Raw genomic sequence first — 83,872 nt, 5'->3', positions numbered from 1 at the left:
GCCCTCGCCCCGGCCACGCCGCAGGTCCAGCGGGCAGCAGCTTCGTACTCCGGACCGGAGGGTTCGGGCGCAGCGACGACCGGCTCCCCGGCCCCGGTTCAGCGCGTCCCGGTCGTCCGGCCCGCGCCGCCCCGCCAGGGGACGGCCGCCCCGGTCGCCGCCGTACCAGCGAGGCCGCTGCCGGTGACCGCCCCGCAGGCGCCGCCGCTCGCGGACCGTCCGCCGGCCGGCTCGGCACCAGGGGGAGCCGTCCCCGTGGTCCGGCCGAGGACCGTTACGGCGGCCGGCGGGACGGGCGCGACGGGCGGGACCGGCGGGACCGGCGAGGCGGCACTCGCGGTGCAGCGCGACGCACGCGGCCGCTCGCGGTCGTCCTCCGCGCCCCCCGCGCCGTCGACAGGCGCCCCGGCCAAGGAGGTTCCGGCACCCGGCCGGAAGCGGTCGTCGTCCGTGTCCTCCGCGGCCCCCGCGGCCACCGCGTCATCCGCCGCCTCCGGCGAGAAGGCGGCCCGCCGCACCGAGACACCTCAGGACGACCCGGGCCTGGACCTGGACGACCTGGCGCGCCGCCTGCTCGACCCGATGGCCCGGCTGCTGCGCACCGAGCTGCGCCGCGGCCGGGACCGCACGGGCCGCCCCTACGACGGACGCCGCTGAGAACCAGAACGGATGACGGACGAATGACGGACAACATCTTCGCGACGAGCGTGTTCTTCCGGCTCGCGATCGGCGGCAACGACCTGGGCGCCTTCCACACCTGCTCCGGCATGGGCGCCGAGGTGGAGATGGAGAGCTACGCCGAGGGCGGCAACAACGGCTTCACCTGGCAACTGCCCGGACGCGTGACCTGGTCGAACATCACGCTCACCCGGCCGGTCACCGCCGACACGGCGAAGATCGCCCGCTGGCTCGACGAGACGCTGAAGCGGGTGGAGCCCAAGGACGGCGAGATCGTGGCCCTGAAACCGGACCTGACGAAGATCATCAGCTGGCAGGTGTTCGGGATCGTCCCGGTGCGCTGGCAGGGGCCGTCCTTCGACCCCGCCAGTTCGCAGGCCGCGGTGGAGACCCTGGAGATCGCCCACGAGGGGCTGCGCCCGTCCTGACACGCCCTCATCAAGCAGTGTCCCAGCACCAGTTCCGCACCCAGTTCCGCACCACGTATCGGCTCCCGGAAAGGAGGTCCCGCCATGTCATCAGCGCGCGCCAGTCGGGCCAGGGCCAAGCTGACCCTGAAGGAGCCCCCGGCGTCGGTCGGCGCGAAGCCCGGCGGGACCGTCGCCCAGCTCGACCTCCAGTTCAACCCCTCCACCCTGCAGCTGAGCAAGACCACCGAGTGGCGGCGCTCCCCGTCCCGGATGGCGGGGCAGTCGGCACTGCCCGAGTTCGTCGGCAGCGGCCCGCGCACGCTGAGCCTGGAGGTGTTCCTGGACGCCACCGCCAAACACGACAACTCCGTGGAGCAGGCGGTGGAGAAGCTGATGAAGGCGTGCGTGCCGACCCCGGCCAGCCTGGGCCGCAAGAAGCCGGCCAGCCCGTGGGTCCGGTTCACCTGGGGCACCGCCCGGACGACGTCGTTCGACGGGGTGCTCTCCAGCCTGTCGGTGTCGTACACGCTGTTCGACGTCGACGGCAGGCCGCTGCGGGCCACCTGCGCGCTGTCGATCGAGGAGGCGAGCGTCGACCCGCCGGGCCAGAACCCGACGTCCGGCTCGCGCACCGCCCGCAGTACGCACACCGTGGTGGCGGGCGACAGCCTGGCCATGCTGGCCTGGCGGGAATACGGCGACGCGACGGCCTGGCGGGTCATCGCGGAGGCGAACGGAATCGACGACCCGATGGCGCTCGCGCCCGGCACCGAACTGGTGGTGCCGGGGCTGCGGGACGCGGACGGTGAGGAGGAGCGATGACCACCGAGGCAAGGGGCCGGTTGTTCACGGCGGACCCCGTGGTGGAGACGCCCGCCGAACTTCCGCAGATCTGGGCCGCCCAGCTGGTGAGCTGCGTGGTGGACGAGAACGTGGGCCTGCCCGACGCGGCACAGCTCACCTTCCGCGACCCCGACCACGAGTTCCTGCAGGCGACGGGCATCACCATCGGCACCCCGCTGAAGGTGTCGGTGGTGACCGTGTCCGGACAGGCGCGCGAGCAGCTGTTCAACGGCGAGGTGACGGCCCTCGAACTGGACCGGGACAGCACGGGCTCGTTCACCGTGGTGCGCGCCTACTCCAAGGCGCACCGCCTCCAGCGGGGCCGGAAGGTGGTGGCGTACCGGAACATGACGGCGTCGGCGATCGTCCGCAAGGTGGCCGCCGGGGCCGGGCTGGCCTGCGGCACCGTGCAGGCCGCGCCGGTCACCTACAAGCAGCTCTCCCAGGCGAACGTGTCCGACTGGGACTTCCTGCAGTTCCTGGCGGGGGAGAGCGGCGCGCTGGTGCGCGTCGACGACAAGGGGCTGCTCCAGTTCACCAAGCCGGTCAAGGCGTCCGGCGCGCCTGCGCCGTCGACCTCGTCGTCCCGCGACCCGATGGTGCTGGAGTACGGGGCGAACCTGCTCGCGCTGCGGGCCTCGCTGTCGGCGGCGGACGGGGCGTCGCAGGTGGAGGTGCGCGGCTGGGACGTCACCACCAAGAAGCCGCTGGTGTCCCGACAGCCGTCGGTGACCAGTGACACGGTGGTTCCGGGCCTGAGCCCGGCGCTCGCCGCCGCCCGGTTCGGCAAGTCGGCGAAGCTGACTGTCACGGACACCCCGTACCGCACCCTGGCCGAGACGACCGCGGTCGCGGACGCGGTGTCCGATCAGGTCAGCGCTGGTTTCGCCGAGTTGGAGGCGGTGGCCGAGGGCAACCCGCGGCTGCGGGCCGGCAAGCCCGTGGCGCTCGGCAACGTCGGGCAGGCGTTCTCCGGCAAGTACACGGCGACGGCGGTGCGGCACGTCCTCGAACCGCACGGCGGGTACCGGACGACGGTGTGGGTGAGCGCAAGCCCGGACCGCTCCCTGACCGGCCTGGTGACCGGCGCCGACGCGCCCGGCCGCGGCTCGCGCATGCCGGGTCTGGCGATCGGCGTGGTGACGGACGTACGCGAGATCGGCGGCGCCGAGAACGGCTCGGTGAAGCTGAAGTTCCCCTGGCTGGACGACACGTACACCACCGACTGGGTGCGCACCGTGCAGTGGGGCGGCAAGGGCGGCGGAGGCGTGTTCAGCCCCGAGGTCAACGACGAGGTCCTGATCGGGTTCGAACAGGGCCTGCTGGACAGCCCGTACGTCATCGGCGGGCTCTACAACGGCGTCGACAAGCCGTCGCCCCACAAGGTCCCGCTGATCGACAAGGCCACCGGAAAGGTCAACCGCCGCTCCGTCGTGTCGCGTTCGGGGCACCGGATGGAGCTCCTGGACGCGAGGGCTCCGGGCCAGTCCGGCCTCAGGCTCGTCAGTGGTGACGAGCGCCTCGAAGTAAGCCTCGACCAACGGCGGGGCCGGATCGAGCTGACGGTGTACGCCGGGAAGGGCCGGCAGCCCCTCACCTCCGTCCTGCTCGACAAGAAGGGCATCACCCTGGACGCGGGGCGGGGCGACGTGAGCATCTCGGGCGGGAACGTGGACATCCAGGGCCGGGTCGGCGTGAAGATCGGCGGCCGCACGGTGAGCGTCACCGGCAGCTCGGACGTCACCGTCGACGGCGGTCTGCTCGGCGTCCTCAAGGCCAAGCTCATCCGGATCAACTGAGGATCGACACCGTGACCAGCGAAAGGAGCACCGCATGCCGGCCGCAGCCCGTACCGGTGACCCCACCAACCACGGCGGCGTGATCGCCACCCCGCCGCCCGGCGCCGCCGCGGCGGTGGCCCGTGTGCTGATCGGCGGCCGTCCCGCCGCCGTCGTGGGCAGCCTGCACACCTGCGTCATTCCCCCGCACGCGGCCCTGGGACCGGGCAACGTGATCATGCCGAACCCGGCCGGGCTCGCCTCCGGCCAGGTCCTCATCGGCGGGCTGCCGGCCGCGCGGGCGCGCGACAGGACGACATGCGGCGCGATGATCGTGACCGGCGCCTTCAACGTCCTGATCGGGGGCCTGTGATGGGCGAGCGGTTCGATCGGCGTGGGTGTCCGCTCCCGTTGCGGGCCGGGCGCCCCGTGTGCGGTGGCGTGGTCCTGCCCGGCGCTCCGGGCGTCCGGACCGGGAGCGTGTCATGAGCGACCGGTTCATCGGCCGGGGCTGGGCGTTCCCGCTGCGGGTCGGGCCGACCGGCGGGATCGGCATGGTCGAACGGGAGCGGGAGATCGAGGAGGCGATCCGCCTGGTACTCGGCACCGCACCCGGCGAGCGCCCCATGCGCCCCGAGTTCGGCTGCGGCATCCACGACTACGTCTTCGCCCCCGGCGACGGCGCCACCGCCGGACTCGTCGCACAGCAGGTGCGCGAGGCCCTGGAACGGTGGGAGCCGCGCATCGCGGTGGACGACGTGGTGGTCGCCTACGACGCCGTCGAGGCCGGAACCCTCTACATCGACGTGCGCTACACCATGCGTTCCACCAATGACCGGCGCAACCTGGTCTTTCCCTTCTACACGATCCCCTCCGAGGAGGGGGCCGAGGAATTGGTCGCCGACTGATGGCCCTGCCCTCCCCCAACCTGGACGACCGGCGGTTCCAGCAACTCGTCGACGAGGCGAAGCGGTACGTGCAGCAGCGCGCCCCGGAGTGGACCGACCACAACGTCTCCGACCCGGGCGTCACCCTGATCGAGACGTTCGCCTATCTCGTGGACCAGTTGCTGTACCGGCTGAACCGGGTCCCGGACAAGAACTACACCGCGTTCCTCGACCTGTTGGGCATCCGGCTGTTCCCGCCGGCCGCGGCCGCGGCCGAGGTCGACTTCTGGCTGTCGGCGCCGCAGCCCGACACGGTGACGCTGACCCCGGGCACCGAGGTGACCACCGCGGGCGGCGAGGGCGACGAGGCCGTGGTGTTCACGACCGTGGACGAACTGCGCATCGTACCCAGCGAGTTGGTACGGCTGGTGACCGCGCCCCGGACCGGTGAGCAGACCGACCGGACCAGGACGCTCGCCGAGGCCGGCGACGTACGGTGCTTCCAGCCGGCACCGGAGCCGGGCGACGCGCTGTTGTTCGGCCTGCCGACGGCGGTACCGCGCTGTGTCGTCGCCGTACAGCTGGACAGCCGCACGGAGGGCGTCGGCGTGGACCCGCGCCAGCCCCCGCTGGTGTGGGAGGCGTGGGCCGGCGGCGGCTGGCAGGTGTGCGAGACCGGTGAGGACACCACCGGCGGCCTGAACCGGCCCGGCGAGGTCATCGTGTACGTACCGGCCGGGCACACGGCGTCGGTGATCGGCGGGACCCGGGCCGGCTGGCTGCGCTGCCGCGTCACCGAGGCGGAACCGGGCCAGCCGTTCTACTCGGAGTCCCCGACGGTGCGCGAGGCGGTGGTGTTCACCGTGGGCGGCACCATGTTCGTCGAGCATGCCGAGACCGAGACCGACGTACCGCTCGGCACCTCGGAGGGGGTCTCCGGGCAGACGTTCCGGCTCGGCCGCCCGCCGGTCCTCCTCGACGGCGAGCCCCCCGTGGTGGAGGTGTCCTCGGAGGAGGGCTGGCAGCGCTGGGAGGTGGTGGAGCACTTCGGCCGCTCCGGCCCCGCCGACCGGCACGTCCGCGTCGACGCCACCACCGGAGAGTTCAGCTTCCCGCCGGTGCTGCGCGAGCCGGACGGCACGCTGCGGCAGTGCGGTGCCGTGCCGCCCAAGGGCGCCCAGATACGGGTGGCCCGCTACCGCACCGGCGGCGGACCGGCCGGCAACGTCGCCCGCGGCGCGATCTCCGTGCTGCGCAGCTCCGTTCCCTACGTCGCCCGGGTCGTCAACCGGGAGGCGGCGCGCGGCGGCGTCGCCGGCGAGAGCATCGACAACGCCAAGCTGCGGGCACCGGACGCGCTGCGGATGCAGGAACGCGCGGTGACCGCCGAGGACTACGAGATCATCAGCCGCCAGGCGGCACCCTCGGTGCGCCGGGTCCGCTGTCTGCCCGCGGCGGACGGCGCGGGCGCGGTACGGGTCCTGGTGGTGCCGGACGCGGTGGCCGACGAGGGCGACGACCGGCTCCGCTTCGAGCAGTTGATCCCCTCCGACCAGGTGCTCGAAGCGATCACCGCGAGCCTCGACGAACGGCGCCTGATCGGCACCCGCCTCGTCGTGGAGCCGCCGGCCTACCAGGGCGTCACCGTGGTGGCCCGGCTCGCGGCGGCGCCGGGCGACACCGACCGGGTGCGCGACGCGGCGCTCGCCGCGCTGTTCCGGCACCTCAACCCGCTGCACGGTGGTCCGGACGGCACCGGGTGGCCCTTCGGACGGCCGGTGCAGTACGGCGATGTGTTCGGCGTGCTGCAACGCGCCACCGGCAACGCGCTGGTGGAGGAGATCCTGCTGTTCGCCGCCGACCCGATCACCGGGCGGCGAGGAGCACCGACGGACCGCGTCGACGTGGCCGCGGGCGCGCTGGTCTTCTCCTACCAGCACCAGGTGGTCGTCACGGCGGTCGGGCCGGACGCGGGGACAGGGATCCGGGGATGAGCCGCGCCGCCGTACCCGGCCTGCCCAGCCAGTACCCGATCGGCGGGCAGCTGCCCGCCCTGTACGCCGACGACAACTTCGCGCAGCGGTTCACGGCCGGCCTCGACACCGTCCTCGCCCCGGTGTTCGCGACCCTCGACAACCTGCCCGCCTACCTCGACCCCCGGGTGGCTCCGAGCGACTTCCTGGCCTGGCTGGCGTCGTGGGTGGGCGCCGCCGACCACCCGCAGTGGCCGGTGGAGCTGCGCCGCGAGGCGGTGGTCCGCGCGGTGGAGCTGCACCGGTGGCGCGGCACCAGGCGCGGCCTGGTCGAGGGTCTGCGGCTCGCGCTCGGCGTGCACGCCGAGGTGAGCGGGGACGGCGGCGCGGCGTGGTCGAGCACCGCCGGTACCGACCTGCCGCCCGAGCCCCCCGCCGAGACCCTGGTCCGGGTGTGGCCGGGCCGCGAGGAACGGGTGGACGAGCGCCGGGTCCACGAGGTCGTCCGGGCCATGTGCCCGGTGCACACCGTCTGCCGGGTGGAGATCCTGCCCGGCCCGCCCACCGACGAAGGGAGGTGATGTCATGCGCGCATGTCCCGTGTGCGGGGCATCCAACGGCTCCACGGACGACTTCTGCGGCAACTGCGGGTCGTACCTGGGGTGGTCGGACAGTACGTCGCCTTCGGGTACGCCCGCGGAGCCGCCTCCTTCGGGCACGTCCGCGGAGCCGTCGCCTTCGGGCACGTCCGCGGAGCCGTCAGTCACGCGTGTGCCCCGGCCCATGGCTTCGGAGCCGCCGGTGCCGAGCACACCTGCCGAACCCCCGGCCGCGCCGGATGCCACCCGGTCCGAGCCGCCGGCCGCCACTCCGGCGCCCTCGTCACCCCCGGCCGGGGAGCCGGCGTCCGCCGCGCCCGCCCGCGGTTCGTCGCTGCGCCCGCGGCTGACGGGTCGCGGCCGCGGTGAGGAGCGGCGGGCGAGCACGGCGTCGGCCGCGGGCTCACGCGACCGCGACGGCGATGGCGCGGGCTCACGCGACCGCGAGGGTGAGGGCGAGGGCTCCGGGACCACCTCCGGCCGGCACGGGGAGACGGCAAGCCCCGCGCCCCGGCCCGGCCCCGACGATGCCGGTGCCGAGCCCTCCGCTCCCGCCCCCCGCCCGACCACCCGCGAGGCCTCCCGCACCGACGAGGCCGCCCCCACGAGCGCGGCGTCCGCGGCCCCTGTCACCCACCCTGCTCCGGCCACTCCACCCGCTCCGGCTCCTCGGAACTCGCCGGGCCCCCGACCCCCGGTCGTCCCCACCCCCACCCCCGACACGCCGACTCCCGCGCCCATCCAGCCCGTACGCCCCGCGAAGCCGGTGGCCCCCCGGCCGGTCGTACGTCCCGCAGAGGTCCCCGACGAAGTGGCAGGCGCCCCCTGCCCCTCCTGCGGCACCCCCAACCCGCCCGGCCGTCGGTTCTGCCGGCGTTGCGCGACCGCGCTGAACCCCGCCGCGAAGCCCGAACCGCTGCCGTGGTGGCGGACCGTGTGGCCGTTCCGCCGTCGGGTGCGGGCGGGTTCGGGCAGGGCGGTGCGGCTCCTGGTGATCCTGGCCGTGGTGGTGGCGCTGTGCGCCGGCGCTCTCCTGCTGCTCCCGGCCGGACGTGCCCTGTTCGAGGACACCCGGGACAAACTGGGCAAGCCCAAGCCCGTGACCCCGGTGGGCATCAGGGCGAGCGCCGAGGTCCCCGGGCACCCGGCGAAGAACACCACGGACGGACTGAGCAACAGCTACTGGGGCGCGCCCGCGCCCGGCGCCTCGGTGACCTACACCTTCGGCAAGCCGTTCCGGATGGTCGACCTCCTCATCACCAACGGCCCGTCCAAGAACCCGGAGGACTACCACAGTCAGGCACGCGCACTCCAAGTGGACCTGGAGGTGACGACGTCGGACGGCGAGCGGCAGAACAAGCAGCTCACCCTCAGCGACAAACCGGGCGACCAGACGATCCCCACCGGGATCAGCGACGTGAAGACGGTACGCCTGACCCTGCGCTCGCCCGTCGGCCTGACTTCGGGCCGCCGACTGGCCCTCGCGGAGGTGGAGTTCTTCCAGCGAAGCTGACTCGGCGCCAAGAGCGAACGGCTCTACGAGGACTGCTCGGCCGGCTCGTCCGTGGCAGGCCGGCGGGCGCGGCTCCGGCGGTCGTACGCCGCCTGGGCCGCCGCCCGCAGCCGTACATAGAAGGGGTTGTCCTGACTGGTCTGCCACATGTGCAGATAGATCAGCATCTGGTTGAGCACGGTGTCGTACTCGACCAGGGTGCCGGACGCGTCTCCGGCCGCCCTGCCCCAGCCGACCAGCTGCTCCTTCTGCGCTGCGGTGATCTTGCCCGCCTTCTCGAAGGAGCTCGCGTACTGCTCCAGCTTCTGCGGCTGAGCGCCGTAGCCCAGCTTCTCCTCCAGCATTCCCTGCTGGAACTCGTCGAACTCGGGGTTCCCGGCCAGCGCCGCTTTCAGATCGGCGAGCGACTGCTTGCGCTCCGCCGCCAGCGCCGCGACCTCCTCGTCGGTCGCCCCGGACTGCACCAGCTCCATCACCGGGCTGCTGTCGAACGCCTGATGGGCCGCGACATGGGTCAGCTCATGGGCTATGTGCCCCAGCAGGAACGAGGTTCCGCCCCTGACCTGGGTGTCGACGTTGAACGTGAACGCCGGGTCGCCAGCGGCGGCGGCCGGGTCGAGCTTCACGCCCCCCATGCCACCCCGCGGGTACTGCATCACGGTCACCAGCGGCGCTACGGCCATCAGTTCCCCGATGACGGCGCGCGTCTCCTCGGGCAGTGTCCCGTCCTCGCGGAGCGCCCCCAGCTTCTGGACGAAATCGCCCATCATCGCGTGGAACCGGTCCGCGGGGACGGCCTGGGCCGCCTTCTGGGCCTCACCGGCCGGCATGCGAAGGTCGAGGTCAGGGTTCTTCCCCTCGCTCATCATGTGGTCGATCTCGGTCAGCAGATCCCGGAAGACCGCCTCGGGATCCAGCTGTCCCTGCGCCGCGTCGGCCTGCTCGCCGAGCCGCTGGGTGCCCCCGACCCGCGACCCTCCGTCGGCCTTGTGGGCGACGTAGTCGCCGCACGCTCTGACGATGTCCTTGAGGGCGAACAGCCGGGCGCCCTGTCTGGCGTCCGGCAGGGCGTAGAACGCCTTGAGCGCCTGGTCCACCCTGACGATCTCGGAGCGGCCGCGCAGCCCGGTGGCCGCCGTGCCCTGCTTGAACTCGTCCTCGGTCATCATCCGGGACACCATGATCATCCGAGAGACGGCAGCGTTGCCCGCGGTGCTCTGCAGTGCCCCGGGGGTGCGAGGACCACGGCTGTTCCGCGCAGGCGTCACATGCGGCGTGCCGTTTGTCTGCCCGGGGACTTCATGCGTACGCATGGACCCACGCTAGGAGGTCCGGAGCCGAGGGCCCCAGGGGCGGAAGGGCACGGTGGGGGCAACACACCTTGCCCCCACCCGCCGACGGGTCGACCGTCGCGGAGCCGACGGCACTCACGTGACCGCAGCGTCGACCAGGTCGAGGTCGCGCAGGTCGAGTGAGCAGATCGGTGCGGCCTCGACGCGACCGCGCGCAAGGCACGCCAGGAAGCTGCGGCCGTGCTGGAAGACGACGCCGTGATCCGGACGATCAACGTTCTGGCACGAATCCGGCACGCGACAACTGATCACGACGGACAGCAAAAAGGCCCGGGTCGATGACCTGGGCCTCTGTCATGGAGCGGGTGACGAGAATCGAACTCGCACTCTCAGCTTGGGAAGCTGCGGGCATTTGCGGCTGGTTTGGGCGCTGATCTGGGCGAACGGCCGAGGTCCGGCCTCGTGAGCCTCGCCTGCTTTCACCGTGATTTCCCGCTGTTCCCCGTTCGATCTGGTGCAGTTGTGGTGCGGGGAGAGCATCGCGCGAGTGCCGGGGGCCATGTAGGTCGAGTGCGCTGTCAGTGCGCATGGCCCGGGTCTTGGATGCGCGGTCGGCCTCCGAGGTGTTCGGCTACGAAGGGGAGATGTGCCCCTGCCTCCGGGGTTCACCTGCCGGGGCGCGGAAGGTGACCTGCCGACGGGCGGCCTCATCGATCTCGTCGAGGGTGAGCAGAGGGGTGGCCCGGGTTTGGAGGGCTCCGCTGGCCTTGACGGTGAGGCTGACGGCGGCCATGGAGACCGGGTCGGGGAAGTCGACGATGAGCACGATGTCGTCCTCCCCGAAGGCGAAGTACATGGCCTCGACCTGCCCGCCGAGGTCGGTGACGACATGGTCGACGGCGGCGCGGCGGCCGCTGGCGCCTTCCTTGAGCAGCCCCTTGGTGCCCTCGGGTGTGTAGGTGGCCTGGATGAGGAACTTCGGCATAGGGATGCTTCCCGCCCGTCGCTTGTCCGGTCTGCAATGGCCTTCCCGCTGTCACGGCGGCAGCCACTCGCGGAACGGGGGATTCACTCGTTGGAACCCGAACTGATGAATGAGACGGAAAGTGAGACGGCGCGGCGGTCGTTGTCAGTACTGCCTCGTACTGGGCCGTATTCGGCTGTTTGGCCAACGAAACGAGATGCCGTGCCGGGCGTCGCGAGCGTCAAAGGTCTTCGACCTGTGATCATGGAGCGTTCATTAAAAGTGATCGCCGAGGAGTTCCAGGCCGCGGGGGCCGATGTGCCGCTGCCGTGTGGCGCTCGCGGTAACGCGCTGTAGGTGATGTGGTGAACTGGTTGACCTCGCTGCCGGCGGTGGTGCTGGTTGTGGGCGGGCTCTTACTTGCCTTACTGGTCGCGGCCGTGGCGCGGGTCGGCGTCCGGGCGCTCGTACCGGTCGAGGAACGGGATCGGGTGCCGCAGATCGCCACGCCCCTGATGCCGACACTCGGCGCTGCCTTCGCGATCTTTGCGGCACTCACACTGGCCAGCGAGGCCGGCTACCTGCGCGCAGCCGAGGGGCTGGTGAGCGACGAGGCGGCCGCGGCCTCCCGCCTGGCATGGGCGGCGACAAGTCCGCGAGTCCAGTCGGAACCGATCCATGCGGCACTGCTGGACTACTTGCAGAACACGCGTGCCAGGGAGTGGGAGGCTCCAGCAGCGGCGTCCGGTGACGACCCCGCCACCGCTCGCGCGATCGCACGGCTGGAGCGGAGTGTGCGCGCCGAGGCGGCCCGGCCCGAGGTGGGAACCCCGACAGGCACGGAGCTGGTGGCTTCCATGGACGGTGTCACCAGTAGTCGTCGCGCCCGCGTTGCGGCCGCCTCGCGCGACGTTCCCGCGCTCTACGTCGTCACGCTTGTGGTCAGCGGACTGGCCTTGATCGTGAACTCCGGCGCACTGGTCTTCCGCAGCAGCCTGCGAACGTCACTGCTGATCGTAGGTGTTGCGAGTGTGGTCGGGCTGAGCCTGGCGTTGCTCTTCGCACTCAGCGCGCCCTGGAGCGGACCGTTCATCGTCAGTGGGCATCCACTCGACGCCATCATCGGGAACCTGAAGTCCGGCTTCTTCGACGGCGGGCCGTAGGCGGCGGGCGCGATCAGTACGCCGACAACTGATCACCGGTTGCCGTGACCTGCGGGTTGCCCGAGGAGTCGATCCCCGCTGTTCCCCGTGGTTCCCCGCACGATCTGGTACGCACCTGGCAGGTGAGCCCTCGGTCGGTTGCGGCCCCGCAGTCGTTGGCCAGGTGCTTAGAAGGCGCTTGGCCCGTACGCTCGCAATCGAGCCCTGGCCTGGGCAATCACCCCCGCCGAAGACGGCTTGCCACCCGACTTCGACAGGCATTCGACACAGCGCGGATTACTCGTAGATGGTCGCGGCTCGCAGAGCTCGTGCGAAGAACGTCCAGTCACCGAAGGCAGGCAGCTCGCGGCCGGTGTTGTTGTACCAGCCGTCCGCGTCGTCGATCCATGCCGCCAAGGCCTCCAGGAAGCTCGGGAGGTCCGCGTTCTCCCATGAGCTTCCATCTTCGGCATGGCTGCGATGTAGGGAGCGAACGAAGGCTGCCAGGTCTTCTCTGCTGTCGACGTGCTCAGGAGAAGTGGTCATGCCCGGAGACCACTGGGCGCGCCGACTGCCCGGTGACTACCGCCTTGTAAGGGCGGACGTGGTCGGCGACCAGGATGCCCAGGTCGCTCTGGCTGTAGAGCCAGCCCAGCTCATCGGAGCATCTCGACTGTGGCGAGCCGCCGTTGACCGTGATTGACCGCACGATGTGGCACGGCCGTGGCACGAGGACCGCTTCGTCCCGAATCAACTTGGGTGGGGGGCCGCCCTTGAACTGGTGGGCGCCTCATCTGCGTTGAGGGTCCGCAGGTGTGTGCGCTCGTCCGCTGCCGTACGTCGGCGTTGTCACGCAGTTAGACACTCACTGAGACGAGTGGATGAAAGCCCCTGCCCCCTGTCGTACAACCGTTCGCTCCCTTTGGCGGTCTCCTGTGGCGCAGCCCTGATCTGAACGGCAGATGTCCATGGGCTGATGCAGAGATGAAAGGGCGGACGTATGCGCAGAGTTCGAAGACTGGCCGTGCTGGCCACCGTGACGGCCGTGTCGGTGGGCGCGGTCGTGCTGGGCGCGGGCGGTCCCGCCGGTGCGGTGCCGAGCTCCAAGGCGTCGGCGGCCGGCAAGTCGGCCGACTTCAACGGGGACGGCTACGGTGACCTGGCCGTCTCGGCGAACGGCTACGTCGCGGTGATGTACGGGACGAAGACGGGTCTCAGCGCCTCCCGGCACCAGGTGCTGTCCGCCAATCCGGGTTCCAACGACGCAGGCGCGTACATCGGTTTCGGTGATTCGACTGCGGCGGGGGACCTGGACGGCGACGGCTACGACGACCTGGTGGTGGGCGTCTATTACGAGGCCCCGGCGGGGGCGATCTTCTGGGGCGGCCCCAGGGGACTGTCCGGCCGCACACCCCTCTCCTTCTCCCCCGGTCTGGTGCTCGTGGACGACTTCGACGGCGATGGCCAGGACGACCTCGTCACCTCCACGAACACGGACTACCTCAACGTGGAGACCAGACTGTCCCGGGGCCCGTTCGGCCGGGACGGCACGTCCGCCTCGACCAGCCTCGTGGACACCGGGATCACGCCCGACAGTCTGGCGGCCGGGGACGTCAACGGCGACCACGTGTCCGACCTGCTTTCCGTGGGAAGACGTAACGGCACCGCCGACGCCTCCCTGGTGCTCGGCTCGAAGAACGGCTTCGGACCCGCCAAGGACTTCTCCACCAAGGTCAACTCGGGGAGCCTCGCGGACGTCGACGGCGACGGCTACGCCGACGTCGTCCTCGGTGCCGGACTGGAGGGCTACCAGCCCAAGGGCGTCGTGGGCGGTTCGGTCCTCGTCCAGTACGGCGGCGCGGGAGGCGTGAGCACCACCCGCAAGCCGGTGCGCATCAGCCAGGACACCACCGGTGTGCCCGGCACCGGCGAGAAGGCCGACCGGTTCGGCTACGACCTGGACACCGGCGACGTCGACGGCGACGGCTACGCCGACGTCGCGATCGGAGTGATGCAGGAAAGCATCTCCGGGGTCCGCTTCACCGGCGCGGTGACCGTGCTGCGCGGCTCGTCCAAGGGACTGACCGCAACCGGTGCCGTGTCCTGGCACCAGAACACGGCCGGAGTACCGGGTGCCAACGAGTCCTACGACATGTTCGGCTCGCGGGTTTCCCTCCTCGACATGAACGGTGACGGACGAAGTGAACTCGCCGCCGGCACGGACGGTGAGAACAACTACGAGGGCAACCTCTGGTACTTCAGGTCCGGCAGCAAGGGCCTGACCACGAACCAGGTCGTCTCCATCGGCCCCAAGACCGTCGGACTGACAGCCAAAAACCGCTACTTCGCCCGTCGGCTGACCAAGTAGCCCCATACCCGAACCGGCCCGGGACAACAAGGGACCCCCAGGTCGTCGACCTGGGGGTTTCGCGTGGAGCGGGTGACGAGAATCGAAGGCCGCTCCGTCATGGGCTTCGTCCACCGCGTTCAGGGCCAGGACGACGCGTTCCACGACGGCAAAGACCTCGCGCATCTGGCAGCGTCGGCGCGCATGCCACCGCCACCACGATCCGGCCTCTTTCGGTGACACAAGCGTCTTTGACCTGCACCGTTGGGGATCACGGTTCGTCCCCGTGCCCGTGTTGGAATGTGGCCGCTGTGTGCGGCGACGGACGGGCGGCGACCCGGCGCCTCATCTTCACGGGCCCCAACGGCGGGCACGTCTGGCGTACGTCGCTGAACGAAGACCACTGGAAGCCCGTCCTCGCCAAGGTCGGCGTCATCCCCAAGGCCAAGAGCCGTGAACACGCTGCCGCCCGCGAGCACGGCATGCACGCCCTAAGAGGTCCTAACAGAAGCTATTGATCATGTGACTTTCGGCTTGGACGGTCGTTGGTCTGATCGTGGGAACACGTCAGTCGCGGCCGTGGATCGTGTCGGATGAACTGTGGTCGCTCATCGAGCCGTTGCTGCCCGAGCCGGGACCCAAGCTGGTCGAGGGCAGACCGCGGGTGCCGGACCGGCAGGCCTTGTGCGGGATCCTGTTCGTGCTGCACACCGGTATCCAATGGGAGTACCTGCCCCAGGAGTTGGGCTTCGGCTCGGGCATGACCTGTTGGCGGCGCCTGGCCGCGTGGAACGAAGCCGGTGTGTGGGATCAACTGCATCTGGTGCTGCTGAGGAAGCTGCGGGCCGCGAAGCAGCTGGACTGGTCGCGGGCGGTGATCGACTCCTCGCATGTGCGGGCGGCCCGGCGGGGCCCAAAAGCGGACCCAGCCCGGTCGACCGCGCGCGGCCGGGCAGCAAGCACCACGTCGTCACCGACGCCCAGGGCATCCCGCTCGCGGTGTCGCTGACCGGCGGGAACCGCAACGACGTCACCCAGCTTGTGCCCCTGATCGACAAGATTCCCGCGGTTTCCGGCGTCGTGGGACGACCGCGTCGACGCCCCGATGCACTGCTTGCCGACCGCGGCTACGACCACGACAAGTACCGGCGCCTGCTCTGGAAGCGCGGCATCCGCCCCGTGATCGCCGAACGAGGCCAACCCCACGGCTCCGGCCTCGGCGTCTTCCGCTGGGTCGTCGAGCGCACCATCGCCTGGCTCCACGGCTTCCGCCGCTTACGCATCCGCTGGGAACGACGCGACGACATCCACGAAGCCTTCCTCGGCCTCGCCACCTGCCTCATCACCCACCGACACGTCCAACGCCTTTGTTAGGACCTCTAAGGAACTTCTACGCGTCCGTCCTGCTGGACGCCGGAGAGAGCATCAAGGCCCTTGCCGAGTACCTCGGACACTCCGATCCGGGCCTGACGCTGAAGGTGTACGCGCACCTCATGCCGAGCAGTCGGGACCGGGCCCGGAAGGCTCTCGGTGAGGCGCTCAGGCCCCACGACGCGAGGGACTGAGGTACCAGAGAGGTTCCAGCGCATGAAAATGCCTCCCGCCCGCGCCGTTTGCGCAGGTGGAAGGCATGATCACAAAACCTACTTCTTCTTGCCCTGGGTCTTGTCGGGGATCTCAGTGGCCTGCGTTTTCGCTGTTCAGGGGCGGTGGGGCCGTGCGCCTGGTGGTCGTCGTTGGTCGTCCTTGGCCACTGTTGAGCAACGTCGGACGGCCCAGAGACGGCCCAGCTTGGACCCGCTCGGCTGACGGCCAGCACCTTCGACACTCTTCGCCTGCACCTCAGCCGACGATAGTCAGCCACGACGGCGGGTGCGCCGACCGACCACGCACGCGTATGCCTCGCTCCACCCCACCAGCCTCAGCCACGCTGCCTATGCCGTCGACCAGAGCAAGCCGCGGCGGCCGGCCCGTGAGGACAGTGCCTGAACCTCAGCTTGAGAAGCTACTGACTTCGGCTTGTCAGGGTGACGCTTGATCGTCGAGGGTCAGGCCGGTGCCGGCTATGAAGCCGTCGAGGGTGTGGGACCGGTATTGAAGGCGTTTGAGCCGGTTGCGGACGAGGACTTCGAGCCGGTCGAGGGCCATGACGGCGAGGTTGGCGAGACTGCGTTTGACGTGGGCCCATACCCACTCGACGGGGTTCAGGTCGGGTGAGTAGGCGGGCAGCAGGAACACGGTCAGCCACTCACGCTCGGCCACGAATTTCCGCATCCTGCGGGAAACGTGAGTGTTCAGGCGGTCCCAGACCAGCACGATCGGTGCCCTGACGAGCTGGTGGACTCCGTCGACGAGCCCGATGAAATCCCGCTCGCCCATGCTGCGACGTGCCCCCTTGTCTCCGGTGTGGGTCCGAAGGCGGTGGCACAGCCGGGTCCGGGAACCCGGCCGCATCGCTATCAGCCCGGCCACCGACAGCCGTCCGGAACGCCGGCCGCTGATGGTGACGACCGGAGTCACTCCGCGCCGGCCCCAGGTCCGTCCCCGGGGCGGCCTGCGGGTGAACCCGGCTTCGTCCTCGAAGCAGACGTAGCCCCCGCAGGCCGCCCGGGCCCTTTTACCTCCGCCCAGGTCCCCTCCCGCCACGCGCTCACGGCCTGCTCGTCCCGCTCGGCGACCCGCCGGGCGGGGACCTGCGGGCTGAAGCCGAGCCGGTGCATCAACCGGGTGGCGCCGGAGACGCTGTAGGAAACATGGAACTTCCGGCCGATCAGCGTGGCCACCCGGGAAGCGGTCCACACCTGGTCCTCCACCCAGCCGTGCGCGGCCGGGCCCTGCTCCAGATACACGGCCAGCTTTTCCAGACATCGCGGGGACAGGCGACACCTCGATCCGCTCGGACCGCGGGAGGCCAGTGCCTGCACACCGCCCTCCCGCCACAACTGGTGCCACTGATAAGCCGACTTCACGCTCACCCGCAGCCCCCGCGCGACGTCCGACGGCTTGATCTCCTGCTCGAACAGTTCTGCCGCCTGCATCCGCACCGTCTCCCGACGCTGACGCCCCGCAGGAGCCAGCCCGCCCCCATCCGCATATCTCACACACCACGGATACCGTCACCCACCCACACCCACCAGGGACTTCTCGAAGATTCACCCCAACGAGCTGAGGTCAGTAAGCGCATCTAGGGCCTGCTCCGCGACTGACCTGCGACGAAGCGGTGTGAGCGCTTGGCGAGCGGTCGATTGGCTCCCCGATGTTCTCCACTGGATCTGGCACAGGTCTGGCACGACCTTTTCGTCCCGAACTCTTGATGCTGGCCTCTCTATGACTTCCAGAGGTCGGGCACCGTGGACCGATCTTGCGCGATTGTGATCCACACATGCATATCGTGGAAAGTTCGGGAACCGGCAAGCTGACGGTGCGCGTCATTATCTGAAGTCAGCCGGCCTCATTCAACCAACCGAGTCTTGCTGCGGCCCCTATAGCGTGGGATGCTCTGGCTAGGACGGACGGACCTTCGACACAATTCCGCGCTCGAAAACACGAGGGTAGTATGAATTATCCCCGAACGTCTTCAGATTGCGTAGGCAATTTCGAGTGGTGGTACCTCCACGTCGCCTCCCCTGAAGTCTTCCTTACGGTCGTCATTCACAAGACAGACATAAATGGGGGAAATCTCTGCTCTGGCCCCTATGCGTCCATTGCGCTTCGCTCGGATACGTCCGCTCGAATTGATATTAGGAAGAGTGTCTCTATTGAATGGACGGATGCGGGTAATATCCATGTCCCCGGCCTGGCGAGAGAAGATACTGAAGGATGGGATCTTCAATTTGGCTCAGAGGAATTTCAGCTTTCTTGTCGATTGACGAGACTAAGCGAGTCGTGGCGGAAAGAGAGATCTATCCTTTCTCGCAGCATAGATGGAAAGGGTGCCCACTGGTCAGTCCCGATGCCAGTCGGGAGAGCTGTCGGGCGACTGGTCACCAGAAGGCAGGTTCGCAAATTCTCCGGCAGTGCGTACCAAGATCATAATTGGGGGACGTTGCCGATGCATGAATTCCTTGCTGGCTGGAAGTGGGTTTGCATCTCGATGCCAGCACGCTGCTACGTGGCCGCAAAATTGGATCACAAAGACGGATCTAGCGCCCTCATCGGTTTACTTGACGGTAACTATGGTCGCCGAGAGGTAAGCCGCAGAGTCGCAGCACGAGCGTTTCAAATCTGCGATTCCCCCGAGGTGTTCAGTACGCCCTTTAAGTGTAGGTCCTACGAGATTCCCGATTTCGGAGCTACGGAGTATTCGAGGGCTGCACTATCACCGGGTCTCGCACCTCAGTGGTTCGGGTTCAGGGAAAAAGTGATCTTCAAGAGCGGAGCTTGAGGTAGATGCTTGTCGGTGCTTCCAGTGTTCTGGCAATGTCGGTCGGAGGGTTTTTCCTTACCTACGGGGTATCGATATTTTTCGGCCTTTCCACTTTGGCCCTAGGGATCATCACGTTGCGCTATAAGATCCGTGAGCATCAAGCGGACATTGACCACATCGTGGGTGCAGATCGCCGAGCAACTCTTTTTCTGACGCGTGAACCAATGCTTAAAGAGCTTGGGGAAATGCACAAGAGAGCCGAGTCGGGTGATGTGATTTGGGGTCAATGCGTTGCCTGCGGGAACTATACAGACGAAGTGCGGGGCGCTATTCTGCGGTCTGCCGGGAAAGGTGTTAGCTTCAAAATCATCGCTAACGCATACTCTCCTTCCTTAGCGGAGTTTCACGCCCTGTTTGATCCTATCGCTAGTGCTGAACTGCTTGAAGCGACGGACAATGCAATTAGCGTTCAGGGGTTGAGTGATAAGGAAGTTGTTATCAGTATCCGAGAGGTAACGGCCTACACGGGCGTAATGATTAGGGACCCTTACGTGGTCCGTATCGTGCGCACATGGTTCGATGAAAGGTTTTCGGCCATCTCCGGAGGGAGTTGAGTGGCGTATGGGGATCTTGTTCCGAGATCGAGTAGCGATGGCACGGTTGGCCCGGTTATGTTTTCGGAATAAGAGAATTCGGGAACTCGCTGTGGTGTCCCAGCGTTGTTGCCGAGCAGTCTCTTGGTCTTCGTCGCTGCCCGCACCGAATGGGGGAACTGGCCCAGCAGTTGCAGGAATAGTGGGTCGGTGTAGCGGCTTTGGGGTGGCGCTGCTTTGGCGCGAGTGATCATGGCCCCGTAAGCTTCCGGCGCGTCGGGCAGTCTGTGGACCTGCCCGGTAAAGCACGACGTTGGGGCCATGATCTTCGAGGCTCGCGCCAAAGTGGCTCCGTAAAGCCGTGGAGCTGACCGCCCAGGCCACGACGTACCCCTTTCTCTGACATCAGGCGGCTGATCGCCATGAGCGCGGCACGGGCGCCGGCCGGGCTGGAGCGGGGCGGAGACATGAGCGCAGGCCCGGCCGGGGGCCGGGCCGCGCGCGGGGAGCGGAGCGAGCCGCCTTGAACCAGTAGAGAAAGTTTGAATCACGTCGTGCCAGTGGAGCCTGTCCCGGCTCGGGTGCTACCGCAGGTTGGCGAGCCAGGGCCGAGCGCTTGACCTGGCACGATGATCTCTGTGGAAGCCAATGATTCGTGGGAATCTGTGCCTACGGTGAATGTCCGTCTGTGGCCCGCGGATGCCGTCGTGCTGTTCGACTGGTTGATGAGCACCGATCTGAACACGGTGCCGATCACGCACCCCGCGCAGAAGCAGGCCTTGGCGGATCTTCTGAGCCGTTTTGAGTGGGCGGCTGACGTCGATGTCACAGAGTGCACGGCTCAGGAGGTCTCTGCTGCGCAAGCGGAGGTCGCCAAGGACATGGGCTGGTAGGGGCTCGGTTGATCCGCATGAATCGGATGGCGCCCCCATGCTTGGGGTTTGTGCTCGCGTAGGTCAGCGTGCTTTCTGGGCTGGGTGCTTGCCGAGGCTTGGTGTAGAACGCTGGGTATGGGGAGTGAGCGGCAGGAGCGAATGCGGACGCTGGGGGCACGTCTTCGGGCTCTGCGCGTGGATGTCGGCCTGACTGGTGCCGTGTTGGCGCAGCGGGCTGGAGTGGGTCAGCCGACGGTGTCCAAGGTGGAGAACGGCCGGATGGTTCCCAGCCGTGACGTCCTTGACCGCCTGTCCGGAGCTCTCGGCCTGGATGCCTCCGTAATCGCGGAGCTGCGAGTGGCCCTCGCCGAAGTTGAGTCGGCTCCTTCTGCGGGCGCAGACGACACCCTGTCGGGCTCGAGTGTTTCCGCGGATGCCGTGGTCGACCTGGCGGTGCGTGGTGCCCAACTCGTTCGGTCATTCCAGTGCGTTGTCCTGCCGGCCATGCTCCAGAGCGCGGAGTACGCCCGGCACGTATTCGCGAGCACACCTGGTGCGGATGCGGCTGAAGTTGGGAAGGCTGTCGCGGCTCGGGTGGAGCGGCAGAGCGTCTTGTACGAACCCGGACGGGAATCCGTCTTCGTGGTGACCGAGGGCGTGCTCCGGACGTGGCCCGGCAGTCCGGCCCTGATGCTTGCTCAGCTCGACCGGCTGCTCGCGGTGGAGAGCCTGACTACCGTGCGGTTCGGGGTCCTCCCGTGGGACCGGCCGGTGCCGGTCATGCCGCGGCACGGCTTCACCTTGTGCGACCAGGAGACGGTGGTCGTGGAGACCTTCCGGGATGAGCGGGCGGAGAAGGACCCGGATGTGTTCGCGTCGTACGAGGAGGCATTCGCCCAGTTCGAGAGCGCGGCTGTCTTCGGCGATGGGGCGCGGGAACTGCTGATGCGGATCATGAGGGATCTGCGAGTCCTGGCTGAGGACGTCACCCCATAGAGGAATAATTCCTCTGAATGCCTAGAAGCTTGGCACGCCGAGGAATACGCTGCCTGTGTGCTGTCTAGCCCTCTAGACGAGAAGTGTTCCTCTTGCTTGCGAAGTGGTGCCGTCCGTTCCCTGGCCTGCCGCAACAGGTCGCTGAAGCCCGTTACTTCGTCGCCGCTCTGATGGAGGCCGAGGGTCCCCGCATGGTGGAGAACGCCGTCCTCATCGTCAGTGAGCTGGCGTCCAATGCCGTCCGGCACTCCCGGAGCGGCCGTAAGGGCGGCTGGTTCCTCGTGATCGTCGTGCTTGACGACGACCGAGTGCGCATCGAGGTGATCGACGAGGGCGGCTATGGCAGGCCGCAGCTGCTCGCCGCCAATGACTGGGAGGAGGAAGGCGGGCGTGGGCTGTTGCTGATGGCGACCTGCGCCAAGGACTGGGGAGTGAAGGAACGGACGCACGGTCGGTCCGTCTGGGCCGAGCTCGCGCGAGCCGGCACATGATCCCTGCCGCTCTGGCCGGCCGCCTTGCATGCCCCGCAGGCGGCGGGGGATGAGTCCTCGCGGGATACCTGGCTATCGGTCGGGCTTCTACGTAGTTGATTTTCGAACGGGACGGCGTCTCCCGCCCGAACCGTCTAGGGCCCTAGACTCCTGGGTGCGTATAGGAGGTGTGGGTATGTCGGACGAGTTGCAGCGGATCGCGGCCATCGACGATCCGTACTTGCTGCTGCGTGAGGTCACGACCAGGTTGGCCGACGCGCAGCAGGAAGTTACGGAACTCGCTCGGCTGCGTCGGCGTGTGGTCCAGGACCTGCACGCGCAGGGGCTGTCGTATGCGCAGATTGCCGAAAAGGCAGGTCTGAGCCGCGGGCGGATTCACCAGATCCGGCACACCGGGCCTGCACCGGAGGGCGCCTTCCTGGGCGCGGGCGCCGTCACTGTCGTCACTCCGTTGCGGTGGGACAGCGAGAAGAAGCGGCCGGTCGTCGCCATGGCCGACATGAACTCCGGGAAGAGGCTCGAAGAGCTGGCCAAGTCCTACGGGCTCGACGTCGGCTCCGGGCACGTGCAGGTCGGCGGTGAGGTCGACCTCAACCGTGATGGCCTGGTCGTCGTCTGTGGGCCGGGCATGTCCGAGGCCATGGGCGACTTGTACGCCCAGGACCCCGTCCTTGCCTGGGAGCATCCGGACGGTGAGCCGTGGGCCCTGGTGGACCGTCGTACCGGCACGTCGTACGGCGCCGGAGCCGACACCGAGCCGTACCGCCCGCATGACGTCGGATACCTCGGTCGGCTGCCCCGTCCGGACGGGAAGGGCTCGGTGCTCGCCATCGCTGGCATCCACACCGCGGGCTCCCTCGGCGTCGTCCATCTGCTTGCCTCCGATCTCAACACGCTCTGGGGGCAAGTGGGCGAACGACACTTCTCCACGCTGGTGAGCGTCGACTACGACCCCGAGACCGAAGAACCGCGGTCCGTCGAACTGCTCTGCCCTCTCTACCTGCACGACGAGGGGGCGACGGCGTGAAGGTCGTTCTCGGCTCGCAGCCGGCCGAACCGTCGCGGGAGAACGAGGATTTCGCTGCTGCCGTTCCCGGTGCAGCCGTCCTCCTCGACGGGGCTGGCGTGGCCGGGGCGGAGACCGGATGCGTGCACGGCATCGCGTGGTTCTCCGCGACGCTGGGCGGCCTTCTGCTGAGCGCCATCAGCACGCAGTCGACCAGGCCGCTCGTCGAGTGCCTGGCCGACTCGATCCGGGCTGTCCGCTCCCTGCATGGGGACACCTGTGACCTGGCCCATCGGGCCAGTCCGACCAGTACGGTCGTCGCCGTCCGGGCCGGTGAGGGAGTTCTGGAGTACCTCGTACTGGGTGACTCGACGCTCCTCCTCGCTGACCTGGACGGGAAGACGACCGCCGTCACGGACCAACGGTTGGACGAGGTGGGCAAGCGCCTTCGCGCGCCGGTCGACGCGCTGTCCACCGGTTCACCTGAACACGTGGTCGCCTTGGCGGAGTACCGCGACGCCCTCACAGGACTGCGGAACCAGCTGGGCGGTTTCTGGATCGCTGGACCTGACCCGCTGGCGGCCGAGCACGCCTTCACCGGGACGGCGCCGGTGGAGTCACTGACCTCGGTGACACTCCTGAGCGACGGCGCGACGCGACTTGTCGACCTCTTTGAACTCGCCACCTGGCAAGACACGTTGGCAGCTGTCGGGTCGGTCGGGCCCGATGGGCTGATCCGCCGTGTGCGGGAAGCAGAGGCAGACGACCCTGACGGTCGGCGTTGGCCGCGAGGCAAGGCGCAGGATGACGCGACGATCCTGCATTGGGTTCTGGCGTAGGGCCGCGCCAGCGTTGCTAGGACTGACGGCGTGCGAAGAGGACCGCACCTGGAACGCTCTCGTCAGGGTCGATCAGCATTTGGGCCTCGACGGTGAACCCGGCATCGCGTAGCCAGGCCGTCACTTGGTCAGGCCGACGGCGGTGAACGTGGACGTTCATCGGGTGGCCGCCGTAGCCCTGCGTCTTCAGCCTCGACTCGTCGCCGACGTGAAAGCCGAGCAGCAAGTGACAGCGGAACGACACCCCTGTCCCACGCCACTGGATCTTGACCGTTTGTCATCGGACTTTGACGGACGCGAGTTTGTGTCATCGGAGTTTGATCACCGCAGGTCAGCGACTCAGCGCACCGAAGGTACATTGAGTCGCTGACCTGCACTTATGTGCAGTTCCTCGTAAACGTGTAGGTCAGAGCCTTGCGATCGTCATGCAGGCTGCTCGATTTGTGGGGACGGGGGGGTCAGGAAGGCTTGACCGCCGAGACCGGGGTGACGGTCACCTTGTTGTCGCACTCGGCCCACCACCCGTCGTTCAGGGCGACCTGGTGCTTCCCGGAGTGCGGCAGCCCGATGACCATCGTCGGATACGCCGCCGGGGTCTTGCCCGACACGCAGTAGCCGTCGCCCTCCCCCTGGACCTGGACGAAGGTCAGCTTCACCCACGCCTTGCCGTGCGGCCGGACCGTCACGGTGGCCGCCCTGCCGGTGGGGGTGACCTTGAGCGGGGTGTTGTGGGCGGGGGAGCCGTTGCCGGCGCCCGCGACCGTCGGATGGCCCTTCAGGACGCACGTCTTCCGGGAGACGTTGGTGAACTGCACGACCGCCGCCCCGGTCCCGGTCCCGACGGGCGGGTGGGCGGCCTGCCAGGCGCTGACCTGGAGGGCGGAGGCCGGGCAAGCGGGCGGCGGGGTAGAGGTGGTGGTGCTCGCCGCCATGGCGGTGCCGGGCAGGATGCCGGTCACCGCCGCCGCGACGGCCGTGACCGCCGTCGTCGCCAGAGCCGCCCTGCGAATGCCGTTGCTGTGACGCATGTTGTCGTCCCCCTGAGTCGTCTCGTCCGCGGGTTTCGGTCGTCGGTTGTTGCCCCGCGGTACGCGTGGTCGTGGTGCGTGAGTGCAGATAGGGCGGGAGAGCGGCAGGGTTCCGTGCGGCGACTACTTGTGACGGAACGGTGACGACAGGCTGCACCCGTGCAGATGGCCGTCAAGGCAGACAGAAGCACCTCCAGCGCGCCATGGGTTTTACCACGCCCCCGGCGCGCACCGAAGGTGCGCTGAGTCGCTGACCTGAGGTGATCAAAGTCCGATGACAAACGGTCAAGATCCAGTGGCACGGGACAGGGGTGTCGTTCCGCTGTCACTTGCTGCTCCGGCCGACATCTCTCTGATGCATCCCGACACCTCGTATACCCCCCCTAGACAGTCGATGGGTCGTCGGCTTACTGTTGCCGTCAACCCCCCTAGACAGTTGGGGTGGTTTCCTCCTTGCGCTGTCTAGGGGGGTATCCAATCGAGATGGCGTCGGAAGCGGCGTCACAGACTCAGTGAGGTCAACAGAATGCGTGTCATCCCCGTGGACGCTTCGGCCGCGACGCTGCTTGTCACCAAGCTGCCTGAGGTGAAGGTGAAGGACCGGCAGACAGGCGAGATCGCCGTGGACCCGGTGACCAACGACCGGCTGATGGTGCTGGAGGTGGTGTTCATCGCCCAGGGCGGCTCGGACATGGTCAAGGTGACCGTGCCCGCCAAGGGCGTCGGTGAGGGACTGGTCATGGGTACGCCAGTGATCCTGTCCGGTCTCGTCGCACGACCGTGGGAGAGCGAGTTCGGCGGCCGGGCCCGGCACGGGATCGCCTACCGGGCCGATGCCGTCATGGCCAACGTCCCCGCCTCGGTGCAGGGCTGAACGCCATGACCGACTCCGTGTGGACGCTGCTTTTAGGTCTGGTGGCCCTGGCCGTGATCTTGCAGGTGCTGCGGCACCGCTTGCCGGTCGTCTTCTGGTGGCTCATCGGCTATCCGGTTGTCGCTCTGCGCGTGCTCGCCACCTATCGCGCCACCATGGACGCGTGCGGTCTGACCGTTCCGGCTTCGGCAGTGCGGCGAGCGACCGCCCGGATGATGGGGCGGGAGGCGTCCCCCGTACCGCCGCGCCGGTCGCTTCCCCTGCCCACCGGCTCGGGGCTCGTGATGCGACTGCGCATGGCGACCGGGCAGGCGCCGGAGGACTTCGCCGCCTCCGCCGATCGGTTGCGCCACGCCTGGGCGGCTCACGCCGTCCACATCCGTCCGACCAAGCCAGGACGCCTCGAACTGCGGCTCATCGGCTGGGACGTGCTCGCCAACGTGCGTCCTGCCCGGCGCCGGCTCGCTGGCGGACCACTGACTCTGCCTCTCGCACTGCGGGACGACGGGAGTTGGCACGTACGAGACTTCCGTACCGTGCCGCACGAACTCATCCTCGGCGCCACCCAGTCCGGCAAGTCCGTCTACCTGCGGAACCTGCTGTGCGGTCTGGCCCGGCAACGGGTCGTCCTCGTCGGCATCGACTGCAAGTGGGGCGTCGAACTGGCGCCGTTCGCACCCCGGTTGTCCGCGCTCGCCGATACCTCGGACCGTGCGAACGAACTCCTGGACGTCCTCCTGGAGGAGATGGAGGAACGGTTCCGGCTGATCGGCGTCACCTCTGGAGCGGGCCCGGACGCCGTGCTCACCTCCGACGTGTGGGGCCTGCCCGACGGGGTCCGGCCCGTGCCGATCGTGGTCGTCGTCGACGAGGTCGCGGAACTCTTCCTGGCCGCGAGCCGCGATGACGAGAAGCGCCGGGATGCCATGGTCACCAAGCTGATCCGGATCGCCCAGCTCGGCCGCGCCGCGGGCATCTATCTGGAGGTGTGCGGGCAGCGCTTCGGCTCCGAACTCGGCAAGGGCGCCACCATGCTGCGGGCCCAGCTCACCGGCCGCGTCTGCCACCGGGTCAACGACGAGTCCTCCGCCAACATGGCCCTTGCCGACATCTCCCCGGAAGCCGCGCTCGCCGCGACCGGCATTCCCGCCGACCGCCCTGGTGTGGCCGTCGTCGGCGACTCCTCGGGCGGCTGGTCCCGCGCCCGCTCACCACACCTCACCCTGGACGACGCCGCGGCCGTCTGCCGCGACACCGCCGACCTGGTCCCGGACCTGCCTCGCCTCGCCGCCTTCCGGCCGGCCGTTGCTCCGGAGGCCGTGGAGAAGCCCACGCCCTCCACCGCTGCCGCGACCACCCCGCGCCCGGTGACCGAGTAGCGGCACCTCTTCCCCGGTCGGCGTGACCGCCTCGCGCCGCGTTCCTACCCCTCCCATGCCTCGAACCGGAAGGAGTCCGTGCCGATGCGAGCCCTCCCGGCCCGTGGGGATGCCGTGATCATCCAAGCCGTCATCGCGGGCGCCCTGTCCTTCTCCCACCTGCACGACCTGGCCGAGGCGGCCGGACAGGGCGGCTGGAAGGCGTGGGCCTACCCCGTCTCCGTCGACCTGCTTCTTGTCGCTGCCTGGCGGCGAATGCGCGAGCAGCAACGTGCAGGGCTTCCGGCCGGTGGGTCTCGGCTGTGGTTCCTGGTCGCCCTCGCGGCATCCCTCGGCGCGAACATCGCCACCGCCGGACTCCTCGACCTGACCGACGTCCCTGCCCTACTCCGCGTGGTCGTCGCGGGCTGGCCGGCGGTGGCCTTCTTCGGCGGCACGCTGCTGGCCCACACGCCCCGCACCGCGGAGGGCGCCGACCGTAGTGCGTCGACTGGGTCCGAGGTGGGGGAGTCGATGCTGCTCGTCCCCACTCCCGCGATCGTCGAGCCGACAGTCAGCGGCCTGGCGGAGCCCGACCTCATCCCGGCCCTGGAGCCTGCGGCCGACTCGGGCTTGGCACCGGTGTCCGCCTCGACCGTCCACCTTCCTCCAGCCCTCGTCGACCGTGCCCAAACGCTCGCCCGAGAGCTCCGCTCCAGTACCGGCGAACCTGCCGACCCCGACACCGTCCGTGCCCGGCTCGGCCTGCCCGCGTCCATGACGCCGGCCGTCGCCGCGCACCTCTGACCAGGGAGACGCCCGCCATGACCCCACGCTTCCGAGACGTCCGCCGCGTCGGCCCCGTACAGGTCGCCTCGTACCTCTCCCGAGGCCGTACCCGACACGTTGCCGCCTGCACCGCCCCGCACTGCGACTTCTCCGCCGAGTACGACAGCCGCGCCGCCGCCGAACTCGCCGCCCGCATCCACCGCTGCCGCGCCTGACAGGAGACGACAGACATGCACGTCCCGCTCTGGCTCGCCCTCCTCGCCGTCGGGGCCCTCGGGGTCCGGCTCGCCCGCCCGCCGTGGTGGCTGGTCATCGTGCTCCTCCTCGGCGGCTACCTCGCCGCTGGGAGCTTCCTCGCCCCCGCCATCGACCCCGTCCTCAAGTAGCGCCCACACAGAAGGGAGTTCGTTCCATGTTCAAGCCCAAGTACCCGCCCCCGGACACCGCCCCGGTGCCCTCCGCGCCGCCTTCGACCGTCCACTGCCCGGTTCCCCTCAAGCGCGCTGCGGCGCCTGTCCCCACAGCGGTGGCTTCGAATCGCCCTGCCGTGCAGCTCACCCCGGGAAGCGCGCTGACCCTCGTGGTGGGCGGTTCCGCCGTCGTCCTGGTCGTGGGGGCCGTGCTGGTCTCCATGCTCCTCGCGGTCGCGGTCACCGCCGCCTCCGTGGCCGTCTGCGCGGTCACTGTCCGCTCGATCCTCAAGAGCGACCGCCGCTGATATCACTTCGTCCGCGCACTGGCTTGCTCATGGTGTCTAGCCCCCTGGACAAGCCAGGCGCCATCTCGAACTCGTTCCCTCAAGGAGGAACCCGCACATGCGCCCCGAGGCTCCGACCGGAGCCGTCCGCCAACTGGCGGCCCTCGCCCAACTCGGCGACCTGAGCAGCTACGCGCACCAAATCCAACGACTCGGCGGTTGCGAGCGGCCCGTACGGATGGAGGGCCACCGCCTGGACGTCCTCGCCGCCACCGGCGAAATCGTCCGGGAGATCGCCGACCACGACCTTCCGGCCGGACAACTCCTCATCCGCTGCAACAACCGCCGCGCAACCCGCTGCGCCGCCTGCGCCGAGGTCTACCGCAAGGACACCTTCCACCTCGTCACAGCCGGCCTGAGCGGCGGCAAGGGCATCGGTCCCGCGGTCGCCGAACACCCCCGCGTGTTCGCCACCTTCACCGCACCGTCCTTCGGTCCCGTCCACAACCGGCCCGGTGGCGGTCGCTGCCGCTGTGGGCGCCTGCACGCGGATGGAGACGCCGTTCTCGGCACCCCGCTGGATGCGGACCGCTACGACTATCGCGCCGCCGTCCTGTGGAACGCCCACGCCGGTGCCTTATGGGCCCGCTTCGTCACGTACCTCCGCCAACAGCTCGCGTCTCGCGCGGGCATCGGCCGTTCGGAGCTGCGCGACTGCCTCAAGGTGTCGTACGCCAAGGTCGCCGAGTACCAGCGACGGGGCGCCGTCCACTTCCATGCCGTGATCCGCCTTGACGGGCCGGACGGAGCCGAGGACGCCCCGCCGGGCTGGGCCACCACCGAACTCCTTACCGACGCTATCCGCGCGGCCGCCGCCCTCGCCGAGACGCCCGGCCCAGTCCTGGACGGGCACGCGTACACCTTCCGCTTCGGCGAGCAGCTCGACGTACGCCCCATCCAGTCCGCCGACTTCACCGGCGCCACCAACCTGAGCAGTCGTGCCGTCGCCGCGTACATCGCCAAGTACGCGACCAAGGGCGCCGAAAGCGCCACAGGCACACTCGACCGCCCCATCCGCAACCCCATCACCGACCTCATCGGCGTCGAAGTCACCGACCACGCACGGCAGATGATCCTCACCTGCTGGCGCCTCGGAGCCCTGCCCGACCTCGAAGAACTCCGCCTGCGCAAGTGGGCGCACATGCTCGGCTTCCGCGGCCACTTCTCCACCAAGTCCCGCGCCTACTCCGTCACCCTCGGCGCCATCCGCCAGGAACGCGCCGACCACAACGAAGCGCTCACCCGCGAGCGCGCCGCCGCAGCCGGTCACCCGCTGCCCACCCCGGACACCGTCCTCGTCCTCTCGCACTGGCGTTTCGCCGGCACCGGCCTGACCGACGCCGAAGCCTTGTTCGCCGCATCACGACAACCGGCCTCAGCCGACGCAGAAGGAGAGAACGACCATGCGTGATGACGAACTGCTCACTGTCGCCGAGGTGATGACGCGCCTCCGGCTCGGCCGGTCCACCGTCTACGACCTGATCCGTACGCGGCGGCTGCCCTCGGTCACGATCGGCCGGTGCCGGCGCATTCCGGCTTCCGCCCTGGGCCACTTCATCGCGGAAGAGATGGAGCGTGCCGCCTGATGGCTATGCGTCGCAGCCGTGGTGACGGTGGCCTGCACTGGGACGAGAAGAGACAGCGTTGGATCGCCACGGCGAACCTCGGGTTTGACCCGAGCGGGAAGCGGATCGTCAAGCGGGGGAGTGGCAAGACCAAGACCGAGGCGAAGCAGAAGCTCAAGGAGGTGTTGCGGGACCACGAGGACGGCCTCGCCATCGCGCCGACCAACTACACGGTCAAGGACGCGGTGACGGACTGGCTGACGTACGGCCTGGCGGGCCTCGACCCCAGCACGGTCGAGACGGTGACGCTTCTGAGTGACAAGCACGTCATGCCGTCGCTCGGCGCCCGTAAGCTCCGCGACCTCAGCGCGGAGGACGTGGACCGCTGGCTCTCCACCAAGGCCAAGACCCTCAGCACTCGCACCCTCCAGTCGCTTCACTCGTGCCTGAACCGCGCCGTCAGGCGGGCCATGGCGCGGGACAAGGTGAAGCGCAACGTCGTCGAGCTGTGCTCGGTGCCGCAGGGGCAGGTGGGTCGTCCGTCCAAGGCGCTCACCTTCGCTCAGGCTGAGGCAGTGCTGAAAGGGGCCGAGGGGACTTCGGTGTACGCGTACATCGTCCTGGCCCTGCTGACCGGTGCCCGGACCGAGGAGCTGCGGGCCCTCACCTGGGACCACGTCTTCCTCAAGGGGCGGCAGGACCTCGAACCGCCGCAGCCTCCGCACATCGCTGTGTGGCGCTCGGTCCGGCGGAGCGGGGACACCAAGACACGCAAGTCCCGGCGCACGCTCGCGCTGCCGGCGCGCTGCGTCGAAGCCCTCTGGCGGCAGTTCGAAGATCAGGGCTGGGATCGGCTGGCCGCCGACGAGGAATGGGAGGAACACGGGCTCGTCTTCTCCTCGGCCGTCGGCAAGCCGCTCGACGCCGCCAACGTCCGCCGCGCCTTCCGGCAGGCGCTCAAGGGCATCGACGGGATCAACGCCGACGAGTGGACGCCCCGGGAGCTCCGGCACAGCTTCGTGTCCCTGCTCTCCGACCGCGGCGTCCCGCTGGAGGAGATCTCACGGCTCGTCGGGCACTCCGGTACGGCCGTGACGGAGGAGGTCTACCGGAAGCAGATCCGGCCCGTGATCCAGACGGGTGCCGTTGTCATGGACGGCATTTTCGGCACCGACTGGGGCGGGTCGTAGGCACTCAGGAATCGATAGTCACGCAGTTAGACACGCAGCAACGCCAGAGGGCCCTTACCGATCCGGTAAGGGCCCTCTGACCTGCTACTTAGCTGTCGGGGTGGCGGGATTTGAACCCACGACCTCTTCGTCCCGAACGAAGCGCGCTGCCAAGCTGCGCTACACCCCGATTGTCGCTGCTCTCGCTGCGACGTCGTTTACTTTAGCCCACTGGTGGCCGGAGACGAAATCCGGTTTTCGGGGCGTCGGCGGCGTCTTCGGAAGCGGCGTCGGACCGGGTCGGGACGCACGTGGTCGAGGACGACGATGAGGAGGGCCAGGGCGTAGAAGGTGACGCCGAGGATGGCGGTGTTGCCGAGGATGCCCCCGTAGCCGTGCCGATCCACATCGACGAAGGGGTAGAGGTAGCGCGCCGGGGCCCCGGGCGACAGCATCGCGCCGCGGGCCAGGCAGAAGGCCAGGTAGGCGAGGGGGTAGAGAAGCCAGGTCGCCGCGTCGCGGAACGACAGTGGGGTCGGTCGGGTCAGCAGCAGCCAGTCGAGGACCACGGCGATCGGTGTGACCGTGTGGAGGAGGATGTTGGCGGCCGAGTGCCAGCCGGAGAGCGAGTCGTCGCCTCCGGTCATGGAGAACGGGGGCGACTCGTCCGCCAGGATCAGGTGATAGACCAGGCCCGTGATCGAGATGTAGATCAGCGTGCCGCCCGTCAGTACCCCGGGCAGGGGTCTGCGGGCCGACCAGGCCCTGCGGGCCGACGCCACGAAGACCACGGCGACGAGCAGGTTGGTCTGGATCGTGAAGTAGCTCAGTGCCCGGGCCGGGTCGCCCAGCTTCATGTCGATGGCCACGCCCGCTGCCGCCGCGAGGGCCACCAGGACGCGGTAGGCCGCCGTGGCCGGGCGGCGCGCGGGAGCCACGACCGCCGTCGCGGGGACGAAGGAGTGGGCCGACGGGATGATGCCCGGTATCGCGGGGAGGTCGGGTATGTCCCTGGGCATGGGGGTGATCATGGCCCCACGCTAAGCGGGTCGGGTGTTTTGGGCGATATGGGTCGACCGAGTGGGTTAATCCGGCAGCGATGACGGCCCGCGTCCGCGGCCGAGGGGTTTCGTGTGGTCCCCGGCCCGCGCCGGGGTGTCGCACCAGGGTGCCGCCCCAGAGGCGGTCCCGGAGACCCCTACTTCTGCTTCACCGGCTACTTCCGCTCCACCAGCGTCAGCAGCGACACCTCCGGCGGGCAGGCGAAACGGACCGGCGTGTAGCGGTTCGTGCCGCAGCCCGCTGAGACGTGCATGTACGACGTCCGGCCCTCCGCCGTATGCCTGGAGAGACCCTTCACGCGGTCCGTGTCGAGGTCGCAGTTGGTGACGAAGGCACCGTAGAAGGGGAGGCAGAGCTGGCCGCCGTGCGTGTGGCCCGCCAGGATCAGGGGGTAGCCGTCGGCCGTGAAAGCGTCCAGAGCGCGCAGGTACGGGGCGTGCACGATACCCATCGAGAAGTCGGCGGACTCCGACGGGCCTCCGGCCACGCGCGCGTAGCGGTCGCGTTTGATGTGCGGGTCGTCGAGGCCGGTCAACTCGATCTCCGCGCCCTCGATCTTCAGCGTCCCCCGGGTGTTCGTCAGGTTCACCCAGCCCGCGGTGTCGAAGCCGTCGCGCAGGTCCTCCCACGGATTGTGGATGGCTCCCACGACGGGCTTGTTGCCGTTCAGTCCGTGACGGCCCTGCATCTTCTCGAACAAGTAGCGGGCGGGGTTGCGGGGTGTGGGGCCGTAGTAGTCGTTCGAACCGAAGACGTAGGCGCCCGGGAAGTCCATCAGGGGGCCGAGCGCGTCCAGTACCTCGGGCACGCCCTCCGTGTCCGAGAGGTTGTCCCCGGTATTGATCACGAAGTCGGGGCGCAGACCGGCCAGGGAGCGCAGCCAGCGCTGCTTCTTGCGCTGTCCGCTCACCATGTGGATGTCCGAGACCTGCAGGACGCGCAGCGGCCGCATCCCAGGCGGCAGGACCGGGACCGTGATCCGCCGCAGGCGGAAGGAACGGGCCTCGAACCCCGCCGAGTACAGCAGACCGGCGGCGCCCACCGCCGTGATTCCCAGGGGTACTCCGTATCGCGCGCGCATACGTCCATCGTGTCAGACCCCGACAAGCACTCGTACCCGCCTGTGGACGACCCGGAAACCCGGAGCGGAACCCCGGGATGGCCCCGGGCGGGGCGGCCTCTGCGTGCCCGCCCGGGCGCGCTGCGAAATCAACAGGCGTCCGCATGACCGCACCTGCGACACTGGACGGCATGACCACGCTCAAGTCGAAGTTGCAGGAAGACCTCAACGCCGCGATCAAGGGGCGCGACGAGCTCCGCTCCTCGACGCTCCGGCTGACCCTCTCCGCGATCACCAACGAGGAGGTCGCGGGCAAGACCAAGCGCGAACTCTCCGACGGCGAGGTGCAGAAGGTGATCGCCCGCGAGGGGAAGAAGCGTCGTGAGGCCGCCGAGGCCTTCGCGCAGGGCGGGCGCCCCGAGTCGGCCGAGCGGGAGCGGGCGGAGGGCGAGGTGCTCGCCGCGTATCTGCCCAAGCAGCTGTCCGACGAGGAGCTTCAGCAGATCGTCGCGCAGGCCGTCGAGGAGGCGAAGTCGGCGGGTGCCGAAGGCCCGCGTGCCATGGGCCAGGTCATGAAGATCGTGAACCCGAAGGTGGCCGGCCTTGCCGAGGGCGGCCGCGTCGCCGCCGTCGTGAAGCAGCTGCTCGCCGGCTGACGCCACCGTCGGCTCCTGGGCGGGCTGGACGAACGCCCCGCCGGGTACGTCCCTCACGCTGAACGCCCCGCCGGGCACGCCCCCCTTACGCTGAACGCCCTGTGGGCCAGGATCGGACTCCTGGCCCACAGGGCGTTCAGGCGCTCACGCGCCCGTTTCCGGCGTACGGGTCAGTTGCGTTGGCCGCCGTTCCCGTTCCCGCTGTTCGTATTGCCCTGGATCCATCCATCGGGGATGGAGAAGGAGGGCGTCGGGAAGACCACTCCACCGTCGGTCTGGCCGCTGATGGTGTTTCCGTTGGTGGTGTCGCCGTTCCCGTTCCCGCCGTGGCGGCCCTTGTTCCCGTCGTCCTGGCCGTCGCCCTTGTCCTTCACGGGGTCGGGAATGTTGACCAGGTTGAAGGACGGGGCGTCCTTGCCCACGAGAGCGCCCGTCATCAGGTCCCGCCAGATCGGGCCGGGGACCTGACCGCCGTACACCTTGTCGTGGTAGACGCCACCGATGTTGATGCCGGTCATATGGACCCGCTGGGACGCGCTGCCGACCCAGACCGCGCCGGAGAGGTTCGGCGTGTAGCCGACGAACCAGGCGTTCTTGCGCTCGTCGGTGGTACCCGTCTTACCGGCGTTGGCGCGGTCGGTGAGACCGGCCTGCTGGCCCGTACCGGAGTCGATCACGCCACTGAGCAGGGTGCTGACGGTGTCCGCGGTCTGCTCGGACATGGCCCGCGAGCAGGTCGACTTGGGCACGTCCAGGGACTTCTCGCGCCCGCTGATCTGCTGGCTGATCGACTCGATGGCGACCGGGGTGCAGTACATGCCGCGGGAGGCGAAGGCGGCGTAGGCCGTGGCCATGGTGAGCGGTGAGATGCCCTTGGCGCCCAGGGCGATGGAGGGCACCTGGGGGAGCTTGTCGCCGTTGCCCTGGACCACACCGAGCTTGTCGATCTGGTTCATCACGGGGCAGAGGCCGATGTCGGAGATCATCTGCACGAAGTAGGTGTTGACCGACTTGGCCATCGCCTCCTTCAGCTGATACGGGCCCTTCTCGGACGCGCTCTCGTTCGGGACCTTCTCGTTCGCCTGGTTCGTCCACGGCTTGCTGCCGCAGGTCTGTACGGGGCTGGGGTACGGCATCGAGTTCGGCGAGGAGTACTCCTGCGTCGCCGGACGGCCCTGCTCCAGCGCGGCCGCGGCCACGAACGGCTTGAACGTCGAACCGGTCGGGAAGCCGTAGTTCGAGCCGCCCATGTCGTAGTTCACCGAGTAGTTGTACTCGGTCTCGTTCTTTCCGTAGCCGTACGGCTTCGACTGGCCCATCCCGAGGATCTTCCCGGTGCCGGGCTCGACCAGGGTGGCCGCCGCGGCGACCTTGTCGGACTTGTAGACGTGATCCTTCAGCGACGCCCGGATCGACGCCTGGGACTGCGGGTCGAGCGTCGTACGGATCGTCAGGCCGCCCTGGTTCCAGACCTTCGCCCGCTCCTCCTTGGTCTTGCCGAAGACCGGGTCGCTCAGGAAGACGTGCTCCACGTACTTGCAGAAGAAGCCGGCGCCCTTGATCGCCGTGATACAGCCGTTCTTCGGCTGGCTGACGTGCAGCCCGAGCTTCGTCTCCTTGGCGGCGTCGGCCTGCTCCTGGGAGATGTCGTGCACCTCGGCCATGCGCTGCAGCACGGTGTTGCGGCGCTTGGTGGCCTCCTCCTCGTCGTTGACCGGGTCGTACCGGCTCGGCGACTGGACGATGCCCGCGAGTAGCGCCGACTCCTGGAGGTTCAGGTCCTTGGCGGGCTTGGAGAAGTAGCGCTGGGAGGCGGCCTCGACGCCGTACGCCTGCTCCCCGAAGAACGTGATGTTCAGGTAGTTCTCGAGGATCTTCTTCTTGCCCAGCTTCTCTTCCAGCTGGATCGCGTACTTGAGCTCGCGGATCTTGCGGCCGATGGTCTGCTGGGTGGCCTGGGCGACCTTGGTCGGGTCGTCGCCGGCCTCTTCCACGAAGTAGTTCTTCACCAGCTGCTGGGTCAGGGTGGAGGCACCCTGGGCCACCCCGCCGTTCTGCGCGTTCTGGTTGACCGCGCGCAGGATGCCCTTCAGGTCGATCGCGCCGTGCTGGTAGTAGCGCGAGTCCTCGATCGCGACGATCGCCTTCTGCATGTAGGGCGAGATGTTCTTGAGGTCGACCACCGTGCGGTCGCGCGAGTAGACCGTGGCGATCTGGCCGCCCTTGCTGTCCAGGATCGTGGTCCGCTGACTCAGCGACGGACTCTTCAGATTGTCCGGAATGTCATCGAACCCCTGGACCGAGCCCTTGGCCGCCAGACCGAGCGCGCCCGCGGCGGGCAGCGCGATTCCGGCCATGACGGCGCCCGCGAGCACGCTGACACCGAGGAACTTGGCGGCCTGCTGCGTAGGGGACAGACCACCGCCCGAGCGCTTCTTTGGCATGAGGGCAGCCTACGTTCTCATTCGCCGGACACGCGTATATGCCTTGGCCTAAGCTGCTCTCAACTGTCACAGCAGTGCGGCCACGTATCAATACGTCCGGCGACCCCGAATCGTTCCGGAGGTTCCGCGTTCCTGTGGAGCGCGTGTCCGAATCAGCCTTGTGTGTCACATGGCGTCCGTTGTGACTCGACTGAACTGTCCGGGTTTGCCGGGATGGTCGCGCATGTCCTCGGCTCACTCCCCCGGGTGATCTGCCGCTTACGCATAGTCCGTTCGGGCCATTCAAGATTGGGCCCGAAGGGGGTGTTGCGCTGTGCCCACCTTCCGTAACGTCCTCAACTGGCGGCGGTGAATATGCCGCTGCCGCCGTGGGGGAGCCTCGATTCGGGAGAGGACGGCGCCGGTATGGGCTGGGTAACCGACTGGAGTGCGCAGGCGGCCTGCCGCACTACCGATCCGGATGAACTGTTCGTTCAAGGAGCAGCGCAGAACAGGGCCAAGGCAGTGTGCACCGGATGTCCGGTTCGCACGGAGTGCCTCGCCGACGCGCTCGACAACCGCGTCGAATTCGGCGTGTGGGGTGGCATGACCGAGCGCGAGCGGCGCGCATTGCTGCGCCGGCGACCGACTGTCACCTCGTGGCGTCGTCTGCTCGAGACCGCGCGTACGGAGTACGAGCGCGGCGCGGGCCTGCTGCCCCTCGACGAGGAAGAGGTGTACGAGCGCTACGCGGCGGTGGGCTGAGGGAGTTCGCCCTTCGGGGGCGGGACGCCACCCTCGGGCCTCTCAGGCCCGTCCGGGCTCTTCCAGGGCCCGTCCGGTGCCGCGGAGGCCGGCAGGGCCGAGGGCGTCCCCTCAGGGCCTCTCCCGCATGCTCAGCTTTCGGGCAGCTCCGGCCGGTGGGCCGCGAGCCGGTTCCCGATGTCCCGCAGCCCGGCGAGATCGTGTACGTCACCGGGCAGCGCGGCCACTTCGGCCACCGGCACCTCCGGGTGGCGCGCGGCGAAGCGGTCACGCGTGCGCTGCTCGCGGGAGAGCAGCTGCATGCGCTCGGCGTGGAGCCTCAACAAACCTGCGGTGAGCTGGTCGATGGATCGCTCGGGGTCCGTGGCGGCGGCCTTGTCCGTAGCGGTGGTGCGGTCCGTGGCGGCTGTCCTGTCCGTGGCGGCGGGGGAGCCTTCGTCAGGAGCTGGTGTCTCGGAAGCCGGTGATTCTGAACTGCCGTACGTGTCGGGAGAGTTACGAAGTCCAGCTTTCCCGTCCGCCTGATCCACAATGCGGGCCTCGTCAAGATTTTCCGCGGCGGCGGATCCAGGATTTTCCGCGTCGACGGAATCAAGATCCTCCGCGGCGGCGAGTGCCCGCTCGGCGGACAGCCGGGCGGCCCCGCTGCCGTGCACCCGGTTGAGCACCAGTCCGGCGAACGGCATGTCCTCAGCGGCCAGTCGCTGTACGAAGTACGCGGCCTCGCGCAGCGCGTCCCGCTCGGGCGCCGCCACCACGAGGAACGCGGTGCCGGGCGCCTGGAGCAGTTTGTACGTGGCGTCGGCCCGCGTGCGGAAGCCGCCGAAGGTGGTGTCCATGGCCGCGACGAACGTCTGGACGTCCTTGAGGAGCTGGCCCCCGAGCAGCTTGCCCAGGGTGCCGGTCATCATCGACATCCCGACGCTCAGGAACTTCATGCCCGCCCGGCCGCCCAGCTTCGCCGGCGCCGTCAGCAGCCGGATCAGCCGCCCGTCGAGGAAGGACCCGAGCCGCTTGGGGGCGTCCAGGAAGTCCAGTGCCGAGCGGGACGGCGGCGTGTCGACCACGATCAGGTCCCACTCGTCGCGCGCCCGCAACTGGCCCAGCTTCTCCATCGCCATGTACTCCTGCGTGCCCGCGAAGCCCGCCGAAAGCGACTGGTAGAAGGGGTTGTTGAGAATGGCGGCCGCCCGGTCGCCGTCCGCGTGCGCCTCGACGATCTCGTCGAACGTGCGCTTCATGTCGAGCATCATGGCGTGCAGCTCGCCGCTCCCCTCGACGCCCTTCACCCGGCGCGGAGTGTTGTCCAGGGAGTCGATGCCCATGGACTGCGCCAGCCTGCGCGCGGGGTCGATGGTGAGCACGACCACCTTGCGGCCGCGCTCCGCGGCACGCAGCCCGAGAGCCGCCGCCGTGGTCGTCTTGCCGACGCCGCCCGAGCCGCAGCACACCACGATGCGGGTCTTCGGGTCGTCGAGCAGCGGGTCGAGATCGAGGACGCGGGCGGGGTCCAGGCTCATGACATCCCTTGCTTGCGCAGCTGTGCGGCCAGTTCGTACAGGCCCGCCAGATCCAGGCCCTCGGAGAGCAGCGGGAGTTCGTGCAGCGGCAGGTCCTGCTCGGCCAGGACGCTCCGTTGCTCGGTCTCCAGGGCGTACCGCTCGGCGTACTCCCCGGCCTGCTGGAGGAGCGGCCCCACCAGCCGCTCGGCCAGTCCGCCGCGCCGAGCGCCGCCGAGGCCGGCCGCGGAGAGCGACTTGGCGATCGCCGTACGGGGAGCGGTCTCCGCGAGTGCCAGGTCGGTGTCGTCGAGGAGCGCGGGGCGCACCATGTTCACGATGATCCGGCCCACGGGCAGTTTCGCGGCGCGCAGCTCCGCGATCCCGTCCGCGGTCTCCTGTACGGGCATCTCCTCCAGCAGCGTCACCAAGTGGACCGCCGTCTCCGGGGACTTGAGGACGCGCATGACGGCCTGGGCCTGATTGTGTATCGGGCCGATCTTGGCGAGGCCGGCGACCTCGTCGTTGACGTTCAGGAAGCGGGTGATGCGGCCGGTGGGGGGCGCGTCCATCACCACGTAGTCGTACGTGAAGCGGCCGCTCTTCTCCTTGCGCCGCACCGCCTCGCAGGCCTTGCCGGTGAGGAGCACGTCGCGCAGCCCCGGCGCGATGGTGGTCGCGAAGTCGATCGCGCCGAGCTTTTTCAGGGCGCGGCCGGCGCCGCCCAGTTTGTAGAACATCTGGAGGTAGTCCAGCAGCGCCAGTTCGGGGTCGATGGCGAGGGCGTACACCTCCCCGCCGCCCGGAGCGACGGCGATCTTCCGCTCCTCGTAGGGCAGCGCTTCTGTCTCGAAGAGCTGCGCGATGCCCTGTCTGCCCTCGACCTCGACGAGGAGGGCGCGCTTGCCCTCGGTCGCGAGGGCGAGCGCGAGGGCCGCGGCTACCGTGGTCTTGCCGGTACCGCCCTTGCCGCTGACGACCTGGAGCCTGCTCACGTATTCGAGCCTAACCAGTCCGCCGCCGGAGTAAGCAGGAGGCTGTGGACAAGCCGCGCTTTCGGGGGCGGGACAGCGGGTGGCTCGGGCGGGAGATGGTGGTCCTCAGCGGCTACAGTCGGCCACATGACCAAGTGGGAATACTCAACCGTGCCGCTGCTCGTCCATGCCACGAAGCAGATTCTGGACACCTGGGGCGAGGACGGCTGGGAGCTCGTCCAGGTAGTGCCCGGGCCGAACAACCCCGAGCAGCTGGTGGCCTACCTGAAGCGCGAGAAGTCCGCATGAGCGGGGCGGTCGAGGCGAAACTCGCCGAGCTCGGACTGACCCTTCCGGGTGTCGTTCCGCCGTTGGCCGCGTACCAGCCCGCCGTGCAGTCGGGCGTGTACGTGTACACCGCCGGGCAGCTTCCGATGGTGGACGGGAAGCTTCCGGTCACCGGGAAGGTGGGCGCCGAGGTCACCGCCGAGGAGGCCAAGGAGCTGGCCCGTACGTGCGCGCTGAACGCCCTGGCGGCGGTGAAGTCGGTCGTGGGCGACCTCGACCGCATCGCGCGTGTCGTGAAGGTAGTGGGCTTCGTGGCCTCGGCGTCGGACTTCACCGGACAGCCGGGTGTGCTGAACGGCGCGAGTGAGCTGCTGGGCGCCGTGCTGGGCGACAAGGGTGTGCACGCCCGGAGCGCGGTCGGTGTGGCCGTGCTGCCGCTGGACGCGCCGGTCGAGGTCGAGATCCAGGTGGAGCTGACGCACGCGTAGCCCTCCGGGCGTCATCGGGCGCTCGGTTCGTCGCGGGCCGGGGCCGTGCCGGTACATCAGGGATGTACCGGCACGGCCCTTCTGCACGTGCGTCCCCGCCCCTCCGGTGTCCGGGGAGCGGTGTCCGGGGCGGAGTCCCGGTACGGAAAGGGCAGGCAGAGGGGGCGAGGAGCGCTTGTGGGGGCGGTGAGGCCTCGAACATCCGCCCGGCTCGGGATAGCCTCCGGCCATGGGGAATGGGCAATGGTTTCCGGCGGAGTGGCCGGAGCGGATTCGGGCGCTTGCCGAGGGCACGCTGACGCCGGTCGCGCCCCGGCGCGCCGCCACCGTGATGCTGGTCAAGGACAGCGAGGCCGGTCCCGTGGTCCACATGCTGCGCAGACGCGCCTCCATGGCCTTCGCCGGAGGCGCGTACGCGTATCCGGGCGGCGGGGTGGACCCGCGCGACGACGAGCACCAGATCCGCTGGGCGGGTCCCACGCGCGCGTGGTGGGCCCAGAGGCTCGGCGTGGACGAGACCTCCGCCCAGGCCGTCGTCTGCGCGGCCGTACGGGAGACGTACGAGGAGGCGGGCGTCCTGCTCGCCGGTCCCAGCCCGGACACCGTGGTCGGCGACACGACGGGGGACGACTGGGAGGCGGACCGGGCGGCCCTGGTCGCCAGGGACCTGTCCTTCGCGGAGTTCCTCGACCGCAGAGGACTCGTGCTCCGCTCGGACCTGCTCGGGGCCTGGGCCCGCTGGATCACCCCGGAGTTCGAGTCCCGCCGCTACGACACGTGGTTCTTCGTGGCAGTGCTCCCGGAGGGCCAGCGCACGCGGAACGCCTCCACGGAGGCCGACCGCACGGTGTGGATCCGTCCGGCCGACGCGGCGGCCGGCTACGACAAGGGCGAGCTGCTGATGATGCCGCCCACCATCGCGACCCTGCGCGGGATCGTGGAGTACGAGCGGGCCGCGGAGGCCCTCGCCGCCGCGCCCGGCCGTGATCTGACCCCCGTCCTGGCCGAGGCGCGCCTGGAGGAGGGCGAGGTCGTCCTTTCCTGGCCCGGACACGACGAGTTCACCAAGCACATTCCGACCGGCGGAGCATCCGCATGACCGACGCAGCGGCCCTGCCCGGCCGGCCGCGGGGCGCGGTCCTCTCCGGACCCGCCACCGCGCGCGCGGTGAACGTCCTCGCGCCCAACGCCTCGGCGATGACCCTGGACGGCACGAACACCTGGATCGTGTCCGAGCCCGGCTCCGAGCTCGCGGTCGTCATCGACCCGGGGCCCCTGGACGACGTACATCTGCGCACGGTCCTGGACACGGCCGAGAAGGCCGGGAAGCGTGTCGCGCTGACCCTGCTCACGCACGGGCATCCCGATCATGCGGAGGGTGCTTCGCGGTTCGCCGAACTGTCGGGGACCAAGGTCCGGGCCCTGGACCCCGCGCTGCGGCTCGGGGACGAAGGGCTGGCCGCCGGGGATGTGATCGACCTCGGCGGGCTCGAGCTGCGTGTCGTGTCGACCCCGGGGCACACCGCCGACTCGCTGTGCTTCCATCTCCCGGCCGATCGGGCCGTTCTGACCGGTGACACCGTCCTGGGGCGCGGTACGACCGTGGTGGCCCATCCAGACGGGCGTCTGGGCGACTATCTCGACTCCCTGCGCCGGCTCCGCTCGCTGACGGTCGACGACGGCGTCCACACCGTCCTGCCCGGTCACGGGCCGGTCCTCGAGGACGCACAGGGCGCGGTCGAGTTCTATCTCGCCCATCGCGCCCACCGGCTCGCCCAGGTCGAGACCGCCGTCGAGAACGGCTACCGGTCGCCGGACGAGGTCGTCGCGCGCGTCTACGCGGACGTGGACCGGTCGTTGTGGCCGGCGGCCGAGCTGTCGGTGCGGGCGCAGATGGACTATCTGCGGGAGCACGGGCTCATCTAGGACAGGCCCTGGGCCGCTGCGGCGTTTTCCGGGGTCCTGGAGGAGGCCTTCACGGGCGGGGCGCCTTGATGCCGTGCACGCGCGCGTACTCCCCGGCGAGCCACGGTCCCAGGTCCTCCACGTACGAGCGGAGCACGGCAGGTTCGCCGGTCGGCTCATATCCGCGGACGGTCGCCTTCCGCATGTCGGCGGCCCGCTCCGGGTAGTACGCGCCGAACGCCTCGGCCATCTCCCCGAGGTCACTGGTCCAGCCGTTCCAGCGCGGCATGACGAGTGTGAAGCCGGTGCGCACGAGGTGCCTCGACATCGAGCGGACCAGCGGGCGCCTGGCCTCGTCGGTGTCCGCGGCGGCGGCGATCCGCTCGCGCCAGCGCGGCAGCATCAGGGCGAGATCGCCGTTCGTCTCGCGGGCCAGCAGCCCGTCGGGGCGGTAGCGCGGCAGGTGTTCGGCCAGATCCTCACCGAGGAGGGGCGTACAGAGGCAGGCGACGAACCAGCCGAGGTCGTAGGTCTCCAGGTCGCTCAGCAGCCGCGTACGGCTGAACAGCAGCGTTCCCACCCCGTCGATCTCCGCGAACTCCTTGTCGAGCGCCGCTTCGAGCGCCCGGGCGCCGGCGCGGTCCGCGTCCGTCGGCTCGTCGCGCAGGGACAGCAGCAGGTCGAGGTCGGAACGTCCCACGCGCGCGGTGCCGCGCGGGATCGAGCCGTAGAGGTACGCACCGTTCAGCCGGGCCCCGAAGACGTCCAGGATGCGGTCACAGGCCGCCTCGACGACGGGCCTGAAGGCGTACGGGACGCGCGTCGGCGATCCCTCGCGCTCGATGTATCCCTGGGCGTCGAGCCCTCTGCGGTGTCCCTGGGCGGCCATGCGCCCACTGTGCCCCGAAGGGCCTTCGCGACGCAGATCATTTACGGCTGCGCGGGCCGGGGCGGGAAACCGCGGGCGGCCGTGTCGGCCGGGTCCCGCCCGGGAGAGCGGTTCCGCGGCCGGGTCCCGCTTCGGAAGTGCTACGACATCGGGTCCCGCCTCCGAAGGGTCCCGCCTCCGAAGGGTCCCGCCTCCGAAGGGTCACGCCGACGGGGTCCCGCCTCGGAAGAAGGCGGGACCCCGTCGACGTACGGCCAAAGGTGTCAGCGCGAGCGCTTGGCGAGCCGCTCCACGTCCAGGAGGATCACCGCGCGGGCCTCCAGGCGGAGCCAGCCGCGGCCCGCGAAGTCGGCGAGCGCCTTGTTGACGGTCTCGCGGGAGGCGCCGACCAGCTGGGCCAACTCCTCCTGGGTGAGGTCGTGCACGACGTGGATGCCCTCTTCGGACTGCACGCCGAAGCGGCGCGACAGGTCGAGAAGGGCGCGCGCGACACGGCCGGGCACGTCGGAGAAGACCAGGTCGGACATCTGGTCGTTGGTCTTGCGCAGGCGCCGTGCGACGGCGCGCAGCAGGGCGGCGGCCACCTCGGGCCGCGCGTTCAGCCACGGCTGGAGGTCGCCGTGGCCGAGGCCGAGCAGCTTGACCTCGGTGAGCGCGGTGGCGGTCGCCGTGCGCGGGCCCGGGTCGAACAGCGACAGCTCGCCGATCAGCTCACCGGGGCCGAGGACGGCCAGCATGTTCTCGCGCCCGTCGGGGGAGGTGCGGTGGAGCTTCACCTTGCCCTCGGTGACCACATAGAGGCGGTCGCCGGGGTCGCCCTCATGGAAGAGAGCGTCACCTCGCGCGAGGGTCACCTCACTCATGGAGGCGCGGAGCTCCGCGGCCTGCTCGTCATCGAGCGCCGCGAAGAGCGGGGCGCGCCGCAGAACGTCGTCCACGAGTTCTCTCCTTGTCGACCTGCTCAGGGGATCTTGTTCCCCCTTGGTACCAGGGGACCGTGTTCCCCATCTTGCCGGACGGTCCAAACAGTGTGATCAGTCACAAGTCTGCCGCACTGGCGTCCCAACGAGTGCGGCAGGGGGCCAATTGGGGGCCGATCTTCAGGGTCCGGGGCGGATGTCGGTGCCGGGCTTTAGGCTGACCGGGTGTCCAAATCGCCGGTGAGAGCACAGGCCAAGGGGGCTGGGCGGGTGGTTGTACGTCGTGATTCCGCTGTGGGCGAACAGGCCCCCGACGGAACCAAAGAATCGACAAAAGCGGCAAAGTCGACGCCGGTGAAGGCGGTACCGAAGAACGCGTCGAAGACGGCATCGAAGACGGTCGGCGGGAAGAGTGCGAAGAAGACCGCCCGTCAGACCGCCAAAAAGGCGACACCCGCGAAAACGGCCGCCGCGAAGGTGACGCCGGCGAAGGCGGTCCCGAAGAAGACGATCTCCCAAAAGGCGGTCTCCAAGGAGGCCGTCTCCGTGAAGGCGGCGTCCGGCGAAGCCGTCTCCAAGAAGGTGGCACCTGTGCGGCCCGTCGCCCCCGAACCGCCGCGGAACGAGTCGCACACCGCCCTCGTCCGCCGGGCCCGCCGTATCAACCGCGAGCTCGCCGAGGTGTACCCGTACGCCCACCCGGAGCTGGACTTCGAGAACCCCTTCCAGCTGGTCGTCGCCACGGTCCTGTCCGCCCAGACCACCGACCTGCGGGTGAACCAGACGACGCCGGCGCTCTTCGCCAAGTACCCGACCCCCGAGGACCTCGCCGAGGCGAACCCGGAGGAGGTCGAGGAGATCCTGCGCCCGACCGGGTTCTTCCGGGCCAAGACCAAGTCCGTCATAGGGCTCTCCAGGGCCCTGCGGGACGACTTCGGGGGCGAGGTGCCCGGCCGCCTCGAAGACCTCGTCAAACTGCCCGGTGTGGGCCGCAAGACCGCCTTCGTCGTGCTCGGCAACGCCTTCGGGCGGCCCGGGATCACCGTGGACACCCACTTCCAGCGGCTCGTGCGGCGCTGGCGGTGGACGGCGGAGACCGAGCCGGACAAGATCGAGGCGGCCGTCGGCGGGCTCTTCCCCAAGAGCGAGTGGACCATGCTGTCGCACCACGTGATCTTCCACGGCCGCCGCATCTGCCACGCCCGCAAGCCCGCCTGCGGCGCCTGCCCCATCGCCCCGCTCTGCCCGGCGTACGGGGAGGGCGAGACCGACCCCGAGAAGGCGAAGAAGCTCCTGAAGTACGAGAAGGGCGGCTTCCCCGGCCAGCGGCTCAACCCCCCGCAGGCCTATCTGGACGCGGGCGGCATCCCCGCACCCCCACTGGGTGCCGGATGACGGAACGAACACGGCCCCGGCGGGCGTTGGGAACAGCAGAACGGGGGCGGCGATGAAGCGCGCAGGCAACACACAGGACGCGAGCAACAGACAGGGCGGGCCGGTGCTCAGCAAGGACGGTCTGCCCGACTGGCTGGGCCCGGTCGCGCACGCCGCGGAGACGGTGGAACCGCTCCAGCTGAGCCGCTTCTTGCCGCCCGCGAACGGCACGGGCCGTCAGTCCGCGGTGCTCATCCTCTTCGGCGAAGGCCGGCGCGGCCCCGAGCTGCTGCTCATGGAGCGCGCAGGCACCCTCAGATCGCACGCCGGGCAGCCGTCCTTCCCCGGCGGCGCGCTCGACCCCGAGGACGGCGACCCGAAGGCCGACGGGCCGCTGCGGGCCGCCCTGCGCGAGGCCGAGGAGGAGACCGGCCTCGACCCGACCGGCGTCCAGCTCTTCGGCGTGCTGCCCAAGCTGTACATCCCGGTCAGCGGTTTCGTGGTCACCCCTGTCCTCGGGTGGTGGCGCCGCCCGACGCCGGTCGGCGTCGTCGACCCGGGCGAGACGGCCCGGGTCTTCACGGTGCCCGTGGTGGATCTCACGGATCCGGCCAACCGTGCGACCACCGTGCACCCCAGCGGTCACCGAGGTCCGGCGTTTCTGGTCGAATCCGCCCTGGTCTGGGGATTCACGGCCGGAGTGATCGACAAGATCCTGCATTTCGCGGGCTGGGAGCGCCCGTGGGACCGCGAGAAGCAGGTCCCGCTCGACTGGCGCGCGTGACAAGGTGACCTTCGTGAATGTGCTGGACATCCTGTTGCTGGTCGCCGCCGTGTGGTTCGCGATCGTGGGCTATCGCCAGGGCTTCGTCGTCGGCATCCTGTCGGTGATCGGTTTCCTGGGCGGCGGTCTCGTCGCCGTCTACCTGCTCCCGGTCATCTGGAGCTGGACGACCGACGACAGCAAGGTGAGTACGACCGCCGCCGTCGTCGCCGTGGTCGTCGTGATCGTCTGCGCCTCCGTCGGTCAAGCCCTCACCACCCACCTCGGCAACAAGCTTCGCCGGTACATCACTTGGTCCCCGGCCAGAGCCCTGGACGCGACCGGCGGCGCCCTGGTGAACGTCGTGGCGATGCTGCTCGTCGCCTGGCTGATCGGCTCGGCCCTCGCGGGTACGACGCTGCCGACGCTCGGCAAGGAGGTCCGCAACTCCAAGGTGCTGCTCGGTGTGTCCCGCGCGCTGCCCTCCCAGGCCAACACCTGGTTCGCCGACTTCTCCTCGGTCCTCGCGCAGAACGGCTTCCCGCAGGTCTTCAGCCCGTTCGCCAACGAGCCCATCACAGAGGTCCGGCCGCCGGACCCACAGCTCGCCGGCAGCCCCGTCGCCACCCGCTCGCAGAACTCCATCGTCAAGGTCATGGGAACCGCCCAGAGTTGCGGCAAGGTCCTCGAAGGCAGCGGTTTCGTCTTCAGCGACCGCCGCGTGATGACCAACGCGCACGTGGTCGGCGGAGTGGACGAACCCACCGTCCAGATAGGCGGTAAGGGGAAGAAGTACGACGCCACGGTCGTCCTGTACGACTGGGAGCGCGACATCGCCGTGCTCGACGTACCGAACCTGAAGGCGCCCGCGCTGCGGTTCAGCACCAAGGACGCGAGCAGCGGCGACAGCGCGATCGTCGCGGGGTTCCCGCAGAACGGCTCGTACAACGTCCAGCCCGCGCGCGTGCGGGGCCGCATCACGGCCAACGGACCGGACATCTACCACCGCAAGACGGTGCGCCGCGATGTCTACTCGCTGTACGCGACGGTCCGCCAGGGCAACTCCGGCGGACCGCTGCTGACACCCGAGGGCACGGTGTACGGCGTGGTCTTCGCGAAGTCGCTCGACGACGCCGAGACCGGCTACGCGCTCACCGCGGACGAGGTCCGGCCGGACATCGCCAAGGGGCGTACGGCCAACCAGCAGGTGGACAGCGACAGCTGCGCACTCTGACCGGCGGGCGGAGCCTCAGCCGCGTGGATGGCGCAGCCGCACGGAGACCCAGCGGGCCCGACGGCGCAGAATGTGCGGAATCCCCACGCGAGGATCCGTGCCCGTCAGCTGCGGGGTGCCCCTCTGATGGGAGCTCAGACCCGTGGCCGAGCGGCGATTGCGTGCTGCGTCACTGTAGTCGTGCGTCCAGCCCATACCCCGACGTCTGCCCCTGCCCCAAGGTCGATAACCGCGCCCCGGCCCTTCAATTGGCCTATGCGCCAGGCAAGTGGCTGTTCGTAGGACGGGTGTTCACGGCCCGCATTCCGGGCACGGCACAGGATGCGTTCGGGCGGTCACACAAGGGTGACCGAGGGGTCACCGGTCGGGTTCCGGATCCTTCAGCCAGTTGATCAGTTCGGTGGAAAAAGCGACCGGATCCTCTTCGTGCGGGAAGTGGCCGAGCCCGTCGAACAGCCGCCAGCGGTACGGCGCTTCGACGTACTCCCCGGAGCCCGCCGCGCTCCGCGTCCGCATCACCGGATCGAGTGAGCCGTGCAGATGCAGCGTCGGCACCCGCACCGGCCGCTTCATGCGCCGGTTGAACTGGATCCCGTCCGGGCGCGCCATGGACCGCACCATCCACCGGTACGGCTCGATGGAGCAGTGCGCGGTCGACGGGATGCGCATGGCCCGGCGGTACGTCTCCAGGGTGTCCTCGTCCGGCTGCCGGGGGCCCGACCAGTCGCGTACCAGACGGCCCACCAGGGCGCCGTCGTCGGCGAGGAGTTGGCGCTCCGGGATCCATGGGCGCTGGAATCCCCAGATGTACGAGCCCGCCGCCGTCTGCTTGACGTCGGAGAGCATGGCGGAACGCCAGCGCCGCGGATGCGGCATGGACGACACCGCGAGCCGGCGGACGAGCTTGGGCCGCATGGCGGCCGCCGTCCACGCCAGATAGCCGCCGAGGTCGTGCCCGACCAGCGCCGCGTCGGGCTCGCCGAGGGAGCGTACGACCCCGGTGATGTCGAGCGCGAGGTTGGCGGGGTCGTAGCCGCGCGGGGTACGGTCGCTGCCTCCGACGCCCCGCAGGTCCATGGCCACGGCCCGGAAGCCGGCGTCGGCGAGCGCGACGAGCTGGTGTCGCCAGGTCCACCAGAACTGCGGGAAGCCGTGCAGCAGCAGGACGAGCGGCCCGTCGCCGAGTTCGGCGATGTGGAAGCGCGCGCCGTTGGCGGCCACGTCGCGGTGTGTCAGTTTCTGTCCGCCGGGAAGGTCGATCCGTACGACCGAGGTGGGTTGCGCCGAAGGTGTGGCGGGGTCCGTCATGAGGATGAGCGTGCCACAGCCTTGACGGCGTCCTCGACCGGTTCGGGCCGGGGGTGCGGCTTGGCGTTCTGCAGAACACCCGCCGTCTCCTTCATGGAGGCGGCCACCTTCTGCGGGCCCTGGCTCTTCTTGGTCTTCTTCGCGAAGACCGTGCCGATCAGCGCGAGGACGGCCGCGACCAGCACGTTGGCCGCGAACGACAGCAGGAAACAGATCGCGAGATTCCAGTCGCTCCAGGTCCGGATGCCGTACGCGAGGGCGAAATTGAGCATCGGCAGGGAGAAGATCAGCACGGTGCCGGCCGCCCCGAACGCGCCGCCGCTGGCCGCGCCGCGCTTGACGTCCTGCTTGAGCTGCGCCTTCGCCAGTGCGATCTCGTCGTGCACCAGTGCGGACATCTCGGTCGTCGCCGAGGCGACCAACTGGCCGATACTGCGTTCGGCGCCGACCGGGCTGCCGTCGGGTGCGCTCATCGCGATCTCCCTCTTCTGCATGTGTTTGTACGGTCCTGTCAGATCATGCCGGACCGTCGTTCCCCTCGCTTGCCCCACCCGCCACTTCGGCAAGCCTGCGGTGTTCCGCGGCCTTCCGCTCGTAGATCGCGGCCATGCGCAGGTGGTACTCCGGTTTGTCCTCTTCGTAGATGTCGGGGATGCCGTCGAGGTCCTCGTCGCGTTCCTCGGCCTCGCACAGCGCGCGGTATTTGGCGTTGCGCATCTTCAGCAGCGCGGTGGCGAGCACGGCCGCGATGAACGAGCCGATCAGGACGGCGGCCTTGGTCTCGTCGGTGAGGCTCGTATTGCCTTCGAAGGCGAGCTCGCCGATGAGCAGGGAGACGGTGAAGCCGATGCCGGCGAGGGTGGCGACTGCGGCGACGTCTGCCCATTCCAGTTCGTCACTGAGCGAGGCCCTGGTGAACCGGGCCGTCAGCCACGTACCGCCGAAGATGCCGACCGCCTTGCCGACGACGAGCCCGAGCACCACGCCGAGTGTCTCGGGCCGGGTGAACACATCGTGGATCGCTCCGCCGGAGATCGCGACGCCGGCGCTGAACAGGGCGAACAGCGGCACCGCGAGTCCCGCCGACACCGGGCGAACCAGATGCTCGATGTGCTCGCCGGGGGAGTGCTCCTCGCCTTCCAGCGGGTGGCAGCGCAGCATCAGACCCATGGCGACACCGGCGATGGTGGCGTGGATGCCGCTGTTGTACATCAGGCCCCAGATGACCAGGGCGAGCGGGACATACACGTACCAGCCGCGGACGCCCTTGCGCAGCAGCAGCCAGAAGACGCCGAGGCCCACGACGGCCCCGCCGAGCGCCGCGAGGTTGATGGAGTCGGTGAAGAAGACCGCGATGATCAGGATCGCGAACAGGTCGTCGACGACGGCGAGGGTCAGCAGGAAGGCGCGCAGAGCCGACGGCAATGACGTCCCGATGACGGCGAGCACGGCGAGCGCGAAGGCGATGTCGGTGGCGGTGGGGACGGCCCATCCTTCGAGTGAGCCTCCGCCGAACACGTTGGTCAGGACGTAGACGACCGCGGGAACGACCATGCCGCAGACCGCGGCGACCACGGGCAGCACCGCGGCCTTCGGGTCCCGCAGATCCCCGGCCACCAGCTCGCGCTTCAGCTCGATCCCGGCGACGAAGAAGAACACGGCCAGCAGTCCGTCGGCCGCCCAGTGCTCGACGGACAGGTCGAGCCCGAGCGCCGCGGGCCCGAAGTGGTAGTGCGAGACGGTCTCGTAGCTGTCCGGCAGTGTGTTCGCCCAGATCAGCGCCGCGACCGCCGCGATCAGCAGCAGCACTCCGCCCACGGTCTCGGTGCGCAGCGCGTCCGCCACGAAGTTCCGCTCGGGCAGGGACATCCGGCCGAAGAACTTACGGGTGGTGGTGGGGGGCGCGGGCACGAGGAGGACCTCCGGTCGAGCAGGCAGGACTGAGCACTCGCCGACCAGACTTCCCGGCACACCATGAACGATCTTGTCGCGCCTCTGACGCTTTGCTTACTTTACCTAAGATGCGGCCGGGTCGGTGCTGGATCTTCACATTACGACCAAACCGGGTGCAGGGCGTGCTGGTTGGGCTGAGCGGGGGCACACTCCGGCGGCTGCGGTGCTGCGGTGCTGCGGTGCTGCGGTGCTGCGGTGCTGCGGTGCTGCGGTGCTGCGGTGCTGCGGTGCTGCGGTGCTGCGGTGCTGCGGTGCTGCGGTGCTGCGGTGCGGGAATGCGTGAGGGGTGCGGGAGCACGGGGGTGCTCCCGCACCCCTCAGGGGCGGGTCGGCTGGGTGGGCCCGCCTCAGTCCTCGCTGGGTGCGGCCGGCAGCTTCGCCTGGATCAGGTCCATCACCGCGGAGTCGGTGAGGGTGGTGACGTCCCCGAGCTCGCGGTTCTCGGCCACGTCGCGCAGCAGGCGGCGCATGATCTTCCCGGACCGGGTCTTCGGCAGCTCGGCCACCGGCAGGACCCGCTTCGGCTTGGCGATCGGACCGAGGGTGGTGCTCACGTGGTTGCGCAGGTCGGCGACGAGCCCTTCGTCCTCGGCGGACGCGGTGCCGCGCAGGATGACGAAGGCGACGATCGCCTGCCCGGTGGTCTCGTCCGCGGCGCCCACGACCGCCGCCTCGGCGACCGACGGGTGGGAGACGAGGGCCGACTCGACCTCGGTCGTCGAGATGTTGTGCCCGGACACGAGCATCACGTCGTCGACACGCCCCAGAAGCCAGATGTCGCCGTCGTCGTCCTTCTTGGCCCCGTCCCCGGCGAAGTACTTGCCCTCGAAGCGCGACCAGTACGTGTCGAGGAACCGCTGGTCGTCGCCCCAGATCGTACGCAGCATGGACGGCCACGGCTCGGTCAGCACGAGGTAGCCGCCACCGCCGTCGGGTACCTCGTTCGCCTCGTCGTCGACCACCGTCGCCGCGATGCCGGGCAGGGCCCGCTGTGCCGAGCCCGGCTTCGTCTCGGTGACCCCGGGCAGCGGCGAGATCATCATCGCGCCGGTCTCGGTCTGCCACCAGGTGTCGACGATCGGCGTACGGTCCCCGCCGATGTGCTTGCGGTACCAGATCCACGCCTCGGGGTTGATCGGCTCGCCGACCGACCCGAGCACCCGCAGCGACGACAGGTCGAACTTCGCGGGGATGTCGTCGCCCCACTTCATGAACGTACGGATGGCCGTGGGCGCCGTGTACAGGATCGTCACCCCGTACTTCTGGACGATCTCCCAGAACCGGCCCTGGTGCGGCGTGTCCGGGGTCCCCTCGTACATCACCTGCGTCGCGCCGTTCGAGAGCGGTCCGTACGTGATGTACGAGTGCCCGGTGACCCAGCCGATGTCGGCCGTGCACCAGTACACGTCGGTCTCGGGCTTGAGGTCGAAGACGGCGTTGTGCGTGTACGAGGCCTGTGTGAGGTAGCCGCCCGAGGTGTGCAGGATGCCCTTCGGCTTCCCGGTGGTCCCGGACGTGTAGAGGATGAACAGCGGGTGCTCGGCGTCGAAGGCCTCCGGTGTGTGCTCGGCCGACTGCCGTCCGACGATGTCGTGCCACCACACGTCGCGGCCCTCGGTCCAGGCGACGTCCTCACCGGTACGGCGCACCACGAGCACTTTGTCGACCCCGTCGACCCGGCTGACGGCGTCGTCGACGGCGGGCTTGAGCGCGGACGGCTTCCCGCGCCGGTAGCCACCGTCGGAGGTGATGACCAGCTTGGCGTCGGCGTCCTTGATGCGGGTGGCGATCGCGTCCGCGGAGAACCCGCCGAAGACCACCGAGTGCGCGGCGCCGATACGGGCACAGGCCAGCATCGCGACGACGGCCTCGGGGATCATCGGCAGGTAGACGGCGACCCGGTCGCCCTTGCCGATGCCCAGCTCGGTGAGGGCGTTCGCGGCCTTCGACACCTCGTCCTTGAGCTCGGCGTAGGTGATGGCCCGGCTGTCGCCCGGCTCGCCCTCGAAGTGGATGGCGACGCGGTCACCGTTCCCGGCCTCGACGTGCCGGTCCACGCAGTTGTACGCGACGTTCAGTTTTCCGTCGGCGAACCACTTCGCGAACGGCGGATTGGACCAGTCCAGCGTCTCGGTCGGTTCGGTGGCCCAGGTCAGCCGGCGGGCCTGCTCGGCCCAGAAGCCGAGCCTGTCAGCCTTGGCCTGCTCATACGCCTCCGCGGTGACATTGGCGTTCGCCGCCAGGTCGGCGGGCGGCGCGAACCTGCGCTCTTCCTTCAGCAGGTTGGCCAGGCTTTCGTTGCTCACGACATCTCCCTTTCCCAGGGTGTCCGTTGTGTCCCAGACCACAGCTCATCAGACCGGGGGGCTCGATGACAAGGCCCGATCCGAAATTGGTTTAGACCTATCCCTGTCCAGCATCGCTGGTCCGGGCGTTCGGTCCACGGTCCACGCGCACGCCCTTGCCCCGCGACGGCCCCGCTGCCTCTCACGAGACCACACGAGTCCGTACGAGTCTGCCCCTGGGGCACGTACGCTCCGCCCACCGGGTTCACATGGACCACAACCACAACCGCAACCGCAACCACAACCACAACCACGGACACGAGGACGACTCGCGGAACAGGCCCGGGACCCTTCCCTGCTACGGACGGCCCCCGCGCCACGCCGAAAACTCCCCGGCACCTCGGTATTCCGTTCCCCGGCACCTCCGTATTCGGTGCCGGGACGCCTCGCATCTCCTTCCGTGGCCAAGCGTGTCGGCCTCCTCGTCCCGCGATCGGGGCCGGAGCGTCGACAGCGGAGGTCGTACGTGGTGCGCGGTCCCGCCGACCGGGGCCGCGCACCACCGCCCGATCACGCCGGATGCCGTAGATCCTCCGCCGCACCCACATGATCGAACGCGCCCACGTGATCGAACAGTTCGGCTCCGTCGGCGTCGGCCAGCAGATAGGCCTGGGCCTCCCCGACGTGGAAGTACATTCCGTGCAGTTCGAGCACGCCCTCCCGCAGGGCCCGCGCCACGGACTCGTGGGCCCGCAGGTGCTCCAACTGCTGCACCACGTTGGTCAGACAGAGCTGCTCCACCGTGTCGGCGGACGCCCGTCCGGTGAGCCGCGCCCACGGCCGGTCGTCGGCGCCCATCCGGTCCAGGCTCGGCTGCCCGTGCCGCAGCCACCGCTTGAGCGGCGTGAGCGCCCCTCCGGGCTCCGACGCCAACAGGGCCTGCATGGCACCGCACCCGGAGTGTCCGCACACTGTGATGGACCGCACCTTCAGCACGTCCACCGCGTACTCGATGGCCGCAGCCACAGAGTCGTCCCCGCTCTCCTCTCCGGGCAACGGCACGAGGTTGCCCACATTCCGCACGACGAAGAGGTCGCCCGGACCACTGGATGTGATCATCGAGGTGACGAGCCGGGAGTCGGCACAGGTCAGGAACAGCTGGGACGGCCGCTGTCCTTCCCGTGCGAGCCGTGCCAGCTCGTCCCGCACCAGGGGCGCGGTGTTGCGCTGGAACGCGCTGATGCCGCGCGCCAGTTGGTTCCCGCTCGGTCTGGCCTCGCCGGCCCCCTCGCCCTGCCCGGCCGGAGGGGCGTCCGAGGGAGCGGACCCCGGATCGGCGGAGGTTTCGCACTGGTGGTTCCGCCAGGGTGTCCAGGGCCGGCAGCGGCAGTGTCTGGAGTCCGCGGGCTCGGCGATCCGTGTTCCGGTTCGCCCGGCGAGATCGACCGTACCTCCCCTGGCGATATGCGCGCTCTGCCAGTCATGCAGCGACTCGTACGCCGCGTGGTCCATGAACGATCCGTCCAATTCCACGACAGTGTCAGCCCCTTGGGGCACGAGATGCAGGGTGCGGCTCAGTCGAGGCACCGCGAGGAACGTCAACTGACCTCGTACATGTACGTGATGGACTCCTTCCCTCTCTTCGTGCGTGATGCGGGTGCGTCCGAGTCGGTGCAGGGCGACACCGACGGCCACGGAGACACCCAGCGCCACGCCCTCGAGAACTCCGAGGAACACGACGCCGAGCGTGGTGACGGCGTACACCAGCACCTCGCGGTGGCGCGTGACCGTGCGAATGTGGTGCAGGGACACCATCTGGATGCCGACGGCCATCACCAGGGCGGCGAGCGATGCGAGGGGGATCAGCTCCAGGATCGGGACCATCAGCAGCGCGGCAATTACTACGAAAACGCCGTGCAGCATCGTGGAGTTCCGGCTGACGGCGCCAGCTCGCACATTCGCTGAACTGCGTACGGCGACCCCGGCGACGGGCAGACCGCCGAGCGTGCCGGAGACGACATTGGCGGCACCCTGCCCGAGTAGCTCCCGGTCGAGGCGGGAACGGCCCACGCGTGCCTGGAGTTCCGGGCGACCGCTCACCAGTTTGTCCACCGCGACGGCGCCGAGCAGCGACTGCACGCTGCACACCAGCGTCACGGTGAGGACGGCGGCGGCGATGCCGAGAACCGGACCCTCGGGCAGTCCGGCCAGCGCGTGGCTGCTCCAGGACGGCAGGTCCACCCGGGGCAGCGTCAGTCCAGCGAGCGAGGCGGTCGCGGTGGCTCCGGCGACGGCGACCAGCGCGGCGGGGACCCTGCGCAGTACCTGCCCGGTCCGCCCGGGAATGCGCGGCCAGGCAAGCAGCAGCGCCAGCGTCAGCATGCTCATCGACACCGCCGCGGGGTGCATGCGGGCCACCTGGTCCGGCAGCGCGATGAGGTTGTCCAGGACGGAGCTCTGCGGGGTGCCTCCCAGCACGATGTGCAGCTGGGCGACGGCGATGGTCACGCCGATTCCGGCGAGCACGCCGTGCACGATCGCGGGGCTCACGGCCAGGGCCGTACGGGCCACGCGCAGGCAGCCGAGGCCCAGTTGGACGATTCCCGCGAGCACGGTGATGGCGCAGGTCGCGCGCCATCCGTAGTGGTGGATGAGCTCGGCCGTGACGACCGTCAGTCCGGCGGCGGGCCCGCTCACCTGGAGCGGTGAGCCGCCGAGGCGCCCCGCGACGAGCCCGCCCGCGGCGGCGGCGACAAGGCCGGCCTGAAGCGGCGCGCCGGTGGCGAGGGCGATGCCGAGGGACAGGGGGAGGGCGATCAGGAAGACCGCGATCGAGGCCGACAGATCGGCGCCCGCGACACGGAAGCGCCGGGGCGGGGTCGGCGGGGGACTGTGGGTGTGCGCGGGCCGAGTCGGGTCGGCGGCGCGGGTGGGGACGCAGGCAGACATGGTTCCCGTCTCCTCCGGGGCGGCGCGGTCGCGGAACAGGTGATCCCCCGTCCGAAGCGGCGGGGGGCGGGTCGCGGCCGTGGGTCACGGCGTGCAGCGGCGGGACTTTCAACGCTCGGTAAACGGATCGTAATGCAGAGTAAAGGGATGGTGTCGAAATTAGGGGCAAATGGGGCAGGATTTCACTCCTTGAGGTGAAGTCCGCTTTTAGTCAGCTTGTCGTATTTATTCCTTCTCGGTCCCGTGGAACCTTGGCGGCACTGCCGGTTCATAGCTGCACATAACCGCGATAGCGCACCAGACGGCGTTGCCCGACCGAGGAAAAGGAGGGCGGAGCATGGCCGCCACCCAGAGGATCGCCGCGGGTGTAGCAATCGCCGCGGCCTGCGCCACGGCGCTCGCCGGTTGCGACGGTGGTCCCACCGCTTCCCAGGAAGGCGCACACGGCCCGAAGAAGGCGGCGGGGGCCCCGGCACCCGAGGCCGCGGTCCGCCTGATCGGCGACGGTTCCACCTCGTACACCGGGGGGCAGCCGCATCTGCCCCGGCCCGAACGGTTGAAGCCGGGTCGGAGGCCCCCGCAGTTCGTGGTCTTCTCCTGGGACGGTGCCGGCGAGGACAGCCAGAAGCTCTTCTCCCACTTCCGGAAGCTCTCCAAGGCCAACAAGGCGACGATGACGTACTTCCTGAGCGGCGTGTACATGTTGCCGGAGGGCAAGCGCGACCTGTACCGGCCGCCGCAGCACTCGCCCGGCAGCTCGGAGATCGGCTTCAACGACCAGCAGGGCATCGAGGACACTGTGAAGCAGCTGCGCGGGGCGTGGCTGGAGGGCAACGAGATCGGCACGCACTTCAACGGCCACTTCTGTGGCACGGAGGGCGGGGTCGGCCAGTGGTCGGTCGCGGACTGGAAGAGCGAGATCGCCCAGGCGAAGTCGTTCGTGAAGTCCTGGAAGACCAACGCGGGCCTGAAGGACGCGGCGTCGCTTCCCTTCGACTACGACAAGGAACTCGTCGGCGCCCGCACTCCTTGTCTGGAGGGCCGGGAGAACTTCATGAAGGCGGCCCGCGAGCTGGGCTTCCGCTACGACACCAGCGGCGTCGACGACCAGCTCTGGCCGAAGAAGAAGGAGGGGCTGTGGGACCTGTCGATGCAGCTCGTGCCCTTCCCCGGACACTCCTACGAGCAGCTCACCATGGACTACAACTTCATGGTCAACCAGTCGGGTACGCAGACTCAGGGCGACCCCGGCAAGCAGGAGTTCTGGGGCGACCAGATGCGCGACGGCCTGCTCAAGGGCTTCGGCCGCGCCTACGACGGCAACCGTGCCCCGCTGATCATCGGCAACCACTTCGAGTCCTGGAACGGCGGCAACTACATGCGTGCGGTCGACGAGGTCGTCGAGCGCGTCTGCACCAAGGCCGAGGTGCGCTGCGTCTCCTTCCGGCAGCTCGCCGACTGGCTCGATGCCCAGGACCCGGCCACCCTGGACAAGCTCCGTGGCCTTCAGGTCGGCGAGGCGCCCAAGCAGGGTTGGGCGTCCTTCCTCTCCGGCCGTCCGGCCCCGGCCCCGAAGGGCGTCCCCGGGGCGCCGGCGGTCAAGCCGTAGCGATGCCCCGGGCCGCCCTGTCGCTCAGGCCGTAGCGGCGCTTCGGGCCGGCAGACCGCTCACGCCGTGGCCATCGGACTCTCGCCGAGCACGAAACCGGGGTCGACCTGTTCAGTGAGGTCCGCCCCGGTTTTGGCGTTGCCCCAGCTGGCGGCGTTCTTCAGGTGGAACTGCACCATCTGGCGCGTGTACCGCTCCCAGTCGCGCAACTCGTACGTGGCGTCGGCAGCGCTCTGCAAGGTGTGCAGCGAGCGCCGGTTGGCCTCCTCCAGGAACTCGAACCGGGGCGGTCGGCCTTTCTCCATGGCGCGTACCCAGTCCGAGTGCCCGACGGTGACCAGGAGGTCGTCTCCGACTTCCGCCCGCAGGAAGTCGATGTCGTCCTGGCCCTGCACCTTGTTGCCGACGACCTTCAGAGCGACGCCGAAGTCGCGGGCGTACTCCTTGTACTGGCGATAGACGGAGACTCCCTTCCGGGTCGGCTCGGCGACGAGGAACGTGATGTCGAAGCGGGTGAACAAGCCGGACGCGAAGGAATCGGAGCCCGCGGTCATGTCGACGACGACGTACTCGCTCCGGCCGTCGACGAGATGGTTCAGGCAGAGCTCCACCGCACCGGTCTTGGAGTGGTAGCAAGCCACCCCCACATCGGCCTCGGTGAACGGGCCGGTGACCATCAAACGGATGGTGCCGCCGTCGAGTTCCACCGGCCGGGCGCAGGCGTCGTACACCGGATTGGCCTCACCGACACGCAGCAGCCGTGAGCCCTCGCCGGGCGGAGTCGTCTTGATCATGGTCTCGGCGGACGCGATGCGCGGATTTGAGCCGCGCAGATAGTCCTTGATGAGCGGCAGCCGCTCGCCCATGGCGGGGAGCGCGGCGGCCACCGTCTCTTCGAGTCCGAGCGTGGCCCCCAGATGTTGGTTGATGTCGGCGTCCACGGCGACGACAGGTGCCCCCGAGGCGGCGAGGTGGCGGACGAAGAGCGACGACAGGGTGGTCTTGCCGCTGCCGCCCTTCCCGACGAAAGCAATTTTCATGTTCACCAAGAGTAGTGTGGCTGTCGCTCTCGGTGCTTGCACCGCGTGAAGAAGACCACTCCTTCGTGGGGTGCGGTCCCTGGGTGCGTAATGTCGTACTCATGAGTACGACAGGTGCGACCGCTGATCCGCTCGCGGCCCTGGGTTCGCTTCCCGGGGTGGCCGATTCCGTGGAGTCCGTCCGCAAGGCCGTGGACCGGGTCTACGGACACCGGATCATGCGGCGTCGCGGCAACGAGATCACGTCCGAGGCGGCGCTGCGCGGGGCCCGCGGTTCCGCGGCGCTCTCGGGTGCTGACTGGGCCCTCGAAGAGGTGCGCCGGCGTACCGACTTCAGCGCGGAGGACGAGGCCCGTACGGTCGGCGCCGCCCTGCGGCTGACCGCCGAGGCGGGCCAACTCCTGTCCATCTGGCGGCAGTCGCCGCTGCGTGTGCTGGCCCGGCTGCATCTGGTGGCGGCGGCCGATCGGGATGACGCGGTGGGCCGGCCTCGGCAGGGCGGGGAGAAGGTCGACGAGCCCCTGGTGGAGCTGCCGCTGCCGGACGCGGACGAGGTCGCCGGCCGTCTCGAGGGCCTGTCCCAGCTGATCATCGCGGGCGGCTCGGCCCCTGCCCTGGTCACGGCGGCCGTCGTCCACGGTGAACTGATCGCCCTGCGCCCCTTCGCCTCCCGCAATGGACTGGTCGCGCGCGCGGCCGAGCGCATCGTCCTGATCGGCAGCGGTCTCGACCCGAAGTCGATCTGCCCGGCGGAGGTCGGTCACGCGGAACTCGGCCGAGCGGCCTACCTCGCGGCACTGGACGGTTATGTCTCCGGCACCCCGGACGGCATGGCCGCCTGGATCGCGCACTGCGGCAGGGCCGTCGAACTGGGCGCCAGGGAGTCCGCCGCGGTCTGCGAGGCGCTTCAGCGCGGCGCCGCGTAAAAGGCCACCCGATTCCCCGGACAGGGTTGCGGCGGTACGAGTTCTCGTACCGCCGCTGGCATGTTCACCGGGTTACCAAGCGTCCTCGAGATATTGCCCATCAGGTCGGGAACTTCTGCCCGTCACCTGGTGCGGCTGGCCCGTAATCGACGGGTCGACGTCGCGTGGGTGCTCGATGTTCATGCTCGGTCCGTGGGGCCTGGTTGCGTTTGAAGGTGATCCTCTCGGATGTCCTTGGTCTCGCGGGCCGTTAAATCCTTTGTACTCCAGGTCAGGAGGAAGCGGAACCCCTGACCACACTTCTTTACTTTTAGGTTCAAAAGGGTGAGAAATGGACTTCAATATGCCGGACGCGCACGCGTGACGGTTCACACCACCGTCGCGCGACGCCGACTGGCGTACCAGACAAGCCCCGCCGTGGCCGCCGCGGCTCCTATGGCGGCCGCCGCCACGAGTGCCGGCCGGGGTGGTACGGACAGGGCGGGCAGCCGCTGCTTCAGCCGGACCGGGCGGTGGAAGTCCAGAATCGGCCACGCGCGGGCGACCGCCTCGCGGCGCAGCGCGCGGTCCGGATTCACCGCGTGCGGATGCCCGACGGACTCCAGCATCGGCAGATCGGTCGCCGAGTCGCTGTAGGCGTAACACCGGGGCAGGTCGTAGCCCTCGGACGCGGCCAGCTCCTTGATCGCCTCGGCCTTCGTCGGCCCGTAGGCGTAGTACTCCACCTCGCCGGTGAAGCAGCCGTCCTCGCCGACGACCATGCGGGTCGCCACCACGCGGTCCGCGCCGAGCAGTTCGCCGATCGGCTCGACGACCTCGGCGCCGGACGTGGACACGATCACGACGTCGCGACCGGCCTTGTGGTGCTGCTCGATGAGCGACGCGGCCTCGTCGTAGATGATCGGGTCGATGAGGTCGTGGAGTGTCTCGGCGACGATCTCCTTGACCTGCTGGACGTTCCAGCCGCGACACATCGTGGACATGTGCTTGCGCATCCGCTCCATCTGGTCGTGGTCGGCGCCGCCCGCCAGGAACACGAACTGGATGTATGCGGTGCGCAAGGCCGCCCTGCGGTTGATCAGCCCGCCTTGGTAGAACGACTTGCTGAAGGTGAGCGTGCTCGACTTCGCAATGACCGTCTTGTCCAGGTCGAAGAAGGCCGCTGTGCGAGGCAAGGAGTGGTTTTCCACGAGGCTGAGCATAGGGCCCACCATTCGGCGTAAGGTGAGGCGCGTGGGTTTGCCTGAGAAGGCTCTCGGGTACACCATGGAAGTCACGGATCGTTCGCGACCGTGCTAACCCGGTCCGACTCCTCCCCCCCCGAGTCGGCCGTGGGGACGACCCCCGCTCTCCCCCCCGGCGGGGGTCGTCGCATGTCCGGATGGGTTTTCCCTTCTTCTGCGCGGCCTCGGAGCCTTCCCGGCACCGTTGATTCCGCGCTTTTCGCGCGCCCGTGATCCGTCACTGTGTGTAGCCGTTGAGATGCTCTGCGGAACTCGTTCAGTGTTCACCGGTAGGCGTGAAGGCGATATTCACAGCCGCTGAGTTGTCCACAGTTTTCGACCAAGATCCACACGATTTCCGGGATCGCTGCACCGTGATTCCCACGCGCTCCGTTCGCGGCCAGTTCATGACCGGTTCCGTTTGTCGGACGCGTTTGGCCGGTTCGTATCGGCCGTTCATATGGAGACCGCTTGCCGGTTCTTCACACGAGCGGGAATCGCGGGGTCCTGAAGGGCCCCGCGCAAGAAGCAGCGAAGGGGGCTGGAGATCGTGGCGGGAGCCATCACCCATGACCGGCCGCCCACCGCCGAGGGGCGGCAGGGCGGACCAATGATCGTCACCGAGGACGTCGACCTCCTCGACGACCTGCTGCGCCTGTGCGCGGCGGCGGGCGTGCGGCCCGAGGTCCATCACGGAATTCCGGAACGCAAGGGCAGCTGGGAGGCGGCACCTCTCGTCCTCGTGGGCGACGACGCCGCACCGCGTGTGCGGGGGGCCGCGCGGAGAAGGGGAGTGGTGCTGGTCGGCCGGGACCAGGACGATCCCGGAGTCTGGCGGCGGGCCGTCGAGATCGGCGCCGACCACGTCCTGGTGCTGCCGGACGGCGAGCAATGGCTCGTCGACCGCATCGCCGACGTGGCCGAAGGAGTCGGTCGGCCCGCTCTCACCGTCGGCGTGCTCGGCGGCCGCGGCGGGGCCGGCGCCTCCACGCTGGCTTGCGCGCTCGCCCTCACCTCCGCGCGTGAGGGGAATCGCACCCTGCTCGTGGACGCGGACCCTCTCGGAGGCGGACTTGACGTACTCCTGGGCGGAGAGACGGCCGAGGGACTGCGCTGGCCGGCGTTCGCCGCATCCCACGGCAGGGTCGGCGGCGGCGCCCTGGAGGAGTCGCTGCCCGAACTGCACGCGCTGCGCGTCCTGAGCTGGGACCGGAGCGACGCGGTCACCATTCCGCCGCAAGCGGTACGAGCGGTCCTGGCCGCCGCCAGACGGCGCGGTGGTGCGGTGGTCGTCGACCTGCCCCGCCGCATCGACGAGGGTGTTGCCGAGATCCTTGCCCAGCTCGATGTGGGGCTGCTGGTGGTCCCCGCGGACCTGCGCTCCATCGCCGCGGCCGGGCGGGTGGCGTCCGCGGTCGGCATGGTCCTGCGCGATCTGCGGGTCGTGGTCCGCGGACCCTGTGCGCCGGGTCTCCACCACAGCGAGGTCGCCCGCCTGCTCGACCTGCCCCTGGTGGGCGAACTGCCGACCGAGCCCTTTCCGTTGGACGTCGGGCCGCCACCGGGGAGTACGGCGAAGGGGCCTCTGGCCCGGTTCTGCACGGCCTTCTGGGAGCGGGTTCCGGTCGAAGGAGGGGGCGTATGAGCTGGGACGTGACGAAAGGCTCGGACCGTGGCGCGGGATTCGACAGTCGAACGGGACAGGGGCCCCAGGACATACGAGAGGGCTGCCCGCCCGCTCGGACGGACACGCCGAACGGATCCGTGCGCCGTCCGTCCGGACGGACGGACGCGCGGGACGGACCAGGGGCGCACCCGTCCGGCCGTGCGGACGCGCGGGACGGGCCGCGGCACTATCTCTCCGGGCGGACGGCGAAGCGGGGCGCACCCGGAGGCCACCCGCCAGGAGGTACGGCGACGTGGAACGGGCCCGGCGGCGGCTCGGACGGACGCGCGGGGCTGCTGGACGGCGTGCGGCAATGGCTGGCCGAGAGCGGTTCCGAGCCGACCCCAGCGCGCGTGGCACAGGCGCTGCGTGAGCAGGGGCGGGTCCTCGGTGACGCGGAAGTCCTCGGCGCGGCCGAGCGGCTGCGCTCCGAGCTGGTCGGCAGCGGACCGCTGGAACCGCTGCTCGCCGACCCGTCGGTGACCGACGTGCTGGTGTCGGCGCCCGACCGGGTCTGGGTGGACCGAGGCGGCGGCCTGGAGCTGACCGCTGTGTCCTTTCCGGACGCGGCAGCCGTACGACGTCTCGCGCAGCGCCTCGCGGCGGTGGCCGGCAGAAGGCTCGACGACGCCCGCCCCTGGGTGGACGCCCGACTGCCGGACGGGACACGTCTGCACGCGGTGCTGCCGCCGGTCGCCGTCGGCTCCACCTGCCTCTCCCTGCGCGTCGTACGGCCGCGTGCGTTCACGCTCGACGAACTGGTGGCGGCGGGGACGGTGCCGCCCGGCGGGGACCGGGTGCTCCGAGCGCTGCTGGACGCCCGGTTGTCCTTCCTCATCAGCGGAGGTACCGGCTCAGGCAAGACGACCTTGTTGAGCGCGTTGCTGGGGCTGGTGGGTCCCGGGGAGCGGATCGTGCTCGCCGAGGACTCGGCGGAGCTGCGGCCAGACCATCCGCATGTAGTGCGCCTGGAAGGCCGGCCCGCCAACCAGGAGGGTGTCGGCCTTGTCTCGCTCCAGGATCTCGTCCGGCAAGCCTTGCGGATGAGACCGGATCGGCTGGTGGTCGGCGAGGTGCGCGGTCCGGAGGTCGTCTCGCTGCTGGCCGCCCTCAACACAGGACACGAGGGTGGCTCAGGAACTCTTCATGCCAACGCGGCGGCGCAGGTCCCGGCCCGGCTGGAGGCGCTGGGCACCGCTGCCGGGCTCGACCGGGCCGCCCTGCACAGCCAACTGGCGGCGGCTCTGTCCGTGGTCCTGCATCTCGTGCGGGACCGGGCCGGACGGCGCCGGATCGCCGAGGTGCATGTGCTGGAACGCGACTCGTCGGGGCTGGTGGTGACGGTGCCGGCGCTGCGGTGGGGCGAGGACGCCTTCGCGTACGAGCGGGGGTGGGCGCGGCTGCGGGAGCTGTTCCAGGACGGGAGTCGGGGACGTTGCGGGCCGACTCGGCTCGGGACGGAGGAAGTGCTTCCGGACAGGCAGTGGGCGAGGAGCCCTTCGGGCGGAAGGGACGCCGGAGCCACGACCGGGGACGGACGGCGGGAAGCGAACGGGGAGCGGGATGGGGATCGGTGAGATGACGGACGTGCCCGCGGGAGCGGCCGTGGCGTGTGCCGGGATCGCGGTTTGGCTGATCGGCGGGCGCGGCTCGGGGGTGCGCAGAGCGAGGGTGCTGCTCACGGGCGACGGGGTGGCGGTCGGGCCGCCTCGGTGGGAGCGGGTCCTTGTCGACTGGCGACGGCTGCGCGGGCGGCTGCGGTCCGAAGCGTGGTCGCTGGTGGCGGGATCGGTGATCGCGGTGCTGGGCACCTCGGTACTGCCGCTTCTCCTCGGGGCCGCCGGAATGCCTCTGCTGGGGAGGGTGCGGCGGGCGGGAGAAGCTCGGCGCGAGCGGGAGCGACGCGGCGACGCGGTGATCGCCCTGTGCGGTGCCCTCGCCGGTGAGGTGCGGGCCGGACGCCAGCCCGGCGAGGCGCTGCTCGGAGCCGCGCGTGACTCGGACGGGCTCGGTGACGCGCAGCCGGTGGTGCTGGCCGCGGCGAGGTTCGGTGGGGATGTGCCGGATGCGCTCACCGAGGCGGCACGACAGCCCGGCGCGGACGGACTGGTGGGGCTCGCCGCGTGCTGGCGCGTGGCCGTGGACCGGGGTGCGGGACTCGCGGCGGGCCTGGACCGGCTGGAGGCCGCGCTGCGAGCCGAGCGCGATCAAAGAGCGGACATGCGTGCCCAGTTGGCCGGATCACGCTCGACGGCCTCGATGCTCGCGGGCCTGCCGGTCCTCGGTCTCCTGCTCGGCACCGCGCTCGGCGCGGACCCGCTGCACGTGCTGTTGCACACCGGTCCCGGGCTGGGCTGTCTGCTGGTCGGCGGGGTGCTGGAGGGTGTGGGGCTGTGGTGGGCGCTGCGGATCGTACGAGGGGCGGAGACGGCATGAGCGCGGAAGTTGCCCACAGGCTGGGGGTACTTGTGTGCGGAGTGCTCCTGGTCCGCATGTCGGCCCGTCGGCTCGGGGCGGTGCGGCGCGTGAGGAGAGTGCGCAGACGGTTGGCCGAGTTGCTGCTCCTGGAGGCGGCGCCGTCGCCGAGGCGCCACGAGGTGCGGAGCCATGACCGACGGTGGCTGCCCTTGCTGGGCGTGGTGTGCGTCGGCTGGGTTCTGATCGGCGGTCTCGCCGGTGTTCTGGTGGGGATGGCGGCCGGGTTCGGGGTCCTGCGATGGCGGCAGCGGCGGAATCCCACCCCAGCGGAGGAGTACGACGTAACGCTGGCAGCCCGCCAACTACCGCTCGCCGCCGACTTGGTGGCGGCCTGCATCGCGGCGGGAGCGAGCCCCGTTGCGGCTGCCCAGGTTGTCGGTGAGGCACTGGGCGGACCGGTGGGTGAGCGGCTGGCCCGGGGCGCGGCGGAGGTACGGCTCGGGGGTGAGCCGGGCGACGCGTGGCGGAGGTTGGCGTCGATACCGGGTGCCCAGGGGTTGGCGCGACTGCTGGAGCGGGCGGGTGAGTCGGGTGTACCGGCGGCTGTGCCGGTCGGCCGGCTCGCGGCGCAGGCCCGCGCCGAGTGGGGGCGGACCGCGACGGCCCGGGCACGCCGGGCGGCCGTCATGGTCACCGCGCCCGTGGGGCTGTGTTTCCTGCCGGCCTTCCTCGCGATCGGCGTGCTGCCGGTGGTGATCGGGCTGGCCGGCGGGTTGCTGCGAGGGGGTGGTGGGTGACGGGTGGCGGAAGGGCGAGCGGTAACGGGCGCGTGGGCGAAATGGCAGACAGGCCTGAACCATAGGGAGGTTGGAATGAGTGGGATGGTGCGAGTTCTCGGACGAGGACGAGGACGAGGACGAGGGCAAGGGCAACGGCAAGCGCAAGGGTCCGCGCGTATGCGGGCTTGGATGATCGCGTCGATCGCGGCGCGGAGGGATGCGGGAATGGTCACGTCCGAGTACGCGGTGGGTGTCATCGCGGCGGTGGCCTTCGCGGCCGCGCTCTACAAGGTGGTGACGAGCGGGCAGGTCGGTGAGGAACTGCAGGGCATCGTGGGACGGGCGCTCAATGTCCAGATGTGAACGAGGTCTGAAAGAAGCCCTGTTGAGAGCCAGGCCGGTCCGGTGTCGAGACGCTGGGTTCGTCACCGCCGAGGCCGCCGTGGTGCTGCCCTCGCTGGTGCTCGTCGGCATGGCACTGGTCTGGGCCCTGCTCGCCGCGTCCGCGCAGATCCAGTGCGTGGACGCGGCGAGGGCGGGCGCTCGGGCGGCGGCACGCCAGGACTCGCCGGAAGCGGTCCTGGCGACGACCCGCAGGGCAGCCCCGCCCGGCGCGCAGGTCACGGTGAGTCGGGAGGCCGACCTGGTCAAGGTGACGGTCGGCGCGAGGATGCCGGGTCCCGCCGCTCTGTCCCTGGAACTGACCGACGAGGCGGTGGCACTGGCGGAGGAGACGGTTGTGGGGGTGGACGGGAGATGAGGAACTGGAGTCGCCGGTGGAGCGGGCGACGGGTTTGGTCGTTCGTTGCGAGTCGTCGGTGTGCGCGGTGGCGCGCGTCCTCCGACAGGGGATCGGCGACCGTCTGGACGGTGGGCGCGATCACTGTGCTGTGTGCCGTCTTCGGAGCGGTGCTGGCGATAGGGCAGGCCGTTGTGGTGCGGCACCGGGCGGCAGGGGCAGCGGACTTGGCGGCCCTCGCCGCGGCGGACCACTGGAGCGACGGCGGCGCGGCGGCCTGTGCCCGCGCGGACCGCGTGGCCCGAGCGCAGAGCGCGCGGCTCGTGAGGTGTGCCGTCGAGGGCCAGATCTCGGACGTGACGACGGCGTCCGGAACCGGACCACTCATCGCGGAGGTCAGATCGAGGGCGGGGCCTCCGGGTTCTCCGGGACTTGCGGGGCCGACAGGGTCTCTGGGTCCTCTGGAACCTGCGGGTCCCGCGAGTTCTGCGGGTCCTGTGAGTCCTACGGGTCCTACAGGGTCTGAGGGGCCGGCGGGACCTGAGGGTCCTCAGCCTCGTTCACCGGGTTTTTAGCGTCCGGTCCCAGCTTCTCCGGCCCTCACCCCTCGCCCCTCGGCCGTCATGCGCCCGACGGTCACTCGTTCGGCCCATACGCGCTCGCATTTCACCCGTCTGGCCCCGCGCACACGGCTTTCACTCGTCCGGCCCTCGGCCCTCGCACATCCGGCCCTGAACTCCTCCAGCCCTGAACTCCTCCGGCCCGGACTCTTGCGGCCCTGACTCCTTCGGCGCTGACTCCTCGCCTGAGCTCCTCCGGACCTGACTCGTCAGGCCTTCACTCCTCCGGCGCCGCCCGCAGCAGTTCCGTGAGCAGGCGTACGGCGCCTCGCTTGTGCAGCGGTTCGTTCCCGTTGCCGCATTTGGGGGACTGGATGCAGGAGGGGCAGCCGGCGTCGCACTCGCAGGAGGCGATGGCCTGGCGGGTGGCCGTGAGCCAGGAACGGGCTGTGTGGAAGGCGCGCTCGGCGAATCCGGCGCCGCCCGGGTGACCGTCGTACACGAAGACGGTGGGCAGGAGCGTGTCCGGGTGGAGGGGGACGGAGACGCCGCCGATGTCCCAGCGGTCGCAGGTGGCGAAGAGCGGCAGCATGCCGATCGACGCGTGCTCGGCGGCGTGCAGCGCGCCGCCGAGGATCTCCGGGTTGATCCGGGCCGCGTCCAACTGGTCCTCGGTGACCGTCCACCAGACGGCACGGGTGCGCAGGGTACGAGGAGGGAGGTCGAGTTTCGTCTCGCCGAGGACCTCACCGGTGATGACACGCCGACGCAGGAAGGAGACGACTTGATTGGTGACCTCGACGGAGCCGTAGCACAACCGGCCGTCGCCCCAGGGGACTTCGACGTCGGTTTCGAGGACGGCGATGGACGTGGTGTCGCGGGCGACCGTCGAATACGGCGGGCTGGCCTCCTCGACCAGCGCGACGGAGTCCTCCAGGTCCAGCTTGCGCACCAGGTACGTACGGCCCTGGTGCAGATGGACGGCGCCCTCGTGGACCGCCGTGTGCGCGGCGGCCTCGTCGACCGTGCCGAGCAGGCGCCCGGTCCCGGACTCGACGATCTGCACCGGGCTGCCGCCGCCCCCGCGGATGTCTGTCAGGTCGACGGCCCGCTCCCGGCGTGTCCAGTGCCAGGCCGTGGCCCGGCGGCGCAGCAGTTTTGCGGCCTCCAGCTGCGGCAGCAGATCGGCGGTGGCGGGGCCGAAGAGCTCCAGGTCGTCGTCCGTGAGCGGGATCTCGGAGGCGGCGGCGCACAGGTGCGGGGCCAGGACGTACGGGTTGTCGGGGTCGAGGACCGTGGATTCCACCGGTTGGTCGAACAGTGCCTCGGGATGATGGACGAGGAAGGTGTCCAGCGGGTCGTCGCGGGCGACCAGGATCGCCAGCGCGCCCTCCCCGGAGCGGCCCGCGCGGCCCGCCTGCTGCCAGAGGGAGGCGCGGGTGCCCGGGTAGCCGGAGATGACGACGGCGTCGAGGCCGGAGATGTCGACGCCGAGTTCGAGGGCGGTGGTGGCGGCGAGGCCGAGGAGTTCCCCGGAGTGCAGTGCGCTCTCCAGGGCACGGCGTTCCTCGGGGAGATAGCCGCCGCGATAGGCGGCGACGCGCCGGGCCAGTGAGCGGTCGATCTCGGCGAGGCGTTCCTGGGCGATGACCGCGATCAGTTCGGCGCCGCGCCGGGACCGTACGAAGGCGATCGAGCGCATGCCCTGGACGGTGAGGTCGGTCAGCAGGTCGGCCGTTTCGGCGGTGGCGGTACGCCGGACGGGTGCACCTTTCTCGCCGTGCAGTTCGGTGAGCGGGGGCTCCCACAGGGCGAACACGAGTTCCCCTCGTGGAGAGGCGTCGTCGGCGACCTCGACGACCGGGAGGCCGGTCAGGCGGCGCGCCGCGACGGCGGGTTCGGCGGCGGTCGCGGAGGCCAGCAGGAAGACGGGAGAGGCGCCGTAGCGGGCGCAGATGCGGCGCAGGCGGCGCAGCACCTGGGCGACGTGGGAACCGAAGACGCCGCGGTAGGTGTGGCACTCGTCGATCACGACATACCGCAGGGCGCGCAGGAAGGAGGACCAGCGGGCGTGGGAGGGCAATATCCCGCGGTGCAGCATGTCGGGGTTGGTCAGGACGTAGTTGGCGTACTGGCGTACCCATTCGCGTTCCTCGAAGGGCGTGTCGCCGTCGTACACGGCTGGGCGTACGGCATTGCCCAGCGGTTGTGAAAGTTCCTTCACCGAGCGGCGCTGGTCGGCTGCCAGGGCCTTGGTGGGGGCCAGGTAGAGGGCGGTGGCACCCCGGCCGTTCGGGGCCTCGGAGCCCTCCAGAAGGGCCGTCAGGACCGGGGCGAGGTACGCCAGGGACTTGCCGGAGGCGGTGCCGGTGGCGACGATCACCGACTCGCCGTCCAGGGCGTGCTCGGCGACGCGTGCCTGGTGGGCCCAGGGGTGTTCGATGCCCGCTGCCTGCACCGCGGCGATGACCTCCGAACGGATCCGGTCGGGCCAGACGGCATGGCGACCCGCTCGCGGGGGCAAGTGCTCCGTATGAGTGATGCGCGAAGCCCGGCTCGGCCCCGAGGCGAGCCGGTCCAGGACTGTGCTCGGCGAGGGGCGGGAAGCGGTGTCCGCCGAGGATCGATCGGATCGGTGATTCTTGGCCATCGGCATCGAGTGTGTCACTGGCGTGACGGACAATGGGCCCAAGGCGTCGTGCACGCCTGCCGGTAAGTGATTGAATGCCATCGCGGCTGGCGAACCGTCCCGGGGGCTCTGCCGAGGTGTCCCATGGGGCGACCGCTCGATAGCAAGGTGCTGGAGGATCCGTGGACCTGTCCCTGTCGACTCGCAATGTGTCCGGCCCTAATGGCGACCGTACGGTCGTCGAGGTCGGCGGCGAAATCGATGTATATACCGCGCCCAAGCTGCGGGAGCAGCTGGTCGAGCTGGTGAACGACGGCAGCTTCCACCTCGTCGTCGACATGGAGGGCGTGGACTTCCTCGACTCCACCGGTCTCGGCGTTCTGGTGGGCGGCCTGAAGCGTGTCCGGGCCCATGAGGGCTCGCTGCGTCTGGTCTGCAACCAGGAGCGCATTCTGAAGATCTTCCGTATTACTGGTCTCACCAAGGTGTTCCCGATCCACACCTCGGTGGAGGAGGCGGTCAACGCGACCGACTGACCAGCGGTCTCCCGGGTCGTGGGCCCGGGCTTCGCAGCAGTGGGGGTCCGGGCCCACGGCCCGGTCCCCTGACAGCACGCCCGTAGTACAGCACGCCCGTAGTTCAGAGGGGGATGCATGGCCACCGTTGAACTCCGCTTCAGCGCGCTGCCCGAGCACGTCAGGACCGCCCGACTGGTGGCGGCAGCGGTGGCGCGCAGGGCCGGAGTGGACGAGGCCGTCCTCGACGAGGTCAGGCTCGCCGTCGGCGAGGCCTGTACTCGTGCCGTCGGACTGCACCAGAGCAGCGGCATCTCGGCGCCGGTGCAGGTGACGCTGATCGACGAGGAGAAACAGTTCTCCATCGAGGTCGGTGACGAGGCGCCGGGTTCGGTACCCGGCGGGGCGGCGTCCGGCGCCGCCTCCGGCGGCTCGGACGCGGAGACCGAGGAGGACGAGATGGGCCTCGCGGTCATCAGCGGCCTTGTCGACGACGTGGAAGTCATCGCCGGAGAGCACGGCGGACTGATCAGGATGAGCTGGCCCATTGTGCCGCCGGCCGTGGCTCTTTCCTGACAACCGCCCCTCTTTTCTTGCCCCGAAGGGCCCTACTCGGTGGGGCCCTTCGGCATGTCCGGGAACTCGCGCTCGCCCATATGGTGATCGTGCACGGCGTTTCGTGAATTGATTCACGATCATTAGCGCGATAATTGGATCAAGCGTCAACGCTTCTGGGGCGTTACTGCATTTGGGTCCGTGGACGCCTGTCGATCATTTGCTGAAGAGCAAGTCTCGGCTAATTCCGCTTACCGCGCACTGTTTTGATCAGGTTCCGGTACCTAGAATCCGTCCACATCTTGAGCTCAGCCCAAGCGTCAAGGAGGACGAATGGCGGGGCTTTCTACCCCTCATCAGTTTGACCACCCCACAACCTTCGCAGCTGCGGTTCTGACGGACGACAACCGTCTCATCGTGATGGTCATCGCGGTCGTCGCCGTGGCGGCGCTCGTCGTCGCCGGGATCCTGGTGCGCCAGGTTCTCGCGGCCGGCGAGGGCACCGAGAGCATGAAGGAGATCGCGACGGCGATCCAGGAGGGCGCGAATGCCTACCTGGGGCGTCAGATGCGCACGCTCGGCGTATTCGCCGCCGTGGTGTTCTTCCTGCTCATGCTGCTGCCCGCGGACGACTGGAATCAGCGCGCCGGACGGTCGATCTTCTTCTTGATCGGCGCGGCGTTCTCGGCGACCACCGGTTACATCGGTATGTGGCTCGCCGTACGGAGCAATGTCCGCGTGGCCGCCGCGGCACGGGAAGCGACCCCGGCGGAGGGTGAGCCCGAAAAGGATCTCACCGCCGTCTCGCACAAAGCCATGAAGATCGCTTTCCGCACCGGTGGCGTCGTCGGCATGTTCACGGTGGGGCTCGGTCTGCTGGGCGCCTCCTGTGTGGTGCTCGTGTACGCGGCCGACGCGCCGAAGGTCCTGGAGGGCTTCGGTCTCGGCGCGGCACTGATCGCCATGTTCATGCGTGTCGGCGGCGGTATCTTCACCAAGGCTGCCGATGTCGGCGCCGACCTGGTCGGCAAGGTCGAGCAGGGCATTCCGGAGGACGATCCGCGCAATGCCGCGACCATCGCCGACAACGTGGGCGACAACGTGGGCGACTGCGCCGGCATGGCCGCGGACCTCTTCGAGTCGTACGCCGTCACGCTCGTCGCCGCGCTGATCCTCGGCAAGGTGGCGTTCGGCGACGCCGGGCTCGCGTTCCCGCTGATCGTGCCCGCGATCGGCGTCCTCACCGCGATGATCGGCATCTTCGCGGTGGCGCCCCGGCGCTCCGACCGCAGCGGCATGTCCGCGATCAACCGTGGGTTCTTCATCTCCGCGGTGATCTCGCTCGTGCTGGTCGCCCTGGCCGTCTACGTCTACCTTCCGGGGACCTATGCCGAACTGGACGGTGTAACGGACGCGGCGATCAAGGCCAAGGGCGGTGATCCGCGGGTCCTCGCGGTCGTCGCCGTCGCGATCGGCATCGTGCTGGCCGCGCTCATCCAGCAGTTGACCGGCTACTTCACCGAGACCAGCCGCCGTCCCGTCCGGGACATCGGCAAGAGTTCACTGACCGGCGCGGCCACCGTCGTCCTCGCCGGCATCTCCATCGGTCTCGAATCGGCCGTCTATACCGCCCTGTTGATCGGCCTCGGCGTGTACGGGGCGTTCCTGCTGGGCGGTACGTCGATCTTGCTGGCGCTGTTCGCGGTGGCGCTCGCCGGAACGGGCCTGCTCACCACGGTCGGTGTCATCGTCGCGATGGACACCTTCGGCCCCGTCTCCGACAACGCGCAGGGCATCGCCGAGATGTCCGGCGACGTCGAGGGCGCGGGCGCGCAGGTGCTCACCGACCTGGACGCTGTCGGCAACACCACCAAGGCCATCACCAAGGGCATCGCCATCGCCACCGCAGTCCTCGCGGCCTCGGCCCTCTTCGGCTCGTACCGTGACGCGATCACCACGGCCGCGAGCGACGTGGGCGAGAAGGTCTCGGGTCCCGGCGCGCCGCTGAACCTGATGATGGACATCTCGCAGCCCAACAACCTGGTGGGTCTCATCGCGGGCGCCGCAGTCGTCTTCCTCTTCTCGGGGCTGGCGATCAACGCGGTGTCGCGGTCCGCCGGGGCGGTGGTCTACGAGGTGCGGCGGCAGTTCCGCGAGCACCCCGGGATCATGGACTACTCCGAGAAGCCCGAGTACGGGCGCGTCGTCGACATCTGCACCAAGGACGCGCTGCGCGAACTGGCCACACCCGGCCTGCTCGCGGTGCTCACGCCGATTGCGATCGGGTTCACGCTCGGCGTCGGCGCGCTCGGCTCGTTCCTCGCCGGCGCGATCGGCACCGGCACGCTGATGGCGGTCTTCCTCGCCAACTCCGGTGGCGCGTGGGACAACGCCAAGAAGCTGGTCGAGGACGGCCACCACGGCGGCAAGGGCAGCGAGGCCCACGCCGCTACGGTGATCGGCGACACGATCGGTGACCCCTTCAAGGACACGGCGGGCCCCGCGATCAACCCGCTGTTGAAGGTCATGAACCTGGTGTCGCTGCTGATCGCTCCGGCGATCGTCAAGTTCTCGTACGGCGACGACAAGAGTGCCGGCGTACGGGTGTTCATCGCCCTTTTCGCGCTCATCGTGATCGTGAGTGCCGTGTACATCTCCAAGCGGCGCGGGATCGTCATGGGTGACGAGGAGGACAACGAGGAAGGGGTCGCCAAGTCGGCCGATCCGGCGGTGGTTTCCTAGCTCACAGGTTCTGCGCCTGATGTGGCACGGACTTCCGTGCCTGGTCAGGGAGTGGGCCAACGGGCGGGTGTACGGCGCGTGTTGACGTGCTGTGCGCCCGCCCTGTGTGTGTTCACACCGCGGTCGTGAGCCTTCTCTCGCCTGGTGCAAATAGCTTCAATAAGTGTTTTAGCGGACATTCACTATGTGGGTGTCGCCCACATGGCGTGTATGTTCCGGGGCCGAGAGCCATGGAAGGGACCAAACCGGTGAACAAGAAGCTCGCGGCCGCACTGTCCGGCGGTGCGGTACTGGTAGTCGCGCTGTCGGGATGCAGCAGCAGCAGCGACGACAACGGCAGCGGCAAGCGGAACTCCTGGGCCAAGCAGGTCTGTGACGCGGTGAAGCCGCAGGCGCAGAAGATCGAGGACGCGAACGCCGCGATCCAGAAGCAGACCTCGGACAACAGCGCGCCGGAGGACGTTCAGAGGACGGACGCACAGGCCTTCCAGGACATGTCCGACGCCTACGCGGCGATGGGCACCGCCGTCGACAACGCGGGACCGCCGGACGTCGACGACGGCAAGACGAAGCAGACCAACGCGGTCAAGGAGCTCAAGGACATCTCCGCGTCGTACGCGGCTCTGAAGAAGCAGGTCGACAAGCTCGACACCAAGGACCAGGCCAAGTTCGCCGACGGGCTCAAGGATGTCGCGACCCAGCTCGCCAAGCTGAGCCAGAGCGGGAACGACGCCCTGAACAAGCTGGAGGAGGGCGACGTGGGCAAGGCGATGGCGCAGCAGGAGAGCTGCAAGTCGGCGTCCGGGTCCTCGGCGGCGACCACGGGCTGAGTTCCCTGGGGGACCGTCGGTGGCGGCCCGGAGGCGAGGCTTCCCGAGGAGTCCCCGGGGCGGTGATCTGCCGTTCGAACGAACGAGAGCCCGGCGCGTGCGTGCCGGGCTCTCGGCATGCCCTGTCCACAGGTGACGGTCGCGGGGGATGTGCTGTCCACAGGGGGTGCGCAATCCACGGGTAGTGCGTTGTCCACAGGTGTGGGTGCCCGTGGGTGATAGCGGACACAATGGGAGGCGTGAGTCATTCCAGCCTGTCACCGTTGCCCTCGTCCGATCGTGCCGACATCGCAGCCCGGCTGCGGAGCGCCCTCCTCGACGCCTCCTTCACCGCGGACGGACTCCTCGACCTGCTCGGCGCCCCCGCGTACGCGGCGCTGGCGCGCAGTGAGACCGTGCCCGCTCTCCGGGCGACCCGTGGGGACACACCGCTGGAGACGCTCGTGCGGCTGTTCCTGCTGCAGCAGCCCGTGCCGCACGCGCGCGTGGCGGACGTGCTGCCTGTCGAGGACGCCGTGGAAAGCGGCTGGCTGACCCGGACGGGCGGGGACGAGGTCGCGGCGAGCGTCGACATCCGGCCCTACGGCGGTCCCGGCGGTGAGGACTGGTTCATCGTGTCCGACCTCGGATGCGCCGTCGGCGGCGCGGGCGGCATCGGCAGCCGGGAGGAAGGTGTCGTCCTCGGCGTGGGAGGCGCTTCCACGACGCTCGCCGGCATCACCGTTCGTGCGCCCGTCGACTCCGCGCTCGATCTCGGTACCGGCTCCGGAATCCAGGCCCTGCACGTCGCGCAGCACGCCACGCGCGTGACGGCGACCGACCTGAACCCCCGTGCGCTGCACATCACCGCGCTCACCCTCGCGCTGTCCGGCGCCCCGGCGGCCGACCTGCGCCAGGGCTCCCTCTTCGAGCCGGTCCGCGCCGACGAGACGTACGACCTGATCGTCTCGAACCCACCCTTCGTGATCTCGCCGGGTGCCCGGCTGACGTACCGCGACGGCGGAATGGGCGGGGACGATCTGTGCCGCACACTCGTTCAGGAGTCGGGGGACCGGCTGAACGAAGGGGGGTACGCCCAGTTCCTGGCCAACTGGCAGCACGTGGAAGGCGAGGACTGGCAGGACCGGCTGCGTTCCTGGGTGCCGCGAGGCTGCGACGCGTGGATCGTGCAGCGCGAGGTGCAGGACGTCACGCAGTACGCGGAGTTGTGGCTGCGCGACGCGGGTGACCACCGCGCGGACCCGGCCGAGTACCAGGCCCGGTACGACGCGTGGCTCGACGAGTTCGAGGCGCGCAAGGTGAAGGCCGTCGGCTTCGGATGGATCACGCTGCGCAGGACGACGGCGGCCGAGCCCTCCATCACGGTCGAGGAGTGGCCGCACTCCGTCGAGCAGCCGCTCGGCGAGGCCGTGCGCGAGCACTTCGACCGGGTCGACTATCTGCGGCGGCACGACGACGCGGGTCTGCTCGCCGGTCACTTCAGACTTGTGGCGGAGGTCGTGCAGGAGCAGGTCGGACTGCCCGGCGCCGAGGATCCGGAGCATGTGGTGCTGCGTCAGCACCGCGGAATGCGCCGGGCCACCAAGGTGGACACGGTCGGAGCGGGCTTCGCCGGCGTGTGCGACGGCACGTTGAGCGCGGGGCGGATTCTCGACGCCATCGCCCAACTGGTCGGTGAGGACCCGGTGTTGCTGCGCGACCGGACGCCAGCACAGATTCGCCTGCTGGTCGAGCAGGGATTCCTGGAGCCGGTCGAGTAGCCGGTCGAGTAGCTGGGTGACGCCGGGGAGCGGTGTGGGGCGGTGTGGGGCGCCTCTGGGCTTGAGCCGGGGGTGGGAGGCGAGGCCGGCGGTTCCTCCGGCCCGCGTGCCTCCTCCGGCCTGTGCGCCTCGTCCGGCCTGCAGCGCCTCCCGGGTGGCTGTCCTACCGGCCCCGCGGTTCCTCGGGCCGTTCCCGCCGAGTGGCTCCTCTGGAAGGCGCAGCCCGCCAGGGGTGGTCCGACGTGGCACGGGTGAGTGTCGCCTTGCCGTGTTCGGTGTCTGGAGCGCGGGCGTCCGCGAGCTGACTCGCCCCCGCGACCTACGCCCCACCGGACACCGGATCGGCATCCTCGACCGGGAGAGGAAACCGGCCAACATCCGATGGCGGCGGACGCTTCCGGCCGTCCCTCGCGGCCAGGCCGCTCACCTCGCCGACTGCGGCGCCGCGCGTCATCCGGCGCCTCACGAACCCCCGCTCAACGCCATCTCCATCGCCGTCGCAGTCGAAATGCCGCCGCGGTAGCAGAGCATCCAGCCGTAGCCGTAGCCGTAGCCGTAGCCGTAGCCGTTGCCTCCGCTGTAGCCACCGCCACCGCAGTGGTCCAGAGCCGTCGCCTCCGCCGTAGCCACCGCCTTCGTCGGGATCCAGGCACCCCGGCCCTCACGCCCCCGGTTCGCCGTGGCGAGCCTCCCCACCCAGTCCGCCCGATCTCGGCCATGTCCTGTGCTCGGACGGCGTTGCCCTGCGCGTCGCGCGGATACCGCCGGTGACCGTCGGACCTCGACCTCGGCGCCGCACCACGGGCATGGACATGGAGACGGACATGGACACGGAGACGCAGACGAAGACGCATCGGGACACGCAGGCGGACTTGGGTTGCGGGAAATGGCCTGCGGAACGGGCGAGAAGAAGGGGGATCGGCTGCGGGGGAAGACCCGTGGTGGCAGGTTCGAGGTGAGTCGGGCGAGCGAGAACGCAGGCGAAGGCGGTCGGCGGGCCGGGCGGCGAGGGGACTGGAACGACGGATTCGCCACAGTCGCGCGCGCTGCGGGCCGCGTCGATCAGAAGAGGACGGCCGGGGTGGACGACGGCGCCGGGTGCGGTGTGGGCGCCTCATGGGATGCCGGTTGCCCGGCGTTCACCGTGGGTTCGTACGTACGCTGCCAGGGCGTGTCAGCCTCCCGAGCCTGAGGACTCGGGGCGGAAGGGCAGAGCCATGGAAAACGGACCGGCGATCTTCGCGGGGGTGGCGTTCGCCCTGTTCGGAGGCGGACTCGTGTCCTGGACCGTGGTCCGGGTGCGGCAAGGTGAGCCGGTTGCCCACGGTGTGAACCGCGTCGCATCGGCGACCCTCACGAGCGTCGCCGGAAGCGCGGCGCTGGCGCTCGGAATGTGGTGCTTCACGCGCGGGTGAGACCGCGCGTGAGGACCACCACTCGGGTAACTGGGAAGTTACCCTCCGGATAGGCCCGAAAGAGCCGGTCGACACTCCGGGCGGCAGGAATGGCGGTAGTCGGGTTACCGTTCGAGTGGCCGTTGCGGGCTTTTCCCGTTTGACACGGGGGCGGGATGTACCGTCACACTCCGCAGCGTCAGCATGACCCGATCCCTCGGGAATCAAGCCCCGGGGAGATTCCGCGTCGACCGGAGAGAAGAGCGAAGTTGTCCCCGACCAGCGACACCGCACACGGCGGCCGCCGACTCGTAATCGTCGAGTCGCCCGCCAAGGCGAAGACGATCAAGGGCTATCTCGGCCCCGGCTATGTCGTCGAAGCGAGCGTCGGGCACATCCGTGACCTCCCCAGCGGCGCCGCGGAGGTGCCCGAGAAGTACACCGGTGAGGTCCGCCGCCTCGGTGTGGACGTCGACAACGACTTCCAGCCGATCTATGTGGTCAACGCCGACAAGAAGGCCCAGGTCAAGAAGCTCAAGGACCTGCTGAAGGACTCCGACGAGCTCTTCCTCGCCACCGATGAGGACCGCGAGGGCGAGGCCATCGCATGGCACCTCCTGGAGGTCCTCAAGCCCAAGGTTCCCGTCCACCGGATGGTCTTCCACGAGATCACCAAGGACGCGATCCGCAGCGCCGTCGAAAACCCGCGCGAGCTGAACAAGCGCATGGTCGACGCCCAGGAGACCCGCCGCATCCTCGACCGCCTGTACGGCTACGAGGTCTCGCCGGTCCTGTGGAAGAAGGTCATGCCGCGGCTGTCGGCCGGCCGCGTCCAGTCCGTGGCGACCCGGCTCGTCGTCGAGCGGGAGCGCGAGCGCATCGCCTTCCGTTCCGCCGAGTACTGGGACCTGAACGGCACTTTCGGCACCGGCCGCACCGGTGACGCCAGCGACCCGTCCAACCTGGTCGCCCGCCTCACCTCGGTCGACGGCAAGCGCGTAGCTCAGGGCCGCGACTTCGACTCGCTGGGCCAGATCAAGAGCGCGAACACGCTCCACCTGGACGAGACGAACGCCCGTGCGCTCGCCGCCGCCCTCCAGGACACGAACTTCGCGGTCCGCTCGGTCGAGTCCAAGCCCTACCGCCGCTCGCCGTACGCGCCGTTCCGTACGACGACGCTCCAGCAGGAGGCCTCGCGCAAGCTCGGCTTCGGTGCGAAGTCGACCATGCAGGTGGCGCAGAAGCTGTACGAGAACGGCTTCATCACCTACATGCGTACGGACTCCACGACCCTGTCGGGCACGGCGATCACGGCCGCCCGCGCCCAGGTCACGCAGCTGTACGGCGCCGACTACCTGCCGGCGCAGCCGCGTACGTACGCCGGGAAGGTCAAGAACGCGCAGGAGGCGCACGAAGCGATCCGCCCCTCGGGTGATCGTTTCCGTACCCCGGCCGAAACGGGACTGACCGGCGACCAGTTCAGGCTGTACGAGCTGATCTGGAAGCGGACCGTCGCCTCCCAGATGAAGGATGCGGTCGGCAACTCCGTCACCGTGAAGATCGCGGGCCGGGCCGCCGACGGCCGCGACGCCGAGTTCAGCGCGTCCGGCAAGACGATCACCTTCCACGGCTTCCTGAAGGCGTACGTCGAGGGCGCGGACGACCCGAACGCCGAGCTCGACGACCGCGAGCGCCGCCTCCCGCAGGTCGGCGAGGGCGACCCGCTGTCCGCCGAGGAGATCACGGTCGACGGCCACGCCACCAAGCCGCCGGCCCGCTACACCGAGGCGTCGCTGGTCAAGGAGCTCGAAGAGCGCGAGATCGGCCGTCCGTCGACGTACGCGTCGATCATCGGCACGATCCTCGATCGCGGTTACGTCTTCAAGAAGGGGACGGCCCTGGTGCCCTCCTTCTTGTCGTTCGCCGTGGTCAACCTCCTGGAGAAGCACTTCGGGCGGCTCGTCGACTACGACTTCACCGCCAAGATGGAGGACGACCTCGACCGCATCGCACGCGGTGAGGCGCAGGCCGTGCCGTGGCTGCGGCGGTTCTACTTCGGTGAGGGCGAGGCGACCGGCGCCGCCGAGGCCGGCAACGGCGACGGCGACCACCTGGGCGGTCTCAAGGAGCTCGTCACCGACCTGGGCGCCATCGACGCCCGCGAGGTGTCCTCCTTCCCGGTCGGCAACGACATCGTGCTGCGCGTCGGCCGCTACGGTCCGTACGTCGAGCGCGGCGAGAAGGACTCCGAGAACCACCAGCGCGCCGATGTGCCCGAGGATCTGGCTCCGGACGAGCTGACGGTCGACCTCGCCGAGGAGCTGCTCGCCAAGCCGAGCGGTGACTTCGAGCTCGGCGCCGACCCCGAGACGGGCCGCCAGATCATCGCCAGGGACGGCCGCTACGGCCCGTACGTCACCGAGGTGCTCCCCGAGGGCACCCCGAAGACGGGCAAGAACGCCGTCAAGCCGCGTACCGCCTCGCTGTTCAAGTCGATGGCGGTCGACACGGTGACCCTGGACGACGCCCTCAAGCTGATGTCCCTGCCGCGCGTCGTCGGCAAGGACGCCGAGGGCGTCGAGATCACCGCGCAGAACGGGCGCTACGGGCCGTACCTGAAGAAGGGCACGGACTCGCGCTCGCTCACCGCGGAGGACCAGCTCTTCACCATCACGCTGGAAGAGGCGCTGGAGATCTACTCCCAGCCCAAGCAGCGGGGTCGTGCGGCAGCCAAGCCGCCGCTGAAGGAGCTGGGCGAGGACCCGGTCAGCGGGAAGCCGGTCGTGGTCAAGGACGGCCGTTTCGGGCCGTACGTGACCGATGGCGAGACCAACGCGACGCTGCGTTCCGACGACAGCGTCGAGGACATCACGCCGGAGCGCGGCTACGAGCTGCTCGCCGAGAAGCGTGCCAAGGGTCCGGCCAAGAAGACCGCGAAGAAGGCGCCCGCCAAGAAGGCACCGGCCAAGAAGACGGCCGCCAAGACGACGGCTTCGAAGACGGCAGCCAAGAAGGCGCCCGCCAAGAAGACCGCCGCGAAGAAGACGGCGGCCTCCGAAGGCTGAGCGACCGGCCGAACCCGGTGGCGCCCCGAAGGCTGAGGCACCGACCGAATCCTGCGGGGTCCCGCTCCTCAGGCCTCAGGAATTTCCGCGATTTCGTCGGCCTTCACCGGGCTCGGTCCCATGTCGGAGAAGTGGACGCCTCTACACCATTTGGTGTGGGGGCGTCCGTATGTTCGGGCAGCCCTCCGGGGAGTCAGTGGGTCCGGATAGGCTGGCAGGATGACGCGAGCCGAGCAGCCAACGGCCCAGAATTGGGCCCCCGACGACTCCCTGGTCGCGGATTCACGCGAGCGTGCCGTCCGCGCCCTGCTCCGTCAACCGCAGCTGAAGCGGTTGTGGAGCGCACACCTCGTGGGAGGTGTCGCGGACGCACTGGCCCTGCTCGTCCTGGTCGTCCTCGCCCTCCAGGCGGCGATCTCCGAGGGTTCCTTCGGCGGTGGCGCCCGCGGGGCCGCCCTCGCCGTGGCGGCTGTCTTCGGAGCACGTGTCCTCGCGACACTGCTCTTCGGAGCCGTGCTCCTCGGGCCGCTGACGTCGCTGACCTCCCCCGACGGGCTCCTCGACCGGCGCTGGACCATGCTCGGAGCCGACGGCCTGCGGGCCGCGCTCCTCATCGTCGCGCCGCTTTTCATCGACTGGACCCCGGACAACGCGCTCGCCGTCCTGCTGGTCATCGTCTTCGTGTCCGGAGTCGCCGAGCGGTTCTGGACGGTGTGCCGGGAGAGCGCGGCGCCCGCGCTGCTGCCCGCGCCACCGCTGGAGGGTGCCACGGTGCGCCCGCTGCCGGACCACATGGACGCGTTGCGGCGGCTGTCCCTGCGTACGGCGTTCGTCGCGGTACCGATCGCGGCCGTCGCCCTGGTCGTCGTCTCCCTGGTCAGCAACCTGCTGGGCGCCGGGATCGACTGGTTCGACCAGCACCAGGCGGCGCTCGCCTCGTACGTCGCGGCCGGACTGTTCGCGGCGTCCCTGTCGGTGATCACGTTCCTCGAACTGCCCGACGCCCGAACCCCCCGCGCGCGGTCGCCGCTCGAAGGGCTGCGCCGCCCGAAGACGGGCACCGGCATCGACAAGGGCCGCACCGGCGCGATCCCGCTCCTGGTGCCGGCCTGCGCGGCCGTCGCCGGGGCGATCTCGGCCGCCGTCGCGGTCTCCGTGCTGGACGCCATCGACCTGGGCGGCGGACCGGTGACGTACGGGCTGCTGGTGCTGGCCCTGACCGGCGGCGTCGTCGTCGGCATCCGCACGGCACCCGCGCTGCTTCCGTCGCTGTCGCGGCGCAGGCTGCTCGCGCTCGCGATCGCCTTCACCGGGGTCGCGCTGCTGGTCGCCGGCCTGGTCCCGGATGTCACCACCGTGCTGCTCATCGTCGCCTTCGCCGGTACCGGCGCGGGTGTCGCCGCCAACACCGGGCACGCGCTCCTCGACCAGGAGGCCGAGGACTACCGCCGGGCCCGCACGACCGAACACCTTCACGCGGTCGTACGGGTCTTCGTGGCGGTCGGTGCGATCGTGGCGCCGCTGGTGGCCGCCGCGATCGGCCCGCACCGCCTGGAAAGCGGCAAGTTCGTGTTCGCGCACGGCGGCGCCGCCTTCACCCTCATGCTGGTCGGCGCACTCCTGCTGCCCGTCGCCGCCGTGGTGCTCGCCAAGGTCGACGACCGTTCCGGGGTGCCGCTGCGCAAGGACCTGCTGGACGCGCTGCGCGGCGGTGACGACCCGGCACAGGTCGCCGCGACGAGCGGCTTCTTCATCGCCCTGGAGGGCGGCGACGGGGCCGGCAAGTCCACCCAGGCTCAGGCAATCGCCGACTGGATCCGGGCCAAGGGCCACGAGGTCGTCGTGACCCGCGAGCCGGGCGCCACGCCGGTCGGCAAGCGGCTGCGCTCGATCCTCCTCGACGTGTCGTCCGCGGGCCTCTCGCACCGCGCCGAGGCGCTGCTGTACGCCGCCGACCGAGCGGAGCACGTCGACACCGTGGTGCGGCCCGCGCTGGAGCGGGGCGCCATCGTCATCTCCGACCGCTACATCGACTCCTCCGTCGCCTACCAGGGCGCCGGCCGCGACCTGTCCCCGACGGAGATCGCCCGGATCAACCGGTGGGCGACGGACGGGCTCGTACCGCATCTGACCGTGCTGCTGGACGTGTCGCCGGAAGCCGCCCGCGAGCGGTTCACCGAGGCGCCCGACCGGCTGGAGTCGGAGCCCGTCGAGTTCCACACGCGCGTGCGGTCCGGTTTCCTGACGCTCGCCGCCGCCGACCCGAGCCGCTACCTGGTCGTCGACGCCGCGCAGGAGCCCGAGGCCGTCACCACGGTCGTTCGGCACCGGCTCGACGTGATGCTGCCCCTCTCCGAGGCCGAGGTGAAGGCCCAGGAGGAGGCGCGCAGGGCGGCCGAGGAGGAAGCCCGGCGCAAGGCCGAGGAAGAGGCCGCCCGCAAGGCGGAGGAGGAGCGCCTGGAACGCGAGCGCCAGGCGCAGCTCGCGAAACTGCGCGCCGAGGAAGAGGAGCGCAAGCAGCGCGAGCTGGAAGAGGCCCAGCGCCGCGAGGCCGAGCGCCAGGCGGAGGAGGCCCGGCAGCGTGCCGAGGAGGCCCGCCGTCGGGCCGAGGAGGAGCGGGTCCGGCTGCTTGCCGAGGAAGAGGCCCGCGCCGCGGAGCAGGAGCGGGTGCGCCGGCAGGCCGAGGAGGAGGCGCGGCTGCGTGCCGAGGCCGAGGCGCGCCGTCTGGAGAAGCAGCGGAAGGCCGAGGACGCGTTGCTGCGCGCCGAGGAGGCCCGACGGATCGCTGCGGAGGCGGCTGCCGCTTCGGCGGCCGCGGCGGCCTCGGCCGAGGCCGCGGTGTCGAGCGCCGGGACGGGTACCGGGGCCGGTCCGAGGGGCGGTGCCCCGACCGGTCCGGGGGCCGGCACAGGGACGACGGGGCGCGATGCCGGCGCCGGGACGGGACGCGACGCCGGTGCGTCTTCGACAGTCTCGGCGTCTTCGTCTCCGTCACCTTCTACGGCTGCCTCCGCCTCCAGGCCTTCATGGGCCGCGGCGGCTTCCGGGCCGGACAACGAGACGACGCTGCCCACGCCGGTCGTAACCAACCCGGCGACCGACGAGACCACCGTGCTTGCGCCCGTACGACCGGCTGAGGGACGTGCCGCCAAGCGTCCGGCGTCCCGTTCCGACGTCGAGGACACGGCCACGCTGCCGAAGCCGCCGGTTCCGGGTGGGGCGGCGGACGAGACGGCGGTGCTGCCGCCCGTCTCTCCGGCTTCAGGTGCGGCCGACGAGACGGCCGTCCTTCCTCCGGTACGGGACGGAGGTGCGGGGGCCAGGGCCGACGCGCCGTCCGGTGATCCCGCGGACCGGATGCCCCGGGGCTTCTTCCGTGACGAGCGGCCGGGGGCCGGGCCCGAGGGCCCCGTCGACCGCACGCGGGAACTGCCGCAGGTGGACGAGACGGGCGCCCCGCGCCGCAGGCCCCGCCCCGACTGGGCCGAGGAGACC

Annotated in this window: 74 protein-coding genes, 1 tRNA gene and 6 pseudogenes (1 of these 81 running past the window's edge); 56 read left to right on the top strand and 25 right to left on the bottom strand. The window is 69.7% G+C overall.

The window, feature by feature from the left end; all coding sequences use genetic code 11:
• From N4G66_RS16115 to N4G66_RS16075, 9 genes and pseudogenes are all read left to right on the top strand, one after another.
• Positions 1 to 657 (top strand): annotated as a pseudogene (locus N4G66_RS16115) (hypothetical protein); the annotation flags it as partial.
• A 23-nt stretch (positions 658 to 680) separates the two neighbouring features.
• Positions 681 to 1,106 (top strand): phage tail protein, encoded by a 426-nt coding sequence (locus tag N4G66_RS16110; protein WP_261704786.1) that lies wholly within the window; start codon positions 681 to 683, stop codon positions 1,104 to 1,106.
• An 84-nt stretch (positions 1,107 to 1,190) separates the two neighbouring features.
• On the top strand, positions 1,191 to 1,910 hold the full coding sequence (locus tag N4G66_RS16105; RefSeq protein ID WP_261704785.1) for a CIS tube protein: 720 nt from the start codon (positions 1,191 to 1,193) through the stop codon (positions 1,908 to 1,910).
• Complete coding sequence (locus N4G66_RS16100) at positions 1,907 to 3,730, top strand: VgrG-related protein (RefSeq protein ID WP_261704784.1); 1,824 nt, start codon at positions 1,907 to 1,909, stop codon at positions 3,728 to 3,730. The genes N4G66_RS16105 and N4G66_RS16100 overlap by 4 nt, the downstream gene beginning before the upstream one ends.
• Before the next feature lie 34 nt (positions 3,731 to 3,764).
• Positions 3,765 to 4,082, top strand: a complete 318-nt coding sequence (locus tag N4G66_RS16095) for a PAAR domain-containing protein (protein ID WP_261704783.1) — start codon at positions 3,765 to 3,767, stop codon at positions 4,080 to 4,082.
• A 112-nt stretch (positions 4,083 to 4,194) separates the two neighbouring features.
• The gene (locus N4G66_RS16090) at positions 4,195 to 4,617 is read left to right on the top strand and encodes a GPW/gp25 family protein (RefSeq protein ID WP_261704782.1); all 423 of its coding nucleotides are present in this window, start codon (positions 4,195 to 4,197) and stop codon (positions 4,615 to 4,617) included.
• Positions 4,617 to 6,590: a putative baseplate assembly protein gene (locus tag N4G66_RS16085; protein ID WP_261704781.1), complete on the top strand. Its 1,974-nt coding sequence runs from the start codon at positions 4,617 to 4,619 to the stop codon at positions 6,588 to 6,590. Before N4G66_RS16090 ends, N4G66_RS16085 begins: the two co-directional genes overlap by 1 nt.
• Positions 6,587 to 7,150, top strand: coding sequence for a phage tail protein (locus N4G66_RS16080; RefSeq protein ID WP_261704780.1), 564 nt, complete (start codon positions 6,587 to 6,589; stop codon positions 7,148 to 7,150). The genes N4G66_RS16085 and N4G66_RS16080 overlap by 4 nt, the downstream gene beginning before the upstream one ends.
• Before the next feature lie 220 nt (positions 7,151 to 7,370).
• Entirely contained in the window at positions 7,371 to 8,681 is a 1,311-nt protein-coding gene (locus N4G66_RS16075) for an NADase-type glycan-binding domain-containing protein (protein WP_261704779.1), read from the top strand.
• Positions 8,682 to 8,704: 23 nt separating this feature from the next.
• Here N4G66_RS16075 and N4G66_RS16070 read toward each other — a convergent pair whose 3' ends face one another.
• The 3 genes from N4G66_RS16070 to N4G66_RS16060 all read right to left on the bottom strand — a co-directional run bounded on the left by N4G66_RS16070 (position 8,705) and on the right by N4G66_RS16060 (position 10,958).
• Positions 8,705 to 9,868, bottom strand: coding sequence for a hypothetical protein (locus N4G66_RS16070; protein WP_261704778.1), 1,164 nt, complete (start codon positions 9,866 to 9,868; stop codon positions 8,705 to 8,707).
• A 240-nt stretch (positions 9,869 to 10,108) separates the two neighbouring features.
• On the bottom strand, positions 10,109 to 10,285 hold the full coding sequence (locus N4G66_RS16065; protein WP_261704777.1) for a hypothetical protein: 177 nt from the start codon (positions 10,283 to 10,285) through the stop codon (positions 10,109 to 10,111).
• 319 nt (positions 10,286 to 10,604) lie between these two features.
• The gene (locus N4G66_RS16060; protein WP_261704776.1) at positions 10,605 to 10,958 is read right to left on the bottom strand and encodes a GYD domain-containing protein; all 354 of its coding nucleotides are present in this window, start codon (positions 10,956 to 10,958) and stop codon (positions 10,605 to 10,607) included.
• A 344-nt stretch (positions 10,959 to 11,302) separates the two neighbouring features.
• Here N4G66_RS16060 and N4G66_RS16055 point away from each other — a divergent pair, with 344 nt between their 5' ends.
• Positions 11,303 to 12,100 (top strand): bestrophin-like domain, encoded by a 798-nt coding sequence (locus tag N4G66_RS16055; RefSeq protein WP_261704775.1) that lies wholly within the window; start codon positions 11,303 to 11,305, stop codon positions 12,098 to 12,100.
• Positions 12,101 to 12,376: 276 nt separating this feature from the next.
• On the opposite strand, the gene N4G66_RS16050 is transcribed toward N4G66_RS16055, so the two are convergent.
• Together N4G66_RS16050 and N4G66_RS16045 are read right to left on the bottom strand one after the other, a co-directional pair.
• Positions 12,377 to 12,625, bottom strand: a complete 249-nt coding sequence (locus tag N4G66_RS16050) for a DUF7660 family protein (protein WP_261704774.1) — start codon at positions 12,623 to 12,625, stop codon at positions 12,377 to 12,379.
• Complete coding sequence (locus N4G66_RS16045; protein WP_261704773.1) at positions 12,609 to 12,788, bottom strand: hypothetical protein; 180 nt, start codon at positions 12,786 to 12,788, stop codon at positions 12,609 to 12,611. Before N4G66_RS16045 ends, N4G66_RS16050 begins: the two co-directional genes overlap by 17 nt.
• 291 nt (positions 12,789 to 13,079) lie before the next feature.
• On the opposite strand from N4G66_RS16045, the gene N4G66_RS16040 reads away from it, so the two are divergent.
• The 4 genes and pseudogenes from N4G66_RS16040 to N4G66_RS16025 form a co-directional block, all read left to right on the top strand.
• A complete protein-coding gene (locus N4G66_RS16040; RefSeq protein ID WP_261704772.1) occupies positions 13,080 to 14,447 on the top strand; it encodes an FG-GAP repeat protein in 1,368 nt (455 codons plus the stop codon).
• Between the two features lie 299 nt (positions 14,448 to 14,746).
• Positions 14,747 to 14,923 (top strand): annotated as a pseudogene (locus tag N4G66_RS16035) (site-specific integrase); the annotation flags it as partial.
• Positions 14,924 to 14,982: 59 nt separating this feature from the next.
• Positions 14,983 to 15,800 (top strand): annotated as a pseudogene (locus tag N4G66_RS16030) (IS5 family transposase).
• A gap of 5 nt (positions 15,801 to 15,805) precedes the next feature.
• Positions 15,806 to 15,991, top strand: a pseudogene (locus N4G66_RS16025) (site-specific integrase); the annotation flags it as partial.
• A 457-nt stretch (positions 15,992 to 16,448) separates the two neighbouring features.
• On the opposite strand, the gene N4G66_RS46215 reads toward N4G66_RS16025, so the two are convergent.
• Positions 16,449 to 17,527, bottom strand: a protein-coding gene (locus N4G66_RS46215) for an IS630 family transposase (protein ID WP_449343314.1) whose coding sequence is annotated in 2 segments (ribosomal slippage) — positions 16,449 to 17,026 and positions 17,026 to 17,527 — 1,080 coding nt in all. Because the reading frame shifts where the segments join, the coding sequence is not laid out codon by codon here.
• Between the two features lie 1,288 nt (positions 17,528 to 18,815).
• Between N4G66_RS46215 and N4G66_RS16010 the strand changes: the two genes are divergently transcribed.
• From N4G66_RS16010 to N4G66_RS15985, 6 genes are all read left to right on the top strand, one after another.
• Entirely contained in the window at positions 18,816 to 19,406 is a 591-nt protein-coding gene (locus N4G66_RS16010) for a hypothetical protein (RefSeq protein WP_261704769.1), read from the top strand.
• Positions 19,407 to 20,014: 608 nt separating this feature from the next.
• Positions 20,015 to 20,278, top strand: a complete 264-nt coding sequence (locus tag N4G66_RS16005) for a hypothetical protein (RefSeq protein WP_261704768.1) — start codon at positions 20,015 to 20,017, stop codon at positions 20,276 to 20,278.
• Between the two features lie 117 nt (positions 20,279 to 20,395).
• Entirely contained in the window at positions 20,396 to 21,256 is an 861-nt protein-coding gene (locus N4G66_RS16000) for a helix-turn-helix domain-containing protein (protein WP_315903646.1), read from the top strand.
• 83 nt (positions 21,257 to 21,339) lie between these two features.
• Positions 21,340 to 21,747, top strand: coding sequence for an ATP-binding protein (locus tag N4G66_RS15995; RefSeq protein ID WP_315903645.1), 408 nt, complete (start codon positions 21,340 to 21,342; stop codon positions 21,745 to 21,747).
• Between the two features lie 175 nt (positions 21,748 to 21,922).
• Positions 21,923 to 22,774, top strand: a complete 852-nt coding sequence (locus tag N4G66_RS15990) for a sigma factor-like helix-turn-helix DNA-binding protein (protein ID WP_261704767.1) — start codon at positions 21,923 to 21,925, stop codon at positions 22,772 to 22,774.
• Complete coding sequence (locus N4G66_RS15985; protein WP_261704766.1) at positions 22,771 to 23,592, top strand: integrase; 822 nt, start codon at positions 22,771 to 22,773, stop codon at positions 23,590 to 23,592. The genes N4G66_RS15990 and N4G66_RS15985 overlap by 4 nt, the downstream gene beginning before the upstream one ends.
• Before the next feature lie 458 nt (positions 23,593 to 24,050).
• Here the strand turns inward: N4G66_RS15985 and N4G66_RS15980 are convergent, their stop codons facing one another.
• Positions 24,051 to 24,620, bottom strand: coding sequence for a DUF4232 domain-containing protein (locus N4G66_RS15980; protein ID WP_261704765.1), 570 nt, complete (start codon positions 24,618 to 24,620; stop codon positions 24,051 to 24,053).
• Positions 24,621 to 25,146: 526 nt separating this feature from the next.
• Here N4G66_RS15980 and N4G66_RS15975 point away from each other — a divergent pair.
• The 9 genes from N4G66_RS15975 (at position 25,147) to N4G66_RS15935 (ending at position 31,153) form a co-directional block, all read left to right on the top strand.
• Positions 25,147 to 25,494 (top strand): SCO3933 family regulatory protein, encoded by a 348-nt coding sequence (locus N4G66_RS15975; protein WP_261704764.1) that lies wholly within the window; start codon positions 25,147 to 25,149, stop codon positions 25,492 to 25,494.
• A 5-nt stretch (positions 25,495 to 25,499) separates the two neighbouring features.
• Positions 25,500 to 26,873, top strand: a complete 1,374-nt coding sequence (locus tag N4G66_RS15970; protein ID WP_261704763.1) for an FtsK/SpoIIIE domain-containing protein — start codon at positions 25,500 to 25,502, stop codon at positions 26,871 to 26,873.
• An 84-nt stretch (positions 26,874 to 26,957) separates the two neighbouring features.
• Positions 26,958 to 27,659, top strand: a complete 702-nt coding sequence (locus N4G66_RS15965) for a DUF2637 domain-containing protein (RefSeq protein WP_261704762.1) — start codon at positions 26,958 to 26,960, stop codon at positions 27,657 to 27,659.
• Positions 27,660 to 27,676: 17 nt separating this feature from the next.
• Positions 27,677 to 27,856 (top strand): mobile element transfer protein, encoded by a 180-nt coding sequence (locus N4G66_RS15960; RefSeq protein WP_261704761.1) that lies wholly within the window; start codon positions 27,677 to 27,679, stop codon positions 27,854 to 27,856.
• A gap of 15 nt (positions 27,857 to 27,871) precedes the next feature.
• Complete coding sequence (locus tag N4G66_RS15955) at positions 27,872 to 28,027, top strand: hypothetical protein (RefSeq protein ID WP_261704760.1); 156 nt, start codon at positions 27,872 to 27,874, stop codon at positions 28,025 to 28,027.
• A 26-nt stretch (positions 28,028 to 28,053) separates the two neighbouring features.
• Positions 28,054 to 28,359, top strand: a complete 306-nt coding sequence (locus N4G66_RS15950) for a SpdD protein (RefSeq protein WP_261704759.1) — start codon at positions 28,054 to 28,056, stop codon at positions 28,357 to 28,359.
• 97 nt (positions 28,360 to 28,456) lie between these two features.
• Positions 28,457 to 29,809, top strand: a complete 1,353-nt coding sequence (locus tag N4G66_RS15945; RefSeq protein ID WP_261704758.1) for a replication initiator — start codon at positions 28,457 to 28,459, stop codon at positions 29,807 to 29,809.
• A complete protein-coding gene (locus N4G66_RS15940; RefSeq protein WP_261704757.1) occupies positions 29,802 to 29,984 on the top strand; it encodes a helix-turn-helix domain-containing protein in 183 nt (60 codons plus the stop codon). Before N4G66_RS15945 ends, N4G66_RS15940 begins: the two co-directional genes overlap by 8 nt.
• The gene (locus tag N4G66_RS15935; protein WP_261704756.1) at positions 29,984 to 31,153 is read left to right on the top strand and encodes a site-specific integrase; all 1,170 of its coding nucleotides are present in this window, start codon (positions 29,984 to 29,986) and stop codon (positions 31,151 to 31,153) included. Before N4G66_RS15940 ends, N4G66_RS15935 begins: the two co-directional genes overlap by 1 nt.
• Positions 31,154 to 31,248: 95 nt before the next feature.
• Here N4G66_RS15935 and N4G66_RS15930 read toward each other — a convergent pair.
• From N4G66_RS15930 to N4G66_RS15920, 3 genes are all read right to left on the bottom strand, one after another.
• Positions 31,249 to 31,322 (bottom strand) — tRNA-Pro (locus N4G66_RS15930).
• A 28-nt stretch (positions 31,323 to 31,350) separates the two neighbouring features.
• Positions 31,351 to 32,151 (bottom strand): Pr6Pr family membrane protein, encoded by an 801-nt coding sequence (locus N4G66_RS15925; protein WP_315903644.1) that lies wholly within the window; start codon positions 32,149 to 32,151, stop codon positions 31,351 to 31,353.
• 197 nt (positions 32,152 to 32,348) lie between these two features.
• Positions 32,349 to 33,275 carry a metallophosphoesterase gene (locus N4G66_RS15920; protein ID WP_261704755.1) on the bottom strand — a complete coding sequence of 309 codons (927 nt, stop codon included), beginning with the start codon at positions 33,273 to 33,275 and terminating at the stop codon, positions 32,349 to 32,351.
• Between the two features lie 170 nt (positions 33,276 to 33,445).
• Between N4G66_RS15920 and N4G66_RS15915 the strand changes: the two genes are divergently transcribed.
• Positions 33,446 to 33,910, top strand: coding sequence for a GatB/YqeY domain-containing protein (locus tag N4G66_RS15915; protein WP_261704794.1), 465 nt, complete (start codon positions 33,446 to 33,448; stop codon positions 33,908 to 33,910).
• A gap of 170 nt (positions 33,911 to 34,080) precedes the next feature.
• Here N4G66_RS15915 and N4G66_RS15910 read toward each other — a convergent pair whose 3' ends face one another.
• Entirely contained in the window at positions 34,081 to 36,354 is a 2,274-nt protein-coding gene (locus N4G66_RS15910) for a transglycosylase domain-containing protein (RefSeq protein WP_261704754.1), read from the bottom strand.
• Between the two features lie 405 nt (positions 36,355 to 36,759).
• Here N4G66_RS15910 and wblA point away from each other — a divergent pair, with 405 nt between their 5' ends.
• Positions 36,760 to 37,098: a transcriptional regulator WblA gene (wblA, locus tag N4G66_RS15905; RefSeq protein ID WP_028799159.1), complete on the top strand. Its 339-nt coding sequence runs from the start codon at positions 36,760 to 36,762 to the stop codon at positions 37,096 to 37,098.
• Between the two features lie 131 nt (positions 37,099 to 37,229).
• Here the strand turns inward: wblA and N4G66_RS15900 are convergent, their stop codons facing one another.
• Complete coding sequence (locus N4G66_RS15900; RefSeq protein WP_261704753.1) at positions 37,230 to 38,618, bottom strand: ArsA family ATPase; 1,389 nt, start codon at positions 38,616 to 38,618, stop codon at positions 37,230 to 37,232.
• Positions 38,615 to 39,592, bottom strand: coding sequence for an ArsA family ATPase (locus N4G66_RS15895; RefSeq protein ID WP_261704752.1), 978 nt, complete (start codon positions 39,590 to 39,592; stop codon positions 38,615 to 38,617). The genes N4G66_RS15900 and N4G66_RS15895 overlap by 4 nt, the downstream gene beginning before the upstream one ends.
• A gap of 126 nt (positions 39,593 to 39,718) precedes the next feature.
• Here N4G66_RS15895 and N4G66_RS15890 point away from each other — a divergent pair, with 126 nt between their 5' ends.
• The 4 genes from N4G66_RS15890 to N4G66_RS15875 all read left to right on the top strand — a co-directional run bounded on the left by N4G66_RS15890 (position 39,719) and on the right by N4G66_RS15875 (position 42,273).
• A complete protein-coding gene (locus N4G66_RS15890) occupies positions 39,719 to 39,880 on the top strand; it encodes a DUF4177 domain-containing protein (protein ID WP_261704751.1) in 162 nt (53 codons plus the stop codon).
• Entirely contained in the window at positions 39,877 to 40,347 is a 471-nt protein-coding gene (locus N4G66_RS15885) for a RidA family protein (protein WP_261704750.1), read from the top strand. Before N4G66_RS15890 ends, N4G66_RS15885 begins: the two co-directional genes overlap by 4 nt.
• Before the next feature lie 229 nt (positions 40,348 to 40,576).
• A complete protein-coding gene (locus tag N4G66_RS15880; protein WP_261704749.1) occupies positions 40,577 to 41,446 on the top strand; it encodes an NUDIX hydrolase in 870 nt (289 codons plus the stop codon).
• Positions 41,443 to 42,273: an MBL fold metallo-hydrolase gene (locus tag N4G66_RS15875; protein ID WP_261704748.1), complete on the top strand. Its 831-nt coding sequence runs from the start codon at positions 41,443 to 41,445 to the stop codon at positions 42,271 to 42,273. Before N4G66_RS15880 ends, N4G66_RS15875 begins: the two co-directional genes overlap by 4 nt.
• A gap of 49 nt (positions 42,274 to 42,322) precedes the next feature.
• Here the strand turns inward: N4G66_RS15875 and N4G66_RS15870 are convergent, their stop codons facing one another.
• Both N4G66_RS15870 and N4G66_RS15865 read right to left on the bottom strand, forming a co-directional pair.
• Entirely contained in the window at positions 42,323 to 43,141 is an 819-nt protein-coding gene (locus N4G66_RS15870) for a nucleotidyltransferase (protein ID WP_261704747.1), read from the bottom strand.
• Between the two features lie 263 nt (positions 43,142 to 43,404).
• Positions 43,405 to 44,079: a Crp/Fnr family transcriptional regulator gene (locus N4G66_RS15865; RefSeq protein ID WP_006382668.1), complete on the bottom strand. Its 675-nt coding sequence runs from the start codon at positions 44,077 to 44,079 to the stop codon at positions 43,405 to 43,407.
• Positions 44,080 to 44,415: 336 nt separating this feature from the next.
• On the opposite strand from N4G66_RS15865, the gene nth reads away from it, so the two are divergent.
• Genes nth through N4G66_RS15850 form a run of 3 tightly spaced genes read left to right on the top strand, consistent with a single transcriptional unit; the run spans position 44,416 to position 47,432 of the window.
• Positions 44,416 to 45,456 (top strand): endonuclease III, encoded by a 1,041-nt coding sequence (gene nth, locus N4G66_RS15860; protein ID WP_261704746.1) that lies wholly within the window; start codon positions 44,416 to 44,418, stop codon positions 45,454 to 45,456.
• Between the two features lie 52 nt (positions 45,457 to 45,508).
• Positions 45,509 to 46,219 carry an NUDIX hydrolase gene (locus tag N4G66_RS15855; protein WP_261704745.1) on the top strand — a complete coding sequence of 237 codons (711 nt, stop codon included), beginning with the start codon at positions 45,509 to 45,511 and terminating at the stop codon, positions 46,217 to 46,219.
• A gap of 13 nt (positions 46,220 to 46,232) precedes the next feature.
• Positions 46,233 to 47,432, top strand: coding sequence for a MarP family serine protease (locus tag N4G66_RS15850; RefSeq protein WP_261704744.1), 1,200 nt, complete (start codon positions 46,233 to 46,235; stop codon positions 47,430 to 47,432).
• 15 nt (positions 47,433 to 47,447) lie between these two features.
• On the opposite strand, the gene N4G66_RS15845 is transcribed toward N4G66_RS15850, so the two are convergent.
• The 6 genes from N4G66_RS15845 to N4G66_RS15820 all read right to left on the bottom strand — a co-directional run bounded on the left by N4G66_RS15845 (position 47,448) and on the right by N4G66_RS15820 (position 55,927).
• Positions 47,448 to 47,627: a hypothetical protein gene (locus tag N4G66_RS15845; protein WP_261704743.1), complete on the bottom strand. Its 180-nt coding sequence runs from the start codon at positions 47,625 to 47,627 to the stop codon at positions 47,448 to 47,450.
• Positions 47,628 to 47,789: 162 nt separating this feature from the next.
• Positions 47,790 to 48,740, bottom strand: coding sequence for an alpha/beta fold hydrolase (locus tag N4G66_RS15840; protein WP_261704742.1), 951 nt, complete (start codon positions 48,738 to 48,740; stop codon positions 47,790 to 47,792).
• Positions 48,737 to 49,213: a phage holin family protein gene (locus N4G66_RS15835; protein WP_261704741.1), complete on the bottom strand. Its 477-nt coding sequence runs from the start codon at positions 49,211 to 49,213 to the stop codon at positions 48,737 to 48,739. The genes N4G66_RS15840 and N4G66_RS15835 overlap by 4 nt, the downstream gene beginning before the upstream one ends.
• Positions 49,214 to 49,256: 43 nt before the next feature.
• Complete coding sequence (gene nhaA, locus N4G66_RS15830) at positions 49,257 to 50,651, bottom strand: Na+/H+ antiporter NhaA (RefSeq protein ID WP_261704740.1); 1,395 nt, start codon at positions 50,649 to 50,651, stop codon at positions 49,257 to 49,259.
• A gap of 389 nt (positions 50,652 to 51,040) precedes the next feature.
• Positions 51,041 to 53,041: an acetate--CoA ligase gene (gene acs / locus N4G66_RS15825; protein WP_261704739.1), complete on the bottom strand. Its 2,001-nt coding sequence runs from the start codon at positions 53,039 to 53,041 to the stop codon at positions 51,041 to 51,043.
• Positions 53,042 to 53,548: 507 nt separating this feature from the next.
• A complete protein-coding gene (locus N4G66_RS15820) occupies positions 53,549 to 55,927 on the bottom strand; it encodes a SulP family inorganic anion transporter (RefSeq protein WP_261704738.1) in 2,379 nt (792 codons plus the stop codon).
• Between the two features lie 337 nt (positions 55,928 to 56,264).
• On the opposite strand from N4G66_RS15820, the gene N4G66_RS15815 reads away from it, so the two are divergent.
• Complete coding sequence (locus tag N4G66_RS15815; RefSeq protein ID WP_261704737.1) at positions 56,265 to 57,536, top strand: hypothetical protein; 1,272 nt, start codon at positions 56,265 to 56,267, stop codon at positions 57,534 to 57,536.
• Positions 57,537 to 57,595: 59 nt separating this feature from the next.
• Here the strand turns inward: N4G66_RS15815 and N4G66_RS15810 are convergent, their stop codons facing one another.
• The gene (locus tag N4G66_RS15810) at positions 57,596 to 58,576 is read right to left on the bottom strand and encodes an ATP-binding protein (protein WP_261704736.1); all 981 of its coding nucleotides are present in this window, start codon (positions 58,574 to 58,576) and stop codon (positions 57,596 to 57,598) included.
• Between the two features lie 101 nt (positions 58,577 to 58,677).
• Between N4G66_RS15810 and N4G66_RS15805 the strand changes: the two genes are divergently transcribed.
• Positions 58,678 to 59,502: an oxidoreductase gene (locus N4G66_RS15805; RefSeq protein WP_261704735.1), complete on the top strand. Its 825-nt coding sequence runs from the start codon at positions 58,678 to 58,680 to the stop codon at positions 59,500 to 59,502.
• Between the two features lie 368 nt (positions 59,503 to 59,870).
• Here the strand turns inward: N4G66_RS15805 and N4G66_RS15800 are convergent, their stop codons facing one another.
• On the bottom strand, positions 59,871 to 60,704 hold the full coding sequence (locus N4G66_RS15800; protein WP_261704734.1) for an HAD family hydrolase: 834 nt from the start codon (positions 60,702 to 60,704) through the stop codon (positions 59,871 to 59,873).
• Between the two features lie 631 nt (positions 60,705 to 61,335).
• On the opposite strand from N4G66_RS15800, the pseudogene ssd reads away from it, so the two are divergent.
• The 8 genes and pseudogenes from ssd to N4G66_RS15765 all read left to right on the top strand — a co-directional run.
• Positions 61,336 to 62,322: pseudogene (gene ssd, locus N4G66_RS15795) on the top strand (septum site-determining protein Ssd); the annotation flags it as partial.
• Positions 62,225 to 62,764, top strand: a pseudogene (locus tag N4G66_RS45910) (hypothetical protein); the annotation flags it as partial. The pseudogenes ssd and N4G66_RS45910, both read left to right, overlap by 98 nt.
• The gene (locus N4G66_RS15790; RefSeq protein WP_391858825.1) at positions 62,697 to 63,968 is read left to right on the top strand and encodes a TadA family conjugal transfer-associated ATPase; all 1,272 of its coding nucleotides are present in this window, start codon (positions 62,697 to 62,699) and stop codon (positions 63,966 to 63,968) included. The pseudogene N4G66_RS45910 and the gene N4G66_RS15790, both read left to right, overlap by 68 nt.
• Before the next feature lies 1 nt (position 63,969).
• On the top strand, positions 63,970 to 64,827 hold the full coding sequence (locus tag N4G66_RS15785; protein WP_261704732.1) for a type II secretion system F family protein: 858 nt from the start codon (positions 63,970 to 63,972) through the stop codon (positions 64,825 to 64,827).
• On the top strand, positions 64,824 to 65,606 hold the full coding sequence (locus tag N4G66_RS15780; protein WP_261704731.1) for a type II secretion system F family protein: 783 nt from the start codon (positions 64,824 to 64,826) through the stop codon (positions 65,604 to 65,606). The genes N4G66_RS15785 and N4G66_RS15780 overlap by 4 nt, the downstream gene beginning before the upstream one ends.
• Positions 65,607 to 65,765: 159 nt before the next feature.
• A complete protein-coding gene (locus N4G66_RS15775) occupies positions 65,766 to 65,951 on the top strand; it encodes a DUF4244 domain-containing protein (RefSeq protein WP_261704730.1) in 186 nt (61 codons plus the stop codon).
• Entirely contained in the window at positions 65,938 to 66,348 is a 411-nt protein-coding gene (locus tag N4G66_RS15770; protein WP_261704729.1) for a TadE family type IV pilus minor pilin, read from the top strand. Before N4G66_RS15775 ends, N4G66_RS15770 begins: the two co-directional genes overlap by 14 nt.
• Complete coding sequence (locus N4G66_RS15765; protein WP_391858822.1) at positions 66,345 to 66,902, top strand: Rv3654c family TadE-like protein; 558 nt, start codon at positions 66,345 to 66,347, stop codon at positions 66,900 to 66,902. Before N4G66_RS15770 ends, N4G66_RS15765 begins: the two co-directional genes overlap by 4 nt.
• 262 nt (positions 66,903 to 67,164) lie before the next feature.
• Here the strand turns inward: N4G66_RS15765 and N4G66_RS15760 are convergent, their stop codons facing one another.
• A complete protein-coding gene (locus tag N4G66_RS15760; RefSeq protein WP_261704727.1) occupies positions 67,165 to 69,618 on the bottom strand; it encodes a DEAD/DEAH box helicase in 2,454 nt (817 codons plus the stop codon).
• An 80-nt stretch (positions 69,619 to 69,698) separates the two neighbouring features.
• Here N4G66_RS15760 and bldG point away from each other — a divergent pair, with 80 nt between their 5' ends.
• The 5 genes from bldG (at position 69,699) to N4G66_RS15735 (ending at position 75,918) form a co-directional block, all read left to right on the top strand.
• Positions 69,699 to 70,052 carry an anti-sigma factor antagonist BldG gene (gene bldG / locus N4G66_RS15755; RefSeq protein ID WP_028799135.1) on the top strand — a complete coding sequence of 118 codons (354 nt, stop codon included), beginning with the start codon at positions 69,699 to 69,701 and terminating at the stop codon, positions 70,050 to 70,052.
• Between the two features lie 117 nt (positions 70,053 to 70,169).
• A complete protein-coding gene (locus N4G66_RS15750) occupies positions 70,170 to 70,607 on the top strand; it encodes an ATP-binding protein (protein ID WP_261704726.1) in 438 nt (145 codons plus the stop codon).
• A 312-nt stretch (positions 70,608 to 70,919) separates the two neighbouring features.
• Positions 70,920 to 73,328, top strand: a complete 2,409-nt coding sequence (locus tag N4G66_RS15745; RefSeq protein ID WP_261704725.1) for a sodium-translocating pyrophosphatase — start codon at positions 70,920 to 70,922, stop codon at positions 73,326 to 73,328.
• A 230-nt stretch (positions 73,329 to 73,558) separates the two neighbouring features.
• Positions 73,559 to 74,158, top strand: coding sequence for a small secreted protein (locus N4G66_RS15740; protein WP_261704724.1), 600 nt, complete (start codon positions 73,559 to 73,561; stop codon positions 74,156 to 74,158).
• 230 nt (positions 74,159 to 74,388) lie between these two features.
• Positions 74,389 to 75,918, top strand: coding sequence for a class I SAM-dependent methyltransferase (locus N4G66_RS15735; protein ID WP_261704723.1), 1,530 nt, complete (start codon positions 74,389 to 74,391; stop codon positions 75,916 to 75,918).
• Positions 75,919 to 76,380: 462 nt separating this feature from the next.
• On the opposite strand, the gene N4G66_RS15730 is transcribed toward N4G66_RS15735, so the two are convergent.
• A complete protein-coding gene (locus N4G66_RS15730; RefSeq protein ID WP_261704722.1) occupies positions 76,381 to 76,614 on the bottom strand; it encodes a hypothetical protein in 234 nt (77 codons plus the stop codon).
• Positions 76,615 to 77,135: 521 nt separating this feature from the next.
• Between N4G66_RS15730 and N4G66_RS15725 the strand changes: the two genes are divergently transcribed.
• From N4G66_RS15725 to tmk, 3 genes are all read left to right on the top strand, one after another.
• Positions 77,136 to 77,333, top strand: coding sequence for a hypothetical protein (locus N4G66_RS15725; protein WP_261704721.1), 198 nt, complete (start codon positions 77,136 to 77,138; stop codon positions 77,331 to 77,333).
• A gap of 248 nt (positions 77,334 to 77,581) precedes the next feature.
• Positions 77,582 to 80,377 carry a type I DNA topoisomerase gene (topA, locus tag N4G66_RS15720; RefSeq protein WP_261704720.1) on the top strand — a complete coding sequence of 932 codons (2,796 nt, stop codon included), beginning with the start codon at positions 77,582 to 77,584 and terminating at the stop codon, positions 80,375 to 80,377.
• Between the two features lie 219 nt (positions 80,378 to 80,596).
• On the top strand, positions 80,597 to 83,872 hold the 5' portion of the coding sequence (gene tmk, locus N4G66_RS15715; protein WP_261704719.1) for a dTMP kinase. The gene runs 108 nt beyond the window's last position; only the first 3,276 of its 3,384 coding nucleotides appear in the window; its start codon is at positions 80,597 to 80,599; its stop codon lies beyond the right edge, outside the window.

The organism is Streptomyces rhizosphaerihabitans (genome assembly GCF_025399795.1).
Lineage (GTDB): Bacteria > Actinomycetota > Actinomycetes > Streptomycetales > Streptomycetaceae > Streptomyces > Streptomyces rhizosphaerihabitans.
Note: the sequence above shows the minus strand (reverse complement) of the source record. Positions and strands in the feature narration are given on the sequence as shown.

What these genes read in the sequence shown, in the direction of transcription:
- N4G66_RS16110 (WP_261704786.1), top strand. Translation starts at nt 681, where the DNA reads ATGACGGACAACATCTTCGCGACGAGCGTGTTCTTCCGGCTCGCGATC.
- N4G66_RS16105 (WP_261704785.1), top strand. Translation starts at nt 1,191, where the DNA reads ATGTCATCAGCGCGCGCCAGTCGGGCCAGGGCCAAGCTGACCCTGAAG.
- N4G66_RS16100 (WP_261704784.1), top strand. Translation starts at nt 1,907, where the DNA reads ATGACCACCGAGGCAAGGGGCCGGTTGTTCACGGCGGACCCCGTGGTG.
- N4G66_RS16095 (WP_261704783.1), top strand. Translation starts at nt 3,765, where the DNA reads ATGCCGGCCGCAGCCCGTACCGGTGACCCCACCAACCACGGCGGCGTG.
- N4G66_RS16090 (WP_261704782.1), top strand. Translation starts at nt 4,195, where the DNA reads ATGAGCGACCGGTTCATCGGCCGGGGCTGGGCGTTCCCGCTGCGGGTC.
- N4G66_RS16085 (WP_261704781.1), top strand. Translation starts at nt 4,617, where the DNA reads ATGGCCCTGCCCTCCCCCAACCTGGACGACCGGCGGTTCCAGCAACTC.
- N4G66_RS16080 (WP_261704780.1), top strand. Translation starts at nt 6,587, where the DNA reads ATGAGCCGCGCCGCCGTACCCGGCCTGCCCAGCCAGTACCCGATCGGC.
- N4G66_RS16070 (WP_261704778.1), bottom strand. Translation starts at nt 9,868, where the DNA reads ATGATCATGGTGTCCCGGATGATGACCGAGGACGAGTTCAAGCAGGGC.
- N4G66_RS16060 (WP_261704776.1), bottom strand. Translation starts at nt 10,958, where the DNA reads ATGCCGAAGTTCCTCATCCAGGCCACCTACACACCCGAGGGCACCAAG.
- N4G66_RS16050 (WP_261704774.1), bottom strand. Translation starts at nt 12,625, where the DNA reads ATGACCACTTCTCCTGAGCACGTCGACAGCAGAGAAGACCTGGCAGCC.
- N4G66_RS16040 (WP_261704772.1), top strand. Translation starts at nt 13,080, where the DNA reads ATGCGCAGAGTTCGAAGACTGGCCGTGCTGGCCACCGTGACGGCCGTG.
- N4G66_RS16010 (WP_261704769.1), top strand. Translation starts at nt 18,816, where the DNA reads ATGCTTGTCGGTGCTTCCAGTGTTCTGGCAATGTCGGTCGGAGGGTTT.
- N4G66_RS16005 (WP_261704768.1), top strand. Translation starts at nt 20,015, where the DNA reads ATGATCTCTGTGGAAGCCAATGATTCGTGGGAATCTGTGCCTACGGTG.
- N4G66_RS16000 (WP_315903646.1), top strand. Translation starts at nt 20,396, where the DNA reads ATGGGGAGTGAGCGGCAGGAGCGAATGCGGACGCTGGGGGCACGTCTT.
- N4G66_RS15990 (WP_261704767.1), top strand. Translation starts at nt 21,923, where the DNA reads ATGTCGGACGAGTTGCAGCGGATCGCGGCCATCGACGATCCGTACTTG.
- N4G66_RS15980 (WP_261704765.1), bottom strand. Translation starts at nt 24,620, where the DNA reads ATGCGTCACAGCAACGGCATTCGCAGGGCGGCTCTGGCGACGACGGCG.
- N4G66_RS15975 (WP_261704764.1), top strand. Translation starts at nt 25,147, where the DNA reads ATGCGTGTCATCCCCGTGGACGCTTCGGCCGCGACGCTGCTTGTCACC.
- N4G66_RS15970 (WP_261704763.1), top strand. Translation starts at nt 25,500, where the DNA reads ATGACCGACTCCGTGTGGACGCTGCTTTTAGGTCTGGTGGCCCTGGCC.
- N4G66_RS15965 (WP_261704762.1), top strand. Translation starts at nt 26,958, where the DNA reads ATGCGAGCCCTCCCGGCCCGTGGGGATGCCGTGATCATCCAAGCCGTC.
- N4G66_RS15960 (WP_261704761.1), top strand. Translation starts at nt 27,677, where the DNA reads ATGACCCCACGCTTCCGAGACGTCCGCCGCGTCGGCCCCGTACAGGTC.
- N4G66_RS15955 (WP_261704760.1), top strand. Translation starts at nt 27,872, where the DNA reads ATGCACGTCCCGCTCTGGCTCGCCCTCCTCGCCGTCGGGGCCCTCGGG.
- N4G66_RS15950 (WP_261704759.1), top strand. Translation starts at nt 28,054, where the DNA reads ATGTTCAAGCCCAAGTACCCGCCCCCGGACACCGCCCCGGTGCCCTCC.
- N4G66_RS15945 (WP_261704758.1), top strand. Translation starts at nt 28,457, where the DNA reads ATGCGCCCCGAGGCTCCGACCGGAGCCGTCCGCCAACTGGCGGCCCTC.
- N4G66_RS15940 (WP_261704757.1), top strand. Translation starts at nt 29,802, where the DNA reads ATGCGTGATGACGAACTGCTCACTGTCGCCGAGGTGATGACGCGCCTC.
- N4G66_RS15935 (WP_261704756.1), top strand. Translation starts at nt 29,984, where the DNA reads ATGGCTATGCGTCGCAGCCGTGGTGACGGTGGCCTGCACTGGGACGAG.
- N4G66_RS15925 (WP_315903644.1), bottom strand. Translation starts at nt 32,151, where the DNA reads ATGCCCAGGGACATACCCGACCTCCCCGCGATACCGGGCATCATCCCG.
- N4G66_RS15920 (WP_261704755.1), bottom strand. Translation starts at nt 33,275, where the DNA reads ATGCGCGCGCGATACGGAGTACCCCTGGGAATCACGGCGGTGGGCGCC.
- N4G66_RS15915 (WP_261704794.1), top strand. Translation starts at nt 33,446, where the DNA reads ATGACCACGCTCAAGTCGAAGTTGCAGGAAGACCTCAACGCCGCGATC.
- N4G66_RS15910 (WP_261704754.1), bottom strand. Translation starts at nt 36,354, where the DNA reads ATGCCAAAGAAGCGCTCGGGCGGTGGTCTGTCCCCTACGCAGCAGGCC.
- wblA (WP_028799159.1), top strand. Translation starts at nt 36,760, where the DNA reads ATGGGCTGGGTAACCGACTGGAGTGCGCAGGCGGCCTGCCGCACTACC.
- N4G66_RS15900 (WP_261704753.1), bottom strand. Translation starts at nt 38,618, where the DNA reads ATGAGCCTGGACCCCGCCCGCGTCCTCGATCTCGACCCGCTGCTCGAC.
- N4G66_RS15890 (WP_261704751.1), top strand. Translation starts at nt 39,719, where the DNA reads ATGACCAAGTGGGAATACTCAACCGTGCCGCTGCTCGTCCATGCCACG.
- N4G66_RS15885 (WP_261704750.1), top strand. Translation starts at nt 39,877, where the DNA reads ATGAGCGGGGCGGTCGAGGCGAAACTCGCCGAGCTCGGACTGACCCTT.
- N4G66_RS15880 (WP_261704749.1), top strand. Translation starts at nt 40,577, where the DNA reads ATGGGGAATGGGCAATGGTTTCCGGCGGAGTGGCCGGAGCGGATTCGG.
- N4G66_RS15875 (WP_261704748.1), top strand. Translation starts at nt 41,443, where the DNA reads ATGACCGACGCAGCGGCCCTGCCCGGCCGGCCGCGGGGCGCGGTCCTC.
- N4G66_RS15870 (WP_261704747.1), bottom strand. Translation starts at nt 43,141, where the DNA reads ATGGCCGCCCAGGGACACCGCAGAGGGCTCGACGCCCAGGGATACATC.
- N4G66_RS15855 (WP_261704745.1), top strand. Translation starts at nt 45,509, where the DNA reads ATGAAGCGCGCAGGCAACACACAGGACGCGAGCAACAGACAGGGCGGG.
- N4G66_RS15845 (WP_261704743.1), bottom strand. Translation starts at nt 47,627, where the DNA reads ATGGGCTGGACGCACGACTACAGTGACGCAGCACGCAATCGCCGCTCG.
- N4G66_RS15840 (WP_261704742.1), bottom strand. Translation starts at nt 48,740, where the DNA reads ATGACGGACCCCGCCACACCTTCGGCGCAACCCACCTCGGTCGTACGG.
- N4G66_RS15835 (WP_261704741.1), bottom strand. Translation starts at nt 49,213, where the DNA reads ATGAGCGCACCCGACGGCAGCCCGGTCGGCGCCGAACGCAGTATCGGC.
- N4G66_RS15820 (WP_261704738.1), bottom strand. Translation starts at nt 55,927, where the DNA reads ATGTCTGCCTGCGTCCCCACCCGCGCCGCCGACCCGACTCGGCCCGCG.
- N4G66_RS15815 (WP_261704737.1), top strand. Translation starts at nt 56,265, where the DNA reads ATGGCCGCCACCCAGAGGATCGCCGCGGGTGTAGCAATCGCCGCGGCC.
- N4G66_RS15810 (WP_261704736.1), bottom strand. Translation starts at nt 58,576, where the DNA reads ATGAAAATTGCTTTCGTCGGGAAGGGCGGCAGCGGCAAGACCACCCTG.
- N4G66_RS15805 (WP_261704735.1), top strand. Translation starts at nt 58,678, where the DNA reads ATGAGTACGACAGGTGCGACCGCTGATCCGCTCGCGGCCCTGGGTTCG.
- N4G66_RS15800 (WP_261704734.1), bottom strand. Translation starts at nt 60,704, where the DNA reads ATGCTCAGCCTCGTGGAAAACCACTCCTTGCCTCGCACAGCGGCCTTC.
- N4G66_RS15785 (WP_261704732.1), top strand. Translation starts at nt 63,970, where the DNA reads ATGACGGACGTGCCCGCGGGAGCGGCCGTGGCGTGTGCCGGGATCGCG.
- N4G66_RS15780 (WP_261704731.1), top strand. Translation starts at nt 64,824, where the DNA reads ATGAGCGCGGAAGTTGCCCACAGGCTGGGGGTACTTGTGTGCGGAGTG.
- N4G66_RS15775 (WP_261704730.1), top strand. Translation starts at nt 65,766, where the DNA reads ATGCGGGCTTGGATGATCGCGTCGATCGCGGCGCGGAGGGATGCGGGA.
- N4G66_RS15770 (WP_261704729.1), top strand. Translation starts at nt 65,938, where the DNA reads ATGTCCAGATGTGAACGAGGTCTGAAAGAAGCCCTGTTGAGAGCCAGG.
- N4G66_RS15765 (WP_391858822.1), top strand. Translation starts at nt 66,345, where the DNA reads ATGAGGAACTGGAGTCGCCGGTGGAGCGGGCGACGGGTTTGGTCGTTC.
- N4G66_RS15760 (WP_261704727.1), bottom strand. Translation starts at nt 69,618, where the DNA reads ATGGCATTCAATCACTTACCGGCAGGCGTGCACGACGCCTTGGGCCCA.
- N4G66_RS15750 (WP_261704726.1), top strand. Translation starts at nt 70,170, where the DNA reads ATGGCCACCGTTGAACTCCGCTTCAGCGCGCTGCCCGAGCACGTCAGG.
- N4G66_RS15745 (WP_261704725.1), top strand. Translation starts at nt 70,920, where the DNA reads ATGGCGGGGCTTTCTACCCCTCATCAGTTTGACCACCCCACAACCTTC.
- N4G66_RS15740 (WP_261704724.1), top strand. Translation starts at nt 73,559, where the DNA reads ATGGAAGGGACCAAACCGGTGAACAAGAAGCTCGCGGCCGCACTGTCC.
- N4G66_RS15735 (WP_261704723.1), top strand. Translation starts at nt 74,389, where the DNA reads ATGGGAGGCGTGAGTCATTCCAGCCTGTCACCGTTGCCCTCGTCCGAT.
- N4G66_RS15725 (WP_261704721.1), top strand. Translation starts at nt 77,136, where the DNA reads ATGGAAAACGGACCGGCGATCTTCGCGGGGGTGGCGTTCGCCCTGTTC.